This window comes from Dyella marensis, from assembly GCF_049532885.1.
Lineage (GTDB): Bacteria > Pseudomonadota > Gammaproteobacteria > Xanthomonadales > Rhodanobacteraceae > Dyella_D > Dyella_D marensis.
In genome coordinates this window covers 4,487,728-4,602,524 of the sequence record NZ_CP064029.1, presented here as the reverse complement: position 1 = coordinate 4,602,524, position 114,797 = coordinate 4,487,728, and the positions used below count along the sequence as shown (strand labels likewise).

At 67.8% G+C, this 114,797-nt stretch carries 100 protein-coding genes (2 of these 100 only partly in view); 60 read left to right on the top strand and 40 right to left on the bottom strand.

The window, feature by feature from the left end; genetic code table 11:
- The 14 genes from ISN75_RS20120 to hrpB all read left to right on the top strand — a co-directional run.
- Window positions 1–485, top strand: the final stretch of a protein-coding gene (locus tag ISN75_RS20120; RefSeq protein WP_343817853.1) for a PPC domain-containing protein. It extends 1,504 nt beyond the left edge of the window; the window shows 485 of its 1,989 coding nt (coding positions 1,505–1,989); the start codon falls outside the window, past its left edge; its stop codon occupies window positions 483–485.
- A 79-nt stretch (window positions 486–564) separates the two neighbouring features.
- Entirely contained in the window at window positions 565–2,073 is a 1,509-nt protein-coding gene (locus ISN75_RS20115) for a YadA family autotransporter adhesin (protein WP_343817851.1), read from the top strand.
- A gap of 236 nt (window positions 2,074–2,309) precedes the next feature.
- Window positions 2,310–4,040 (top strand): type II secretion system ATPase GspE, encoded by a 1,731-nt coding sequence (gene gspE, locus ISN75_RS20110; RefSeq protein WP_167253489.1) that lies wholly within the window; start codon window positions 2,310–2,312, stop codon window positions 4,038–4,040.
- A 168-nt stretch (window positions 4,041–4,208) separates the two neighbouring features.
- On the top strand, window positions 4,209–5,426 hold the full coding sequence (gene gspF / locus ISN75_RS20105; protein ID WP_168648310.1) for a type II secretion system inner membrane protein GspF: 1,218 nt from the start codon (window positions 4,209–4,211) through the stop codon (window positions 5,424–5,426).
- Window positions 5,427–5,524: 98 nt separating this feature from the next.
- A complete protein-coding gene (gene gspG, locus ISN75_RS20100) occupies window positions 5,525–5,950 on the top strand; it encodes a type II secretion system major pseudopilin GspG (protein WP_167253805.1) in 426 nt (141 codons plus the stop codon).
- 96 nt (window positions 5,951–6,046) lie between these two features.
- The gene (locus ISN75_RS20095; protein ID WP_343818257.1) at window positions 6,047–6,493 is read left to right on the top strand and encodes a GspH/FimT family pseudopilin; all 447 of its coding nucleotides are present in this window, start codon (window positions 6,047–6,049) and stop codon (window positions 6,491–6,493) included.
- A complete protein-coding gene (locus ISN75_RS20090; RefSeq protein WP_167253491.1) occupies window positions 6,490–6,909 on the top strand; it encodes a prepilin-type N-terminal cleavage/methylation domain-containing protein in 420 nt (139 codons plus the stop codon). The genes ISN75_RS20095 and ISN75_RS20090 overlap by 4 nt, the downstream gene beginning before the upstream one ends.
- Window positions 6,909–7,574 (top strand): prepilin-type N-terminal cleavage/methylation domain-containing protein, encoded by a 666-nt coding sequence (locus ISN75_RS20085; RefSeq protein WP_343817847.1) that lies wholly within the window; start codon window positions 6,909–6,911, stop codon window positions 7,572–7,574. The genes ISN75_RS20090 and ISN75_RS20085 overlap by 1 nt, the downstream gene beginning before the upstream one ends.
- Window positions 7,571–8,443, top strand: coding sequence for a type II secretion system protein GspK (locus ISN75_RS20080; protein WP_343817846.1), 873 nt, complete (start codon window positions 7,571–7,573; stop codon window positions 8,441–8,443). Before ISN75_RS20085 ends, ISN75_RS20080 begins: the two co-directional genes overlap by 4 nt.
- Window positions 8,440–9,615: a PilN domain-containing protein gene (locus ISN75_RS20075; protein ID WP_167253494.1), complete on the top strand. Its 1,176-nt coding sequence runs from the start codon at window positions 8,440–8,442 to the stop codon at window positions 9,613–9,615. Before ISN75_RS20080 ends, ISN75_RS20075 begins: the two co-directional genes overlap by 4 nt.
- Window positions 9,612–10,265: a type II secretion system protein GspM gene (gene gspM / locus ISN75_RS20070; RefSeq protein ID WP_168648306.1), complete on the top strand. Its 654-nt coding sequence runs from the start codon at window positions 9,612–9,614 to the stop codon at window positions 10,263–10,265. Before ISN75_RS20075 ends, gspM begins: the two co-directional genes overlap by 4 nt.
- Window positions 10,262–11,014, top strand: a complete 753-nt coding sequence (locus ISN75_RS20065) for a general secretion pathway protein GspN (protein ID WP_167253498.1) — start codon at window positions 10,262–10,264, stop codon at window positions 11,012–11,014. Before gspM ends, ISN75_RS20065 begins: the two co-directional genes overlap by 4 nt.
- A 3-nt stretch (window positions 11,015–11,017) precedes the next feature.
- The gene (gspD, locus tag ISN75_RS20060; RefSeq protein WP_167253507.1) at window positions 11,018–13,408 is read left to right on the top strand and encodes a type II secretion system secretin GspD; all 2,391 of its coding nucleotides are present in this window, start codon (window positions 11,018–11,020) and stop codon (window positions 13,406–13,408) included.
- 243 nt (window positions 13,409–13,651) lie between these two features.
- Entirely contained in the window at window positions 13,652–16,162 is a 2,511-nt protein-coding gene (gene hrpB, locus ISN75_RS20055) for an ATP-dependent helicase HrpB (protein ID WP_343818255.1), read from the top strand.
- A gap of 161 nt (window positions 16,163–16,323) precedes the next feature.
- On the opposite strand, the gene glk is transcribed toward hrpB, so the two are convergent.
- Complete coding sequence (glk, locus tag ISN75_RS20050; protein WP_167253508.1) at window positions 16,324–17,343, bottom strand: glucokinase; 1,020 nt, start codon at window positions 17,341–17,343, stop codon at window positions 16,324–16,326.
- A gap of 45 nt (window positions 17,344–17,388) precedes the next feature.
- The gene (locus ISN75_RS20045) at window positions 17,389–18,738 is read right to left on the bottom strand and encodes a GH1 family beta-glucosidase (RefSeq protein WP_343817843.1); all 1,350 of its coding nucleotides are present in this window, start codon (window positions 18,736–18,738) and stop codon (window positions 17,389–17,391) included.
- A 153-nt stretch (window positions 18,739–18,891) separates the two neighbouring features.
- Between ISN75_RS20045 and ISN75_RS20040 the strand changes: the two genes are divergently transcribed.
- Window positions 18,892–19,986 (top strand): ABC transporter ATP-binding protein, encoded by a 1,095-nt coding sequence (locus ISN75_RS20040; RefSeq protein ID WP_168648302.1) that lies wholly within the window; start codon window positions 18,892–18,894, stop codon window positions 19,984–19,986.
- A 117-nt stretch (window positions 19,987–20,103) separates the two neighbouring features.
- Entirely contained in the window at window positions 20,104–21,096 is a 993-nt protein-coding gene (hemB, locus tag ISN75_RS20035) for a porphobilinogen synthase (protein ID WP_343817841.1), read from the top strand.
- Window positions 21,097–21,262: 166 nt separating this feature from the next.
- Here hemB and ISN75_RS20030 read toward each other — a convergent pair whose 3' ends face one another.
- Both ISN75_RS20030 and ISN75_RS20025 read right to left on the bottom strand, forming a co-directional pair.
- Window positions 21,263–21,643, bottom strand: coding sequence for a tautomerase family protein (locus ISN75_RS20030; protein WP_343817839.1), 381 nt, complete (start codon window positions 21,641–21,643; stop codon window positions 21,263–21,265).
- Between the two features lie 10 nt (window positions 21,644–21,653).
- Window positions 21,654–22,241, bottom strand: a complete 588-nt coding sequence (locus tag ISN75_RS20025) for a DUF4865 family protein (RefSeq protein WP_343817837.1) — start codon at window positions 22,239–22,241, stop codon at window positions 21,654–21,656.
- Between the two features lie 114 nt (window positions 22,242–22,355).
- Between ISN75_RS20025 and ISN75_RS20020 the strand changes: the two genes are divergently transcribed.
- The 3 genes from ISN75_RS20020 (at window position 22,356) to ISN75_RS20010 (ending at window position 26,557) form a co-directional block, all read left to right on the top strand.
- Window positions 22,356–23,252 carry a LysR substrate-binding domain-containing protein gene (locus ISN75_RS20020; RefSeq protein ID WP_343817835.1) on the top strand — a complete coding sequence of 299 codons (897 nt, stop codon included), beginning with the start codon at window positions 22,356–22,358 and terminating at the stop codon, window positions 23,250–23,252.
- Between the two features lie 97 nt (window positions 23,253–23,349).
- Window positions 23,350–25,188 carry a monovalent cation:proton antiporter-2 (CPA2) family protein gene (locus tag ISN75_RS20015; protein WP_167253522.1) on the top strand — a complete coding sequence of 613 codons (1,839 nt, stop codon included), beginning with the start codon at window positions 23,350–23,352 and terminating at the stop codon, window positions 25,186–25,188.
- Window positions 25,189–25,435: 247 nt separating this feature from the next.
- Complete coding sequence (locus ISN75_RS20010; protein WP_168648299.1) at window positions 25,436–26,557, top strand: glycosyltransferase family 9 protein; 1,122 nt, start codon at window positions 25,436–25,438, stop codon at window positions 26,555–26,557.
- On the opposite strand, the gene ISN75_RS20005 is transcribed toward ISN75_RS20010, so the two are convergent.
- On the bottom strand, window positions 26,542–30,006 hold the full coding sequence (locus ISN75_RS20005; RefSeq protein ID WP_343817832.1) for an ankyrin repeat domain-containing protein: 3,465 nt from the start codon (window positions 30,004–30,006) through the stop codon (window positions 26,542–26,544). The two genes, ISN75_RS20010 and ISN75_RS20005, sit on opposite strands and share 16 nt — an antisense overlap.
- 69 nt (window positions 30,007–30,075) lie before the next feature.
- Entirely contained in the window at window positions 30,076–30,366 is a 291-nt protein-coding gene (locus ISN75_RS20000) for a YcgL domain-containing protein (protein WP_167253528.1), read from the bottom strand.
- A gap of 313 nt (window positions 30,367–30,679) precedes the next feature.
- Here ISN75_RS20000 and ISN75_RS19995 point away from each other — a divergent pair, with 313 nt between their 5' ends.
- Window positions 30,680–32,119, top strand: coding sequence for an OmpP1/FadL family transporter (locus tag ISN75_RS19995; RefSeq protein ID WP_167253530.1), 1,440 nt, complete (start codon window positions 30,680–30,682; stop codon window positions 32,117–32,119).
- Here the strand turns inward: ISN75_RS19995 and ISN75_RS19990 are convergent.
- The 5 genes from ISN75_RS19990 to ISN75_RS19970 form a co-directional block, all read right to left on the bottom strand.
- Window positions 32,116–32,700 carry a hypothetical protein gene (locus ISN75_RS19990; RefSeq protein WP_343817829.1) on the bottom strand — a complete coding sequence of 195 codons (585 nt, stop codon included), beginning with the start codon at window positions 32,698–32,700 and terminating at the stop codon, window positions 32,116–32,118. The two genes, ISN75_RS19995 and ISN75_RS19990, sit on opposite strands and share 4 nt — an antisense overlap.
- Before the next feature lie 175 nt (window positions 32,701–32,875).
- Window positions 32,876–34,288, bottom strand: coding sequence for a coniferyl aldehyde dehydrogenase (locus ISN75_RS19985; RefSeq protein ID WP_343817827.1), 1,413 nt, complete (start codon window positions 34,286–34,288; stop codon window positions 32,876–32,878).
- Between the two features lie 4 nt (window positions 34,289–34,292).
- Window positions 34,293–36,740 carry a TonB-dependent receptor gene (locus ISN75_RS19980; protein ID WP_343817825.1) on the bottom strand — a complete coding sequence of 816 codons (2,448 nt, stop codon included), beginning with the start codon at window positions 36,738–36,740 and terminating at the stop codon, window positions 34,293–34,295.
- A gap of 67 nt (window positions 36,741–36,807) precedes the next feature.
- On the bottom strand, window positions 36,808–37,956 hold the full coding sequence (locus ISN75_RS19975; protein WP_168648294.1) for an SO2930 family diheme c-type cytochrome: 1,149 nt from the start codon (window positions 37,954–37,956) through the stop codon (window positions 36,808–36,810).
- A 10-nt stretch (window positions 37,957–37,966) separates the two neighbouring features.
- Complete coding sequence (locus ISN75_RS19970) at window positions 37,967–39,193, bottom strand: parallel beta-helix domain-containing protein (RefSeq protein ID WP_343817822.1); 1,227 nt, start codon at window positions 39,191–39,193, stop codon at window positions 37,967–37,969.
- 346 nt (window positions 39,194–39,539) lie between these two features.
- On the opposite strand from ISN75_RS19970, the gene ISN75_RS19965 reads away from it, so the two are divergent.
- From ISN75_RS19965 to ISN75_RS19925, 9 genes are all read left to right on the top strand, one after another.
- Window positions 39,540–44,378 (top strand): RHS repeat-associated core domain-containing protein, encoded by a 4,839-nt coding sequence (locus tag ISN75_RS19965; protein WP_343817820.1) that lies wholly within the window; start codon window positions 39,540–39,542, stop codon window positions 44,376–44,378.
- Window positions 44,375–44,812 (top strand): hypothetical protein, encoded by a 438-nt coding sequence (locus tag ISN75_RS19960; protein WP_343817818.1) that lies wholly within the window; start codon window positions 44,375–44,377, stop codon window positions 44,810–44,812. Before ISN75_RS19965 ends, ISN75_RS19960 begins: the two co-directional genes overlap by 4 nt.
- Window positions 44,813–44,864: 52 nt before the next feature.
- Window positions 44,865–45,140 (top strand): DUF6980 family protein, encoded by a 276-nt coding sequence (locus ISN75_RS19955; protein WP_423385098.1) that lies wholly within the window; start codon window positions 44,865–44,867, stop codon window positions 45,138–45,140.
- A 122-nt stretch (window positions 45,141–45,262) separates the two neighbouring features.
- Entirely contained in the window at window positions 45,263–45,670 is a 408-nt protein-coding gene (locus ISN75_RS19950; RefSeq protein ID WP_343817816.1) for a hypothetical protein, read from the top strand.
- A gap of 106 nt (window positions 45,671–45,776) precedes the next feature.
- A complete protein-coding gene (locus ISN75_RS19945) occupies window positions 45,777–46,193 on the top strand; it encodes a hypothetical protein (protein WP_343817815.1) in 417 nt (138 codons plus the stop codon).
- 169 nt (window positions 46,194–46,362) lie between these two features.
- Window positions 46,363–46,740: a hypothetical protein gene (locus ISN75_RS19940; RefSeq protein WP_343817814.1), complete on the top strand. Its 378-nt coding sequence runs from the start codon at window positions 46,363–46,365 to the stop codon at window positions 46,738–46,740.
- 127 nt (window positions 46,741–46,867) lie between these two features.
- Window positions 46,868–47,212, top strand: coding sequence for a DUF6572 domain-containing protein (locus ISN75_RS19935; protein WP_343817812.1), 345 nt, complete (start codon window positions 46,868–46,870; stop codon window positions 47,210–47,212).
- 71 nt (window positions 47,213–47,283) lie between these two features.
- A complete protein-coding gene (locus ISN75_RS19930; RefSeq protein ID WP_343817810.1) occupies window positions 47,284–47,556 on the top strand; it encodes a hypothetical protein in 273 nt (90 codons plus the stop codon).
- 86 nt (window positions 47,557–47,642) lie between these two features.
- Window positions 47,643–47,972 carry a ketosteroid isomerase family protein gene (locus ISN75_RS19925; protein ID WP_343817808.1) on the top strand — a complete coding sequence of 110 codons (330 nt, stop codon included), beginning with the start codon at window positions 47,643–47,645 and terminating at the stop codon, window positions 47,970–47,972.
- Window positions 47,973–48,085: 113 nt separating this feature from the next.
- On the opposite strand, the gene ISN75_RS19920 is transcribed toward ISN75_RS19925, so the two are convergent.
- From ISN75_RS19920 to ISN75_RS19905, 4 genes are all read right to left on the bottom strand, one after another.
- Window positions 48,086–48,385, bottom strand: coding sequence for a hypothetical protein (locus ISN75_RS19920; protein ID WP_167253551.1), 300 nt, complete (start codon window positions 48,383–48,385; stop codon window positions 48,086–48,088).
- A gap of 744 nt (window positions 48,386–49,129) precedes the next feature.
- Complete coding sequence (locus ISN75_RS19915) at window positions 49,130–49,729, bottom strand: hypothetical protein (protein WP_343817806.1); 600 nt, start codon at window positions 49,727–49,729, stop codon at window positions 49,130–49,132.
- 10 nt (window positions 49,730–49,739) lie between these two features.
- Window positions 49,740–51,194, bottom strand: a complete 1,455-nt coding sequence (locus tag ISN75_RS19910) for a pectin acetylesterase-family hydrolase (protein WP_343817805.1) — start codon at window positions 51,192–51,194, stop codon at window positions 49,740–49,742.
- Window positions 51,195–51,400: 206 nt separating this feature from the next.
- Entirely contained in the window at window positions 51,401–52,486 is a 1,086-nt protein-coding gene (locus ISN75_RS19905) for an AraC family transcriptional regulator (RefSeq protein WP_343817803.1), read from the bottom strand.
- 169 nt (window positions 52,487–52,655) lie between these two features.
- On the opposite strand from ISN75_RS19905, the gene ISN75_RS19900 reads away from it, so the two are divergent.
- Entirely contained in the window at window positions 52,656–53,471 is an 816-nt protein-coding gene (locus tag ISN75_RS19900; protein WP_343817801.1) for a phosphatase PAP2 family protein, read from the top strand.
- A gap of 190 nt (window positions 53,472–53,661) precedes the next feature.
- Here ISN75_RS19900 and putA read toward each other — a convergent pair whose 3' ends face one another.
- Entirely contained in the window at window positions 53,662–56,817 is a 3,156-nt protein-coding gene (putA, locus tag ISN75_RS19895) for a bifunctional proline dehydrogenase/L-glutamate gamma-semialdehyde dehydrogenase PutA (RefSeq protein WP_343817799.1), read from the bottom strand.
- Window positions 56,818–57,145: 328 nt separating this feature from the next.
- On the opposite strand from putA, the gene ISN75_RS19890 reads away from it, so the two are divergent.
- From ISN75_RS19890 to ISN75_RS19870, 5 genes are all read left to right on the top strand, one after another.
- On the top strand, window positions 57,146–57,631 hold the full coding sequence (locus ISN75_RS19890) for a DUF2244 domain-containing protein (protein ID WP_208399646.1): 486 nt from the start codon (window positions 57,146–57,148) through the stop codon (window positions 57,629–57,631).
- Between the two features lie 20 nt (window positions 57,632–57,651).
- The gene (gene coxB / locus ISN75_RS19885) at window positions 57,652–58,596 is read left to right on the top strand and encodes a cytochrome c oxidase subunit II (RefSeq protein WP_167253563.1); all 945 of its coding nucleotides are present in this window, start codon (window positions 57,652–57,654) and stop codon (window positions 58,594–58,596) included.
- 54 nt (window positions 58,597–58,650) lie between these two features.
- Window positions 58,651–60,267 carry a cytochrome c oxidase subunit I gene (gene ctaD, locus ISN75_RS19880; protein WP_167253566.1) on the top strand — a complete coding sequence of 539 codons (1,617 nt, stop codon included), beginning with the start codon at window positions 58,651–58,653 and terminating at the stop codon, window positions 60,265–60,267.
- A gap of 67 nt (window positions 60,268–60,334) precedes the next feature.
- Window positions 60,335–60,469 (top strand): hypothetical protein, encoded by a 135-nt coding sequence (locus ISN75_RS19875; RefSeq protein WP_279589675.1) that lies wholly within the window; start codon window positions 60,335–60,337, stop codon window positions 60,467–60,469.
- Window positions 60,470–60,542: 73 nt separating this feature from the next.
- Complete coding sequence (locus tag ISN75_RS19870) at window positions 60,543–61,430, top strand: cytochrome c oxidase subunit 3 (protein ID WP_167253567.1); 888 nt, start codon at window positions 60,543–60,545, stop codon at window positions 61,428–61,430.
- 154 nt (window positions 61,431–61,584) lie between these two features.
- On the opposite strand, the gene ISN75_RS19865 is transcribed toward ISN75_RS19870, so the two are convergent.
- The gene (locus ISN75_RS19865; protein WP_167253814.1) at window positions 61,585–61,800 is read right to left on the bottom strand and encodes a twin transmembrane helix small protein; all 216 of its coding nucleotides are present in this window, start codon (window positions 61,798–61,800) and stop codon (window positions 61,585–61,587) included.
- 59 nt (window positions 61,801–61,859) lie between these two features.
- Between ISN75_RS19865 and ISN75_RS19860 the strand changes: the two genes are divergently transcribed.
- From ISN75_RS19860 to ISN75_RS19810, 11 genes are all read left to right on the top strand, one after another.
- Entirely contained in the window at window positions 61,860–62,600 is a 741-nt protein-coding gene (locus tag ISN75_RS19860; protein ID WP_343817795.1) for an SURF1 family protein, read from the top strand.
- Window positions 62,597–63,199, top strand: a complete 603-nt coding sequence (locus ISN75_RS19855) for a hypothetical protein (RefSeq protein ID WP_343817793.1) — start codon at window positions 62,597–62,599, stop codon at window positions 63,197–63,199. The genes ISN75_RS19860 and ISN75_RS19855 overlap by 4 nt, the downstream gene beginning before the upstream one ends.
- Window positions 63,199–64,359, top strand: coding sequence for a COX15/CtaA family protein (locus ISN75_RS19850; protein ID WP_167253572.1), 1,161 nt, complete (start codon window positions 63,199–63,201; stop codon window positions 64,357–64,359). The genes ISN75_RS19855 and ISN75_RS19850 overlap by 1 nt, the downstream gene beginning before the upstream one ends.
- Before the next feature lie 2 nt (window positions 64,360–64,361).
- The gene (cyoE, locus tag ISN75_RS19845; protein WP_343817790.1) at window positions 64,362–65,270 is read left to right on the top strand and encodes a heme o synthase; all 909 of its coding nucleotides are present in this window, start codon (window positions 64,362–64,364) and stop codon (window positions 65,268–65,270) included.
- 379 nt (window positions 65,271–65,649) lie between these two features.
- Entirely contained in the window at window positions 65,650–65,883 is a 234-nt protein-coding gene (locus ISN75_RS19840) for a hypothetical protein (protein WP_167253576.1), read from the top strand.
- A 168-nt stretch (window positions 65,884–66,051) separates the two neighbouring features.
- Window positions 66,052–68,712, top strand: coding sequence for a magnesium-translocating P-type ATPase (gene mgtA / locus ISN75_RS19835; protein ID WP_343817788.1), 2,661 nt, complete (start codon window positions 66,052–66,054; stop codon window positions 68,710–68,712).
- Window positions 68,713–68,813: 101 nt separating this feature from the next.
- Window positions 68,814–70,481, top strand: coding sequence for a Na/Pi cotransporter family protein (locus ISN75_RS19830; RefSeq protein WP_167253578.1), 1,668 nt, complete (start codon window positions 68,814–68,816; stop codon window positions 70,479–70,481).
- A 335-nt stretch (window positions 70,482–70,816) separates the two neighbouring features.
- The gene (locus ISN75_RS19825) at window positions 70,817–71,911 is read left to right on the top strand and encodes an efflux RND transporter periplasmic adaptor subunit (RefSeq protein WP_343817786.1); all 1,095 of its coding nucleotides are present in this window, start codon (window positions 70,817–70,819) and stop codon (window positions 71,909–71,911) included.
- Entirely contained in the window at window positions 71,904–74,999 is a 3,096-nt protein-coding gene (locus ISN75_RS19820; RefSeq protein ID WP_343817784.1) for a CusA/CzcA family heavy metal efflux RND transporter, read from the top strand. Before ISN75_RS19825 ends, ISN75_RS19820 begins: the two co-directional genes overlap by 8 nt.
- A 2-nt stretch (window positions 75,000–75,001) precedes the next feature.
- Complete coding sequence (locus ISN75_RS19815) at window positions 75,002–76,456, top strand: efflux transporter outer membrane subunit (protein ID WP_343817782.1); 1,455 nt, start codon at window positions 75,002–75,004, stop codon at window positions 76,454–76,456.
- 196 nt (window positions 76,457–76,652) lie between these two features.
- Window positions 76,653–79,403 (top strand): Ig-like domain-containing protein, encoded by a 2,751-nt coding sequence (locus ISN75_RS19810; protein WP_423385097.1) that lies wholly within the window; start codon window positions 76,653–76,655, stop codon window positions 79,401–79,403.
- Window positions 79,404–79,580: 177 nt separating this feature from the next.
- Here ISN75_RS19810 and ISN75_RS19805 read toward each other — a convergent pair whose 3' ends face one another.
- The 6 genes from ISN75_RS19805 to dnaG form a co-directional block, all read right to left on the bottom strand.
- Complete coding sequence (locus ISN75_RS19805; protein WP_167253588.1) at window positions 79,581–80,411, bottom strand: oxidoreductase; 831 nt, start codon at window positions 80,409–80,411, stop codon at window positions 79,581–79,583.
- A 109-nt stretch (window positions 80,412–80,520) separates the two neighbouring features.
- A complete protein-coding gene (locus tag ISN75_RS19800) occupies window positions 80,521–81,351 on the bottom strand; it encodes an SGNH/GDSL hydrolase family protein (RefSeq protein ID WP_423385096.1) in 831 nt (276 codons plus the stop codon).
- An 86-nt stretch (window positions 81,352–81,437) separates the two neighbouring features.
- Window positions 81,438–82,670, bottom strand: a complete 1,233-nt coding sequence (locus ISN75_RS19795; protein WP_167253590.1) for a serine hydrolase domain-containing protein — start codon at window positions 82,668–82,670, stop codon at window positions 81,438–81,440.
- A 128-nt stretch (window positions 82,671–82,798) separates the two neighbouring features.
- Complete coding sequence (locus ISN75_RS19790) at window positions 82,799–83,260, bottom strand: GNAT family N-acetyltransferase (RefSeq protein ID WP_343817777.1); 462 nt, start codon at window positions 83,258–83,260, stop codon at window positions 82,799–82,801.
- A gap of 38 nt (window positions 83,261–83,298) precedes the next feature.
- On the bottom strand, window positions 83,299–83,925 hold the full coding sequence (locus tag ISN75_RS19785; RefSeq protein ID WP_343817775.1) for a DedA family protein: 627 nt from the start codon (window positions 83,923–83,925) through the stop codon (window positions 83,299–83,301).
- A gap of 118 nt (window positions 83,926–84,043) precedes the next feature.
- Entirely contained in the window at window positions 84,044–85,783 is a 1,740-nt protein-coding gene (dnaG, locus tag ISN75_RS19780; protein WP_168648268.1) for a DNA primase, read from the bottom strand.
- A gap of 76 nt (window positions 85,784–85,859) precedes the next feature.
- Between dnaG and ISN75_RS19775 the strand changes: the two genes are divergently transcribed.
- Window positions 85,860–86,507 (top strand): GNAT family N-acetyltransferase, encoded by a 648-nt coding sequence (locus tag ISN75_RS19775; protein WP_343817773.1) that lies wholly within the window; start codon window positions 85,860–85,862, stop codon window positions 86,505–86,507.
- Here the strand turns inward: ISN75_RS19775 and ISN75_RS19770 are convergent.
- Complete coding sequence (locus ISN75_RS19770; protein WP_167253600.1) at window positions 86,504–86,674, bottom strand: DUF1328 domain-containing protein; 171 nt, start codon at window positions 86,672–86,674, stop codon at window positions 86,504–86,506. The genes ISN75_RS19775 and ISN75_RS19770 overlap by 4 nt on opposite strands.
- Window positions 86,675–86,825: 151 nt before the next feature.
- Between ISN75_RS19770 and ISN75_RS19765 the strand changes: the two genes are divergently transcribed.
- Window positions 86,826–87,134 (top strand): hypothetical protein, encoded by a 309-nt coding sequence (locus ISN75_RS19765; RefSeq protein WP_168648266.1) that lies wholly within the window; start codon window positions 86,826–86,828, stop codon window positions 87,132–87,134.
- Between the two features lie 53 nt (window positions 87,135–87,187).
- Here the strand turns inward: ISN75_RS19765 and ISN75_RS19760 are convergent, their stop codons facing one another.
- Both ISN75_RS19760 and rpsU read right to left on the bottom strand, forming a co-directional pair.
- Window positions 87,188–87,631, bottom strand: coding sequence for a GatB/YqeY domain-containing protein (locus ISN75_RS19760; RefSeq protein WP_167253604.1), 444 nt, complete (start codon window positions 87,629–87,631; stop codon window positions 87,188–87,190).
- A gap of 198 nt (window positions 87,632–87,829) precedes the next feature.
- Window positions 87,830–88,045 (bottom strand): 30S ribosomal protein S21, encoded by a 216-nt coding sequence (gene rpsU / locus ISN75_RS19755; protein ID WP_014404075.1) that lies wholly within the window; start codon window positions 88,043–88,045, stop codon window positions 87,830–87,832.
- Between the two features lie 55 nt (window positions 88,046–88,100).
- On the opposite strand from rpsU, the gene tsaD reads away from it, so the two are divergent.
- From tsaD to ISN75_RS19735, 4 genes are all read left to right on the top strand, one after another.
- Entirely contained in the window at window positions 88,101–89,150 is a 1,050-nt protein-coding gene (tsaD, locus tag ISN75_RS19750) for a tRNA (adenosine(37)-N6)-threonylcarbamoyltransferase complex transferase subunit TsaD (RefSeq protein WP_343817770.1), read from the top strand.
- A 128-nt stretch (window positions 89,151–89,278) separates the two neighbouring features.
- A complete protein-coding gene (gene folB / locus ISN75_RS19745) occupies window positions 89,279–89,638 on the top strand; it encodes a dihydroneopterin aldolase (RefSeq protein ID WP_214570894.1) in 360 nt (119 codons plus the stop codon).
- A gap of 8 nt (window positions 89,639–89,646) precedes the next feature.
- Window positions 89,647–90,129, top strand: a complete 483-nt coding sequence (folK, locus tag ISN75_RS19740) for a 2-amino-4-hydroxy-6-hydroxymethyldihydropteridine diphosphokinase (protein ID WP_343817768.1) — start codon at window positions 89,647–89,649, stop codon at window positions 90,127–90,129.
- A 108-nt stretch (window positions 90,130–90,237) separates the two neighbouring features.
- Window positions 90,238–91,053 (top strand): DUF6159 family protein, encoded by an 816-nt coding sequence (locus ISN75_RS19735; RefSeq protein ID WP_343817766.1) that lies wholly within the window; start codon window positions 90,238–90,240, stop codon window positions 91,051–91,053.
- A gap of 57 nt (window positions 91,054–91,110) precedes the next feature.
- Here the strand turns inward: ISN75_RS19735 and ISN75_RS19730 are convergent, their stop codons facing one another.
- Entirely contained in the window at window positions 91,111–91,857 is a 747-nt protein-coding gene (locus tag ISN75_RS19730; RefSeq protein WP_343817764.1) for a pteridine reductase, read from the bottom strand.
- Window positions 91,858–91,933: 76 nt separating this feature from the next.
- Window positions 91,934–92,698, bottom strand: coding sequence for a hypothetical protein (locus ISN75_RS19725; RefSeq protein WP_343817762.1), 765 nt, complete (start codon window positions 92,696–92,698; stop codon window positions 91,934–91,936).
- A 228-nt stretch (window positions 92,699–92,926) separates the two neighbouring features.
- On the opposite strand from ISN75_RS19725, the gene ISN75_RS19720 reads away from it, so the two are divergent.
- Window positions 92,927–95,077: a TonB-dependent receptor gene (locus ISN75_RS19720; protein WP_168648262.1), complete on the top strand. Its 2,151-nt coding sequence runs from the start codon at window positions 92,927–92,929 to the stop codon at window positions 95,075–95,077.
- A 58-nt stretch (window positions 95,078–95,135) separates the two neighbouring features.
- Complete coding sequence (locus ISN75_RS19715; protein ID WP_343817760.1) at window positions 95,136–96,338, top strand: class I SAM-dependent methyltransferase; 1,203 nt, start codon at window positions 95,136–95,138, stop codon at window positions 96,336–96,338.
- Window positions 96,339–96,374: 36 nt separating this feature from the next.
- Here the strand turns inward: ISN75_RS19715 and ISN75_RS19710 are convergent, their stop codons facing one another.
- The 4 genes from ISN75_RS19710 to ISN75_RS19695 form a co-directional block, all read right to left on the bottom strand.
- Complete coding sequence (locus ISN75_RS19710) at window positions 96,375–98,378, bottom strand: LTA synthase family protein (RefSeq protein ID WP_343817759.1); 2,004 nt, start codon at window positions 98,376–98,378, stop codon at window positions 96,375–96,377.
- Between the two features lie 80 nt (window positions 98,379–98,458).
- Window positions 98,459–99,688, bottom strand: coding sequence for a multifunctional CCA addition/repair protein (locus tag ISN75_RS19705; protein WP_168648260.1), 1,230 nt, complete (start codon window positions 99,686–99,688; stop codon window positions 98,459–98,461).
- 32 nt (window positions 99,689–99,720) lie between these two features.
- Window positions 99,721–100,656, bottom strand: a complete 936-nt coding sequence (locus ISN75_RS19700; protein ID WP_168648259.1) for a complex I NDUFA9 subunit family protein — start codon at window positions 100,654–100,656, stop codon at window positions 99,721–99,723.
- Window positions 100,657–100,666: 10 nt separating this feature from the next.
- A complete protein-coding gene (locus tag ISN75_RS19695) occupies window positions 100,667–102,775 on the bottom strand; it encodes a transglycosylase SLT domain-containing protein (protein WP_343817757.1) in 2,109 nt (702 codons plus the stop codon).
- A gap of 223 nt (window positions 102,776–102,998) precedes the next feature.
- On the opposite strand from ISN75_RS19695, the gene ISN75_RS19690 reads away from it, so the two are divergent.
- Window positions 102,999–104,600, top strand: coding sequence for a glycoside hydrolase family 17 (locus tag ISN75_RS19690; RefSeq protein ID WP_343817755.1), 1,602 nt, complete (start codon window positions 102,999–103,001; stop codon window positions 104,598–104,600).
- Here the strand turns inward: ISN75_RS19690 and ISN75_RS19685 are convergent.
- The 5 genes from ISN75_RS19685 to ISN75_RS19665 form a co-directional block, all read right to left on the bottom strand.
- The gene (locus tag ISN75_RS19685) at window positions 104,517–104,927 is read right to left on the bottom strand and encodes a hypothetical protein (RefSeq protein WP_343817753.1); all 411 of its coding nucleotides are present in this window, start codon (window positions 104,925–104,927) and stop codon (window positions 104,517–104,519) included. The two genes, ISN75_RS19690 and ISN75_RS19685, sit on opposite strands and share 84 nt — an antisense overlap.
- A complete protein-coding gene (locus ISN75_RS19680) occupies window positions 104,924–105,724 on the bottom strand; it encodes an endonuclease/exonuclease/phosphatase family protein (RefSeq protein WP_167253628.1) in 801 nt (266 codons plus the stop codon). The genes ISN75_RS19685 and ISN75_RS19680 overlap by 4 nt, the downstream gene beginning before the upstream one ends.
- 97 nt (window positions 105,725–105,821) lie before the next feature.
- The gene (locus tag ISN75_RS19675; protein ID WP_167253630.1) at window positions 105,822–106,478 is read right to left on the bottom strand and encodes a thiol:disulfide interchange protein DsbA/DsbL; all 657 of its coding nucleotides are present in this window, start codon (window positions 106,476–106,478) and stop codon (window positions 105,822–105,824) included.
- A 112-nt stretch (window positions 106,479–106,590) separates the two neighbouring features.
- Window positions 106,591–107,484 (bottom strand): thiol:disulfide interchange protein DsbA/DsbL, encoded by an 894-nt coding sequence (locus ISN75_RS19670; protein ID WP_343817750.1) that lies wholly within the window; start codon window positions 107,482–107,484, stop codon window positions 106,591–106,593.
- 71 nt (window positions 107,485–107,555) lie between these two features.
- Window positions 107,556–108,347 carry a c-type cytochrome gene (locus tag ISN75_RS19665; RefSeq protein WP_167253634.1) on the bottom strand — a complete coding sequence of 264 codons (792 nt, stop codon included), beginning with the start codon at window positions 108,345–108,347 and terminating at the stop codon, window positions 107,556–107,558.
- Between the two features lie 126 nt (window positions 108,348–108,473).
- On the opposite strand from ISN75_RS19665, the gene yihA reads away from it, so the two are divergent.
- On the top strand, window positions 108,474–109,130 hold the full coding sequence (yihA, locus tag ISN75_RS19660; RefSeq protein ID WP_343817748.1) for a ribosome biogenesis GTP-binding protein YihA/YsxC: 657 nt from the start codon (window positions 108,474–108,476) through the stop codon (window positions 109,128–109,130).
- A 4-nt stretch (window positions 109,131–109,134) separates the two neighbouring features.
- On the opposite strand, the gene ISN75_RS19655 is transcribed toward yihA, so the two are convergent.
- Window positions 109,135–109,635: a GAF domain-containing protein gene (locus ISN75_RS19655; protein ID WP_167253638.1), complete on the bottom strand. Its 501-nt coding sequence runs from the start codon at window positions 109,633–109,635 to the stop codon at window positions 109,135–109,137.
- A gap of 58 nt (window positions 109,636–109,693) precedes the next feature.
- Between ISN75_RS19655 and bioD the strand changes: the two genes are divergently transcribed.
- The 4 genes from bioD (at window position 109,694) to ISN75_RS19635 (ending at window position 113,591) form a co-directional block, all read left to right on the top strand.
- Window positions 109,694–110,374 (top strand): dethiobiotin synthase, encoded by a 681-nt coding sequence (bioD, locus tag ISN75_RS19650; protein ID WP_343817746.1) that lies wholly within the window; start codon window positions 109,694–109,696, stop codon window positions 110,372–110,374.
- A gap of 48 nt (window positions 110,375–110,422) precedes the next feature.
- Window positions 110,423–110,773 (top strand): hypothetical protein, encoded by a 351-nt coding sequence (locus ISN75_RS19645; protein WP_343817744.1) that lies wholly within the window; start codon window positions 110,423–110,425, stop codon window positions 110,771–110,773.
- Between the two features lie 102 nt (window positions 110,774–110,875).
- Entirely contained in the window at window positions 110,876–113,068 is a 2,193-nt protein-coding gene (gene dcp / locus ISN75_RS19640; RefSeq protein WP_343817742.1) for a peptidyl-dipeptidase Dcp, read from the top strand.
- Window positions 113,069–113,207: 139 nt separating this feature from the next.
- On the top strand, window positions 113,208–113,591 hold the full coding sequence (locus ISN75_RS19635) for a hypothetical protein (protein ID WP_343817740.1): 384 nt from the start codon (window positions 113,208–113,210) through the stop codon (window positions 113,589–113,591).
- Window positions 113,592–113,639: 48 nt separating this feature from the next.
- On the opposite strand, the gene ISN75_RS19630 is transcribed toward ISN75_RS19635, so the two are convergent.
- Complete coding sequence (locus tag ISN75_RS19630; protein WP_167253648.1) at window positions 113,640–114,488, bottom strand: cupin domain-containing protein; 849 nt, start codon at window positions 114,486–114,488, stop codon at window positions 113,640–113,642.
- A 126-nt stretch (window positions 114,489–114,614) separates the two neighbouring features.
- A protein-coding gene (locus ISN75_RS19625) for a DNA-binding domain-containing protein (protein WP_343817738.1) crosses the window boundary here: on the bottom strand, window positions 114,615–114,797 show its final stretch. 603 nt of this gene lie beyond the right edge of the window; the window shows 183 of its 786 coding nt (coding positions 604–786); its start codon lies off the right edge, out of view; it ends in the stop codon at window positions 114,615–114,617.

The following is a 114,797-nucleotide window of genomic DNA, read 5'->3' as shown; positions in this document are numbered from 1 at the left end:
CCGCCACCGTGGGCGACTATGCGGCGGGTATACGTGGCCATGCCGCCATGCTGGCCCGCATCGGCCTGCTGAATGCCGTGCAGGCGAGCAGCCTCAATGCGTGTCTCTCCGACGCGGAGCTGGCCAGGCAGTACGCCAGCTGGCGCCAGGGCGGCAATGGCGGCACGGCCTTCATCGAACTCGACAGCGGCAAGGCCTTGCCCGCGCTGGCGGGTGCGGCAGGCAGCGAGCGGCTCTATCTGCTGACCGTGCCGCCCGGCGCGCGCTCGCTGAACATCCGCAGCTTCGGCGGCACCGGCGACGTTTCGCTGGTGGTGCGCGCAGGCAACGAGCCGATGCCGACGAGTTATTCCTACCTCTCCGTGCATCCCGGCAACAGCGAGAGCGTGGTGGTGGCGCGTCCTGCGGCGGGTTCCTACTTCATCAAGCTGGTGGGCCTGCGGCCCTACGCCAACGTGAGCCTGCAGGCCACCTACAGCATGTAACAGCAGCGCCGCCGCGCCGCCGCGCGAGTGCGCGGCGGCGCGGCGCGCGCCTGTCCGACCTTTGAGGAGTGCCATTCCGATGAACAAATCTTGCAACGACAACCGCCGTGCATCCTCGGCTTTGCGTGTGTCCGTCTTGGCAGCCTGCCTGGCGCTGTACGGGATGACCGATGCGTCGGCGCAGAACGCGCCCACCGGCACCACCACCGGCGGTGCCGGAGCCACGGCCAACGGCGACCGCGGCACGGCGCTGGGCGAGAACGCGCTGGCCGACGAGGCCGACGCCACCACCACCGGCGCCGGCAGCGCCGCGCTGGGCGTTGCCGCCAGCGCGTATGGCGCCAGCAGCATCGCCAACGCCAGCGAAAGCGTGGCGATGGGTTACCGCAGCTTCGCCAACGATGCGAACAGCACGGCGCTGGGCGCGAATGCCAGCGCGTTCGGCTATGGCGCCTCGGCCTTCGGCAGCGGCGCCAGCACCAATGCCGGCTATGCGACCGCGGCAGGCTTCGGCTCCGTGGCATCCGGCCTGGCCAGCACGGCCTACGGCGAGAGCGCGCAGGCGACCGCCGCCGGCAGCGTCGCCATCGGTGGCCGCGCGCTGGACGGCGATGGAAAGCTGGTGCTGACGGACGATGCGGGGGCGCCGATCGAAGCGGCGGCCACCAGCAGCGGCATCCTCGGTACCGCCGTCGGTGCGGGCGCCAGCGCCGCCGGAGTGGGAGCCTCGGCTTTCGGCGCGGGCGCGGAAGCTTCCGGCGCGGATAGCGCAGCGCTGGGTTCGCTGGCCAAGGCGCGTGCCGATAAGGCGGTCGCCATCGGTTCGGAAGCGACCGTCACCGGCGCGTCGGGTGTGGCGCTGGGCGCCGACAGCAGCGCCAGCATGGTCAACAGCGTCGCGCTCGGTGCCGGCTCGAAGGCCTTGCGCGCGAACACGGTGTCGGTGGGCAGCGCCGGCGCAGAACGCCAGATCACCGACGTCGCCGCCGGCACGCAGGCGACCGATGCGGTGAACCTGAGCCAGCTGCAGAGCGTGCTCGGCAGCTCGGTGGGCAGCATCAATGTCGGCCTCGGCGAGTTGAGCAGCCGCCTTGCCGCGCTCGATCAGCGCGTGGCCGCCGGCAGCGCCAAGGATCCAGGTCCGGCCATCGGCTACACCCCCGACCCGGCGGCCGCTACCGGCAGCCAGGTGCAGGAAGCGCTGAGCACGGCCAATAGCTATGCCGACGCCGGCGATCGCCAGACCCTGACCCAGGCCAAGGCCTATACCGACCAGAAACTCGGCAATCTCGCCAGCCGCCGCGAGCTGGACGACCTGCGCCGCCACGTCGACGACCAGTTCAATACGCTCGACACGCGCATCAACCGCGTCGGCGCGATCGGCGTGGCGATGTCGCTGATGTCCTCCAGCACGCAGGGCTTCGATGGCAACAGCCTGGGGGTGGCGGTGGGCGGCTATCGCGGCCAAGGGGCGCTGTCGGTCGGCTTTTCGCGGCAGATCAGTTCGCGGGCGCGGTTGACCCTGGGCACGGCGATCGCCGGGGGCGGCGAAACCGCCGGAGGCATGGGCCTGGGCATAGGTCTTTAAGGCATAAGGAGAAAGCCGCGGCGCGGCATCGGCGCGATGGTCCGATGCTGCGCTGCACTGCTCTATTGTCCGATTAAGACAGATATTTTTGCCTTTTTCTTACGACATCTCAGTGCCGCGGGAGCATGCTCGCCACTGCCACGATGGTTGTGTTAACAATGGCGCTTCACTCGCCCGGCAGGGGCGATGCACGGAGCATCGCGGGCGCGACCTGGACTTGAGATGTGGGGTGTGTGATGTCGGCAGTGGCCAAGCCGGCGCCCGGCGATGGAGCCGCAGAAAGCAACCGCGAAGCCGCGGTATGCGACCTGCTGGTGGCGCGGGGGCGGCTGAAAGACAGCGATCTGGCGCGCGCGCGGCGGCTGCACGAAGAGTCGCCCGAGGGCACGCTGACGGCGCTGATGGCCCGCCTGGGCCTGGTGTCCGAGCGCGACCTGGCCGAAGCCTGGTCCGAATTGCTGCACACGCCCCTGCTCGCCGCGCGCGAGGCGCCGGAGTTGCCGCCGGCGGAACTGGACCTGTCCCCGCGCTTCCTCAAGCTGCACCACGTGGTGCCGGTGCGCGACGGCGACGACGGCCTGGCCCTGCTGGTGTCCGATCCGGCCGACCCCTATCCGCTGCAGGCGGTGGAACTGGCCGCCGGGCGGCCGGTCACGCTGCGCATCGGCCTGCGCTCGGAAATCGACGACCTGATCGAGCGTTATTACGGCTCCGGCCGCTCCGCCATGGGCACCATCGTGGAGAACCTCGACGGCGGCGCCGCGGTGGAGGACGACGTCGAGCACCTGCGCGACCTGGCTTCCGAAGCGCCGGTCATCCGCCTGGTCAATCTGATCCTGCAGCGCGCGGTGGAGCAGCGCGCCTCGGACGTGCACATCGAGCCATTCGAGAACCGCCTGAAAGTGCGCTACCGCATCGACGGCGTGCTGCACGAAGTGGAAGCGCCGCCGTCCAGTTCCACCGCCGCGGTGATATCGCGCGTCAAGATCATGGCCAAGCTCAACATCGCCGAGCGGCGCCTGCCGCAGGACGGCCGCATCCAGCTGCGCGTGCAGGGCAAGGAACTGGACCTGCGCGTGTCCACCGTGCCGACCAGCTTCGGCGAGTCGGTGGTGATGCGTATCCTCGACCGCGAATCGGTGGTGTTCGATTTCTCCACCCTGGGTTTCACTTCCGCTTTCCAGCAGCGCTTCGTCGACGTGCTGGAGCGCCCGCACGGCATTTTGCTGGTCACCGGCCCCACCGGCTCGGGCAAGACCACCACGCTGTACACCGCGCTGGGCAAGATCAACACGCCGGACGTGAAGATCATCACCGTCGAGGACCCGGTCGAATACCAGATCGAAGGCATCAACCAGATCCAGGTGAAGCCGCAGATCGGGCTGGACTTCGCCGGCGCCCTGCGCTCGATCGTGCGCCAGGATCCGGACGTGATCATGATCGGCGAAATGCGCGACCTGGAAACCTGCCGCATCGCGATCCAGTCCGCGCTCACCGGCCACCTGGTGCTGTCCACCCTGCACACCAACAGCGCCGCGGGCGGCATCACGCGCTTGCTGGACATGGGTGTCGAAGACTATCTGCTCGGTTCCACCGTCAACGGCATCCTGGCGCAGCGCCTGGTGCGCCGGCTGGATCCGGAAACCGCGACGCCTTACGAAGCGCTGCCCGAGGTGATCGAGCAGTTCGAGCTGCACAAGTACACCGACGAGCGCCCGATCCGGCTGTGGAAGCCCGGCAGCAGCGCGGCCAATCCCACCGGCTACCGCGGCCGCCGCGCCATCATGGAGTTCCTGGTGATGTCCGACCCGCTGCGCCGCCTGGTGATGCAGCGCGCCGACGCCGGCGAGATCGAGCGCCAGGCGCGCGCCGAGGGCATGCGCACCATGTACGAGGACGGCATCGCCAAGGCCGTGGCGGGCATCACCACGCTCGAGGAGGTGTTGCGTGTCACGCAGGAGGGCTGAGAGCCGGGAATGGGGAATAGGGAATAGGGAATCGGCGCAAGGTCCGACGCTGCCGTTATTCCATGCGCCCTATGAAAGATCTGCCGCCCCAGCTTCCAAGGCTTGCGCCGCGCTGCTCCCTATTCCCAATTCCCTATTCCCTATTCCCCGCGCGAGCGGCAGCGGCACATGAGCCAGTTCCACTACCGCGCCGTCAGCGACACCGGCGACATCCTGCACGGCGAAATGGAAGCGGCCAGCGTCGACGAGGTGATCGCGCGCCTGCAGGACCAGGGCCACACCCCGCTGGAAGCGCGCCCCGCCAACGAGGCCGGCAGCAGCGGCAGCTTCGGCGGCCTGTTCAAGCGCGGGCCGTTCACCGGCGACCAGCTGGCGCAGTTCACCCACCAGCTGGCCACGCTATTGGGCGCCGGCCAGCCGCTGGACCGCGCGCTGGGCATCCTGCTGGACCTGCCCGAGGGCGAGCGCGCCAGGAAGCTGATCGAGCGCGTGCGCGACCGCGTGCGCGGCGGCACCACGCTGTCGCAGGCTTTCGACGAAGAGCACGGCGTGTTTCCCAAGCTCTACATCAGCCTGGTGCGCGCGGGCGAGGCCGGCGGTTCGCTCGAAGACACCCTGCGCCGCCTGGCCGACTACCTCGAGCGCAGCCAGCAATTGCGCGGCAGCATCGTCAATGCGCTGATCTATCCCGCCTTCCTGATGGTCGGCGTGCTCGGCTCGCTGGTGCTGCTGCTGGCCTATGTGGTGCCGCAGTTCGTGCCGATCTTCGAGGACATGCAGGTGCCGATCCCGCTGATCACCCAGGCGGTGCTGGCGCTGGGCAACCTGATCCAGTCGTGGTGGTGGTTGCTGGTGCTGCTGATCGGCGGCGGCATCTTCGTGTGGCGCGCGCGCATGCGCGACCCGGCCTACCGCCTGGCCTGGCACGGCAAGTTATTGCAGAAGCGGGTGGTCGGCCCGCTGCTGCTGAAGGTCGAGACCGCGCGCATCGCCCGCACCCTGGGCACCCTGGTCAAGAACGGCGTGCCGCTGCTGTCGGCGCTCACCATCGCCCGCCAGGTCACCTCCAACCGGGCCCTGGACGAGGCGCTGGCCCAGGCTGCGGAACAAGTGAAGGGTGGTTCGGGTCTGAGCCTTGCGCTGGCCCAGTCGCAGCGCTTCCCGCGGCTGGCCCTGCAGATGGTGCAGGTGGGCGAGGAGGCCGGCCAGCTCGACACGATGCTGCTGAAGGTGGCCGACACCTTCGAACTGGAGAGCAAGCGCGCGATCGACCGCCTGCTCGCCGCGCTGGTGCCGGCGCTGACCATCGTGATGACCATCCTGGTGGCCATCATCATGGCGGCGATCCTGCTGCCGCTGCTCAGTCTTACCAGCAATATTCAATGAGAGGGAATCACGTCATGAAACGTTTCGTTGTCGGGAATCGGGAATCGGGAGTAGGGAATAGGGAAAACCGCCGTACCGCGCGGCGCACTGCTTTTCCGATTCCCGATTCCCGATTCTCTATTCCCCGCCGTACCAGCGGCTTCACCCTGCTGGAAATGCTCGCGGTGATCGTGCTGATCGGCATAATCGGCGCGGTGGTGGTGACCCAGGTCGGCAAGAACGTGGACAAGGGCAAGTACGGCGCCGGCAAGGCGCAGCTCACCACGCTCAGCCAGAAGGTCGAGAACTACGCGCTGGACAACGGCTCGCCGCCGCAGCAGCTGCAGGACCTGATCGCCAAGCCGGCCAATGCGCGCAACTGGCAGGGTCCGTATGCGAAGGAATCGGAGCTCAAGGATCCCTGGGGCCATGCCTTCGGCTACAAGTACCCCGGCGAGCACGGCAACTTCGACCTCATCTTCTACGGCCAGGACGGCCAGCCCGGCGGCGACGGCTACAACGCCGACGTGGGCAACTGGCAGTAAGCGATGAAAGGGGAACGGGGAACGGGGAACGGGGAACAAGGAGCGGCGGTACGCACCGCCGCTTTTTCCCGTTCCCCGTTCCCCGTTGCCCGTTCCCTGCGCGCTTCGCGCGCACACGGCTTCACCCTGCTGGAAATGCTCGCCGTGATCCTGCTGATCGGGATCGCGGCGGCGGCGGTTTCCGTGTCGGTCTCGCAGGGCCTGGCCAGCGCGCGCGTCAATGCGGCCAGCGTCGAGATGGCCGCGGCGCTGCGCGCCACGCGCGCGCAGGCGATCGTCACCGGCAAGGAGCAGGTGTTCGACGTCGACATCCGCAAGAACACCTATAAAGGCGCCGACCATCGCGACGTGCGCCTGCCCTCGGGCATGAAGCTCTCGATCACCAGCGCCAAGGAAGACCAGCCCAACAGCAGCACCGGCCGCATCCGCTTCTTTCCGGACGGCAGCTCCACCGGCGGCCACATCACCCTGCAGCGCGAGCAGCGCAAGTGGCAGGTCAATGTGTCGTGGCTGACCGGCGCGGTGAGTGTGGTGACGACGTGAAACCGCCGGTAGCGACGCGCAGCGGGGGCTTCAGCCTCCTGGAAGTGATCGCCGCGATCCTGCTGCTGGCGATCGCCTTCACCGCGCTGATGCGCGTCACCGGCGGCTCGATCGGCCTGACCAACAACGCCGCCGACTACACCCGCGCCGCGCTGTGGGCGCACAGCCTGCTCGACACCGTCGACGCCGAAGGGCCGCTCAAGCCCGGCCGCAGCGAAGGCCGCTTCGACCAGCAATACCGCTGGCGCCTGACGGTGACGCCGTGGACGCCGGTGGACGTCGACCCGCAGCAGCAGCTGTCCTCGCTGGTATTGACCAAGCTGGATCTGGACGTGCTGTGGGGCCAGGGCCGCAGCGAGCGCACCGCGCACTTCAGCACGCTGCGCCTGACCATGCCGCCGAACGGACCGCAGTGATGTCCACGCAGCGCGGCTTCAGCCTGCTCGAAGTGCTGGGCGCACTGGCGCTGATGGCGCTGCTGCTGCTGGGCGTGTATTCGGGCGTGCGCACCGCCACGCGCAGCGTGCGTTCCGGTTCGATCGCGGTGGAGCGGCTGGACCAGTTGCGCTCGGCCCAGCAGTTCATGCGCCAGGAACTGACCCAGATCGCGGCGGTGCCGCAGGGTCGCGATCAGAACGGAGACAGTATCTATTTCACCGGCGATGCGCAGAGCATGCGCTTCGTCGCGCCGCTGCCGGGTTATCTGGGCAAGCTGGGGCCGCAGCTGCAGGAGTGGAAACTCGTGTCCAACGACAAAGGCGGCTCGCGGCTGGAAGTGCGCTTCGCGCTGTTGCCGCCCGACGGCAGCAACCCCAGGCCGCTGGGCGAGCCCGAAGTGCTGATGGACGACGTGCGCGAAGGACATTTCAGCTATCGCACGCCGGACCTGCCCGACCAGCCCGGCACCTGGCAGGCGACCTGGCCGGACCCGCGCCTGCTGCCGCGCGTGGTGCGCGTGGAGCTGAAGCTCGACGGCCTGCACGACTGGCCGCGGCTGGATGCGCCGCTGCGCATCGATCCCACCGCCGGCCAGCAGATGGACCTGCTGCGTGGCCTGCGCCGCCAGCCGGTGACGCGATGAGCAGGCGCCAGGCCAGCGCGAGCCCGGCACGCCAGCGCGGCGTCGCGCTGCTGGTGGTGCTGTGGGCCTGCACCCTGCTGGCGATCGTGCTCGGCGGCTATGCGCTGCTGGCGCGCAACGAAGGCCTGCAGGCGCGCTACCAGTTCGCCCAGCTGCGCGCGCATTACGCGGCGGAAGCGGGCATCAACCGCGCCATCTACGCGCTGCTCACGCCGTCGCCGGACCGGCGCTGGATTCCCGACGGGCGCGTGTATCCGCTCCAGTACGAGGATGCCAAGGTCGGCATCCGCATCGTCGACGAAACCGGCAAGGTCGATTTCAACGCGGCCTCGCCCGAGGTGCTCAAGGCCTTGTTCCGCGCCGCCGGCATGAACGACGGCGCGGCCAGCGACCTGGCCTCGCGCGTGGTCGAATGGCGCAGCTTCGGCAACCCCACGGACATGAACAACAACGCGGCCTACCTCGCGGCCGGCCGCGACTACGGCCCGCGCCACGGCCCGTTCGCCAGCCTGGAGGAAGCGCAGATGGTGCTGGGCATGGACCCGGCGGTGTATCGCAAGATCGCATCGCAGATCACGATCTGGTCGGGCCGCAATGCGCCCGATCCGAACTACGCGCCGGCGCTGGCCATGCAGGCCATTCCCGGCATGACGCAGGACCAGGCGAACGCGGCCTACGCCGCAAGACAGCAGGCCGGTACTACGCAAGGCCTAGGCGGCAGTCAGGGCGTAACGCATAGTATTCGTTCGGAGGCAACGCTACCGGACGGCACGCGGGCGATCCTGCGTGCCACGGTGCGGTTGCAGGGAGCCAGGGCCGGAACGCAACCGTACGCGGTGCTTCGCTGGCAGGAGGGAGACGGGGAATGAGCATGACCAGCTCGCTGCGACCGCAGCTCGAACAGGTGCGCCGCGCATGGCGGGCTTCGCCGTTGCCGCGGTTCTTCGCCTGGTGGGGCGGCGAGCTTGCCGCGCTGCTGCCGGCGGGCCTGCGCGCGCGCTTCGGCGGCGGCGCGGCCTGGCATCTGCTGGAGCGCGCCGATGGCGACTGGCGCCTGCGCCGCGACGGTTCGTCCGAGCCGCTGGCGCAATGGAGCGACGAACTCGAAGCCTCCGGCCAGCAGGCCGCGCTGGCCGACGGCCTGCGCGGCGTCGATCGCGAGGACTTGCGCCTGGCCCTGTGCCTGCCCGCCGCGCAGGTGCTGCGCCGTCCGCTGCTGCTGCCCGACGCCGCGCGCGACACGCTGCGCCAGGTCGGCGCGTTCGAGATGGACCGGCAGACGCCGTTCCGCCCCGAGCAGGTGCGCTACGACATCCGCGAATTGAACGCGCCGGCGCCGGCCGGCCGCATCGCCGCCGAACTGGTGGCCGTGCCGCGCACCACGCTCGACCCGCTGCTGGGCCGGCTCGGCCAGCTCGGCATCGCGGTGGACGCGGTGGACATGGCGGTCGACGCCGGCCGCTGCGGCGTCAACCTGCTGCCGCCGGAACAGGCGCCGCGCCGCACGCGGCCGCGCCAGCGGCTGAATCTGGCCCTGGCCGCGGCGATCGTGGTGCTGGCCGGCCTGGTGCTGGGCGAGTGGCTGCACAACCGGCGCGATGCGCTGGAGCAGATGCAGGCCCAGGTCGAGACCATGCGCGGCGAGGCGCAGAAAGTCGGCGCGCTGCGCCAGCAGCTGCAGGACATCGCCGGCGCCGCCGGCTTCCTGGCCGAGCGCAAGAAGAACACTTCTTCCGCGCTGGCCGTGCTGCAGGATCTCAGCCAGCGCCTGCCGATGACCGCGTGGCTGGAACGCCTGAGCATCGACAACACCGGGCAGGTCGGTTTCCAGGGCCAGAGTCCGCAGGCGGCACGCCTGATCGATGCGCTGAAGGATTCCACTGTCATCGCCAATCCGAATTTCCAGGGCACCATCCAGGCCGACCCGCAGACCGGCAAGGAACGCTTCTACATGGTTGCGCAACTGCGCAAGAAGATCCCGGCCAAGCCGGCGCGCCCGGGCGCGCCGGGCGCGGCCGCCAGCAGCGGAGAACAGCCGTGAAGCTGGCCGCGATGAAACCCCGCGACAGCCGCATCGCGGCGCTCCTGCTCCTGCTGGTGGCGCTGGTGATCGCTTATTTCGCGCTGCTGCACTGGTGGTTCGTGGCGCCGATGCTGGACGTCAACGCGCAGATGGCCGACCTGCGCGACACGCAATCGCGCTTCGCCGCCGCCATCGCGGAGAAACCGCTGCTGGACAAGCGCATCGCCGCGCTGGGCCAGGGCCAGGCCACCAGCAATGCCTTCCTGCCCGAGGACGATCCCAATGCGGCCGCCGCCGGCATGATGCAGCGCGTGGTCGACGTGGTCGCCGCGCATGCCGAGGGCGGCAGCTGCGAAGTGACGCAGAAGATGCCGGTGCCCAATCCGGCCACCCACGACGAGCCTTACCGCAAGGTGGCGGTGAGCATCAGCCTGCGCTGCGACATGCAGCCGCTGGCCGCCGTGCTGCACGACCTGGAACAGGGCACGCCGTATCTGTTCGTCAACGAGATGAGCGTCTACCGCAACCCGGTCGCCGCGCAGCAGAACAACAGCGCGCCGCCGCTGGAAGTGCAGTTCACGCTGTGCGGCTACGTGCGCCAGGCCAGCGGCGGCGCGCCCGCCACGCAGGCCGCGCCGCAGCAGCCGGGCGGGGAGGACGACGCATGAACGCCGCCGCGCAGCGCCGCCTCACCCCCGTGCTCGGCGGCATCGCCGGCGTGCTCGCCCTGCTGCTGTGCGTGCTGCTGGCCGGCGTCGGCCGCGGCGTGCACTGGAATCCGCCGCGCCCGACCGAACCCCTGCCGGACATGCACGACAGCGCCGCCGACCTGCCGCGGCCGCTGCCGCTGGAGCAGTTCGGCATCGTGTGGCAGCAGCCGGTGTTCAATCCCGACCGCAAGCCGATCACGCGCGCCGCCAAGGGCGGCGCGAGCCTGGGCGAGATGCAGCTGACCGGCATCATCCTCACCTCCAGGCTGCACATGGCCCTGCTGCACACGCGCGGCCAGGACGCCGACGTGCGCGTGGCCGAAGGCGCCTCGCTGCCGGACGGCAGCTGGAAGCTGGTGGAAGTGAAGCCGCGCTCGGCGGTGTTCGAATCCGGCAGCGGCCGCACCGAACTGGAACTGCCCGCCGGCGCGCCGATCGACGCGCCCAAGGCCGACGGCCAGCCGCCGCCGCCACCGCAGCAGCCCGGCAACATGACCGGCCCGATCGCGGTGCCGCCCGGCGCCGTGCAGCGGGTGGGACCGGGCATCGCGCCGCAGCCGCCGCCCGACAACAACGAACCCCGCCCGCAGCAGGCCGACAGCTCGCTGCAGGCCGAACGCATCCGCCAGCTCAAGGCCGCCATCCAGAAGCGTCGCGCCGAACAGCAGCAACAGCAGCAAGCCGGCAATCCTGAAGGAGCACACTGATCCATGTCCCCTTACTTCACCAAGCCGGCATGCCGCATCGGCAGCCTCGCACTGGCGGTCTGGCTGGCCGGCTGCGCCTCCATGCCGCCGCCCAAGGACGACGGCGCGCTGCAGCGCGAGGCCATGGCCGGCACCGAAAAGCCCGCGCCCGCGCCGCAGCCGCTGAACACCGGCGTCGGCCCCGCCGACAACAAGGCCATCGCGCCGCAGATCAGCGAAGGCAGCGGCAACTTCATCAAGCCCACCGCGCTGGCCACGCCGCGCACGCCGGCCAGCGGCGACGGCGCGGTCACCTTCAACTTCGAGAACCAGCCGGTGCAGGCGGTGGTGAAGGCGATCCTGGGCGACCTGCTCAAGCAGAACTACACCATCGCGCCGGGCGTGCAGGGCAACATCTCGTTTGCCACGGCGGAGCCGGTGGATTCCAGCCAGGCCATGCCGATCCTGGAAACGCTGCTGTCGTGGACCGGCAATGCGCTGATCAAGCGCAACGGCGGCTACGTGGTGGTGCCGGCCAAGGAAGCCGTGGCCGGCAATCTGGTGCCCAGCCTGGGCGCCGCGGCGCCCGCCGCCGGCATGCAGGCCCGGCTGTTCCCGCTGCGCTACATCTCGGCCGCCGAGATGCAGAAGCTGATCAAGCCGTTCGCGCGGCCGGACGCGATCCTGCTGGCCGACCCCTCGCGCAACCTGATCGTGCTGGCCGGCTCGCCGCAGGACCTGGCCAACTACCAGCGCACCATCAACACCTTCGACGTGGACTGGCTGCGCGGCATGTCGGTCGGCGTGTTCAACCTGCAGCGCGCCAGCGTGGCCGAGCTGATGCCCAAGCTGGACGGCATGTTCGGCGCCAAGGGCGACACGCCGCTGGCCGGCATGCTGCGCTTCATCCCGATCGAGCGCACCAATGCGCTGGTGGTGATCAGCACGCAGCCGAACTACCTGCAGGAAGTGGGGCAGTGGATCGAGAAGATCGACCGCGGCGGCGGCAACGAGCCGCAGCTGTTCGTGTATGACGTGCGCAACATCAAGGCCTCGGACCTGGCCCAGTACCTGGCGCAGATCTACGCCAGCGGCAACGGCGGCGGCAGTTCCGGCGGCCGCGTCGGCCCCGGCCTCAACGCGGGCACGCTGGGCGGCAGCGACAACAGCTACGGCTCCGCCAGCGGCATGGGCAGCACCGCCGGCAGCTTCGGCAGCAGCACTACCGGCGGGCTGGGCGGCAGCAGCGGCGGCCTCAATGGCGGCATGAACAGCGGCCTCAACAGCGGCATCAATTCCGGCGCCGGCTTCAACGGCGGCGACGCCAGCAAGACCGGCGGCTTCGGCGGCCCCGGCGCCTCGATCGGCAGCACCTTCGGCTCGCAGCAAAGCAGCGGCGGCGCCAACCAGGCGCCGCAGCAGTACAGCTCCGAGGACGGCAGCGTGCGCATCAGCTCGGTGGACGCGAACAACCAGCTGCTGGTGCGCGCGCGTCCTTCGCAGTGGTCGGAGATCGAATCGGCGATCAAGCGCCTGGACAACACGCCGCTGCAGGTGCAGATCGAGACGCGCATCCTGGAAGTAAAGCTCACCGGCCAGTTCCAGTTCGGCGTGCAGTGGTACCTGGAAGGCCTGATCGGCGGCACCAACAACGGCAACGGCACCTACACGCCGGGCCAGCCGGGCAACCAGCAGCAGTGGGGCCTGGGCCAGGGCGGCGTCACCTACAACCCCGGCACCAGCACCTCGGCCGGCGACGCGTTCTTCTACTCCTTCATCAACCACAACCTGCAGGTGGCGGTGCGCGCGCTGGAGCAGAACGGCAATACCAAGACGCTGTCGGCGCCCTCGCTGGTGGTGCTGAACAACCAGATCGCGCAGATCCAGGTCGGCGACCAGGTGCCGATCAACCAGACCAGCGTGAACCCCGGCGTGGGCACGGCCACCTACAACCAGGTGAACTACCTCAATACCGGCGTGATCCTCAACGTGCAGCCGCGCGTGAATCCAGGCGGCCTGGTCTATCTCAACGTGCAGCAGCAGGTGAGCTCGCCGAGCTATCCGGCCGGCCAGTCCAACCCGACCATCTCGCAGCGCTCGATGGGCACCCAGGTGGCGGTGCAGAGCGGGCAGACGGTGCTGCTGGGCGGCTTGATCTCGCAGCAGGACGGCACCACCGACGTCGGCATCCCCGGCCTCAACCGCATCCCGGTGCTGGGCCGCCTGTTCGGTTCGACCAACCGCAACCGCACGCGCACCGAGCTGATCGTGCTGATCACTCCGAAGGTGATCGGCAGCAGCGAGGAAGCCAAGCAGATCACCGACGAGTACCAGCAGAAGTTCGAATCGCTGGCACCGCTGCGCCAGCAGGCGGCGGGGGCGGCGCCGGCGTCGCAGCCGTATCCCACCAAGTAACGCGCGCACTTACCCCCTCTCCCCTGCGGGGAGAGGGTTGGGGTGAGGGGGGCCTACGGAGCGGTGAAGCGCGAGCACAAAAGCGAGCGACGCTTCGTCGATCTTCCGTAGCGAGCCCCGGCCCCTCATCCGCCTGCCGGCACCTTCCTCGCTCCTCAAAGCAGAGCACATCCATGTGCTCTCCCCGCGTGCTCCCCGGAGGGGCGAAGGGTCTCTCCGTTGAAGGCCGTTATCATTCCGGCGATGACTCTCGCCTTCCCCATCACCCCGCTGCTCCCCGAGATCCGCGCCTCCCTCGCGGCGCATCCGCGCCTTGTGCTGGAAGCGCCGCCCGGCGCCGGCAAGACCACCCAGGTGCCGCTGGCCTTGCTTGGCGAAGCCTGGCTGGCCGGCGGCAAGCTGCTGATGCTGGAACCGCGCCGCATCGCCGCGCGCGCCGCCGCGCAGTTCATGGCGCGCCAGCTCGGCGAGGAGCCGGGGCAGACGGTCGGCTACCGCATCCGCTTCGAGTCCAAGGTCAGCGCGAAGACGCGCATCGAAGTGGTGACCGAACGCATCCTCACGCGGCTGATCCAGGACGACCCGGAACTGAGCGGCATCGGCGCGATCCTGTTCGACGAATTCCACGAGCGGCATCTGGCGGGCGATCTGGGCGCGGCACTGGCGCTGGACGTGCAGGCCACGCTGCGCCCGGAGCTGCGCCTGGTGGTGATGTCCGCCACGCTCGACGGCGAGCGCATCGCGCAGTGGCTGGACGCGCCGCGCATCAGCAGCCCGGGCCGCAGCTTTCCCGTGCGCATCGACTATCCGCCGGCACGCACCCAGGAAAGCACCGAGCATCAGCTGGCCCGCGTGGCGCGGCTGGCCCTGAAAGAAAACGACGGCGACGTGCTGGCCTTCCTCCCGGGCCGCCGCGAGATCGCGCGTGCCGAGGCGGTGCTGGCGCAGACGCTGGAGTGCGGCGACGTCGACGTAGTCGCGCTGCACGGCGAGCTGTCGATGGCGGAACAGCAGGCCGCGCTGAGCCCGGCCGAGCCGGGCACGCGGCGCATCGTGCTGGCAACGAACGTGGCGGAATCGAGCGTGACCTTGCCGGGCATCCGCGCGGTGGTCGACAGCGGCCTGGCGCGCGAGCCGCGCTTCGATCCGAATTCCGGCTTTACGCGGCTGGAAACGGTGACGATTTCGCAGGCGTCGGCGGATCAGCGCGCCGGACGCGCGGGCCGCGTGGCCGAAGGCACGGCGTATCGGCTGTGGCCGCAGAGCAAGCGGCTGGATCCGTCGCGGACGGCGGAGATCGCGCAGGCGGAACTGTCCGGTCTGGCATTGGAATTGGCGGCGTGGGGTGTGACGGCCGAGAGCGGCAGTCTGCCGTGGCTCGATGCGCCGCCGTCCGGTGCGCTGGCGCAGGCGCGCGAACTGCTGATCGCGCTCGGCGCGCTCGATGCGAGCACGCGCATCACCTCGCTCGGCCGCCGCATGCTGGAACTCGGCGCCGCGCCACGCCTCGCCGCCGCGGCGATGCGCGCGCCGCCCGAGCTGCACGCCCTGGTCGCCGACCTGCTCGCACTGATGGAAGCGCGCTCCCCGCTGCGCGGCGAACAGGCGCGCAGCGACGATTTCCGCGCGCGCGTCGATGCGCTGCACGCCTGGCGCGACCGCCGCACCGCCGGCGCGCGCGGCGGCGCCGATACCGGCGCGCTGGCCGCGATCGAACAGGCCAGCAAGGGCTGGCGTCGTCGCTTGGATTTGCGCACCGCCGCCAGCGGCGTGCCGGACAGCCACGCGGTCGGCGATCTGCTGCTGCATGCGTTTCCCGATCGCGTGGCGCGGCGCGACGACAACAATCCCCTGCGCTACACGCTCGCCAACGGCCGCGGCGCGCGCCTGCACGAAGGCACGGCCCTGCTCGGCGAACCCTGGCTGGTGGCGCTGGACCTGCGCTACGAGGCGCGCGACAGCCTGATCCTGGCCGCCGCGCCGCTGGATCCGCGCGTGCTGGAACGCGACTATCCCGCGCAGTTCCGCCGCGAGCGCGCGCTGCGCTGGAACGACGAGCGCAATGCGGTGGAGGCGTTCGAGGAACACCGCTATGCCGGCATCGTGCTGTCGCGGCGCAGCGTGCCGGTGCAGCCCGGAGATGCCTTGCCCGCGCTGCTGGCGGCGATCCGCGCGAAGGGACTGGATGCGCTGCCGTGGAGCGAGCACGCCCGCCGCCTGCGCCTGCGCATGCAGGCCGTGCGCGAATGGATGCCGGAACTCGGCCTGCCGGACGTCAGCGACGACGCGCTGCTCGCTTCGCTGGAAACCTGGCTGGCGCCTTACCTCGACGGCAAGCGCCGCTTCGATGCGCTGAGCGCGGAGGAACTGTCACAGGCGCTGTCGTCGCTGTTCGATTACGAACAACGCCGCGCGCTCGAGGCGCACGCGCCGGAAAACCTCACCGTGCCCAGCGGCATGAGCCGCCGCATCGAATACGCCGCCGGCGAACCGCCGGTGCTGGCGGTGAAGCTGCAGGAACTGTTCGGCCTGGCCGATACGCCGCGCGTGGGCAATGGCCGCGTGCCGGTGACGCTGCATCTGCTGTCGCCCGCGGGGCGGCCGATCCAGGTCACGCAGGACCTGAAAGGCTTCTGGGAGCGCACGTATCCGGAAGTGAAGAAGGAACTGAAGGGGCGCTATCCGCGGCATCCGTGGCCGGACGATCCGTGGAGCGCGACGCCGACGCACAGAGCGAAGCCGCGCGGCACCTGAACTCCCTCTCCCCAGCGGGGAGAGGGCTGGGGTGAGGGGGACCTACGGAGCGTAGAAAGCGGCAGCCTGAAGACGAGCGATGCTTCGTCGATCTTCCACCGCGAGCACCCGCCCCTCATCCGGCTGCCGCCACCTTCTCCCCGGAGGGGAGAAGGGTTCACTTAGCCGGCTGCCGGTATCAGCGGCCTGCCGCTCTCCAACACCGCAAACGCCGCCGCCCCCAGCAACCCGGTCTCCGGATGCACCATCGCGATCGTCGGCACCTGCTCCATGGTCTCCTTGAAGCGCCCCTTCGATTCGAAGCGTTCGCGGAAGCCGCCGCGCTGCAGCCACGGCATCAGGATCGGCAGCACGCCGCCGGTGAGGAAGACGCCGTCCCAGCCGCCCAGGCTCAGCACCAGGTCGCCGGCCACGCTGCCGAAGATGCCGGCCAGCGTTTCCACCGCGCGCACGCACAGCGGGTCGGTGCCGGCGTTGGCGTGGGCGGTGATGTCTTCGGGGGTGTATTCCTCGGCCTTCAGGCCTTCGATGTCGGCCAGGGCCAGATACAGATTGACCAGGCCGTTGCCGCAGATCATCCGCTCGTTCGACACGCGGCCGAAGCGCGCATTGAGGCGGTGCAGGATCTCCACGTCTTCCGCCGTATGCGCGGCGAAGCCGGCGTGGCCGCCTTCGGTTTCCAGCACCGTCCAGCGGCCGTCGCGCAGCAGCAGGCCGGCGACGCCCAGGCCGGTGCCGGGGCCGACCACCACGAAGGTCTGCGCGTGATGCGCGCCGATCTTCGGCGGCTGCGGCGCGCCCACCGGGGTGAGCTCGGCGGCGGCCAGCAGCGGCACGGCCATGCCCTGGGCGGCGAAGTCGTTGATCAGGCGCACCGAGTCGAATTTCAGCTCCGCGGCCAGCTCGTGCGCCGACACCTGCCAGGGATTGTTGGTGACCTTCACCGTCTCGCCGTCGACGATGCGGCCGGCGGCTGCGATCACCGCGCGCTCGGCCGAGCGGCCGCTGTCGGCGAAATACTGGCGGATGGTGTCCGCCATCGACGGGAAATCCTTGACCCGGTAGCGCCGCACGCTGTCCAGCAGCAGGGGTTGGGGCAGGGCCGGGTCGGCCAGGGCGAAACGGACATTGGTGCCGCCGAGGTCGGCGAGCAGGGTGTTGGCGCTGGAAGTCGAGCTCATGAAAGGTCCTGGCAACGGATCACGCAAAGCGTGCCGGGTGCGGACTCAATCGTCCAGCACCGCGCCGTTGCTCTCGATGACCCTGGCATAGAGTTTCGCGGTCGCCTTCGGCGTGCGCTTCTGCGTGGCGAAATCGACATGGTACAGGCCAAAGCGCTTGGAGAAACCCAGGGACCATTCCAGATTGTCCAGCAGCGACCACGCGTAGTAGCCCTTGAGGTTGACCCCTGCGTCGATCGCCTTGCGCAGCGCGCGCAGGTGCTTGCGCAGGTAGCCGGTGCGCAGCGGATCGTCCAGCACGTCGCCCTCGGCCACCGGCGGATCGTAGAAGGCCGAGCCGTTCTCGGTGATGTACAGCGGGATGTCGCCGTAGCGCTGCTTGAACCAGGTGAGCGTGTCGGTCAGGCCCTGCTCGAACACTTCCCAGCCGGTCTCGGTGTAGGTCTTGTTGGGCTGGCGCACCGGCGAGGCCTTGAGCGGGTACTGGGCCGGATCGTTCTTCACCACGGCGCGGGTGTAGTAGTTGATGCCGACGAAGTCGACCTTCTGCCGGGTCAGCTTGAAGTCGTCCTGCGGGAAATCCGGCCAGGCCTCGCCGAAGATTTCCTTCAGCTCCGGCGGATAGCTGCCGAGCAGGGCCGGATCGGCGAACTGCTCGTTCATGTAGGCATGCGCGCGGCGGGTGGCGGCCAGGTCTTCGGGGCTCTGCGAGTGCGGGTACTTCGGCTCGATGTTGAACACCACGCCGATCTCATGCTTGCCGTGCGCGCGATACGCCTGGATACCGGCGCCGCTGGCGCGCATCAGGTTGTGCGCGGCGATCGGCGCCTCGTACTTGCTGCGGTGGCCCGGCGCCAGCGCGCCGTGCAGATAGCCGCCGTCGGTGACCACCCACGGCTCATTGAGCGTGGCCCAGCGCTGCACGCGGCCGTCCAGCGCCTTGAACATCACCTCGGCGTATTCGGCGAACCAGTGCGCGCTGTCGCGGTTGAGCCAGCCGCCGCGGTCGTCCAGCGCCGCCGGCATGTCCCAGTGGAACAGGGTGGCGTTCGGCGCGATGCCGTGCTCCAGCAGCTCGTCGACCAGGCGCTTGTAGAAATCCAGGCCCTTCTCGTTGACCCGGCCGGTGCCTTCCGGCAGCACGCGCGCCCAGGCGATGGAGAAGCGGTAGCCCTGCAGGCCCAGCGCCTTCATCAGCTGCACGTCGTCCTTGTAGCGGCGGTAGTGGTCGCAGGCCACGTCGCCGGTGTCGCCGCCGACCATCATCCCGGGGGTGTGCGCGAAGCGTTCCCAGATGCTCGGGCCGGCGCCGTCGGCCAGCGGGGAGCCCTCGATCTGATAGGCGGAGGTGGCGGCGCCCCACAGGAAGCCTTCGGGAAAGCGGTAGCTGGTCATGGTGGATGTCCCGGATGCCGCATCGCGGCTTGATGTAAACGTTTACATTGGAGAATATCCGAATGTTTCCCGCTTGTGCAGCCCGTCCGGCTGGCCGGCGCCCCGCCCGCATGGTTCGATCGGCCGTGCCTTGAGAGAAGAGAGACGTCATCGATGGCCAAGGTCCGCCTGGACAAGCTGCGCAAGGTCTATCCGAACGGCCACGTCGGCGTGGCGGAGGCCAGCTTCGAGATCGCCGACGGCGAGCTGCTGGTGCTGGTCGGCCCCTCCGGCTGCGGCAAGACCACCTTGCTGCGCATGATCGCGGGGCTGGAATCGATCAGCGGCGGCACCCTGAGCATCGGCGAGCGGGTGGTGAACGAGGTGGCGCCGAAGGACCGCGACATCGCCATGGTCTTCCAGAACTACGCGCTGTACCCGCACATGACCGTGGCCGAGAACCTCGGCTTCGGCCTGAAGCTGCGCGGCCAGCCCAAGGCCGAGATCGACCGCCGCGTGGCCGAGGCGGCCAGGATGCTGGAGCTGGAACAGCGCCTGGATGCGCGCCCCGCCGCGCTGTCCGGCGGCCAGCGCCAGCGCGTGGCGCTGGGGCGCGCGCTGGTGCGCGACCCGAAGGTGTTCCTGCTGGACGAGCCGCTGTCCAACCTGGACGCCAAGTTGCGCCTTTCCATGCGCGTGGAGATCGCGCGCATCCACCAGCGCCTGAAGGCCACCATGGTCTACGTCACCCACGACCAGATCGAGGCGATGACCCTGGGCCAGCGCATCGTGGTGCTGAGCGGCGGCGTGATCCAGCAGATCGACACGCCGATGAACCTGTACGAGCGCCCCGCCAACCTGTTCGTGGCCGGCTTCCTGGGCAGCCCGGCGATGAACCTGCTGCGCGGCGTGCTGTACCGCGACGGCGGCTGGAAGCTGGCCATGCCGCAGGGCGAACTGATGCTGGGCGAGCTGCCGCAGGGCGCGGCGCTGGAAGCCTGGCGCGACCGCGACGTGGTGGTCGGCCTGCGCCCGGAGGATCTGCTGCTGCAGCCCGGCGCGCACGGCGCCGCGCTCAGCGCGCAGCTGGAGGTGGTGGAGCCGGTGGGCAACGAGGTCTTCCTCAACCTGCGCCATGGCGAGCTGGCCCTGGTCTCGCGCATGCCGCCGCGCGAACTGCCGGCGCCCGGCAGCGAGCTGCACTTCGGCTTCGCGCCGGAGCGGCTGCATTTCTTCGATGCCAAGGGCGAAGGCGCGCGCATCGCGTAGGTTGGGGTGAGCGCCAGCGAACCCCAACGGGGACAGCGCGGCAAAATGCCCGATTCCCAGGCGTTGCTCCCGCCTGGCGCTAACATGCACGGGTTCCCGTCCCGACGAGACCCACTCATGAGCTTCCCCGCCATCCGCATGCGCCGCATGCGCCGCGACGCCTTCTCCCGCGCGCTGATGCGCGAGCACACCCTGTTGCCCAGCGACCTGATCATGGTCGCGTTCCTGATCGAAGGCGAAGGCCAGCGCGAGCTGGTGCCGTCGATGCCGGGCGTGGAGCGGCTGTCGATCGATGGCCTGCTGGACCTTGCCGGCGAATGCGTGCGCTTAGGGATCCCCGCGCTGGCGCTGTTCCCCTCGCCGGGCCAGCAGGTAAAGACCGAAGACGCCCGCGAAGCCTGGAACCCCGAGGGCCTGATGCAGCGCGCCACGCGCGCGCTGAAGGCGGCGTACCCGCAGCTGGGCCTGATCGGCGACGTGGCGCTGGACCCCTACACCACCCACGGCCAGGACGGCCTGATCGACGGGAACGGCTACGTGATGAACGAGCCCACCGTCGAGGCGCTGATCAAGATGTCGCTGGCGCAGGCCGCGGCCGGCATGGATTTCGTGGCGCCCTCGGACATGATGGACGGCCGCATCGGCGCCATCCGCGAGGCGCTGGAAGACGCCGGCCATATCCACACGCGCATCCTGGCCTACTCGGCCAAGTACGCCTCTTCGTTCTACGGCCCGTTCCGCGATGCGGTCGGTTCGGCCGCGAATCTGGGCAAGGGCGACAAGCACACCTACCAGATGGACGTCGGCAACAGCGACGAAGCGCTGCGCGAAGTGGAGCTGGATATCGGCGAAGGCGCCGACGCGGTGATGGTGAAGCCCGGCATGCCGTATCTGGACGTGCTGCGGCGGGTGAAGGATGCGTTCGGGATGCCGACCTTCGTGTACCAGGTGAGCGGCGAGTACGCGATGTTGAAAGCCGCTTCGATGAACGGCTGGCTCAACGAGAAGGCGGTGGTGCTGGAATCGCTGACGGCGTTCAAGCGCGCCGGCGCCGATGCGATCCTGACCTATTACGCGATCGACGCGGCGCGCTGGCTGCGAGGCGAATAACTGCTCTTGCCCCCTCTCCCCTCCGGGGAGAGGGTTGGGGTGAGGGGTCGGGCGGAGCGATGAAGCAGAGGCGGTAAGCAAGCCACGCCCTGTCTAACCGTCTTGGCGAGCACCCGCCCCTCATCTGCCTGCCGGCATCTTCTCCCCGGAGGGGAGAAGAGTTGCACTAGACGTACTGCGCTATTCCATTGCCGAACGACCAGTTCTCCTTCCCCGTCTCCAGCAGATTGATCAGCAGATTCTCCGGCCGCAGCCCCGGCTGCTCCGCCAGCAGCTCCGCCATGCGCTTATAAAACGCCTGCTTCTTCTCCGTCGTCCGCGTGTTGTTGCAGGCGATCTGCACCATCACCAGATCGTCGTCGCGCGCGATGTCCAGATAACCGGGGTCGTAATCGAACTCCTCCGCCTCATGCTGGCTGACCAGGATGAAGCGGTCGTTCTCCGGCACATCGAAGGCTTCGCGCATGGCGCGGTAGATGCCGTTGCGCAAGGCGGCGATGTAGGCGGCGGACTTGCCGCGGCGCAGGGCGATGCGGACCAGGGGCATGGCGGATTCCTCAGGCGGTGACGGGGGAAAGATGGCGGCGGGGCAGGGACACATGCCCGACGTCGTAAAGCTGGCGGCCATCGCGGGCCAGCTCCGGGCGCAGCTCGTGCCACAGGCGCAAGCGCACCAGGGTCCAATGCGTCGGGTCGAAGGCGCTGACCGCGGCGAGCGCGCCGTCGGCGAGATCGGCGCGGACTTTGTCGGCTTCGCGCTCGCGCAGTTCGTCCAGGTCCGTGAATGGCGCGATGTTTTCCAGATCGCGCGAGGCGCACACCGCCTGCCGGGCTTCCGGCGACACCTCGCCCCGCCACACCGACCAGGTGCGCACTTCCGGCCAGCCGAAGGCCTGCGTCACGCCGGCGAAGCCGCTGCTGCCGAGAAACGCGTTCATGCCCTCGGCGTCGTCCCATAGATAGAACGGCGCGTACAGGTTCTGCCGTGTCGGCAGGCGTGCGCCGCGGCGGTCGGCGCTGAGGTAGGCCTTGAAGCGCAGGCGGGGGAAGTCGTCGAGCATCGAGCCCTTCTCGGCGATGCGGCGCCGGACGATGCCCATGTCGTAGTCGGCGGGCAGGACGAAGGCGTATTGCATGGCCAGCATGGCGGCACTCCGTGCGGTTGACGGCGCCTACCGTAACGCCACATAGTCGTCCGGAAAATCGGGAAATTCAAAACTCACCGTCCGGTAAAACCGGATGATGGCGGAGGCGGCTCCATGCGGCGGGTGAACTTCGATCTCGATGTGCTGCGCAGCTTCGCGCTGGGCGTGGACCTGGGCAGTTTCGCCAAGGCGGCGGACCGGCTGGGCCGCTCCACTTCGGCGGTGAGCGCGCAGCTGAAGAAACTGGAAGAGCAGGCCGGCATGCCGATCCTGCGCCGGCAGGGGCGCGGCATGGCGCTGACCGAGGCCGGCGAGACCATGCTGGCCTATGCGCGCCGGCTGCTGGAATTGAACGACGAAGCCGCCGCCGCGCTGCAGGGCGGCGAGCTGGAGGGCTGGATCCGGCTGGGCCTGCAGGAGGATTTCGGCGAGGCCCTGCTGCCCGACGTGCTCGGCCGTTTCGCCCGCGCCCATCCCAAGGTGCGCATCGAGGCGCGCATCGCGCGCAATGCCGAGCTGCTGGACCGCGTCGCCGGCGGCCGGCTGGACCTGGCGCTGGCCTGGGATGCCGGCACGCCGACCGTGACGCCGCATGCCGAACGCCTGGGCGAGATCCCGATGCGCTGGATCGGCCCCGCCGCCGACCTGCCCGGCTGGAGCGCGGACAGCGGCGAACCGCTGCCGCTGGTCTCGCTCGACGCGCCCTGCCTGATGCGCACCGCCGCCGCCGCCGCGCTGGACCGCGCCGGCATTCCCTGGCGCATCGCCTTCACCAGCGCCAGCCTCGCCGGCATCTGGGCCGCCGTCGCCGCCGGCCTGGGCGTGGCCTTGCGCACGGGCGTGGGCCTGCCGCCCTCGGTGCGCGCACTGGCGCCGGAGGAAGCCGGCCTGCCGCGCCTGCCGCTGCTGGGCCTGCACCTGCATCGCGCCGAGGCGGAGCCGGCGCCGGCGATCGCGCGGCTGGAGGCGATCCTGCGCCAGCGGCTGGAAGGACTCTCCGCGTTCGCCTGATGCGCATCGCCGCCGCGTGCAATCGGTCCGCTTTCGTCATTCGCCCCTGCCGCGTCGCATGAAATAATCGTCCGCATCCCCTCTGCCGGCAGCGCTCGTGGACAGCCATTCCTTTCTCAACACCGCGCTGGTCTTTCTATTGGCAACGGTGATCGCCGTGCCGCTGACCAAGCGCTTCCGCCTCGGCGCCGTGCTCGGTTTTCTGATTGCCGGCGTGGTCATCGGCCCGCAGGCGCTGGGCCTGGTCGGCGACACCGAGGGCGTGGCCACCATCTCCGAATTCGGCGTGGTGCTGATGCTGTTCGTGATCGGCCTGGAGCTCTCGCCGCAGCGCCTGTGGGTGATGCGCCGCGCGGTGTTCGGCGCCGGCCTGCTGCAGGTAGCTGCCTGCAGCGTGGCGATCGGCCTGGCCTGCTATTTCCTGTTCGGCTTTACCGCCAATGCCGCGGCCATCGTCGGCGGCAGCCTGGCGCTGTCGTCCACCGCGTTCGGCCTGCAGATCCTGGCCGAGCGCAAGGAGGCCGGTTCGGCCTATGGCCGCATCACCTTCGCCGTGCTGCTGTTCCAGGACCTGGCCGCGATCCCGTTGATCGCCGCCGTGCCGCTGCTGGCCAGCAGCGCCTCGCCGCATGGCGTGGAGCCGCAGGCGATCCTGCGCACGGTGGGCGCCATCGTGGTGGTGGTGGTCGGCGGCCGCTATCTGCTGCGCCCGGTATTCCGTTTCGTGGCGCGCGCCAATGCGCAGGAAGTCTCCACCGCCACCGCGCTGCTGGTGGTGATGGGCACGGCCTGGCTGATGGAGGAAGTCGGCGTGTCGTCCACGCTCGGCGCCTTCCTCGCTGGCGTGCTGCTGGCCGATTCGGAATACCGCCACGAGCTGGAATCGCATATCGAGCCGTTCAAGGGCCTGCTGCTGGGCCTGTTCTTCATCAGCGTGGGCATGTCGATGGACATCTCCCTGCTGCTGCACCAGCCGCTGCTGGTGCTGGCGATCACGCTGGGCGTGCTGGCGGTGAAGGGCATGCTGCTGTGGCCGCTGGGCCGCATCGTCGGCGCGCTGAACCGGGCCGACACCTTGCGCATGGTGGTGCTGCTGGCCTGCGGCGGCGAGTTCGCCTTCGTGGTGCTGAAGCAGGCCGGCGAGCAGCGCCTGATCACCGAGCTGCAGCAGGGCCTGATCGTGCTGGCGATCACCCTGTCGATGGCGATGACCCCGCTGGTGGTGGCGGTGGTGGCCAAGGCGGTGGACATCAAGGCGAAGAAGCCCGACCGCGAATACGACACCATCGAGACCGCGCCGCCGCGCGTGATCATCGCCGGCTTCGGCCGCGTCGGGCAGATCGTCGGCCGCGTGCTGCGCGCGCAGCGCATTCCGTTCGTGGCGCTGGAATCCTCGGTCGAGCAGATGGACACGCTGCGCCGCTTCAACAACACCTCGCTGTTCTTCGGCGACCCGGCGCGCCCCGACCTGCTGCGCGCCGCGCAGGCAGACCAGGCCGAAGTGTTCGTGCTGGCCACCGACGACCCGGAAGCGAACCTGCGCATCGCGCGCCTGGTGCGCCGGCAGTATCCGCACCTGAAGATCATCGCCCGCGCGCGCAATCGCCAGCACGTGTTCCGCCTGATGGACTTGGGCATCGAGGAACCGGTGCGCGAGACGTTTTCTTCCAGCCTGAAGATGACGCGCAAGACGCTGGAGGCGCTGGGGCTGTCCAGCGAACTGGCGGCCGACCGCGTGGAGCGCTTCCGCCAGCACGACATGAAGCTGCTGAAGGCGCAGTACCTGGTGTACGACGACGAGACGCGGCTGGTGCAGACCTCGAGGGAAGCGCTGAACGATCTGATGCATCTGTTCGATGCGGACGACGATCCGATCGCCAAGCGGGAGCGCGAGGAAGCGGCGGTGGCGCCGGTGCCGGCGCAGGACTCCAACTGACCCGGCACGGATGGCGTAGGTTGGGGTGAGCCGCAGGCGAACCCCAACGCCGGCACCTTGATACGCCTCGCCACGTTGGGGTTACTCACCCCAACCTACGCCGTTACACCATCCCTCACTGAACGCCTGAACTTGCGCCCCCGCAGGCGCAACTCATTTCGACGCCGATCGGGAAAGATGCGCGGAGCCTGGAGCCGTGCCGCCGCGGGGCGGGCCGCGCCAGGCCGTGTTCCGAGGCCGCCGCCGCATGGCTTTGCCCGCCGCTTCACCGGTAGTGATCCGCTTCGGCCGCCTGGGCGATACCGTCCTGCTCGCGCCGCTGCTGCGCAAATTGCATCTGCGTTACGGCGCGCCATGCCGCCTCGTCTCGCTGGGCGAGTGCTCGCGCACGCTGTACGGCAGCAGCGAAGACGTCGCCGCGGTGCACTGGTTCGCCAGCCAGCATGGCTGGCTGTGGACCAATCCGCGCCGGCTTGCCGTGGCGCTGGCGCTGCGCGGAATGCGCGAGGCACCGTTCTATATCTGCGAGCCCGACGTGCGCACGCGCACCAAGGTACGGCCGATGCTGGCGCTGGCGGGCATTCCCGCAGAGCGGTGCGTATTCATCGAAGACATTCCGCTGCGCGAGGGCGAGCACTGGATCGACTGGCTGCTGCGCTTCGGCGACCTGACGCCGGAGGCATTCGCCGGCACGCCCGCGCTCGATCCGTCGCGCCACCTCCACGCGCCGTCCTTGCGCGCCACGCCGGACGAACGTGCCGATGCCAGCGTGTGGCTGAGCGCGCACGGCGTGGAGCCGACGCAGCCGCTGGTGCTGCTGCAGCCGGCGAACAAACGCACCATGCGCTGGAACGGCATGCGCGACGCGGCGGACGACGACAAGTCCTGGCCGGTGGCGCGCTGGGCGCAGCTGGCGCGCGCCATCCTGCAGTGGCAACCCGATGCGCACGTGCTGCTGTGCGGCTGCGCCGCCGAAGCGGGCTATCTCGCCGCGATCCGCGCCGAGGCGGGGCTGCCGCGCCTGATCGCGCCGGCCGGCGGCCTGCCGCTGGGCCTGCTGCGCGGCTTGATGGAGCGCGCGCACAGCATGGTGTCGGTGGATACGGGGCCGGCGCATCTGGCTGCGGCGGTCGGCTGTCCGCTGGTGGTGCTGTTCGGCCATCGCTGGCCGTCGATGTGGGCGCCGCGCAGCGCCGGCGGCAGCGCCGTCACCGTGCTGGGCGGCCTGCCGCATACGCCGCGGGTGGACGCGATCGGCGTGGAGGAAGCAGCGCAGGCGTGGTGGCGCTTGCCTGTGCGCGCAGAGCCGGCATTACCCGTCGCGGCGGCGCGACGGGTGCCGGCGCGGGCCGCTTACTCGGCCGGCTGAGCCGGCTGGCGCAGGGTCTGGCGCACGCTCGGCATGGCGCCGGCGCGCGCGGCCAGTTCGTGCGCGATATCGACCAGGCCCAATGCACGCGCCACGTCGGCCGCGGTGCGGCCGAATGCATCCGCCGCGCTGCGGTCCGCGCCGCGCGCCAGCAGCACGCGCGCCGGCGGCAGCAGCGCATGCATCGCGCATGCATGCAACGCGGTGACGCCGCGCTGGTCGGCGTGCTCGATGCGCGCGCCGGCATCCAGCAGCACCGGCACCAGCGCACCGATATGCGTGGCATCGCAGGGGCTGCCCGGGCGCAGGTGCGCGCCCAGCAGCAATTGCAGCGGCGCCATGCCTTCCTTGTCGGCCAGGTTGACGTCCGCGTTGCGCTTGAGCAGCGCATCGAACAGCCGGCGCGCGCGCAGGCTGTCGTTGTGTTCGAAGCCGAACTGCGCGGCGGCGTGGAGGGCGCCGTGGCCGCGTGCGTCGACCGCGTTGATGTCGGCGCCGCCGTCGAGCAGCTGCTCGGCGATTTCCGGATAACCCATCGCCGCGGCCACCATCAGCGCGGTGGCCTCGCCCGGCAGGCGTGCGTCCACCTTCGCGTCGTGTTCCAGCAGCAAGCCCACCAGCGCATCGCGCCGCGCGGCGACGGCCGCCGCGAGCGGGGTCATGCCATTGGCGGCGGCCAGCGAGCTGTCGGCGCCGGCATCGAGCAGGCGCGCGGCGACGTCGCGATGGCCCATGCCGCAGGCGTGCAGCAGGGCGGTGGCGCCCTGGCGGTCCTGCGTGTTCACCGGGAAGCCGAGATCGAGCAGGCGTTCCACCGCGGCCAGCGCACCGGCCGCGGCGGCGGCCGGCAGGTCGTCGGCGCGCAGCGGGCGGCGCGGACGCGCCCACTCGCCCCAGTCCAGCCAGCGTTCGATCTCGGGATGATCGAAAGCCAGGCCCAGCGGCGTCTCGCCGTTGGCGTCGGTGGCTTCGGCGTCGGCGCCGTGGGCGACCAGCACGCGCACCAGCGGCAGCGCCTTCTCGCCATGTTCCAGCGCGGCGAACAGCGGCGTGCGGCCCTGCGTGTCGCGCGTATTCGGATCGCTGCCGCGCGCCAGCAGCGCCTGCAGCACCGGCAGCTGGCCTTGCGCGGCGGCCAGGTGCACCGGCGTGCGCTCGCGCGCATCGACGCCGAACGGATCGGCGCCGCGCTCGAGCAGGCCCAGCGCGAACGCGGAAGCCGCGGCGCTGTCGTCCAGCCGCTGCAGCGCCTGCGCGAGCAGGCCGGCGCCGGCCGGACTGGCGCCAGCGGCTAGCAGGTCTTCGATGGCTTCCGCCGCGGCCGGCAGCTGCGGCAGCAGTGCGTCGAACAGGCGGCGGCCCAGCGGCGGCAGCGCGGCTTCGATGCCCTCGGCCACTTCGGCATCGTCCACCAGCTGCGGCTGCAGGCGCGCTTCCGGCGCCAGCGCATGTTCCAGCAGCCAGCGGCGGGCCGAGCCCAGGCCGGGACCGGCCAGATCCAGATAAAGCTGGGCGAGCTGCGCGGCCGGCCATTCCTTCACGCGCTGGGTGAAGGTGGACACGATGGCCCAGTGGCCGAAGCGCAGCGCGTCCAGCAGATGCGCCGGCGTGTCCGCGCCTTCGGCCAGCGCTTCGTCGAAGCGCAGGTTGGTGGGCAGCGGGGTGTCGGGGTCGAGCAGGGCGACCAGGTCCCAGCGGCCGGCGGCGGCGGCGTGGTCCAGCGCGCTGCGGCCGTCGGCGCCCGGCGTCTTCGCCTCGGCGCCGAGTGCGAGCAGGGCGCGCACGGTTTCGGCATGCGCCTGCGGCGACTGGCAGGCGAGGGTGAGCGCGTCGCGGCCGTGCACGTCGCGCACGCGCGCATCCGGCTGCGCCTCGGCCAGCAGCTGCACGATGCCGACCTTGCCGGCGCGCGCCGCTTCCATCAGGGCGGTGCGGCCGTGGCGGTCGGCCAGGGTGACGTCGGCGCCGGCGCTGCGCAGCGCGCGGCAGATCTGTTCATGGCCTTCGCCGGCCGCTTCCATCAGCGCGCTGCGATGGCGCGAATCCACCGCGTTCACCGCGGCGCGATGCTTGAGCAGCAGGCGCACGCCCTCGGCGTCGTCCTCGGCAATGCCGGACGCCGCCACCAGCGCCGGCTCGCCATCCGGCGGCGTGGGCTTGGCGCCGTGCTCCAGCAGGAACTTCACCAGCGGCCAGTTCGCCGCGCGGCAGGCGGTGGCCAGTGCGCTGACGCGGGCGCGGTTGAGCGCGTTCACCGGCGCGCCGGCATCCAGCAGCATGGCGGCCACGATGGGCTCGCCGCTGTGCACGGCGCCGTGCAGCGCGGTGTTGCCTTCCGCATCGGTAGCCAGCGGGCTGGCGCCGTTGGCCAGCAGGGTCATCACCGCATCGGGACGGCCGTGCCAGCTGTCGCGCGTGGCGGCCAGCAAGGGCGTGAGGCCGCCGCTGGCGCGGTTGACGTCGGCGCCCTTGGCGATGAGCGCGCGCAGCAGGCGCGTATCGGGCAGCAGCGCGGCGAGCATCAGCACGGGGCGCTGGTCGCGGTCGCCGGTGGGCGGCGCGGTGTTCGGATCGGCGCCGGCTTCGATCAGCGCCAGCGCGCGTTCGATATCGCCGTCGCGCGTGGCGGCCAGCAGCGCCTGCGCCTGTTCGGGCGTACCGGCGGTACGTTCCTGTTCGTTGAGCACCGGCGCGGGCTTCGGCGCCGGAGCTTGGGCCGGTTCGCTGCGGGCGGGTGCGGACGCGCGCGCCGGGCGGCGGCCTTCGCACAGCAGCGCGCGCAAGGTGCGGTTGGCGATGACCAGGCAACCCAGCGGCAGCAGCACCACGCCATAGATGGCCAGCGCCGCGATGCGTAGCTCCGGCGGCAGCACGCCGTACAGGCCGGCCAGCGCGATCGCCGCGAAGGCCAGCGCCAGCAGCGCGATGGCGGCCGGCAAGTAATGAGTGAAGAAGCGCTCTTCGCGCGACAGGTGCCGGCCGAACGCGATGCTGCGCGCGGTGGCGGTGAAGATCCACGAGCCGTCACTCTGCGGTGGGTACGCGTCGTCCCACACGTAGACCAGGCCGAACGCCGGCCACATCCGCCACAGCGCCGCCAGCGCCACCACCAGCGCGCCGGCCAGCAGCAGGGCCGCGCTCAGGCTGTGCGCCTGGTTCAGCCGCAGCATCGGCCACGCCACCAGCAGGAACACCAGCACCACATAGCCGGTGAACATCACCAGATGCGCCGCGCCGCGGCGCAGCACCGTGCGCAGGAACCGCGGCTCCGGATCGAAACCGATCGCATGGCAGACCGCAGCCATGGTCAGCGCGTTGGCGAGCAGCAGGGGGATCAGCGAGAGCGGGCTGGCGCTCAGCGCCGCGACGGCGACCGCGAGCAGGCCGGGCACGAACCAGAGCAGACCCTGCAGGAAAGGCGGCGGGCGGCGCGTTTTGGAATAGGACATGGGCGCGGAGTATAGGAATCGTCTGAATGAGAGAAGGTAATCAGGCGTTAACGCCCAAGGCGTGCGCACTCACTCGCCGTGTTCGTCCAGCGGCGTTTCCTTCAGCACCGGCTGCGGCGCCGCGATGCTGTTGGCCGGCGGCAGCTGCAGATGCCAGCCCTGGGCCTGCAGGTTCGCCAGCACCGCGGCGGCATCTTCCTTGGGCAGCTTGCGCTGGGCATCGAGTTCGACTTCGAGCACGAAGCGCAGTTCGCCGAGCATCTGGGTGAGCGAAGCCGGCAGCACGCTGAAGTCGCCCTGGCGCGCGAGCCAGACATAGGTATCGGCCTTGCGCAGGCTGGCGTAAACGAAACAGTGCATAGGAGTGCCCCGAAAGCGGCGGCGCGTCGAGGCGACGGGCCGGTGATGACAATCCGCCATGGTCCGCGCCTGGGCCGCGATGGTCAACGCGCGCGGCGACGATCTCCCGCAATACGTGGCCGAACAGCCGTGATCGACACCGGAACAGCCCCTCGGCTTGGCTGAACCTTTCATTGCTGCGACCGCACTTGCAAGGCTTTCGTTAAGACGGCACAGTGCCGCCCGGGGATGTCAAACGCGCGTATGAATTTTCTTACCGGTCAGCCCCTTACTGTGTGCCCCGATCCGGACTAACGATAAGCAGGAGCTTCCGATGCCGAATTCTCTCTTCTTCAAGCGCGCGGCCCGCCCGCTCGCCTTCGCCGCCCTGAGCCTGGCCGTGGCCGGCGCCCTGGTCGCGCCGCAGCGCGCCGAAGCCAGCGCCTTCCAGCTCAAGGAAAACAGCGCCAAGTCGATGGGCCGCGCCTACGCCGGTTCGGCGACGGCCGGCGGCGACGTCTCCGTAGTGGTCAACAATCCTGCCGCGATGACCGACCTGAAGGGCACCTACTTCCAGGCCGACGTCACCGCGATCAACTTCGGCACCAAGTTCAGCGGCAGCGCCCACGACGCCCTGGGCCGCCCGATCAGCGGCGGCAACGGCGGCGACGCCGGCACCACCATGCCGGTGCCCGCACTGTTCTTCGCCACCCAGGTGAGCGACCGCGTGCACATCGGCGCCGGCTTCTCGGTGCCGTTCGGCTTCCTCACCGAATACGACCGCAACTGGGTCGGCCGCTACAACGGCATCAAGTCGAAGTTCGAGTCGCTGGACGGCACGCTGTCCGCCTCGTTCGACGTGACCGACAACTTCGCCGTGGGCGCCAGCTTCATCGCCCAGCGCACCAGCGCCGAGCTGACCAGCGCGATCAACTTCAACAGCGTGGGCCTGGGCCTGGTGCAGCAGGCCGCGCAGGCCGGCGCCATCTCGCCGGCGCAGGCGGCGGCGCTGGGCCAGCAGGTCGGCCTGGTGGTGCCCCCGGGCAGCGACGGCCTGGCCCGCATCAAGGGCGACGACTGGGGCTACGGCTGGCAGCTGGGCGGCTACTGGAAGCTGACCCCGAACGACCGCATCGCCTTCAACTACCGCGCCAAGATCGACCACAAGCTGGAAGGCACGGGCAACTTCACCGTCCCGACCAACGTGCAGGCACTGCTGGCCAACCCGACCGTGGCCGCGCTGCTGGCCGGCGCCGGCGGCGTGCCGTTCACCCACACCACCGGCACCGCCGACTTCACCACCCCGGCCACCGCCACCGCCAGCGTGTGGCACCAGGACGAGAAGTTCGGCATCGGCTTCGACCTGGCCTGGACCAAGTGGGACGTGTTCAAGCAGCTGCGCGTCAACTACGGCAACCCGGCGCAGCCGCCGAGCGTGGAAAACTACAGCTGGCGCAACACCTGGTACGCCGCCGTCGGTGGCGACTACTACGTCAACGACAAGCTGACCCTGCGCGCCGGCGTCTCGGTGGACACCACCCCGACCTACGCCGCCACCCGCAGCCCGCGCGTGCCGGACTCGACCCGCAAGTTCCTCTCGTTCGGCGTGGGCTACAAGGCCAGCGAGCACTTCGAGATCAATGCCGGCTACACGCACATCTTCGTCAACGAAGCGCACATGAACGGCGCCATCAGCGCGACCAACGACGTGCTGACCGGCAGCTCCGACGACTACGGCAACCTGCTGAGCTTGTCGGCGCAGTACAAGTTCTAAGTATTGCGGCAAGCGGAACGATAAAAACCTCCCCGTGTGAGCGGGGAGGTTTTTTTATGGGCACGGAGCAAGGCATTACTGATAAAGATGGTCAGCTCGTTGCTGGCGGATTTGCTGGGCGCGTAATCCTCGGACTCATAAAGATCGGTCTCACCATAATCCTGCTTGTAACTGACGCGGAACGGGCCGCCGGCACGTAGGTCGTAATCCTGGGAGAGATCGAACTCGTTCTGAAGCGTCTGCCCCGGTTGGATAGCTACGTAGAAATAGTGCTTCGCTTCGAACACCAGAGTGACAAAGCGCCCGATGAACTTCGCTTGTTTGCCGTTGGCGTCGAGCACCGTCATGAAGTTATTCATCAGGTGATCGTCGGGATTGAAAAGCGGTGTCTTGACCCTCGGCAGGAGCAGGACTCTTGAGCTCTTGTTGGTGATCGAGACGATCACCCGGCCAGATTCCCTGGCGCTCAGGGAGTCCGGGCTGCGGAGTCTGACGACGAGATCGTTCTGGGCCGCCAGGGCATGCAGTGGAAGCATGCACAGCAGCATGAGCAAGGCGAGGAAGAGCCTGTGCGGGGACATGAGTCGATAAACTCCTTGTCGGTATGAAGCCTGGCTATGGGGCTTCGGATACTCCGAACAGGGGTTCTCGTACTCAATAAGCTTTCGCCTTAAAAGCGAAGGACAGAAGCAGATTCCGACGATTCTTAGGTTGCATGCGCTGTTGGGGTTCGCCTTTGGCTCACCCCAACCTGCGTCAGCCGCGCTTGAGCATCAGCGCCAGCATCTTCCTGAAGCGTTCGCCATACGGCGGATTGAGCAAGCCTGCACCATTGACCCGCGCTTGCCGGAACACCGACTTCATATGCGAGAACGTGCGGAAGCCCGCCTCGCCGTGATAGCCGCCGCTGCCGGAAGGCCCCACGCCGCCGAACGGCAGCTCATGCTGGGCGATGTGGTAGAGCGTGTCGTTGATGGTTACGCCGCCGGCCGTGGTGCGCGCGAGTACGCGGTCGACCAGGGCGCCGTCTTCCTCGAACAGGTAGAGCGCCAGCGGGTGCGGATGGGCGGCGACGTAGGCGATGGCCTGGTCGATGTCGTCGTAGGGCACCAGGGGCAGCAGCGGGCCGAAGATCTCCTCCTGCATCACCGCCATGCTTTCGCTGACGCCGGTGAGCAAGGCCGGCGTCATGCGCCGCCGCGGTACGTCGTCGGCGTCGCCGCCCATCAAGGTGACCGTGGCGCCATCGCGCTTCGCGTCATCGCGCAAGGCGGCAAGGCGCCGATACTGGCGTTCCGAAATGATGCTGGCGTACTGCTCGTTGCGCACCGGTTGCGGGTACAGGCGTGCGGTAACCTCGCGCGCAGCAGCGACGAACTCGTCGACGCGCCCGCGCGGCAGCAACACGTAATCCGGCGCAATGCAGGTCTGCCCCGCATTGAACAGCTTGCCGACCAGGATACGTTCCACTGCATTTTCGAAGCGCGCACCCGGCCCGACGATCGCCGGCGACTTGCCGCCCAGCTCCAGCGTTACCGGCGTGAGATTGGCGGAAGCCGCGCGCATCACATGGCGCCCCACCGCGGTGGAACCGGTAAACAACAGATGATCGAACGGCAACGCGGAGAACGCCTGCGCGACATCCGCGTCGCCCGTCACCACGCACACGTCCTCCGGCTTGAAATACCGCGCCGCCAATTGCGCGAACAAGGCCGAGAAATGCGGCGTGTACTCGCTCATCTTCACCATCACCCGGTTGCCGGCCGCCAGCGCATCCACCATCGGGCCGGCAGCGAGAAACAACGGGTAATTCCACGGCACGATGATGCCCACCACGCCCAAGGGCTGCGGCCGGATCTCGTTGCGCGCCGGCAGAAACAGCAAGCCCGGCCAACTACGCTTCGGCTTCATCCAGCGCCGGCCGTGCGCCAGCGCGTGGCGGATCGCCGACAGGCTGGGAAACACCTCCAGCAGATCGGTCTCCTGCGCCGGCCGGCCGCCGAAGTCCTGGTGGATGGCCTCCGCGATGTCGCCCCGGTGCTGCGTGATCAGATCGCTCAAGGCACGCAGGCGCGCGGCACGCCCGGACCAGCCCGGCGCGGGCTCGCGTGCGTGGGCTTCGCGCATGCGCTGGAGTTGAAGCTTCAGGTCGAGCGGTTCGATGGTCATCGGTCTAGAACTTGGCGCGGAATTCCACGCCCCACATGCGCGGCGGCGTGATGTTGGCGTACGGGGTGCCGAATACGGTGGCGGTGATGTTGTCCACACCGGTCACGTAGCGGTCGTTGAACAGGTTGCTTGCATACAGCGCGACGCCCCAGCGGTCGCCCGGCGCATGCCAGTCCAGGCGTGCGTCGGTGCGTTTCTGCGCTTCGCCCACCTTGAAGTTGGGGCTGATGATGCACTCGCCCTGCAGGCGCGAGTCGTCGTTGCAGCGGGACTTGCCGCGGTAAGCGTAGTTCAGATTGAACTCCAGCTGGCCGCTGGCGACGTTGTGCCACGTATAGGCCAGGCCCGCCGCGTAGGAGAAGCGCGGCTCGCCGGTGGGCTGGCCGGTCAGCACCGCGCCGGAATCGGCCACCGCCTTGCGGTAGGTGGCATCGATGTACGCGCCAGTGAAGTTCAGCCGCAGGTCGCGCATCGGTTGCCATAGGGCTTCGAGCTCCAGGCCCTTGGCTTCCTGGTCGGTGCTGTTGACCAGGTAGCGCGGCACGCCGGAGCCGGCGCTGTTCGGGTCCAGGCTCAGCGATTGCTTGTTGTCGTAGCGGTAGTAGTACACCGAGCCGTTGAGCATCAGGTTGTGCTCGGGGAAGGTGGTCTTCAGGCCGGCTTCGTAATTGATCACCTTCTCCGGCGCGAAGCGCGAGCCTACCTGGACGCTGTTGTAGCCGCCGGCCTTGTAGCCCTTGGTCACCGAGGCGTAGCCCATCACGTCCGGCGCAAATTTGTAATCCAGCACCAGGCGCGGGCTGACGTTGTTCCAGGTGTTGTGGAAGCGCACCGGTACGCCCACGGCGTCGGTAAAGATCACGTTGTTGCCGAACGCCGCCAGCGCCATCTGCGCTTCCGGCGGCAGCATGGCCAGCACGCCGGCCTGGTCCAGCGCCTGCACGGTGCCGTCGAACTGCGGCGCGCTGCGCGGCATGTTGTACCAGGAGAAGGTTTTCTGGTCGCGCGTGTAGCGGATGCCGGTGGTGATGTTGAAGCGGTCGCTGACGTGCCAGATCACGTCGCCGAACGCCGCATACGCCTTGAACTTGCCGACGTTGCTGATCGCCTCGTGCCACGGATCGCCCAGCAAGGTGTAGGGCAAGCCAAAGCCCGCCAGCGCATTGCTGATGTCGGTGAGCGGCGTGCCCACGCCCATGATGTTGTTGGCAAGCGTGTCGAGGCTGTCGGTAAAGATATTGGTCTGGCTGGTCTGCCGCGCCTGCTCCTGGTAGTAGCTCACGCCGCCGACCCAGTCGGCAATGCCGGTGGTGCCGGACAGCTTGAACTCCTGGTACCAGCTGTTGTTGTGCTCGATATTGGTGGTATCGAGATAGCTGACGATATGGTTGGTGCCGTCGTAGTCGCCGCGGTTGAACGTGTCGAAGCCGCGCCACGCGGTGGTGGACACCAGGCTGCCCCAGCTGAAGGAGTGGTCGAAGCTCAGCGTCACGCCGTCGAACGTGCGCGATTCGCGGCCGCCCACGGAGTCGTTGTACAGCGGTGCGTGCAGCGGGTTGAGATAGGTGGCGGGATCGGCCGGAAAGGGTGGGCGCTGGTTGGTATCGTTGGACAGCGGCACCAGGCCGAAGGCCGGATGCGGCGGCTGGTTGAGCTTCTCGTGATCCCAGGACAGCAGCATGCGCGTATCGGGCGTGAGGTTCCAGCGGAACACCGCGCGCGTGCCCCAGTCGTTGTCCTCGCCGTAGCGCTTGCCGGTGGCGGCATCCTTGACCCAGCCGTCGCTCTGGTTGTCGTACGCGCTGACGCGCAGCGCCATGTCCTTGTTGATGGGCAGGTTCAACAGCGCGTCGCCATAGACCTTGCCGTAGTTGCCGACGCGCAGGCGCGCCTTGCCTTCGAAGCGATCGGTCGGCTCGTTGGTGACGATGGAGATGGCGCCGGCTGCCGCGTTGCGGCCGAACAGCGTGCCCTGCGGGCCCTTCAGCACTTCGATGCGCGCCAGGTCGTTGAAGGCCAGCAGCGCACCGCCGGAGCGTGCAGCGTACACGCCGTTGATATACACGCCCACCGCCGGCTCGGTGCCGACGCCGAAGTCGCTGGTGGCGATACCGCGCAACTGGTAGCGCGGCTGCGTCGGCTGGTCGGCGCTGACCACCAGGCCCGGTACGAACATATCCATCTTGCTCAGGTCGGTCGCCGCCAGCGTATCCACCTGCTTGGCGGTGACGATCTGCAGCGGGATCGGCACCGACTGCATTTCCTGGCTGCGGCTCTGCGCCGTCACCGTGATGTTGTCCAGCAGCTTGGCCTTGTTCGGGTCGGCCTGGTCCTGCGCGGCGGGCGCGGCGTTCTGGTCGTCGGCATGGACGATCTGCGCGCACAGCAGCAAGGCGGTGCCTCCCAGCAGTTGGCGCAGCGCGGCGGACAGCGGACGTGGACGGATGCTCATCGGCGGTTCTCCCCTCGTGGAAGGCGCCGCGTCCCCACGCGGTCGCCGTGCTGGTTCTTGTGTGTGTTCAGCGCACCGTGACGCAGCCCCCTTGCTGCGCCGCGATCCAGGCCTTGATCAGCGCCACGCCCTCGCGGTGCACGGTGCTGCGGCCCAGTTCCGGCATCATCTCGCCCGGGTCGGCCGAGGCCATGCGGTAGGCGATGATCGAGTCGTCCGGCTGGCCGGGCACGATGTCGAACAGGTGGTCGCCGGTGCCGCGGCCCGCGGCGACGGGCGGTTTGCAGATGCCGAGGTGGCGGTCTTCCGGCGCGCTGGCTTCCAGCGTCAGGCCGGTGGTGTTGGCCGCGCCCTTGGCGTTGTGGCAATGGCCGCAGTTGATGTCGAGGTAGGCGCGTGCGCGGGCATCGAGCGCGGCGTGCTCGTCCATCCAGTTGGCATTGCGCGGCGCCTGCGCGCTGGCGGGTGCGCCGGTGAGATAGCCTGCTTTGATCAAATGTTCGAGCTGGTTCTGCGTGCCGTCCGCGTAGTGGTAGTCGCGGTTGAGATGGCGCGCCTTCGGGCCGATCGGATGGATCTTGCGCGACACCCAGTCCTGCGCATGGCAGCTGGAGCACTGGCTTTCGTCGGGCACCACGTAGTTGAAGTCTTCGCGCGACTTGTCATCCGCCACCAGGGTGAGCGGCAGCACCGCGCCGGTGCGGGCGAGGTCGGCTTCGGTCTGCGCGTCGTTCCATACATAAGGAATCGCCGCCCAGCCGTCCGCGCGATGCACCAGGATGCGCGTTTCCACCAGATGCACCTTGGACAAATCCAGCCCTTCGCCGGCGAAGTCGTGCGCGCTGTCGTAGCTGCGTGCCACGTCGCCGGCCTTGCCGTCGGCCGTCTTCGGGTAATAGAAGGTCTTGCTGATCACCGTGCCGACCGGGAAGTCGAAGGTGTCGGTGGCGTCGTACTTCGCCGCCGTGCCCTTGGGCATCCAGATCGTGCGCAGCTTGTGCGCGTAGTCGGTGAACAGCGGCGTGTTGAGGTCGTACGGCACCACGCCCTGGTTGAGCACCAGCTTGCCGCCGCGTGCTTCCACCACATGCCAGTCGCTCAGCTTCGGCGGCCGGCCATCGGCATGAAACGCCACCGGCGCCATGCCCTGCTGGCAACCGGCAAGCACAACCGCCGCCAGCAGCGCGAAGGCGCCTTGCAGAAACCGCTTGCGCATCGCCACCGCCTCAGGACTTGGCCGCGTCGAGCACGACCGGCGGCAGCTTCGGCAAGGTGCACTCGTACGGCTTGGTGTCGGTGCTGGGGTTCTTGTAGTCGTTCGGGCCGTCGGCATTGAGCACGCCGTTGGCGCCGGCGATGCAGATGCGGTCGTTGGCGCCGACCGGGCCGTGCTTGGTGTCGGCATAGCCGTCCCACAGCACGTCCGGGAAGCGGCCGCTCATACCGTACACGGCGCTCTTCAACACTTTCAGCTTCATGCCGTCCGGCGATTCACCGCCGCCCTTGAAGCGGTTGCCGTAGACGAAGATGCCCTTCGGATACGGGTTGTAATCGGCCGCCACGCCCTTGGTGTTGTAGTAGTTGGTGGAGAAGTAGCTGGAGATGATCACGTTCGCCGTGCGGTGGTCGGCGATGTCGTTGTCGAAGATCTCCACCTTGTCATTGGAGTTGACCACCACGCCGGAACCGGCCGGCACGCTCGCCACCGCCGCGCCCTTGGCGGCGAAGTTATCGAGGTTGTTGGCATTGACCTGGTTCTTGAACACGCGCGTGGCCTTGCCGGCCTGCGACAGGTTGGGCATGTTGAAGACCAGGATGCCGCCGGTGTTGCCGGTGGCGACGTTGTCGTAGACGTCCGCGTCGATCGAGTTCTCGATTTCGATGCCGGCCACGTTCTGCTCGGCGCGGTTGCGCCGCACCACGATGTTCTTCGACTGGCCCACATAGATGCCGGCGTCCGACGCACCGGTGACCGAGGAGTCCTCGATCAGCACGTTCTCGGTCTTCACCGGATACAGGCCGTAGGCGCCGTTGGTGGTCTTGGGGCCATCGGTCCATGCCACGCGCACGCCGCGGATGGTGATGTTCTTGCCCTGGTTGATCTTCAGCGCGTCGCCCTTGGTGTCTTCCAGCGACAGGTTCTCGATGGTGAAGTCGCTGGCATTCACCAGCAGGCCCTCCGGCCCCACCACCTGGCCCTTGAACGACAGCACCGTCTTGTCCTTGCCGGCGCCGCGGATAGTCACGCCGTCCGTGCGCAGGCTGAGGCCGCGATTGAGGTGGTAATGCCCCGCCGGAATCTCGATCACGCTGCCCGCCTTGGCATCCAGCAACTGCTGCTGCAGCTTGGCCTGGAAGGCATCGTTGCCTTCGCCCTGAGCGGTGGACTGATCGTGGCCGCTGCACGCGGCGAGGGCCGCGCCGAGCGCGACCGTGAGTAGCAACTTGCGCATGTCCGGCGAGCCTCCCCAGGAAACCGAATCGACGGGGTACTGTTGCGCAAGGCTTACGGCGGGGGGGAGGGGGGAACGGCCAGGGGGGTGGGGGGGGGGCAAAGCGGCCAACGTGGGGATGTGGCCCCGGGTGATATCTGGCCTCGGCGCGATCGCCGGGTGCAGAGGCCGGAAGCTGAGATCACCACCAATCCTTCACGCAGTCTTTGCAAACCTTCGACATTCTTGAGCAGGGTTCGCGAGCGTCCTTAGCAGGGTTCGCGAGCGTCCTTCCCCTGGTTGCACAAGGGGCGCCGCCAGCCGGGCCACATGCGATTGGAACGCTTGACCGTCAAAGGAGTGATGGGTGACCAGCCTTGTCCGTGCGCGCCTGCGCGCCATCTCGATGCGCTCGGTTCGCGAGCGCCTGTACCGCTTCTTCAGGCAGCCAGCGTTCGCGCTCGGTTGCATGGCCATGCTCGCCGTCTCCGCGGCGCATGCCCAGGACTACAGCGGAAGCCCCGCCGCGGCTCCGCGGCTGGCGCAGCGGCAGGCCGTTGCCAGCGCTGCCGCGACTGCGACAGTCAATGTGACCGGGCTGTGGCATGGCAACCTGCAGGCCCCTGGCGATGCAACCGCTGCGGCATGGGAAGAGGAGTACGACCTGCGGCAGGACGATAGCGGCAACGTCACCGGAACCCGGAAGACGACGCCGCAGGCGAACGGTGCAACCAACTGGTACACCTGGTCCGTCACCGGCACGGTGTCCGGCAGCACCTTGACCTTGAGCGATGCGTCGGTGGTTGCGCGGGGTTCCGGCACGAATACGCCTTGCCAGACCACGTCCACTCTCAGTGTGACGGCGGACGGGGCCAGTTTTAGCGGCACCTGGACGGCGGTGACCGGTTGCAAGCCGGGCACGGTCAGCGCCGTTCGCTTCGGCGGCGACGTGGCCAGGAATCTTGGCAGCGGCGCGCCGTGCGATGGCGGCCTGGGTTCGCCGGGCGGCGGCAGCGGCAGCGGCTCCGGTGCGAGTGGCAATGCCAATGGTTCGTCCTGCGCCGAGGCCATGGGTTCGCCCAAGGTCGGCGATCCGATCGATGCCGGCACGGGCAGCTACTACCTGCAGGAAGACGACTACACCGCCAGCTACTGGCTGACCTTCCGCCGCTTCTACAACAGCAGCGGCGCGGTGGCGCCAGCCAATCTCGGTTTCCGCTGGCGCCATAGCTTCGACCGCTCGCTGCGCATGATCGGCACGCCGGTGGCGACCATCATCATGCTGCGGCCGGACGGCAAGCAGGAGACGTTCACCAAATCGGGCAGCGCCTGGGCGGCGGATCTTCCGGTGGACCAATTGACGGAACTCCGCGACGGCCAGGGCGTGCTTACCGGCTATTCGGTGTTTATCGGCGGCAGCCGCGAAACGGAAACCTATGACAGCACCGGCAAGCTGATCCAGGTGCTTGGACAGGATGGCCAGGGCATCACGCTGACCTACAGCACGACGACGTCGACGTACTACCCGCGCCTGGGCCTGCTGAAAACCGTCACCGATGCCAAGGGCAGGAAACTGACGTTCTACTACGACAGCTCCGCGCGCCTGAACTCCATCACGTTGCCGGACAATAAAACGCTTAACTACTACTACGTCACGGCCAGCAGCAACCTGGCCCAGGTGACGTATCCCGACTCCAACTATCGTCTCTATGGTTTCAACGAAGCCGCCTATATCGGGCAGACCAGCCTGCCCAATGCGATGACCGGCATCCAGGACGAGAACGGCGCGCGCTACGAGACCATCACTTACGACGACACAGGCCGGGCAACGTCGTCCACCTTCGCCGGCGGCGTGGGCGCCACCCGGATTGCCTATAACGCCGACGGTTCCGCTTCCGTCACCTATCCGCTGGGTAATACGGTGAAGATCGGCATGTCGTCGGTCGCAGGGTTGGCGCGAGTCAGCTCCATGGACGCACCTTGCAGCCCCGATTGCGGGCAGCGCTGGAAGAGCCGCACTTACGACAGCCGTGGTTTTCCGGCGACGTATGTGGACTTCAAGGGCGTCACCACGCAGGTCACTTACGACCAGTACGGCTTGCTGCTGCAGACCGTCGAGGCGGTGGGCACCAGCGACCAGCGCACCACGACTACGGTGTGGGACAACCAGCTCCGGCGCCCGTTGAGCCGGCGCGTGCTGGATAGCCAGGGTCACGCGGTTGCCTCGACGGGATGGGCATACAACACGATGGGCCAGGTGCTGGCTTATTGCGAGATCGATCCCGGTGCGGTCTCCGCCGCGGGCTACATCTGTTCGAATACCGGTACGGCGCCGGAAGGCGTGCGCCGTACCACCTATACCTATTGCACGGCCGTGGATGCGGTGCAGTGTCCGCTGGCCGGCCTGATGCTCAGCGCCACCGGTCCGCGTACCGATATCGCGCAGACCACGACCTATCAGTACTACCTCACCGACGGCACGCAGTGGCAGCACGGTGACCTCAAGTCAGTGACGAATGCGCTCGGCCAGGTCATTACCTTTGCTGCCTATGACAAGAGTGGGCGGCCCACGCGGACGGTCGATCCGAATGGGGTCATCACTGACCTGACGTACAAGTCCCGCGGATGGCTGCTCAGCCGCACGGTGCGCGCCAATGCCAACGGGTCGGCGTCCGCGAAGGATGCCGTCACCCAGTACGGTTACAGCAACGCCGGAAACGTCACCACCGTGACCGACCCGGACAATGTCACCGCCACCTACGGCTATGACTCCGCGCACCGCCTGACGCAGATCCGCAACGGCAACGGCGAGTATGTGAATTTCACGCTGGACGCGGCGGGCAACCGCATCAAGGAACAGGTGGCGAATGCCAACAACGGCGTCGTGACGCGGAGCCTGACCCGCTCGTACAACACTTTGGGGCAGCTTACAGGTGTGCAGGACGCGCTCAATCGCAGCGTCATGAGCGCGGCGTATACGGACAGCTACGACGCCAACGGCAATCTGGTGCATGCGGCCGACGGCTTGAATGTCCAGCTCAAGCGCGACTATGACGCTTTGAATCGCGTGGTGGGTGCCACCGAGGATTTCAACGGCAGCGATCAGGCGACGCGCAATGCGCAGACGGTGTATCAGTACGACGCGCTCGGCCGGATGGCGGGCGTTGGCGATCCGGATGCGCTCAATACGGTGTACGACCACAATGCCTTTGGCGATCAGGTGGGGCTGCATAGTCCGGATACGGGCAATTCCAGCGCCATCGTCGACAAGGCGGGTAACGCCATTTCGGTGACTGACGCGCGTGGCGTCCAGGTCACCCAGACGTTCGATGCCTTGAACCGGCGCACTTCGGCGACGTACCCGCAGACGGCTGACAATGTCGCCTGGTACTACGACGAGGCCGATAGCGTCACGGGCTGCACGGGTTCGTATCCCATTGGTCGCTTGACCCGGGTCGTGGAGGCCAATGTCACCACGATCTATTGCTACGACGTGCGCGGCAACGTGGTGCGCAAGAGTCAGACGCAGGGCACGCAGACGGATGTGGTGGCTTATACCTATACCCTCGCCGATCGGCTGGCGACGCTGACGTATCCCAGCGGTGTGATGGTCACCTATACGCGGGATATCGTCGGAAGGGTGCAGTCGGTGGCGCTGACGGCTGCTGGAACGACGAATACGATCGTCTACTCAGTCACCTATATGCCGCTCGGCCCCATAACGAGCTACATGCTGGGGAAGATCGGCTACAGCAAGCAGGTTACGCGCACCTACGACGCGAATTATGCGTTGACCGATGTTGTGAGCGCGCCGCTCAACCTGCATTTCGCCAGGGATGTGATGGGTAATATCACGGCGCTTGGTGATGTGGCGGGGGCCAGTCCGGCTACGGAGACGTATCGCTATGACGCGCTGTATCGGTTGACTTCCATCAATGATGCTACTGGCGCAGCGATTGAGTCCTACACCTATAACAAGACCGGCGACCGCTTGAGCAAGACTGCCAGCGGCTTAGCCACCGGCACTTACGGTTATCAGAGCGGCACGCATTGGCTTACCAGTATCGGCAGCAGCGCTCGCAGTTACGACGCAAATGGCAATACCACCGGGAACTCCATGGGTGGCGATACGTTTGGCTATGGCTATAACGGGCGGAACCGAATGACGGTGGTGCAGCGGAATGGTCAGACTGTGGCTAACTACAGTTACAACGCGATGGGGCAGCGGGTTGCGAAGACGGCGACGGTTCCGCAGGCAGTGAGTCAGCGATTTGCCTATGACGAAAGTAGTCAGCTGCTGAGCGAGTACGGCACGACGAATCGTGACTATATCTGGATGGGCGGCTTGCCGGTGGCTGCGGTGGACGGTACTGGCGCTGTTGCTAAGGTCAGCTATGTATTGGCGGATGGGTTAGGTGCTCCGCGCGTAGTTAGGGACGATTCCGGTGTGGTGCAGTGGCAATGGCCGTATCAGAGTAACGTCTTCGGCGAGAAGCAACCCATCTCAACTGGCAGCTATGCTTTTGGTTTGCGAGCGATCGGGCAGTATTACGATTCCGAAACTGGCCTTGCTCAAAATATCAATAGGGACTACGACGCATCAACGGGTCGATACGTTCAAAGCGATCCTATTGGTCTTAGTGGAGGCGCAAGTACTTTTGCTTATGTGGGTGGTTCTCCGTTGTTGGCCATGGATCCGTACGGGCTGTCGGCAACAGTCGTAGTTAAAGGTAACGAAGTAACCATTACTTTGCCGATCAGCTATGTGGGTGAGGGCGCAACAGCAGAACTAAAGGAGAAGTGGAATACCGCCATTGAGCAGATGTGGTCCGGTAAATTTGATGACTTCAATGTCACAACAACGGTGGTGCCTGGAGGTCCCGGCGTAAGAGGTACCAACGTCATCACCGTTCCGAGTGCCTACGGGCGGTCATACGTCAATGGCGTTGGGGGCAATACTGGTGTTTGGTATGGCCTCGGCGATCGCCCGGATCTTCCGCTTAATCCATGGGTGGCTGCGCATGAGTCGGGCCATCTTATGGGGCTCGATGATCAGTATTTAGAGTACTGTGATGCGTTCGGTAAAATGAAGACCATGACTAATTGGGGTGCCGAGAACGACATCATGGGGAAATATAATAGTCCAGTCACCCCTGAGAATATCCGGGGGATCATTCAGGCTCATAAGCATTGGTGGCAGCGATGAAACGTGTTTTTCTTGCAGTTGCTTTGTATTTGGGACTTGGTTGCACTCTGTCCGCTTTTGCCGATGAGGCTTGGCTGCAGGGCGCGTCGATGCAAGACCAGGGAGATCGATGGAAGATTCTTCCAGCAGCGAGCTATCTCGACCTCGGCAATGATTCTGATGCCATAAATAAGCTTGCGGAGGCGAAGTTTCTGCTAGACCCAAGTGTGTCAGGCAAGTCGCTTTCTTTGAAATGCGCTCCGCCGAGCAGGCGATACCTTATCCGTTCCCTTTATTACAGCGATTCAAATGTGATTATTTACGGTAGCGCCAATGCTGTGATCATTGGTGCAGGCTCCTTCTCAGAGCCTCACGCACCTTCAAAGGGGGCTGTCGCGATTTGCCTGAACGAGGCGCCCAAAGATGTTCGGGCCACTGTTAGCTTTGCTAGGTAGGGAAAAGAGGGCGGGGCGCTAAACGCCCCGTACCTGGAAGAGATATCGAGCTATGAGTACTTTCAGCCATTGCTGTGAATCTATGCGGATTGCTTGCGACGATCCTGATTATCCGGTGGTTTTCAAGGCAAAGTTCCGTGAGTACGCAATAAAAATACTGGATGGTGGAATAAGCTCTCTTGTGATTTCGTTCTGTCCATGGAGTGGGGACAGGTTGCCTGAAAGTCTGAGAGACGAGTGGTTCCGGCGTTTGGAGGCACAAGGCATCGACCCAGGTGAGGATCCAGTTCCGTTGGAGTTCCGGAGCGAGGAATGGTATTCAAACTGAAGAATCGACAAGGTGTGGGCTGGGGCGGGTGATGTCAGATGAGTTGCCCTTCAACCAACTGCTCTCACTTCGTTCTTGCCTGATCTAGCATGCCTGCCCGAGGGCATGGCGGGGCGACATACATGAGCACAAAGTCAAAAATCTATCTGCGCCTGCTCCTCATCGTCGTTCTTCTATCAGCCACGCTGGCATGGTCGGCTGACTCACCTCGCCCGAACCTCAAGCTGACGGGGATGTTCTCTGATATGAGATACAGCGGTGAGGGTGGGGATGTGCTGGGGCAGGAAATATTCATTGTCTATTCGAAGGGTGGCTACTTTGCTGTGCTGCAAAGTAGTGACGGCGAGCCGGGGAGGCCGGTGATCGTTCCCGCCGCCTTCAAAGGGGATGAGGTGACCTTTCTGGTCCCCGCAGAACTCGATCTTCGAGGCGAGTTTCACGGAGTTGTCTCGCAGGAGGGGCTTGTTGGTACTTTCAGTGGAAACGGTCAGTCGATTCATCTGAAGAGAAAGAATAGCTATTGGCAGTAGCCGCCAGGGCGCAAGGCATATGATCGACTTGCCTGGAACAACCATCAAAGAACGATAAGGGGACGGGTGACGTTAAATGTGCTCCGTGCCTCCGAAGGACTGTCGTATGAAGATGATCGCACTCTTGTTTGCTCTGTCTGTCGGGTTCACTGCTTTCGCCCAATCGCAGAGTCCCAAGAGTTTGGACCAAATTATCTCGGCCGTAGGAGACTTGACTCTGCGCCCTGACGAAGTGATCCGACTCTCGGACGAGGGATGGAATGGTTCCGGAGAGGCGGCTCTCAGGCTTTCCCTGTACTACGGCAGTGTGAAGCTCGATTTTGACAGGGCGGAGTATTGGACGATCATCGCGGCCGAGAACGGCAATGCGGTGGCGCAGTACAACGCATGGGTTCAAATGAGTGACGATCGCAGCAGCAGCGCTGACGACAAGAAGAGGGCCGTCTTTTGGCTACGAAAGTCAGCCGCGCAGAACGATCCTGATGCGATACGTGAGTTGAAGAAATTGAAGCCTGAAGGATGATGTCGGGCGTGGTGCATCACAGGGGAGGTGATAGCAATGCTTGATGGGCTGCTTAACGAAGCTGCCGAAGAGCGCGGTATTGCGAAGGCCGAGGTGGAGCTTCGGTAATAGGGACGGGTGACGTTAAATCTCAATGGACACTAATAGCCCGGGAGCCATGGGGGATCCCATGACGCGGAAAAATCAAACTATCTCTCGAGTGTTGGCTGCCCTAATGCTCAGCTCTGTTGTGCTCATAGGGTGTGCAGCCCACGCCACACAGGAGACGGTGGCTCCAACGCCAGGCGAGCGCTTTTCAATCAGTCAATCCGAGCTTCCAAAGGTAAAAGACCAGGCAGCGAAAGGCGATGTGAGCGCCATCAATAAGCTGGCTGACTATTACATGCTCTATCTGGGAGACGAAGATCAGGGCATCTCATGGCTTGAGCGCCTCGGCGACACTGGCGACCTTGAAGCAAGGAAGAACGTCTTGACCTTCTATCAACGACACCCGTCGGCGAACAACACTAAGCATTTAGAGCTTCTGAAGTCGCGTTGGGGCATGTAAAGACAACAGGACTGCCACCTAGGAGAGCTATGAATGCGCTCTGTCGGAAGCAGATGCTGTGCGGCATCTATGCGTGGTACGAGCTGGCAATCAGGGATGACAAGTCTCTCTCCTCACTGGGATCGTGATGACCATCGAAGATGACCGCGTCGTCGACTCGCTTGGAATATCCAAGTTGGACCGAAAGGTAGTCCTTCTGATTTCCGATCACCTCGATTGGGAGGATGAGGAGGGGCATGTTCGTCTGTTCGAGCGCAAGATTTCCTGCTATCTCGATTTCATCCGATCCGGCCAGATCTTTGAGTCGCTTCCCGGCGCAGTGGGCTTTCCGGTTCGTATCGAATTGGTGCAGCAGTACAAGCCTAGCGAGAGCGCGTTGCGCATTCTCAATGCCGCCAAGCAGCAGTTGGGCGAGATGAGATATGAATTTTCGTTTCATCCTCTTCCGGCTGGTTATCGCCGACCGTCTTGAGTGAGTGTCCTGGCCGGCTTATCTCGGGCAGAAATTTTTTTGGCCAACATCGAGCTATGCCGCTGCCTGCCATGAGCGCAAAGATCGCCAGACTCCTCAGCACCCTCCTCAAGGCAGCATCGCTGCTAACGGTCCTGCTCGTCGATCTATACGTGGCTTATCTGACGCAAAAGATGAAAGTGCATGGCGGCATCGCGATGGGCATTGGCATCGTTGAGGCGGCGGGGTTGGTTGCGATTCTGTTTGCCACGTTGACGTTCTTCTTTCTGGCGCCAAGCCGATGGGGGAAGGTGGTCTTTATCGGTCTGGTGCTGGTGTTTTTCGGATTTCTTATCGCGAACTAGCCCGCGCTGGTCCGGTAGCGTCCGGTCCCGTAAGCTGCGGCCTTTAGTAATACACCAGGGCCAACAGCACACAAAGGAGTGCCCTCATGGGCGGTGATACAGGAGCGATAGCGAAGGATTATTGCCTGCACTACTACTATCTTCTCCAATCGAACCCGCAAGCGTTGTCGACGCTCTACATCGACAGTTCCCTGCTTAACTTTGAGGGAGGAGCATTCGAAGGGGTTGGCGATATCGTCCAGAAACTTCAGTCCCTTCCCGCGGCGACTTATGATCTGGCCAATATCGAATCGCAGCCGAGCGTGAATGGCGGGGTCTGCATCTTTGTGGAGGGGTGCATGCTGTTGAACCAGCAGCCACTGCACTTCTTCTCCAGCTTTCTGATCGTGCCGGATGCGAGTGGCGGGAATTTCTAGGTGCTCAATCGGTTCTTCAGGATTTCGTATCAATCCGGCAAGTAGGCAAGGCTGGGGGAACCCCAACATGCGACGGTCGTCGCATTGTTGGGGTTCGCTTTGCTCACCCCAACCTACGCTGGCGGTTGTGTGGTTTCGTGCTGCAGCTGCAGCCACTGCACCCGGCCATGCGCCAGCATCGCGCACCGCGTGCCCATGTCGATAAACGTGGCGATGCCTTCCAGCATTACCGGCAAATGCTCCGTATCGACTTCGCCGCCTTCGCGCGCCATCCCGGCCAGTACCCGGATGGCGTTGTAGGCGTACTGCAGCCACTCCGTGGCGTCGTTCAACAAAGCGTCCGGCCCGGCGTCGGGGTCGGAGTAATAGGAGGTATGGCGGACCATCCACGGTTCGCCGAAAACGTCGTTCATAAGCAGCTCCTTGCTATGCGCCGCTCCCGTTCCGAGAACGGCACGTCGCCAGAACAGCACGGCGTGCCGCGACCATACGGACTCGGGATTGACCGATAGCCCAAAGCATGGGCGCCGGGCGGCTTGATTGATGAAGTGGGTTGCGGCTTCGGTCGCTTTCGCCGTTGCACGAGGCAACGCGCCGGGTTTCGCGGCTAGGAGTGATTACCTGCGAAAACTCTTAGGTCGCGGTTCTTCAACCGTGCCCGCGGTAGAAGCGGACGGCCCGATTAGTCGGAGGATGTGTCGCCTTGGGGATCAGCGAGCGCGCGAGTGACGTATGATCTGGCTTAGCCATGATCAACTCCTGAGGTTGGTGATGGTTAGCGGGTCAGGGGTGTCTCACCACCCTTGGCCCGCGCTCTCACGACATTGCTGCCATGGTTGCCCGCGACGCGCATCGAAACCACAGCGCGGGCAACGCAAACACGCTAGCAGAGCAATTTAGGGTTGTCTGTAGGGAGAATCCGATTTGTAGCGCCGTCATTCCGGCGTAGGCCGGACGAGCGCGCAGCGCGAAGAACGTCCGTAGGGCGGCCCCGAAGGGGTGAGCGAAGCGAATCATCCAGTGGCGACAGCGCTCGATTGTCGCGGTAGCGTCAACAGCGCGGCCTTGAAGCACGTCGCTCCATCTAGCGCCCCGTTACTGGATCCCGGCCTGCGCCGGGATGACGATGTTGTGGGGCTGCGATAGCTGGGTGGGTTCTATCTTCGATACGCCGCCTCACGCGCCTGCTGCAACTGCTCACGTAGATACGCATCGCGACTCATGCCGCCAGGAATCACCGGCATCGCCATCACCGCCTCGACGATCCGCCGCTCATCCTGCTTGTAACGCTGAAACTGCGCATCGGCCGCCAGCTGCTGCAACCAGGCCTGGTTCTCCTGATCCGCCTGCGCGCGGAACTTCTCACCCAGCGCGTTGAGCGCATCGGCCTGCGCCTGCGGATCGTCCACCGTCACCCGCACCAGGGCGATCTGCAGATTCATCGACTCGCCCGCGCTGATCGAACGATCCGCCTCGCGCTTGCGCAACTCCTCACGCAAGGCGTCCGCCTGCCGTTGGCGCGCCACCGGATCCAGCGAACGTGCGCGAGCGAAGAAGTCGTGCACGTCAGCGCCAAAACGCTCGCGCTCCCGATACTCGCGCACCGCCGCACTGTCCACCGTCGCCGCCACCGGTGGCGGCGCAGCCACCGTCGCAACGGCACGCACCGGTGCCGCCGGATGCGGCCCCGGCCAGGCAAGCCAAAGCCCGCCCAGGCCGAGGCCACATACAGCCACAACGGCAACCACAGGTTTCATCCGGCGCACCTCACAACCCGTTACTGAGCAACTGATTCACCAGCACATACAGCGGATTCACCGGCTTCGCCCGGTCCGCCGCATCGCTGGCCTCCGAGGCGTGCAGTACGCGCCCCTGTCCATCCAGCACGTTGTTGATAAAGTCGATCAGCTCCAGATGCTGATCCTGGATATCGCCATTGCGCAGATCCACGATGGTGGTGCAGTGGCTCTCGTTGAGCGAGCGATACTGCGGGAAATAACCGCCGAAGTTATTCAAGCCATCGGTGGTCTGGCGCAGCCGGCTGGTGTCGATCGCCCACAGCTGGTGAATCAGCCGCTCCTTGGTTGCCTCGTCCGGCGCATTGGCGATCTCCGGATAGAAGCGCTCATACGAATAGCTGGAGTAATTGAGGTCCTGCCAGAAATGCGTATGGCCCAGGCGGTCGTTCGGAAACTCCGCCGACAGTGCAGGATAGATGCTGCCCATATCGCTGCGATCGAACGTGGGCAGGTAATGCTGCAGCGTATTCAGCGGCCCGTTCGCTGCATCCAGGCCCCAGGCCTGGCGGATCTGCGCGAACAGCGGCGCGGACGGATACTCCGTCGAACTGCCACCCGCCGGTGCCGAGAAGATCGGCCCGGAATCATCGAGCAGGAACGAACGCGGCGAACCCATATCCTTGCGCCGCGCCGCATAGTTGGTAAGGCTGCCGGTACCGCCCGCGCTGCAACCGGTGGAAAGCATCTGGCCGGGCCGCGGCAAATGATCCTTCAGCCACGCCAGCATCGCGCGCTCATTGCGCAGGCCGTTGTGATGCCAGATCAACGGCTCATGCTGCCCGCTCGGATCCGGATACACCGCCACCCGGTCGCCCGAATAGATGTCGCCGGTGCAATACGGCGCATAGACGATATTCCACTGCTGCGTCTTCAATGGCTGCAATTGCGGCAACTCGCCATTGAGCAGGTTCACCAGGTCCAGCAGATTGAGCCGCCCCACGAACGGGCTGACCAGCAGCGCGCCCGGGTTGTTGATGGTCATGTAGTTATCGGGAATGCCATTAGGGTTGCGCGCACCGCGAATACCCGACTGGCCGGTGCAACTGCCGTAATCCCAGCAGGCGCCGCCGCCTTCCATATAGACCACGGTATTGGTGGTCTGCGCGCTGCGCAGCAGGAAGAATTTATACGGCGAACCATTGCCGCAGATCGCCCCGGTTTCCGGCGCCAGTTGAATGGTCTGCCATTGATCGTAAGCACCGGGCTTGAAGCCATCGGCAAAACCCGCCGAGTTGCTCAATAACGGGTAAGGCCCCAATCGCTGATCCGGCGTCACCGGATGATCGGCCTTCGGCGGGCTGATCAGGTTGAGCAGCACCTGCAGCGGCGTGTAATCGCCTTCTTCGGCGTGCAGCGCGGGCGCGGCATTGCAAAGCAGAAAGCCGCCCAGCAGGGCAGCCAAGGATGTGCGGCGTAGGGACATGTCGGCTCCTCCGAATCCAATCGGCACGAGATACGTGGGTCACGATCGCGTAATGCCCGGTGGTTCACCGGTACGGGCCATGCTCCCCTGGCCCGATCGACGGAGCAGACGCCTTGCGGCGGCACGCCACAAGCAAGATTGCGTGAAAACCGGGCAGGTCGGCTGCATTGCCCCCCGCACTTGTCCGGCTTGCCCCCCCGCGCAGCTCAGTCGCCGGCGTGGCGTGCGTTCTGCGGCGGCATGCCGGTCCAGCGTTTAAACGCACGCCTGAATTCGCGCGGGTCGCTGAAGCCGATTTCCGAGCCGATCTCCGCCACGCTCAACTGGCCGGCGCGCAGCAGTTCCAGTGCGCGTTCGGCGCGCACGCGGTCGTGGATCTCGCGGAAGATGCGGCCGCTCTCGGCCAGCTTGCGGCGCAGCGAGCGTTCGCTGAGGTTGAGCGTGCGCGCTACGTCCAGCAAACGTGGCTGCTGGCGCAGGCGGCTGCGCAGCAGGCGTTCCACCGCGGCGACGATTTCCTGGTGCGGCTCGCCGCCATCGGGCGTCATCTGCTGCGCGCACAACGCGAGCGCCTGCTTCGCGGTGAGCGGATTGTGGCCGGGCAGCGGGCGCGCCAACCACGGCGTACCGATCAGCAGGCGGCATTGCGGCGTGCCGAAGCGCACTTCGCATTCGAACAGTTCTTCGTAGGCGCGCGCGTACGCCGGGCGCGGATAGCCGAACTCCGCGCGCACCGGGCGCAGCTCGGGGCCGACCAGTTCGCGCGCAATCATCAGGCAGCTGGCGAACAGTTCCTCGCAGAAGAACGGCAGCAATTCGGTGTCGCCGAAGCGTGGCCACGCCACCAGCGCCACTTCGCGCTCGCTGAGCTGCTCGAAGTTGAGTTCCAGCAGGCAGCCGCAGATCTTGTGGTGGGCGATGCCGGCGAGCATGGCGTCGCCCAGCGTGCGCGAGGTCATCATGGCAAGGCCCAACAGGCCGAAGCCGCCGATGGTGCCTTCGCGGCCGATGCGCAGGCCGGCGTCGGGTACGTCCAGCGCCTGCAGCGCGCGCCGCGCGAACAGGCTGGCCTGGCGATAGGAGACGCGCAGCGCGGGGTCGGCGATCTGGGTGCGGCTGAGCGCCAGGCCGGCGAACCAGGGACGGCTGTCCACGCCCAGGGCGTCGGCCATCTGCGCCAGGTAAAGCAGCTTGTTCGGCGGGAACTCGGCGGCCGTGTAGCGCGGGTCGTCCGCCAGCAGCGGATGCGCCGCGGACGGCGCCAGGCCGGCCAGGGTGGCGGGACGTGCCATCGTGCCTCGTGCTCCCCACGGTTGCCGGCGGCGGCCGGCGCGGAAGGCGTTTCTATAGCACGCACGGCAGGCCGGTGCTTGCGCGATGCACAAACCTTTGGCCCGCCTGCCTATTGTGATGGGACAAGAACCGCTGTGTGATGGGCGCTTGCCCCTGCCGGAGCCGAGCATGCGCCCGTCCCACTTCCATGCCCGCCACGCTGCGTGGCTGTTTGCCGCCGCGCTGGCCGGTTGCGCCGCGCCCGCCGCGAAGACCCCCACGCCTGCCGCGCAAGCAGCAAAGGGCTATCTCGCCGACCCTGCCGCCCTGCACATGGCCGAGGTGCTGCTCGCCGCACCCAAAGCCGGCTCCGCGCGCTACGAGTCGGACCGCCAGGTATTCCGCGACACCCGCAAGCTGGAAGGCACGCCGCGCTGGGCGTTGGCCACCAGCGACGTCAACCTTGAAGTGCCCGACATGCTGCGCGACTTCAGCTGCGCGATGGGCGTGACGATGGACTCCGCCCGCCTGCCGCGTCTGGCTGCCCTGCTCAAGCGGGTGGACGAGGATGGCGTCCGCGTCACCGATCCGGCCAAGCAAGCCAACCAGCGCCAGCGCCCGTTCCTGATCGACGAAGGCGCCGTCTGCCAATCCAAGGACCGCCTGCGCCGCAGCTTCGACTATCCGTCCGGGCATGCCACCTGGGGCTGGACGGTGGGCCTGATCCTCACCGAGCTGGCGCCGGACCGCGCCAACGACGTGCTGCTGCGCGCCCGCTCCTTCGCGGACAGCCGCGTGGTGTGCGGGGCGCATAACCTCAGCGCGATCCAGGCCGGCCAGATCAACGGCTCGGCCATCGTGGCGCGGCTGCATGCGGAGCCGGCGTTCCAGGCGGATATGGTGGCGGCGCGGGAAGAACTGGCAGCGTTGCGTGCGGCGGGCACGCCGGTGGATGGCGGGCAGTGCGCGGCGGAACATGCGTTGATTGAGCAGGCGCCGTACTAGCAGCGCTCATGGTGAATCCCTTCTCCCCGTCGGGGAGAAGGTGGCGGCAGCCGGATGAGGGGCGGGGCTCGCGGAAAGGGATCGACAGGGCGTCGCTCGCTTTCTGGTCCCGCTTCTACGCTCCGGCCGACCCCTCACCCCAGCCCTCTCCCCGGAGGGGAGAGGGGGTAGGTCGGTGCGATCCTGCGCTTTACTCGCCGATCGTCAGCAGCGACGCATTGCCGCCCGCCGCCGTGGTGTTGATGGTGAGCGTGCGCTCGCCCGCGAAGCGGAACAGGTAGTGCGGGCCGCCGGCCTTCGGGCCGGTGCCGGACAGGCCTTCGCCGCCGAAGGGCTGCACGCCGACCACCGCGCCGATCTGGTTGCGGTTGACGTAGCAGTTGCCGACGCGGGCGCGGCTCTGGATGAACTCCACGGTGTCGTCGATGCGGCTGTGGATGCCCAGGGTGAGGCCGTAGCCGGTGGCGTTGATCTGGTCGACCACCTTGTCCAGCTCGCTGCCCTTCCAGCGGATCACGTGCAGCACGGGGCCGAAGATTTCGCGGGTGAGCGTGGCCAGGCCGGGGATTTCATAGGCGCGCGGGGCGAAGAAGGTGCCGTTGGCGGTGGCGGCGGGGTCGAGCGCGACTTCGCCGATCTTCTTCGCTTCCTTGTCCATGCGCGCGGCGTGGTCGACCAGGATCTTCTTCGCGTCCTCGTCGATCACCGGACCCACGTCGGTGGACAGCTGCGAGGGGTCGCCCACCTTCAGCTCGGCCATGGCGCCGGCCAGCATGGCGCAGACCTTGTCGGCGATGTCTTCCTGCACGTACAGCACGCGCGCGGCGGAGCAGCGCTGGCCGGCGGACTGGAAGGCGGAGGAGATGGCGTCCTTGACGATCTGCTCGGGCAGGGCGGAGGAGTCGGCGATCATCGCGTTCTGGCCGCCGGTCTCGGCGATCAGCGCGGCGATCGGCGCGTTGCGCGCGGCCAGGGCGCGGTTGATCGCCCAGGCGGTTTCGGTGGAGCCGGTGAAGGCCACGCCGGCCACGCGCGGGTCGCGGGTGAGCGCAGCGCCGACGGTGGCGCCGTCGCCCGGCAGGTACTGCAGCACGTCGGCCGGCACGCCGGCTTCGTGCAGCAGCTGCACGGCGGCATGGCCGATCAGGCTGGTCTGCTCGGCGGGCTTGGCGATCACGCTGTTGCCGGCGGCGAGCGCGGCGGCGACCTGGCCCAGGAAGATGGCCAGCGGGAAGTTCCACGGGCTGATGCAGACGAACACGCCGCGGCCGTTCAAGAACAGCTGGTTGCTCTCGCCGGTCGGGCCGGGCAGCTGCTCGGGCTGGCCGAAGTAGCGGCGCGCCATGGTGGCGTAGTAGCGCAGGAAGTCGGCGGCCTCGCGGATTTCGGCGATGGCGTCGGGCAGGCCCTTGCCGGCTTCGCGCACGCACAGGGCGATGAACTCGCCGCGGCGCGCTTCGAGCTGCTCGGCGGCGTGCTCCAGGATGGCGGCGCGGCTGGCGGCCGGCAGGCGGTCCCAGCCGTGCTGCGCGGCGACGGCGTTGGCCAGGGCCTTCTCCACCGTGGCGCTGTCGGCGCTGACGTAGCTGCCCACCACCTGGCGGCGGTCGGCGGGATTGGTCACCTGCACGGTGGGGCCGGCGCTGGTGGCGCCCGGGACCAGCGGCGCGGCGGTCCACGGGCCCGACTTGGCGTTGACCGTCTCGGCCAGGGCCTTCAGTTCGTTGTCGTTGGAGAAATTGACGCCCATGGAATTCTTCCGAAGTTCACCGTAAAGATTCACCGGCAGCGGGATGCGCGGGTGGGGAATGGATGCGAACGAGCGCACCGTTTCGCAGGGATCGGCGACCAGCTCGCGCACCGGCAGGCTTTCGTCCACCACGCGGTTGACGAAGCTGGTGTTGGCGCCGTTCTCCAGCAGGCGGCGCACCAGGTAGGGCAGCAGATCCTCGTGGGTGCCGACCGGTGCGTAGACGCGGCAGGGCACGTTGAGGTTCTGTGCACCGATCACTTCGGCATACAGATCGGTACCCATGCCGTGCAGGCGCTGGTACTCGTACGGGCGGCCCTTGGACAGGTGATGGATGGCGGCGATGCTGTGCGCGTTGTGCGTGGCGAACTGCGGATAGATCAGCTCCACGCCGGCATCGAACAGCTTGCGCGCGCAGGCCAGGTACGACACGTCCGTATTGGGCTTGCGCGTATACACCGGATAGCCCGGCAGGCCGTTCTCCTGCGCGCGCTTCACCTCGGCGTCCCAGTAGGCGCCCTTGACCAGTCGCACGTACCAGCGGCGGCCGGAGCCGCGGGCGGTCTCGATCAGCCAGTCGATCACGAACGGGGTGCGCTTGGAGTAGGCCTGCACCACGATGCCGAGACCGTTCCAGCCGGCCAGCGAGGGATGCGCGAAGACGTCGCCGAGGATGTCCAGCGACAGTTCCAGGCGGTCGGCTTCTTCCGCGTCGACCGACAGCGCGATGCCGTGCTTCATGGCCAGCTGGGAGAGTTCCAGCAGCTTGGCGGTGAGGTCGCGGCGGGCCAGCTCGCGCTTGGCCACTTCGTAGCGCGGATGCAGGGCCGAGAGCTTGACCGAGATCGACGGCGCGTCGGTGTGGTTGGCAAACGGGCCGCGCGCGCCGATGGCGGCGATGGCGTTGCGGTAGTCCTGCTGATAGCGCTCGGCGGTCTCGCTGGTGAGCGCCGATTCGCCGAGCATGTCGTAGGAATAGCGGTAGACCGCGTATTCCTTCTGCGCGCAGCGGTCCAGCGCCTCGTTGATGGTGCGGCCCATCACGAACTGGTGGCCCATGATGCGCATGGCCTGGCGCACGGCCAGGCGGATCGCCGGCTCGCCCGCGCGGCCGACCAGGCGGCGCAGGGCGCCGGTGAAGTCGTGGCGGGTGTCCTCGGCCAGGTTGACCAGCTTGCCGGTGAGCATCAGGCCCCAGGTGGAGGCGTTGACGAACAGCGACTCGCTCTGGCCCAGGTGCTTCTTCCAGTTGGCGTCGCCCAGCTTGTCGCGGATCAGCTTGTCGGCGGTGGCCTTGTCGGGGATGCGCAGCAGGGCCTCGGCCACGCACATCAGCAGCACGCCTTCCTCGCTGGAGAGGTCGTACTGGCGCATGAAGGATTCGACGGCGCTCTGGTCCTTGGCGCGGGCGCGCACACGGGTGACCAGGTCGGCGGCGAGGTCGATGACTTTTTCGCGCTCGGTGGGCGGCAGGCTGGCCTGCACGAGCAGGTCGTTGACCGCTTCGGTCTCGTCGCGCAGCCAGGCGGCGGTGATGCGCGCGCGGGCCGGTTCCGCGCCGGTCGGGAGTTCGGGGCTGAGGATGGGCTGGGTCACGGGAGGTCGATGGGCCGGGGAAGCGCAGGGAATTCCGCAATTGTACGTGGTGTGGCAGAACGGACGCATCCGTATGCCCCTCAGGCTTCAAGAGCGAGTCCTTCTCCCGCCGGGAGAAGGTGGCGGCAGCCGGATGAGGGTACGGGCGGAGCGGTGCGCATCACTCTTGCGCTCCGCCCGTACCCTCACCCCAACCCCTCTCCCGATGGGAGAGGGGCTTCATTTCGGCGCACCGCATCGCGAAGCCCGCGTCAAGCCCCTGCGTCATTCTTGCCCGTGCGGACGCCGCGGCCTATGATTCGCGGGTTCCAGGCACGCCGGTTATTCCATGATCGTGCTTCGACCAGCTGCCGCCGGCCTGCCGTGCGCGACGATTTGGCTCAAGCCTAATCGCGCCCTCAGCCGGCGCGATCTGCGTCGATGGATTGGGGTACTGGCGGCTTTGGCGCTGACGACGGCCGGACTCGGCGCATGGCAGGGCAATGTATTCGCTCCGCTGTTCGCGCTGGTCGAATCCTCCGCGGTGGCTCTCGCCCTGGGCGTAGCCTGGCGGGCCGGCGACCGCAGCGAGCGCATCACCCTCGACGCCACGTCGCTGGAGGTGCAATCCCTGCCGGGCCGGCGCAGTGCGCGCTTCCAGTCCTACTGGGTGCGCGTGCGGCTGGGGGAGGGGGCGGGACGCCATCGTCTGCTGCTGACGTCGCACGGGCGCGAGCTGGAGATCGGGGCATTCCTCACCGACGAGGAGCGCGCCGAGCTGTCGAGGAAACTCATGGTGCTGCTGGCGGACCTTCATCCCCAGCCGCGCAGGTAGGTTCAACAAGGGTGCAAGACATGACATCTGGCGGCATCAGGATCAAGGCATGGGTGGCAACGATCTGCGCGCTGTTTGCTGGCGCGGCGTGGTCCAACCCGGAACCCGGTCAGCTGAACATGACGCGCGGCGTGACCGAATGGTCCTCCGAGCCTTACTTCCTCAATAACGTCGCCCTGGGTGTCTGCGTCGTCATCGGCATCGTGGTGTTCGGCGCGATGTTCGTGGCGATGTTCCGCTTCCGCAAATCGCGCGGCGCGGTGGCCGAGAAGTGGTCGCACAACACCACGCTGGAAGTGGTCTGGACCACCATCCCGGTGCTGATCCTGATCGTGCTGGCCTACCTGGCCACCGGCGGCCTGAAGACCTTCGCCGACACCACCGGCTCGCAGATGACCGTGAAGATCACCGGTTACCAGTGGAAGTGGCGCTACGACTACGTCGACTACCAGGGCAAGCCGGTCGAGAAGGTCGGCTTCATGTCCAAGCTGGACCGCGAGAGCGACGAGACCCGCCAGCTGAAGTCCGGCCTGGACCCGAACGCGGTCAAGGTGGACGGCTACAACACCTATCTCATCAACGTGGACGAGCCGCTGGTGGTGCCGGTCGGCACCAAGATCCGCTTCGTGATCACCGCCGGCGACGTGATCCACTCCTGGTGGGTGCCGGCGCTGGGCTGGAAGATCGACGCCATCCCCGGCATCGTCAACGCGGCCTGGACCAACATCAAGGAACCGGGCGTGTACCGCGGCCAGTGCGCCGAGCTGTGCGGCCAGGACCACGGCTTCATGCCGATCGTGGTGAAGGCCGTGCCCAAGGCCGAGTTCGAGCAGTGGCTGGCGCAAAAGCAGCAGGCGGCGCAGCCGCAGCCTGCCGCGCAGCCGGCCGCTCCGGCTCCGGCTTCCAGCGCCGCCGCGCCGAGCACCGCGCAGGCGGCCGCTCCGGCGAACAGCCACCAGGGTTGATCCTTCGGCCACACGCCGTCCCACAGAATTCCGTTTAGGTAGAGGTGCAAGGCCATGGCCCACGCAGCCACCCACGATCACCACGACGACCATCACGGCGCGCCGAAGAACTTCTTCGTGCGCTGGTGCATGTCCACCAACCACAAGGACATCGGCACGCTGTACCTCGTGTTCTCGCTGCTGATGTTCTTCATCGGCGGCAGCTTCGCGATGGTGATCCGCGCCGAGCTGTTCAAGCCCGGCATGCAGCTGGTGCAGCCGTACTTCTTCAATGAAATGACCACGATGCATGCGCTGGTCATGATCTTCGGCGCGGTGATGCCGGCCTTCGTGGGCCTCGGCAACTGGATGATCCCGCTGATGATCGGTGCGCCGGACATGGCGCTGCCGCGCATGAACAACCTGTCGTTCTGGATCCTGCCGTTCGCCTTCGCGCTGCTGCTGTCCACCCTGTTCATGGCGGGCGGCGGCCCGGCCGGCGGCTGGACCCTGTACCCGCCGCTGTCGCTGCAGACCGACTCGCTGGCCTACGTGGTGTTCGCCGTCCACCTGATGGGCATCAGCTCGATCATGGGCGCGATCAACATCATCGCGACCATCCTCAACATGCGCGCCCCGGGCATGGACCTGCTGAAGATGCCGGTGTTCGTGTGGAGCTGGCTGATCACGGCGTTCCTGCTGATCGCGGTGATGCCGGTGCTGGCCGGCGCGGTGACCATGCTGCTCACCGACAAGTACTTCGGCACCAGCTTCTTCAATGCCGGCGGCGGCGGCGACCCGGTGCTGTTCCAGCACATCTTCTGGTTCTTCGGGCACCCCGAGGTCTACATCATGATCCTGCCGGCGTTCGGGATCATCTCGGAAATCATTCCGACCTTCTCGCGCAAGCCGATCTTCGGCTACAAGGCGATGGTGTTCGCGATCGCCTCGATCGCCTTCCTGTCGTTCATCGTGTGGGCGCACCACATGTTCGCGGTCGGCCTGCCGCTGGGCGCCGAGATCTTCTTCATGTACGCCACGATGCTGATCGCGGTGCCCACCGGCGTGAAGGTGTTCAACTGGGTCAGCACCATGTGGGGCGGCTCGATGACCTTCGAGACCCCGATGCTGTTCGCGGTCGCCTTCGTGATCCTGTTCACCATCGGCGGCTTCTCCGGCCTGATGCTGGCCCTGGTGCCGGCCGACTTCCAGTACCACGACTCCTACTTCGTGGTGGCGCACTTCCACTATGTGCTGGTGACCGGCGCGATCTTCGCCATCATCGCGGCGACGTACTACTGGCTGCCGAAGTGGACCGGCCACATGTACAGCGAGTTCTGGGGCAAGGTGCACTTCTGGAACAGCGTGATCTGGGTGAACGTGCTGTTCTTCCCGCAGCACTTCCTGGGCCTGGCCGGCATGCCGCGCCGCATCCCGGACTACAACGTCGCGTTCGCCAACTTCAACATGATCAGCTCGATCGGCGGTTTCCTGTTCGGCGCCTCGCAGCTGATCTTCCTGGGCGTGATCGTGCATGCCGTGTGGTTCTCCAGGAAGAAGGCCACCGACCGCGTGTGGGAAGGCGCCAAGGGCCTGGAGTGGACCGTGCCGTCGCCGGCGCCGTACCACACCTTCGAGCTGCCGCCGGTGATCCACGACGAAGAGCTCGCCCACGGCCACGTGGAAGACTGACGATGAAAGGCGCCCGCCGCGGCAGCGTGGCGGGCGCCGGCAACATTCGATGAAAGACGGCGTTCCGATGAACCAGCAACTGACGGAAACCGAACAGGCGGCGCGGCTCAAGCGCGCCAGGCGCACCGCTTACGCGGTCGCGGCGATCGCGGTGGCGGTCTTCCTGTTCTCGATCCTGCAGATGCTGTGGATCTCGAAGTAACGCGGTACCGGTTTCGCAACCCCGTGCAGTCCGGCGGGTGGAAGTAAACGAAGAAATCCACGGGAACCTCACCATGGGTCAGCAGCAAGGCGCTTATTTCGTACCGTCCAAGAGCTCGTGGCCGATCGTGGCCGCGGTCGTCATGTTCGTCACCGTGCTCGGTGCCGCGCACTGGCTGAACGCGCAGCCCGGCGAGGCCAGCTTCGGCAAGACGCTGCTGACGGTTGGCTTCGTCGGCATCCTGGCCATGTTCTTCGGCTGGTTCCGCTCGGTGATCCGCGAATCGCTGGCCGGCAGCTACAACGCCCAGGTGGACACCTCGTTCCGCATGGGCATGATGTGGTTCATCTTCTCCGAAGTGATGTTCTTCGGCGCCTTCTTCGGCGCGCTGTTCTATGCCCGCATGTTCTCGGTGCCGTGGCTGGGCGGCGACGGCCACGGCGTGCTGACCCACCAGTTCCTGTGGAGCGACTACGCGGCCGCGTGGGGCGCCAATGGCGGCGGCGGTCCGGCGCGCATCGGCGGCGACTTCCAGACGGTGGCGCCGTGGGGCCTGCCGCTGCTGAACACGCTGATCCTGCTCACCTCCAGCATCACCGTCACCATCGCGCACCATGCGCTGAAGGCCGGCCACCGCGGCAAGCTGCTGGTGTTCCTGGGCCTGACCGTGCTGCTCGGCGCCACCTTCCTGTACTTCCAGGCGCACGAGTACATGGAGGCCTACAAGGAGCTCAACCTGACGCTGCAGAGCGGCGTGTACGGTTCGACCTTCTTCATGCTCACCGGCTTCCACGGCATGCACGTGACCCTGGGCACGATCATGCTGGCGATCATCTTCTTCCGCTGCGCCAAGGGCCATTTCAGCAAGGACCACCACTTCGGCTTCGAAGCCGTGGCCTGGTACTGGCACTTCGTGGACGTGGTGTGGCTCGGCCTGTTCATGTTCGTCTACATTCTTTGATGGCTCGTCTCCGAGGCCGCCGCGCCCGGAAACGAAAAAGCCCGCCGGAAGGCGGGCTTTTTCTTTGGGCCGGGTTTGGTCCGGGAAGGGGCCTGGCCGGAATGTCGCGGGAGCGGCGCGGTCCCCGGCGGGCCGCTACAATTGCTTCTTTAATTCAGCGACCTACGCCGTGCGGATGCAGCCAGCCCATCCAGATGCCCAGCACCACCATCAGGATGAGCAGCACCGAGAGTCCGATACGGCGCGTCAACGCCCACACCGTGCGCTTGCTGCCGTCCTTGTCGGTCATCATGAAGAACAGCGCCTGGCCGAGGTTGAACAGCACCACCAGCAGCAGGATCACCAGCGCATATTTGTAGATGGTTTCCACGTGATTGGCCCGAAGCACGATGACATCCGCAGTATAGCCTCGCCCCGTGGCGGCTCCGTATGAGCCTGCTGCGGCGTCCGCGCTGGTGGGCGGTGGCGCTGACCGTGGCCGGAGTGCTGCTTTTCGTACACCTGGGCCAGTGGCAGCTGCATCGCGCCGACGAGAAGGAAGCACTTCTGCGTCGCTATGCCGCAGCGGCGCAGGAGCCCGTGCGCGAATTTGCCGCGGTGGCCGCAGCGCCGCCGGCGGATGCGTTTCCGCGCGTGCGGGTGAGCGGCCGATACCTCGCCGACCGCGTCTATCTGCTGGATAACCCCAAGCACGACCAGCGCGGCGGCGTGGAAGTGTTCGTGCCGCTGCGGCCGCAGGGCAAGGAGCGCCTGCTGCTGGTCGACCTGGGCTTCCTGCCCGGCAACGGCACCGACCAGACACCGCAGCTGCCGCCGCTTCCGCAGGGCACAGTCGAACTCAGCGGCTTCTATCAGCCGCCGCCCGGCGTGGGCTTCGAGATGGGCGGCAATGCGCTGGCCGGCCAGGCGCATTGGCCGAAGACCACGATCTATGTCGATCTGGCGCAGGTCGCCAAGGATCTCGGCGCCACCCTCTATCCGCGCGTGCTCGCGCTGGAAGCGGAGCCGGCCTCGATCTACATGCGCGAGCACACGCCCGACTTCAGCGCGATGCCGCCGGCGCGCCATCGTGCCTATGCCTTCCAGTGGTTCACCTTCGCCGTGGTGGCGGTGGTGATGTTCCTGTTCCTGCACCGCAAGCGCAAAGCCAGACAAGGGGACTTGCGATGAGCCAAACCCAGCATCCCGTGCCGCCCGCCCAGCGCGCCGGCCGCCTGAAACTGCTGCTGATCATGGCGATCTTCGCCGCGCCGATCGTCGCCGCGGGCCTGCTCACCGTCGGCGGCTACCAGCCCAGCGGCAAGGGCAACGGCCTGCCGATCAACCCGCAGCGCAACTTCGCGCAGGAAGCCCTGCGCGTGCAGCTGCCGGACGGCAAGGACTGGGCCTGGCGCGCGGACGAGCCGAAGCTCACCCTGGTCGCGCTGCCCGCGGCGGACTGCGCCGCGGCCTGCGTGGAAACGCTCAACAAGATCGCCGCCGCGCGCGTCACCTTGAACCGCAATGCGCCGCGCCTGCGCCTGCTGCTGCTGTCGGCGGCGCCGGCGGTGGGCAAGGTGGAGCAGGGCGTGTGGCAGCCCGATACCAATGCCGATTTCCGCTGGCAGCTCGGCAGCGACGCCGACGGCAAGCTGGCGCAATGGCGTGCCGCCACGCCGGGCGGGGTGGCCGCGCTGCTGGTCGAATCCAATGGCACCGCGCTGGCGCACTATCCGGAAGGCTTCGACCCGACCGGCCTGCGCAAGGACCTGCAGAAGGTGATCCGCTGATGTCCTCGCGTTCCGTGAAAATCCTGCGCGGCCTGGCACTGCTGGCCGCGGTGTTCGCCTTCGGCGTGGTGATGTTCGGCGCCTTCGTGCGGCTGTCCAATGCCGGCCTGTCCTGTCCGGACTGGCCGACCTGCTACGGCAAGGCCACCTGGCCGGAACACCAGCACGAGATCGCGCAGGCCAACCAGGCCTTCCCCGACCGCCCCTTCGAAACGCACAAGGCCTGGCGCGAACAGGTGCACCGCTTCCTGGCCGGCACGCTGGGCATGCTGGTGTTCGCGCTGGCCCTGATCGCGAGCTGGCGGCGGCCGTGGGCGCGCTATGCGGTGATCGTGTCGGCGATCCTCGCCGCGGTCGGCGTCACCATGTACATGCGCGGCGAGCACAGCATCTCCTCGATCGTCTCGGCCTTCGCCATCGGCCTGCCGCTGCTGGCGGCGCTGGCGCTGGATCGCCCCGGCGCATGGCGCATCAGCGTGCTGGCCTTCGGCGTCATCATCTTCCAGGCCATGCTGGGCATGTGGACGGTGACCCTGCTGCTGAAGCCCATCGTGGTGATGGGCCATCTGCTCGGCGGCATCACCACCTTCGCCCTGCTGGCCTATGCGGCGCTGCGCTTTGCCGGCGTCGGCGCGCGCGACGGCAGCTATGCGCCGCTGCGCCGGCTGGTGGCGATCGGTATCGTGCTGCTGCTGGCACAGATCGCGCTGGGCGGCTGGACCTCCGCCAATTACGCGGCGCTCGCCTGCGGCACGGATTTCCCCAAGTGCCTGGGCCAGTGGGCGCCGCCGACCGATTTCCCGCAGGGCTTCGTGCTGTGGCGCGGCGTCGGCGTGAACTACGAAGGCGGCGTGCTGGACATGGCCGCGCGCAGCGCGATCCAGATCGCCCATCGCCTCGGCGCCCTGGTGGTGTTCTGCTACCTGGCCTGGCTGGCGCTGCGCGCCACCCGCCGCGGCCTGCGCGGGCACGGCCTGGCCATCGCGGTGGTGCTGGTGGCGCAGGTGCTGCTGGGCATCAGCAACGTGCACTTCGGCCTGCCGCTGCCGGTGGCCACCTTGCACAACGGCGTGGCGGCGCTGCTGCTGTTCGTGCTGCTGGCGACACTGGCGCGCACGCAGCGGCGGCAGGACGATGGCATCTTTCAGGGGCTGGGTTGAGCATGAGCCGCGTCAACGAATACTTGGAACTGACCAAGCCGCGCGTCGTCGCGCTGCTGGTGTTCTGCGCCGTGATCGGCATGTTCCTGGCGGTGCCCGGCATCCCGCCGTGGCGCGCGCTGGTGTTCGGCACGCTGGGCATCTGGCTGGCCTCGGCCTCGGCCGCGGCGTTCAATCACCTGATCGACCAGCGCATCGACAAGCTGATGGCGCGCACCGCGCACCGCCCGCTGGCCACCGGCCATCTCACGCCGCGCCAGGTGGCGGTGTTCGCGCTGTCGCTGGGCGTGCTGTCGATGCTGGTGCTGGTGCTGCTGGTCAATCCGCTCACCGCGCTGCTCACCTTCGGCGGGCTGATCGGCTACGCGGTGGTGTACACGGCGTATCTGAAGCGCGCCACGCCGCAGAACATCGTGATCGGCGGCCTGGCCGGCGCGATCCCGCCGGTGCTGGGCTGGACCGCGGTCACCGGCGAGCTGCATGCGTTCGCGCTGCAGCTGTGCCTGATCATCTTCGTGTGGACGCCGCCGCATTTCTGGGCGCTGGCGATCTTCCGCCGCGACGACTATTCGCGCGCCCAGGTGCCGATGCTGCCGGTGACGCACGGCGTGGTGTACACGCGCTGGCACGTGCTGTTCTACACGGTGCTGCTGTTCCTGGTGACCTTGCTGCCTTCGCTGACCGGCTACAGCGGGCTGGTCTATCTCGGCGGCGCGGTGGTGCTGGGCGCGGGCTTCCTCTATTACGCGGTAAGGCTGCTCAATCCGCCGGATGAGTTCTTCGCGATGAAGGTGTTCAACTACTCCATCGTGTATCTCATGGCCCTGTTCGCCTTCCTGCTGGCCGACCACTGGCTGGTCGATCCGCTGCTGCAGCAGGGGCAGGGCTTCGTACTTCAACGCGCGGCGTAGCGGCGTAGGTTGGGGTGAGCCCCAGGCGAACCCCAACGCACCGCAACGTTGGGGTTCGCCTGGGGCTCACCCCAACCTACGGGCGCGCAAAAACTTTCGTTCGCGATTCAGCCATTTGTGGTTGACACTCCCGCACCGCAGCAAGACAATTCGCGCGCCCTCCGGCGCGCTGCGCCCGACGGCATCCCTGTCCGACCAACCAAGGCATATGGACGTTTACCCTAGTCGCAACGTCGACATCCGCGAGCATCGGGTGCCGGCGTCGCATAACAAGCTGATGATCTGCGGCGACCGCCTGCGGTCGGCCGGCGCTTTCCTCGACTAGGGAAGACCGGCCCACTCCTGACGGCCGCCCCAGGCCGTAACGAGGAGATGGGCTATGAAGCTCCTTCGCGATTTTTTCCGTCTGCCCGCCGCGGGCCGTTCCCTGCTGGGCCGCCGCGCCGTTCGCCGCACCTGGACCGTCACCGTACCCGCGCCGCAGGCCGTGGCCGTGCGTGAACCGGTCACCGTCGCCATGCACAGCAAGCCCGAGTCCGCCCGCGCCCGTCCGGCCACGCGCCGCACCGCGCCGAAAGCACTCGGTCATCTTCAGCTGGTATCTCAGCGCTGAGGGCTTTGACGCCATGAAGCGCACCGTGCTCCGCAAAGGCTGGCCCCCGCCAGGCCGCGGGCGCTGGCCGCTGCAGCGGCCCTAGCGCGGGCATTCAGTGCACGCGGACTTCAAGGTCCGCCGACTCGCTGGTTCGCCCTGTTACCACGCATCTCCCGGAAGCGAGTCATGATCAAGCATTCCACCCAAACCGTCGCCGGCAAGGCGTCCGGCAAGGGCGCCGGTGCGCCCGTGCGCGTCGCGGTCGCGCTCGAGGCGTTCCGCCACAACGAGGCGCTGTTCGCCGCGCTCGATACCAGCGCGGCCGGCCTGGACGCCGAGCAGATCGCCGAGCGGTTGGACCGCGACGGCATCAACGAGGTCTCGCACGAGAAGCCGCCGCACTGGTCGCACCAGCTGCTGCGCGCGTTCAAGAACCCCTTCATCATCGTGCTGCTGGTGCTGGCGGTGGTGCAGCTGGCGACCGACGGCGAGGACCTGGCCGGGCCGATCATCATCGCGGTGATGGTGGGCATCAGCGTGCTGCTGAGCTTCACCCAGGAGTTCCGCTCGTCCAAGGCGGCCGAGAAGCTCAAGGCGATGGTGCGCAACACCGCCACCGTCACGCGGCGCGCCGAGGACGGCCACAGCGAGCGCATCGAAGTGCCGGTGGGCGAGCTGGTGGCGGGCGACATCGTGCACCTGGCCGCGGGCGACATGGTGCCGGCGGACCTGCGCCTGTTCAGCGCCAAGGATCTGTTCATCAGCCAGGCCATCCTCACCGGCGAATCGCTGCCGGTGGAGAAGTCCGCGCCGACGCCGGCGCAGGTGACCGAAGCCTCCACGCAGGGCGACAACCCGCTGGACCTGCCCACCGTCTGCTACATGGGCACCAACGTGGTCAGCGGCAGCGCCAGCGCGGTGGTGGTGGCGACCGGTTCGCGCACCTACCTGGGTTCGCTCGCGCACACCATCGTGGGCCAGCGCGTGCGCACCAGCTTCGACCGCGGCGTGAACAGCGTCAGCTGGCTGCTGATCCGCTTCATGGCGGTGATGGTGCCGATCGTTTTCCTGATCAACGGCCTGGACAAGCACGACTGGCTGCAGGCCTTCCTGTTCGCGCTGTCGGTCGCGGTGGGCCTGACCCCGGAAATGCTGCCGCTGATCGTCACCGCCAACCTGGGCAAGGGCGCCCTGGCCATGTCCAAGCGCAAGGTGGTGGTGAAGCGCCTGAACGCGATCCAGAACTTCGGTGCGATGGACGTGCTGTGCACGGACAAGACCGGCACGCTGACCCTGGACAAGATCGTGCTGGAGCGCCACCTCGACCTGTACGGCGAGGAGTCGGACGAGGCGCTGGAATACGGCTATCTCAACAGCCGCTTCCAGACCGGCCTGAAGAACCTGATGGACAAGGCGGTGCTGGAGCACCGCGACCTGGAGACGGTGGCGCAGCAGTACCGCATCGTCGACGAGATCCCGTTCGACTTCCAGCGCCGCCGCATGTCGGTGGTGGTGCGCCACGGCGAGGGCGACGAGCTGCTGGTGTGCAAGGGCGCGGTGGAAGAGATGCTGTCGATCTGCGCCTATGCCAAGGTTGGCGACGAGATCCTGCCGGTGACCGACGAGATGCGCGCGGACATCAAGGCGATGACCCGCGGCCTCAATGAAGACGGCCTGCGCGTGCTGGTGGTGGCGGTGAAGCACCAGCCGCCGGCGGGCCGCGCCTATGGCGTGGCCGACGAAGCCGGCCTCACCGCGGTGGGCTGCCTGGCCTTCCTCGATCCGCCGAAGGATTCGGCCGCCACCGCGATCGCCGCGCTGCATACCCACGGCGTGGAAGTGAAGGTGATCACGGGCGACAACGAGGCGGTGACGCGCAAGATCTGTCGCGAGGTGGGCCTGGACGTGCAGCACTCCGCGCAGGGCAAGCACATCGAGCCGCTCAACGACGAGGAGCTCGACGCGCTGGTCAAGCGCACCACCGTGTTCGCCAAGATGTCGCCGCTGCAGAAGGCGCGCGTGGTGAAGTCGCTGCAGCGCCAGGGCCATACCGTGGGCTTTCTCGGCGACGGCATCAACGATGCGCCGGCGCTGCGCGAGGCGGACGTGGGCATCTCGGTGGATACCGCCACCGACATCGCCAAGGAGTCGGCCGACATCATCCTGCTGGAAAAGAACCTGATGGTGCTGGAGGAGGGCGTGATCGAAGGACGCATCACCTTCGGCAACATCATCAAGTACATCAAGATGACCGCCAGCTCCAACTTCGGCAACATGTTCTCGGTGCTGGTGGCGAGCGCGTTCCTGCCGTTCCTGCCGATGCTGCCGCTGCAGATCCTGGTGCTGAACCTGCTGTACGACATCTCGCAGCTGTCGATCCCGTTCGACCGCATGGACGACGAATACCTGCGCAAGCCGCGCAAGTGGGACGCCAGCGACATCGGCCGCTTCATGGTGTGGATCGGGCCGGTCAGCTCGATCTTCGACATCACCACCTTCCTGCTGCTGTGGTACGTGTTCGGCGCCAACAGCGATGCGCACCAGTCGTTCTTCCAGTCCGGCTGGTTCGTGGAAAGCCTGCTGACGCAGACCCTGATCGTGCACATGATCCGCACCAAGCGCATTCCGTTCCTGCAGAGCGTGGCCGCGGCGCCGGTGCTGGGCCTGACCACGGCGATCATCGCGATCGGCCTGCTGGTGCCCTACACCGGCCTGGGCGCCAAGATCGGCATGGTGCCGCTGCCGCCGGTGTACTTCGGCTGGATCGCGCTGACGGTGCTGACCTATTGCGTGCTGACGCAGCTGGTGAAGCTGCTTTACATCCGGCGCTACGGCCGCTGGCTCTGATGTGAGGGGAACAGGGGTCGGGGAACGGGGAGCCGCGGTTCTCCGCTTTGCCCGTTCCCCGATCCCCATTCCCTGATCCCCCGACGAAGGAGGACCAAGCCATGAAAGGCACCTTCGCCCTGCTCGATATCGCCGGCTACGTCGCCCTGCTGCTGTGGGGCACGCACATGGTCACCAGCGGCGTGCTGCGCGGCTACGGCAGCGCGCTGCGCCGTTGGCTGGGCCGCTATCTCGGCCACCGGCCCACGGCGTTCGCGTTCGGCATCTGCATCACCGCCCTGCTGCAGAGCAGTACCGCGGCCGGCCTGATGGCCACGTCGTTCGCCGCCAGCGGCTTCCTCGGCCTGGCGCCGGGGCTGGCGGTGATGCTCGGCGCCAACGTGGGCACCACGCTGATCGTGCAGGTGATGTCGTTCGACATCTCGCTGATCGCGCCGGTGCTGGTGCTGGCGGGTTTCACCATCCACCGCCGCAGCGACGACGCGCGCTACGAAAACCTCGGCCGCGTGTGCATCGGCTTAGGGTTGATGCTGCTGTCGCTGCACCTGCTGGTGCTGTCGCTGGCGCCGGTGGAGAACGCGCAGGCGCTGCGCGCCGTGCTGCAGAGCCTGGCCAGCGAGCCTGTGCTGGCGGTGCTGGTGGCCGCGCTGATGACCTGGCTGTTCCATTCCAGCGTGGCGATGGTGCTGCTGGTGGCCTCGCTGGCCAACGCCGGCGTGGTGGACGGACCGGGCGCGCTGGCCCTGGTGCTGGGCGCCAACCTGGGCGGCACCCTGCCGGCCCTGCTGGAAGCGCACACGCCGGTGGCGCGCCGGCTGCCGCTGGGCAATCTGCTGGTGCGCGCGTTCGGCTGCGTGCTGTGCCTGCCGCTGCTGCATCCGCTGGCCGCGTGGCTGGCGCCGCTGGGCGCGTCGCCGGCGCGCATCGCGGTGAACTTCCATACGGCGTTCAATCTCGGCCTGGCCGTGCTGTTCATCCTGCCGGTGGAGCGCATGGCGCAGCTGCTGGTGCGGATGCTGCCGGATCCGCCGCGGCCGGACGATCCGGGCGTGCCGCAGTACCTGGACGAGGGCGCGCTGGATTCGGCCAACGTGGCGCTGGCCAATGCCGCGCGCGAATCCATGCGCATGGCCGACATGGTCGAGGGCATGCTCAAGGGCCTGGTCGAAGTGTTCGGCAAGGACGACAGCGTGCGCGCCGCCGCGATCGGCCGCATGGACCCGTGGCTGGACCGCCTGGGCGTGGCGATCCGCGAATACCTGGCGGACCTGGGCGGTGAAGCGCTGAACGAGGAAGACGGCGAGCGCAGCCAGGAGATCCTCGCCTTCGTGATCAATATCGAGCATATCGGCGACATCACCGCCAACAACCTGATGGAGTTCGCCGCCAAGAAAGCCCAGCGCGGACAAGACTTCAGCGCCGACGACATCCAGGACCTGGCCGCCATGCACGGCCAGGTGATGGAAAGCCTGCGCCTGGGGCTGGCGGTGTTCATGCGCGGCGACCTGCGCGCGGCGCAGCAGCTGGTGTCGCGCAAGGAGGCGATCTGGCGCCTGGAGAACGAAGCCTCCGAGCGGCATATCCGCGCGCTGCGCGAACGCCGCGACGGCGGTGGCGGCGGCGATGTGTACCTGCGCATCCTGCGCGATCTCAAGCGCATTCATTCGCACCTGGCGGCGCTGGCGTATCTGCCGCTGGAGCGCGCCGGGCTGCTGCAGGGCAGGCTGGTGCGAGATAAAGCCCCTCTCCCGTCGGGAGAGCGGGCGTAGGTTGGGGTGAGCCATAGGCGAACCCCAACAATGCGATGCGTCCGAATGTTGCGATGTTGGGGTTCGCCTGCGGCTCACCCCAACCTACGCCGACCATTTTTGAAGTTTTGAATATCGGAGAACCCCGCACTTGGACCCAGACCCGTCTAGTCACCTAACGCTGCACTGACGCCGTCTCCCGTCCACGCCTGAGCGCGTGGCCCGGACGCGGCGGACGGTGCTCCGACCGCGTCCGGGCTACCGGCAGCGCTACGCGCTGCCCGTTTTCCCGCCGCCAGCCTGTCGTCATGGCCGCTTCGGCCAGGATGGCGCACGCCCATGCCTCGGGAAAACTCATGTCGTTCCGCATCAAGCATTCTTCCGTTGTCCTGCTGTTCGCTCTCGCTGCCTGTTCGCGTACGGAACAGGCGCCAGCCCCGGCGCCCGCCGTCGTCAACGACGCCGGCATCCTGCGCGTCCCCGCCAACTCGCCGCTGCGCGAGCGCCTGAAAGTGCGCACCGTGGAACAGCGCGCGCTGCCGCATGCGCTGGTGGCGCCGGCCATGATCGAAGCCGATCCCAGCCATACGGTGAACGTGCTCGCGCCGGTCACCGGCCGCATCGCCGAGCTGCGCGTGAAGCTGGGCGACCGCGTCACGCGCGGCCAGGTGCTGGCGCTGATCGCGTCCGGCGACTACGCGCAGGCCGTGGCCGACCAGCGCAAGGCGGCGGATGCACAGGCGCTGGCGAAGCAGACGCTGGACCGCGCGCAAGCCGTGCAGCAGGCCGGCGGCGCCGCGCAGAAGGATCTGGAAGCGGCGCGCAGTGGCTATGCGCAGGCGCAGGCCGAACTGGCGCGCACGCAGGCTCGGCTTGCGGCGCTGGGCGAAGGCGATGCACGCGGCGTGGCGGTGCGTTCGCCTGCCGACGGCAGCGTGACCTCGCTGAGCGCGGCCGTGGGCGCCTTCGCCAACGACGCCAATGCCGCATTGATGACCATCACCGACCTGGGCCATGTCTGGGTCACCGCCAACGTCGCGGAGGACGAAGCCGCGCAGGTGGCGCCGGGCCAGTCCGCCGAGGTGGTGTTGCCGGCCTGGCCGGGCCGGCATGTCGACGGCGTGGTGCAGTCGGTGAGCGACGTGCTCGATGCCGACTCGCGCCGGGTCAAGGCGCGCATCGTGGTGGCCAACGGGGACGGCGCGCTCAAGGCCAACATGTTCGCCACGGCGACATTCCGCGTGCCGCAGCCGCGCACGCTGCTGGTGCCGCAGTCGGCGCTGCTGATGAACAACGACAGCGTCACCGTCTTCGTCGAAGTATCGCCGTGGGCCTTCGTGCGCCGCACGGTGGAGCTGGGCCAGGACGAAGGCGGCGACGCGCGCGTGCTCAAGGGCCTGGCGCCCGGCGAGCGCGTGGTGGTGGCGGGCGGAGTGCTGATCAATGATTGACAAGATCATCGCCTGGTGCCTGCGCAAGCGCGGGCTCGTGTTCGGCATCGCGGTGCTGCTGGCGATCTACGGCCACTACGCGTGGACGCGGCTGTCGGTGGAGGCGTATCCGGAACTGAGCGACGTCACCGTGCAGGTGACCACCCAGGTGCCGGGTCTTGCCGCCGAGGAAATCGAACAGCAGATCACCACGCCGCTGGAGCGCGCGCTGGCCGGCACGCCGGGGCTGGCTTCGATGCGTTCGAGCAGCACCTTCGGCCTGTCGCTGATCACCCTGGTGTTCCGCGACGGCGCGGAAATCTACTGGTCGCGTCAGCGCGTGACCGAGCGTATCGCCGGCGTGACGCTGCCGCAGGGCGTGGCACCGGGCCTCGATCCCGTCTCCGGACCCGCCGGCGAAATCTATCGCTACACGCTGGAGTCGGACACGCGCAACCTGATGGAGCTGTCCGAGCTGCAGCGCTGGAAGGTGATCCCGGCGCTGCAGCAGGTGCCCGGCGTGGCCAACGTGGACAACTTCGGCGGCTTCACCAAGGAGTTCCAGCTCGAAGTCGATCCGCAGAAGCTGCTGCAGTTCGGCGTAGGCATGAACGATGTGATTGCCGCGCTCAGCGCCAACAACACCAATGCCGGCGGCGGCCGGGTCACGCGCGGCGAGCAGTCGTATGTGATCCGCGGCGAAGGGCTGATGCGTTCGCTCAAGGACATGGGCGATATCGTGGTGGTCCAGCACGGCGGCAACCCGGTGCGCATCCGCGACCTGGGCAAGCTGCAGTACGGGCATCAGATCCGCGAGGGCATTCTCGGCAAGGACGGCAATCCCGACACCATCGAAGGCATCGTCGACCTGCTGCTGGGCGAGAATCCGTCGAAGGTGCTGCAAGGCATCCACGCCAAAGTCGACGAGCTCAATCGCCAGCTCGCGCCGATGGACGTGCGCATCGTGCCCTTCCTCGATCGCGACGAGCTGGTGCAGGCCACGGTGAGCAAGGTCGGGCATACCGTGCTGGAGGGCGTGGCCCTGGTCTGCGTGGTGCTGATCCTGTTCCTGGGCAGTCCGCGCAGCGCGCTGGTGGCGGCGGTGGCGATTCCGTTCGCTTTGGTGACCACGTTTATCGCGATGCACTTCACCGGCATGCCGGCGAACCTGTTCTCGCTGGGGGCGATCGACTTCGGCGTGATCGTGGACGGGGCGATCGTGGTGACCGAGGCGATCCTGCGCAAGCGCGAGGCGCGGCCCGACGCCTACCTGCACGAAGCGGACGTGCTCGGCGCGACCAGGCAGGTAGCGCGGCCGATTTTCTTCGCCACCTTGATTATCATCACCGCCTACGCGCCGCTGCTGGCCTTCGAGCGCGCCGAGGGCAAGCTGTTCGCGCCGATGGCGCATACCGTGGGCTACGCGCTGCTGGGTGCGCTGCTGTGCGCGATCACCCTGGTGCCGGCGCTGGCCTGGCTGGCGCTGCGCAAGCCGCGCAAGATGTTCCACAACAAGCCGCTGGAGCGTCTGCAGAGCGGCTATCGCGGTCTGCTCGAACAGCTGCTGCGCCGTCCGCGCGTCGCCTATGCGATCGCCGGCGCCGCGCTGGCCGCGGTGCTGGCGCTGGGCGCGAGCATCGGCCGCGAGTTCCTGCCCGACCTCGACGAAGGCTCGCTGTGGGTGCAGGTGCAGCTGCCCAGCGGCCTGTCGCTGGAGAAGGCCAGCGAGATGGCCAGCGAGTACCGCCGCGTGGTGGGCGAGTTTCCCGAGGTGAGCTACGTGGTCACCCAGCTCGGCCGCAACGACACCGGCAGCGATCCGTGGACGCCTTCGCATATCGAATCCGGCGTGGGGCTGAAGCCATATGCGCAATGGCCGGGTGGCGAGACCAAGGCGCAGTTCGTCAACCGGCTCAATGCACGGCTGCAGCAGCTGCCAGGCATCAGTGTCGGCATCAGCCAGCCGATCATCGATGGCGAGAACGATATGGTCGGCGGTGCGCACAGCCCGCTGGTGCTGCGCATCTACGGCGAGGACTTCAAGGAGCTGCGCCGCGTCGGCGGCGAGATCGTGGGCGTGCTCAAGGACGTGCGCGGCACCGCGGATGCGTCGATCTTCCAGGAACCGCCGATCCCGCAGCTGACCGTGACGGTGGACCGCGATGCGGCCGCGCGCTACGGCATCAACGTGGCCGACATCAACACGCTGATCCAGACCGGCGTGGGCGGTGCGGCGATCACCCAGGCCTATGTGGAGGACCGCGTCTACAACGTCACTGCGCGGGTGCCGCACCAGGTGGCGGCCAGCCCCGCCGCGCTCGGCGGCCTGGTGCTGACCGCACCCTCCGGCGCGCGCGTACCGCTGGCGATGGTGACGCGCATCGTGCAGCAGACCGGCGAAAGCACCATTGCCCACGAGGGCACCGAGCGCCAGCTCACCGTGCGCATCGACAACCGCGACCGCGCGCTGTCGGACTATCTGGCCGAGGCGCAGGCGCGCATCGGCGACAAGGTGAAGTTCGATGCGCGCAAGTACCGCCTGGAATGGGCTGGCCAGTTCGAGAACCAGCAGCGCGCGCAGGCACGCCTGGTGGTGGTGATGCTGCTGGTGCTGGCAGTGATGGCGGTGCTGCTGTTCGCCGAGTTCGGCAATCTGCGCCAGGCCCTGCTGGTGCTGGCGGTGGTGCCGCTGGCCACGCTGGGCGGGCTGATCTCGCTGCACGTAAAGGGCGAGACCTTGAATATCGCCACGGCGGTGGGCTTTATCGCGCTGTTCGGCGTGGCCGTGCAGAACGGCATCATCATGGTCGCCAACTTCAACCGCATGCGCCGCGAAGGCCACGGCGTGCGCGACGCCGTGCTGCTGGGCGCCACCGAGCGCTTCCGCCCCGTGCTGATGACCGCCACGGTGGCCAGCGTCGGCATGCTGCCGGCCGCACTGGCCACCGGCATCGGCACCGACGTGCAGCGCGGGCTGGCCACCGTGGTGGTCGGCGGGCTGGTGATCGCCACCCTGCTTACTTTGTTCATCCTGCCGGCGTTCTACGACGCGCTCGAACGTTTCGTCGAGCGCCGTGCGCGCCGCATGCATCCGGCGAAGGAGATCTGATCATGCGCCAGCTCATTACCAGGTATGCGGGCTGCGCGCTCGCCCTAGGCCTCGCCGGTTGCGCCGTCGGGCCGGACTTCCATCGTCCCGAAGCGCCCAAGGCGCGGATCGAGGCTCCCTCGCTGCCGGACGGCGATACGCAGAAGATCGTCGCCGCGATGGATATTCCCGGCCAATGGTGGACGCTGTTCCACTGCGCGCCGCTGGATGCATTGATCGCCGACGCGCTGCGCCGCAACGCCGATGCGCAAGCCGCGCACGCGGCGCTGCAGGCGGCGTGGGAGAACGTCTATGCGCAGCGCGGTGCGTACTTCCCGCAGGCGAATGCGGGCTACAACCCGACGCGGCAGGACATCGCCAGGGACCTGGCCAGCCCGGCGCAGTCGGGCGCCAGCCTGTACAGCCTGACCACCGCGCAGGTCAGCGTTTCGTATGCGCCGGATCTGTGGAGCGGTACGCGGCGCCAGGTGGAATCGCTGGTGGCGACGGCGCATGCGCAGCGCTTCCAGCTGGAGGCGACCTATCTCACCCTCACCAGCAATCTGGTGAACGCGGCGATCACGGAAGCCTCGCTGCGCGCGCAGATCGACGCCACGCGGGAGATCGTCGAGGCGCAATCGACGATCCTCGCCACCCTGCAGCGCCAGCAGGCGCTGGGCGATGTCTCCGAAGCCGCGGTGGCGGCGCAGCAGGCCGCGCTAGAGCAGAGCCGTGCCGGCTTGCCGCCGCTGGAGAAGCAGCTGGCGCAGCAGCGCGATCTGCTGGCGGCGTTGAGCGGGCGGATGCCCAATGAGCAGATCGATGCGCAGTTCACCTTGGACAGCCTGCAGTTGCCGGCGGAACTGCCGCTGAGCCTGCCGGCGCAGCTGGTGGAGCAACGCCCCGACGTGCGTGCCGCGGAAGAACAGCTGCACGCGGCCAGCGCGGCGATCGGTGTCGCCGCTGCCGCCCGCCTACCCAATGTGCAAATCAACGCCAGCTTCGGCCGCACGGCCGGCAAGGCGGGGGCGCTGTTCGATGCGGGCAGCGGCTTCTGGAACCTCGGTGCCGGCATCACCCAGCCGTTGTTCGACGGCGGCACGCTCAAGCACAAGCAGCGTGCGGCCGAGGCGGGCTATCGGCAGGCAGCGGCGGAGTATCGCGGCACGGCGCTCGCGGCGTTGCAGAACGTGGCCGACGTGCTGCATGCCGTGGAAGCGGACGCGCGGGCGCTGCAGGCGGCGCAGCATGCGGAGCGGGCCGCCGCGCGCAGCCTGGACATTGCACGGAAGCAACTGGCGCTGGGCGACCTCAGCGAAAGCGCGCTGCTCAATGCGCAGCTGGCGTGGCAGCAGGCGCGCATCGCCCTGGTGCAGGCCCAGGCCGGACGCTACGCCGATACGGTGGCGCTGTTCCAGGCGGCGGGCGGCGGCTGGTGGCATCGCGACGATGCCGTGGAGGCGGTCGGTGCGCGGTAACGGTATGGTTAGATATGGACGTTTAGACGTCCATATCGCCAACTCTTTCGCGTGGCTTACGCAATAACTTTCGATATCGCAGGGCCTTTTATGTGCGCTGTGTCACTCGCGACCATGCCATCGGTCATACCCTTGTCGTCTGGGACTGGATGATGTCCCGGCAGGGGAATCTCACAACCAAAGAGGGTGGGTAGACATGGAGTGGAAGAAGTTGCTCACTGGCAGTCTGATGACTGCCGGCATGGTGTTCGCGTTGCCTGTAGTGGCCGGAACCCTGCCTGATCACGAGGAATTCGAAACCGGCTTGTACGTGCCCTTCCAGGGGACGGGTGCGCGTACGGCCCTGCTGCATTTCTCTTATCCGGGCGCCGTGCAGGGCACGCCGGTGGCGTGGTCGGTGGACCTGCTCGATGCGCAGGGCCGCGTGCTGCGCAACTGGCAGGGCCAGAGCGCGCTGCGTGCCGGCGGCACGCAGGCCAAGGTGACCTGGGACGGCCTGGGCGCCGCGGGCGCCACGCTGAGCCCGGGTTTCTACACGGTGCGCCTGCGCGCGATCGCGCTGGACAACGACACCGTACAGCGCATCGGCACCGGCCTGCCGTCCAGCGCGCTCGCGGCGGCGGGCGCCAAGGCGCCGCAGCTGGTGGAAGAGCAGCGCTACGACGTGCTCGTCGGCAGCGTGGCCAAGCCGCAGATGCCGGCGTTCACCGGCCTGCGCCACACCAGCCGCAGCAGCGCGCCGGCGACGATGTCCTCCGCGCTCGTGCAGCCGCAGTCGGTGGGCGCCACGGGCAGCCTGCCGTACACCATCTACTACGGCAATCTGCATAGCCAGACCAACCACAGCGACGGCGGCGGCGACGTCTCCACCTGCGTGGATGCGCAGAATCCGCAGAGCGCGCCGTACGGCCCGGCCGACGCCTACCAGTACGCGCTGAACGACGGCTTGGACATCCTGATGACGTCCGAGCACAACCACATGTACGACGGCTCGACCGGCACCAATGCCTCGGCCAGCCCGGCCACCGCGCACAATCTGTATCAGTCCGGCCTGCAGGCGGCGAGCACGTTCAACGCCGCGCACTCCAACTTCCTGGCCATCTATGGCCTGGAGTGGGGCGTGATCAGCAACGGCGGCCATCTGAACATCTTCAATTCGCCCAGCCTGCTGGAGTGGGAATACAACAGCTCCAACCAGCTGATCGGCGACGTGTTCACCGCCAAGAGCGACTACGCTTCGCTGTACACGCTGATGAAGACCAACGGCTGGGTCGGCCAGTTCAACCATCCGGCCACCAGCGGCCAGTTCAATGCCGGCGGCCAGGATCTGGGCTATACCGCCGACGGCGACCAGGTGATGGTGCTGGCCGAAGTGCTCAACAGCTCGGCCTTCTCGCACAACACCACTGAGACCGAGACCAGCCGCACCAGCTACGAAAACGCGTTCAATATCTTCCTGGAGCGCGGCTACCACGTGGCGCCCAGCTCCGACCAGGACAACCACTGCGCCAACTGGGGCGCCAGCTACACCAACCGCACCGGCGTGCTGATTCCCAATGGCACCACGCTGAGCCTCAACGCCTTCCTCGATGCGATCCGTGCCCGCCACGTGTTCGCCACCGAGGACAAGACCGGCCAGATCGTGCTCACCGCGAACGGCCATCTGATGGGCGAGCGCTTCAGCAACAGCGGCGCGCTGACGCTCACGGTGAACTACGCCAGCACCGCCGGCCACACCGTGCAGCGCGTGCAGGTGTTCGAAGGCGTGCCGGGCAGCAACGGCACGGTGGCCACCACCTCCAGCACCGCCACCACCACCATCACGCCGGCCAATGGCGATCACTTCTACTACGCCAAGATCACCCAGGACGACGGCAAGCAGCTGTGGTCGGCGCCGGTATGGGTGACCCAGGGCGCAGGCAGCGGCGACACCACGCCGCCGACGGTGAGCGCGTCGGAAAGCGGCAGCTCCGGCACCATCACGCTGTCGGCCACGGCCAGCGACAACGTGGGCGTGAGCAAGGTGGAGTTCTATGTCGACGGCGCGCTGAAGGCCACCGACACCGCCACGCCGTACACGGCCACGGTGGACTCGACCACGCTCGCCAACGGCTCGCACAGCCTGGTGGCGAAGGCGTATGACGCGGCCGGCAATGTCGGCACCAGCTCGACGGTGAGCTTCAGCGTGTCCAACAGCAGCGGTGGCGACACCACGCCGCCGACGGTGAGCGCTTCGGAAAGCGGCACTTCCGGCACCATCACCTTGTCGGCCACGGCCAGCGACAACGTGGGCGTGAGCAAGGTGGAGTTCTATGTCGACGGCACGCTCAAGGCTACCGACACCGCTTCGCCGTACACGGCCACGCTCGATTCCACCACGCTCGCCAACGGCAGCCACAGCCTGGTGGCCAAGGCCTACGACGCGGCCAACAACGTCGGCACCAGTGCGACGGTGAGCTTCAGCGTGTCCAATGGCGGCGGCACGGCTACCGAACTGGTGAAGAACGGCGGCTTCGAGAGCGGCGCCACCTCGTGGACGCAGACCAGCGGCGTGATCAACAACACCAGCGGCGAAGCGGCCCACACCGGCAGCTACAAGGCCTGGCTGGATGGCTACGGTTCCGCGCACACGGATTATGTGCGCCAGTCCATCACCATCCCGGCCACCGCCACCAAGGCCACGCTCGACTTCTTCATGCATATCGACACGGCCGAAAGCGGCAGCACCGCCTACGACACGCTGAGCGCGCAGGTGATCACCTCCGCCGGCAAGTACGTGACGCTGGCGACCTGGTCCAACGCCAACGCCGCGACGGGCTACCAGGAGCACACGGTGGACCTGTCGGCGTATATCGGCCAGACCATCCAGATCAACTTCTACGGGGTCGAGGACAGCTCGAATCAGACCTCGTTCGTGATCGACGATGTGAGTGTGAAGGCGCAGTAAGCCGTCGGGCCCGTCATCCCGGCGCAGGCCGGGATGACGGGTTCAGGGTGGCGTATCGGAGTCGGGTATCGAGCGGGCCGGTGGCGGACATGCGGGGACGTTCTCGCGTTGGCGATCGTGCTGTCCGTCTCGTTGGGGTTCGCTGCGCTCACCCCAACCTACGTGTTGGCCGTGCGCTCAATCGATGCGCGTATCGACCGATACCGCTTCCCACGTATCGATATCCACCAGCATCTTCTGCGCATGCCCGCGGATCGCGTCGACCGCATCGCGTCCCAGTGCCAGGCGCAGCGGGGTGTCGTCGGCTTCCAGCGCCTTGGCGATGGCGGCGGCGGCCTTGAGCGGGTCGCCTTCCTGGGTCTGGTGCATGCCGTGCGCGAACTGGCGCGTGGCGCCCACGGTGTCGGCATAGGCCGGCAGTTCCGGCATGTAGCGCATGCCGGCGCCGGCCAGGTTGGTGCGGAATTGCCCGGGTTCCACGATCAGCACCTTGATGCCGAACGGCGCCACTTCGCCGGCCAGTGCCTCGGACAGGCCTTCCAGCGCGAACTTGCTGGCGGAGTAGGCGCTGAAGCCGGCGAACGAAAGCTGCCCGCCCAGGCTGGTGATATTGACGATGGCGCCGCTGCGCTGCGCGCGCAGCAGCGGCAGCGCGGCGCGGATCACGCCGGCGGCGCCGAAGAAATTGGTGTCCATCAGCGCGCGCAGTTCGGCGTCGGGGGTTTCCTCCACCGCGCCGACCACGCTGTAGCCGGCGTTGTTGATCACGATATCCAGGCGGCCGAAGCGCTCGACGCCGGCCATGATCGCGGGGTCGGCCTCGTCCGGCTGGGCCACGTCCAGGCGCTGCGCCAGCACGCGGTCCGGCGCCAGCTTTACCAGCGGGGCCAGGCGCGCGGTGTCGCGCGCGGTGGCGACGACGCTGTCGCCGCGGCCCAGCGCGTAGCGCGCGAAGGCATCGCCGAAACCGCTCGATGCGCCGGTGATGAACCAGACTTTGCCTGCCATGGAAGCCCCCGTAATCACGGTCAAGGAACGCACTCCGCGTTCCGGAGCGGCGATGCTAGCGGATCGCCGCGCGAGTTGTCGGGATGCCTTGTGGCACGTGAAGCGCGCGTCAGTGCGACAGCGCGCGCTCGATCGCTTTTTCCGCCAGCGGCGCCATGCGCGCATAGCCGGCGGGCGTCGGATGCACGCCGTCGCCGGCCAGTTCCGCGTCGAGGCCGCCATCCTGGTTGGCCATGGCGCTGTAGTAGTCCAGATACACGGCGCCGTTGGCCGCGGCGTACTGCTTGATCCACGCATTCAGCGCGCGCACCTTGTCCGCCGGCTGCAGGCCGCGGCGCCACGGGTAGTCGCTGACGGGAAGAATGGAAGCGAGGATCACGCGGATATGGTGGGCGCGCGCCAGCTCCGCCATCGAGCGCAGGTTGTCCTCGATCATCTCCGGCGTGCTCACGCCGCTGTTGCCGGCGATGTCGTTGGTGCCGGCCAGGATCAGCACGGCCGCGGGCTTGAGGTCGATCACGTCCTGGCGGAAGCGCACCAGCATCTGCGGCGTGGTCTGGCCGGCGATGCCGCGGTTCACGTAGGGCTTGCCGGGAAAGAACGCGGTGTCCTGCTGGCGGCCCCAGTTGTCGGTGATGGAGTCGCCGTAGAACACCACGCGCCGCTCGCCGGGCTTGGGCGCTTCGAGGTGCGCATTGGCTTCGCGGTAGCGCGCGAGCTGCGGCCAGTCGGCCAGGCGCTGCTGCAGCGAGGCGATGTCGTCGGGTGCGAGCGAGGATGGCGCGGCGGTGTAGAGCGGGTCGATCGCTTCGGGCCTTGATTGATCGGGCCTGGGTTGATCGGTCCTGGGTTGATCGGGCGCGGCGTGGTCCTGGGCCGAGGCGATGGGCGCGATCAGGACAAGAGCGAGCAGCAGGGTACGGATACGGAAGGCTGGCACGGCGTGGTTCCGTTTGGACGTCCGAACGACGGGAACGTCCCTTGTAGCCGGTTCACCACGCCGATGCGAGCGGCGCGCGCACGCTTTCAGGGGTCGGGGTTCTGCTCGAACTTGCCCAGCACCTGCCACAGGTTGGCCAGCTCGCGCGCCACGTCGGCGCGGTCGCCGTCGCTGATATTGGTGATCAGCACGCGGCCGGTGCCGGTGGTGGGGTTGAACGACATCTGCACGGTGACGCCGGCATCGCCGCCGTTATGGCCCAGCTCGCCGCCGGCGGTGCGCTGCCAGAACAGGCCCTGGTCCAGGCCGTCGCCCGCGCGCACGCCCTTGGGCTGCTCGCCCTTGGGCCAGGCGGGGCCGAACATGGTCTTGTACGAGGCCGCCGACAGCAGGCCGGCGCGGCCGCCGTAGCCGCTGATCATCTCGGCCAGGAACTTGCCCACGTCGTTGCAGGAGGAGTACAGGCCGCTGGCCGCGTAGGACGGGAAGCTGTACGGCGCCAGCGGCTTCTTGTTCTTGTCGTACAGCGTGGCCTGCGGGCCCTGCGTGTCGGACGGCGTCCAGCCGGTGGCGTTCATGCCGAGCTTCTGGAAGATGCGTTCGCGCGTGACCATGCGGTACGGGCTGCCGGCCTTGTATTCCACCGCCAGCGCGACCAGGGCCGAGCCGAGGTTGCTGTAGCGGTAGGTGCTGCCGGGCGCGGTCCTGGCGAAGTTGGCCTCGTTGTAGCTGGCGCCCATCGGCTCGAGATAGGCCTTGAGCAGGCTGCGCGTGTCGAACGAGGCAGGCGTGCCCTTGCCGTAGCTCTGCGTGTAGAACGGCTCGCGGTCGACGATGCCGGAGCTGTGCGTGGCGAGCTGGCGCAGGGTGATGGCGCTGGAGGCGTAGTGCGGGTTGTGCACGTCGAACGGCAGCTGGCGGCTTACGTCGGTATCCAGCGACAGCGCGCCGATCTGCACCTGCTGCATCAGCGCCACCGCCAGCACCGGCTTGGCGATCGAGGCCACGGGCTGCACGGTGTCCGGCGTATACGGGCGCTTGCTGGCCAGGTCCGCATAGCCGAAGCCCTTGGCGTAGCGCACGCCGGCGCGGTCGACGACGGCCACGCAGTAGCCCGGCAGGGTGGACTTCGCCTGCAGTTCGTCCAGCGCCTTCTGCAGGGTGGACGGCGTGGTGGCGGCGGCCGCGCGCGGCAGCGCCTGCGCGGGCAGGCCGGCGGCCAGGCTCAGCGCGGCGGCGAGCGCGCAGGCGGAGAAGCGGGCCAAGGCATGGCCCGCGCTGCGACCCGGCAGGGTCGGCGGCGTGGTGTCGAGGTGCATGGGTTCCCTGTTCGTCCTGAAGCAATGGGGCTCCTGGGTCAGGCATTTTAGCCGGGGCGGGGACCCGGATGGGGCAATTTTCGTGCGGCGCAGCACGAAAGCCGAGGCGGGCGCCTGGCTGGGTCCGCTCAGAACAGCTTGCGGTAGACCACGAAGCCGGAGTGCTCGGCCACCTGGTCGTACAGCCGCATGGCCGTGGCGTTGGTGTGGTGGGTATGCCAGTACACCCGCGGCGAGCCGGCCTGGCGGGCCTGCGCGTAAACGGTCTCGATCAGTGCCTTGCCCACGCCGCGGCCGCGGGCGGCCTCGGCGGTGAACAGATCCTGCAGATAGCAGTTCAGGCCGATCGCGGTGGTGCTGCGGTGGAACAGGTAGTGCACCAGCCCCAGCAGCGCGCCGCCGCTTTCGGCCACCAGCGCATGCACCGGTTCGCCCTCGTCGAAGAAGCGTTCCCAGGTGGTGCGGGTGATTTCCTCCGGCAGCGCGGTGGGGCCGGAGCGGCCGTAGAAGGCGTTGTAGCCGTCCCACAGCGGGGTCCAGGCGGCGAGGTCGCTGCGGCGGATGGGGCGGACGATGACGGGGTGGGGCACGAAGGATCCTCAGGCGGCCGCTGCGCTCGCCGGTGTCTTCAGGAGCCGGCGCTCTCGCGCGCCACGCGGCGGCGGTGCCGCCACCACAGCACCAGCACCACCGCCAGGACGATGCCGCCCAGCGCCCACAGGCTGCTCTGGCCGCGGCGGATCCACATCACCAGCCACTCGTGGTTGTTGGCGCCGAAATAGCCCAGATAGACCCAGATCGGCACGCTGATCAGCGCGGCCAGGCCGTCCAGCAGAAAGAAGCGCATGAACGACACGCGGTGGGTGGTGCCGGCGGTGATGTACACCGCGGTGCGCATGCCGGGCAGGAAGCGCGCGATGAACATCAGGCGATTGCCGTAGCGCTCGAACTTCTCCTGCACCTTGGCGTAGCGCTCCGGCGTGAGCACGCGCGCGACCACCCGCCATTGCAGGATGCGCGCGCCGTAGTGGTGGCCGAGCAGGAACATGCCCGCGTCGCCCAGCAGCACGCCGACCATCGACACCGCGAACATGATGTGCACGTTGCCGTAGCCCAGGCCCGTGATGACGCCGCCGGCGACCAGGGTGATGTCCTCCGGCAACGGCGCGCCGGCACCGCACAGCAGCAGTGCGATGAAGACGGCGGCGTAGCCGTTCTCGGCGAACAGCGTGACGAGTCGTTCAAGCAGATCCATCGACGTCCTTGCCTGGTCGAGCCCCGGCGGAAAGCGAGGGGCGATGATCCCACAGGCGGGCCATTCCATGGGCGCCGGCCGGCGGGGGCGAAGCGGGGGAGCATAACCGCATGGCGCTTCAGTTGGATGTGGCGGGAGGTGGGGCCACGCGCAAGGCCAGCAGCTCGCGCAGCTCCGCTTTCTCCGCGCCGTCGAGCGTGCCTTCGCGGCTGCGCGCGATGAGGAATTCGCGGCGCTGCTCGGTGGCCTGGTGTTCCATGCGCTGCAGCGCGTCGAAGAACTCCACGCGTTGCAGCTCGGGCTCGCCGACCACGGTGGCGGCCATCAGTTTTTGCAGTGCGGGATACTCCGGGCGCTCGGCGAAGTGCTCCACCAGCACCACCGGGTTGATGCCAGGGCGCGCGCGGCACAGGTCGATCAGTTCGGCGAGCAGCTCGATGCCGGGCTTGTCCAGGCGCAGGAAACCGTACGGCCGCACGACCTCGTCGGCCATGCCCGGCTGGGTCAGCAGCAGCGCGATGGCGCTGCGCACCAGGCTGCGCTGCACCGCCACCGGTCGCTGCGCGGCGCGGCGCGGCGCGGCATCGGCCTGCAGCACGGCGCGGGCGCCGGTGCGGCGTTCCAGGTCCTGCGCCATCAGGTCGCGGAAGGCGCCGTCGGGCAGGCGGGCGATCAGCGGGCGGGCGCGCTCGGCCAGGCGGGCGCGGCCGTCGAGGCTGCCGATGTCCACTTCGTGGGCCAGTTCGCCGAAGAAATATTCCGACAGCGGGGTGGCGTTCTTCAGGCGCTGCTCGAAGCCCTGCTTGCCTTCCTTGCGAATCAACGTATCCGGGTCTTCGCCGTCGGGCAGGAACAGGAAATACGCCTGGCGGCCGTCGCGCAGGCGCGGCAGCGCGGCTTCCAGGGCCTTCCATGCGGCGGCGCGGCCGGCGCGGTCGCCGTCGAAGCAGAACACCACGTCGGGCGCGGCGCGGAACAGCACTTCGGTGTGGTCCGGCGTGGTGGCCGTGCCCAGGGTGGCCACCGCGATCGGCAGGCCGGCCTGGTGCATGGCGATCACGTCCATATAGCCCTCGACCACCACGATGCGCGCCAGGTTGCTGTTGGCCTGCTTTACCTGCCACAGCGCGAACAATTCGCGGCCCTTGTGGAACAGCGCGGTCTCGGGCGAGTTGAGGTATTTCGGCCCCTGCTCGGACTGCAGCACCCGGCCGCCGAAGGCGATCACGCGGCCGCGGCGGTCGAGGATGGGGAACATCAGGCGTTCGCGGAAACGGTCGTATTTGTTGCCGCGCTCGTTGCTGGCGACCATGCCGGCGTCGTTGAGCAGCTGCATGCGCTTGGCATCGGTGCCCAGCGCCTTCAGCACGCCGTCGAAACCGGCCGGCGCCCAGCCGATGCGGAAGCGCGCGATGGTGTCGGCGTCGAGGCCGCGCTTCTTGCAGTAGGCCTGCGCCTCGGGGCTGTGCGGCAGCTGGCCTTCGTACCAGCGGGCGGCGCTGTCGAGCAGGCTGTAGAGGTCGGACTTGTCTTCGCGCGGGGCGTTGTCGCGGCCGCCTTCGAAAGGCACTTTCAGGCCGACCGACTGCGCCAGTTCCTCCACTGCGTCGGGGAATTCCAGGCGGTCGTAGTCCATCAGGAACTTGATCGCGCTGCCGTGCGCGCCGCAGCCGAAGCAGTGGAAGAACTGCTTGGCCGGGCTGACGTAGAACGAGGGCGAGCGCTCGTTGTGGAACGGGCAGCAGGCGGTCCATTCGCGCCCGGCCTTCTTCAACGGCACGCGCCGCTCGATCACGTCGACGATGTCGACGCGGGAGAGCAGTTCGTCGATGAAGGTGTCGGGGATACGGCCGCGCATAAGCTCTCTAGTGTACGGGTGCGGTCAAGGGGCGGGGCCGGCTTATGCTGGTGGTCCATCGTCGGGGGAGGCGGGCATGGCGGCAAGTGCACAGGTGCGTTTCAGGCCGGCGGTGGCGGGGGATGTGGCGGCGGCGGTGCCGCTGATCCACAGTTCGGGGCCGGGGGCGTTCGAATACGTGTTCGCGGTACCGGGACGCAGCGATGCGCAGGCCTTCCTGCGCCACGCCTTTGTCGACGGCGCCGGCGAATTCGGCTGGCGCAACCACTGCGTGGGGGAGTTGCACGGGCGGGTGGTGGCGGTCGGCGCCGGCTACGGGGCGTCGGCGCAATGGACGTTCACCTTGGCGGCGGCGCGGCAGATCTTGGCTTTCTTCGGCTGGCGGCATGCGGGCGGGGTGATCGCGCGCGGCCTGCGGGTGGAGGGGGTGATCAGGCCGCCGTCGGGGCGGATGCATTACCTGGCCCACCTGGGCGTGGAGCCGGCCCTGCGCGGGCGCGGCATCGGCGCGGCGCTGGTCGAGCATCTGGCCGCGCAGGCTGCCGCTTTGGGGCGCATGCCGCTGGCGCTGGATGTGGCGGTAACCAATCCGCGCGCGCAGGCGCTGTACGAGCGCTGCGGCTTTGCGGTGACCGGGGAGCGGCCCTCCGCCCTGGCCGATGCGCGGGGACAGGTGCCCCCGCATCGGCGCATGGAGCGGTGGGGCCAGGTGATGGGGAACTAGGCGATGTGGAAGATGCCGACCACGGCCAGCAGCGCGATCAGGAACAGGATCACGAAGATCGCGAACAGGACCTTGGCGATGGTGCCGGTGATGCCGGAGACCGAGTAGAAACCCAGCCAGCCGGTGACCAGCGAAACGATGGCGAAGATGATGGCCCACTTGAGCATGCGTCTCTCCTTAGTCGTAGGCCGCGGCAGCGGCATCCGCGAGGGTTGCCGTGCCGGCGTGAAGGACTTGGCTGGATAATGCGTGGGCGGCGTCATGCCGCGACGCGGCTTTAACGCCGCGTTGGAAACGGTTTAGTTCGGAGATAACGCCATGTTGACGGCGATGATGTTGCGCGCGCAGCGCGCGATCGTGCGGCGCTTCGAGGAAGCGGGCGCGACGAGTACGGAATCGGCGCGCGGCGCCGAGGAGCTGAAACTGACGCCGGGCATTGCCTGGTACCAGCTGGTGGAGCGCGGCGTGCTGCGCTGCCCGGGCGAGGGGCGCTATTTCCTGGACCGCGAGCGCTGGGAGCAGGTGAGCAGCCAGCGCCGCCACCACGCATGGGTGATGGTGGTGGCCGTAATCGCGCTGGTGCTGCTGCTGTTCTGGCTGCGTACGGCGGGCGGCCTGGGCCACTAGGGGCCTTAAGTGAGGCAGGCCTCAGGTGAGGCAGGCCTCAGGCGAGGCAGGCCTCAGGCGAGGCGGGCCTTCACGCGGGCCGAGACCACGGCCATGTCGGCGCGGCCGGCGGACTGCTGCTTCACCGCGGTGACCACCTTGCCCATGTCGCGGGCGGAGCTGGCGCCGGTGCTGGCGATGGCGGCGGTGATCAGCTCGTCGATCTCCGCTTCGCTGAGCTTGGCCGGCAGGTAGGTCTCGATCACGGCGACTTCGGCGCGCTCGGCGTCGGCCAGGTCCTGGCGCTGGGCGGCGTCGAACTGGGTGATCGAATCGCGGCGCTGCTTGAGCATCTTTTCCAGCACGGCCAGGGTCTGCACGTCGTCCAGCTCGATGCGCTCGTCCACTTCGCGCTGCTTGATCGAGGCCAGGATCAGGCGGATCACGGCGAGGCGGGCCTTGTCGCCGCCGCGCATGGCGTTCTTCATGTCTTCTTGGAGCTGTTGCCTGAGGGACATGTCACTCTCCGGGGAGGGGCTGTTGGCGTGAAGGAAACGCATAAAGCCGGCGTTGCCTGAGGCAACGCCGGCCGATGCTGGAGCGATAAGGCAGCGGCTGCGGATGCTCGCGCCGGCTGCCGTGGCATGAAAGGTGGCAGGCGGCGCCGCTGGCGCCAGGCCTCGACCTTTGCGTCCGCCGAAGGGCGGACGGCAGCCTCAGTACAGGCGCGTGCGACGCGAGGTGTCGCGCGAGAGACGGCGCAGGTGACGCTTCACCGCGGCGGCGCGCTTGCGCTTACGCTCCTGGGTCGGCTTTTCGTAGAACTCGCGCTTGCGGGTCTCGGCCAGGACGCCGGCCTTTTCACAAGTACGCTTGAAGCGACGCAGGGCAAGCTCGAACGGCTCGTTCTCGCGGACTTTTACGCTGGGCATGGAAACTCCGAGTGGTAAACTTGCCCGTCTGATCGGGCGAGCCGCGAAGTATAGCGTGGACACGAAGCAATTTTCAAAGCCCGTGCTGGGCATCGAGACGTCCTGCGACGAGACCGGGGTGGCCCTGCTGCGCTGGGAGCCCGCCGCGCCGGGCCGCGGCCTGCTGTCCCATGCCCTGTACAGCCAGATCAAGCTGCATGCCGACTACGGCGGCGTGGTGCCGGAACTGGCCAGCCGCGACCACGTGCGCAAGCTGCTGCCGCTGGTGCGCGAGGCCCTGGCCGAGGCCGGCCTGACCCCGCAGGACGTGGGCGGGGTGGCCTATACCGCCGGCCCCGGCCTGGTCGGGGCCCTGCTGGTGGGCGCCTCCGCCGCGCGGGCCATGGCCTGGGCGCTGGGCGTGCCGGCCATCGGCGTGCACCACATGGAAGGCCACCTGCTGGCCCCGCTGCTGGAGGAGGACCCGCCGGAGCCGCCGTTCGTGGCCCTGCTGGTCTCCGGCGGGCATTCCATGCTGGTGGAAGTGCAGGGCATCGGCCGCTACAAGATCCTGGGCGACACCCTGGACGACGCCGCCGGCGAAGCCTTCGACAAGACCGCCAAGCTGATGGGCCTGCCGTATCCCGGCGGCCCGGCGCTGGCCGCGCTGGCCCAGCAGGGGCGGGCGGGCGTGTTCCGCTTCTCGCGGCCGATGACCGACCGGCCCGGGCTGGATTTCAGCTTCTCGGGCCTGAAGACCCAGGTGCTGCTGGCGTGGCAGCAGTCGGACCAGTCCGAGCAGACCCGCGCCGACGTCGCCCGCGCCTTCGAGGAAGCCATCGTCGACACCCTGGCGATCAAGTGCCGCCGCGCCCTGCAGGCCGCCGGCGCCCAACGGCTGGTGATCGCCGGCGGCGTGGGCGCCAACAAGCGCCTGCGCGCGGAGCTGGCCGAGGCCGGCGCCAAGGAAGGTTTCCGCGTGTATTTCCCGCGCCTGGCCTTCTGCACCGACAACGGCGCGATGATCGCCCTGGCCGGCGCGATCCGCCTCGCCGCCGGCCAGCAGCAGGACGAAAGCGTGCAGGTCTTCCCGCGCTGGGACCTGGAAACCCTGCCGGCGGTTTAAGCGCGCGTGATGCGCGCCAGGGAATAGGGAATCGTCAATAGGGAATAGGAAAAGCGGCGCGCGACGAGACGAAGCGCTACGCTTTTCCTATTCCCTACTCTCTATTCCCTGTTCCCGCCCAAAGAGCCATGGACATCGTTTTCATCGAAGACCTGCGCATCGACACCGTCATCGGCATCTACGACTGGGAGCGCCGCGTGCGGCAGACGCTGTCGTTCGACCTGGAAATGGCCTTCGACAACACCCGGCCCGCGGCCAGCGACGACATCGCCGACACGCTCAACTACAAGGACGTGTCCAAGCGCCTGATCGAATACGTGGAAGCCTCCAGCTTCGGCCTGGTCGAGACGCTGGCCGAGCGCTGCGCGGCGATCGTGCGCGAGGAATTCGGCGTGGCCTGGGTGCGGCTGAAGCTGTCCAAGCCCGGCGCGGTGCGCGGCGCCCGTTCGGTCGGCGTGCGCATCGAGCGCGGCGTGCGTCCGGGCTGAGCGGCGGCATGGCACGCGTTTACCTGAGCCTGGGTTCCAACCAGCAGCCGCGGCGGTATCTGCACGCCGCGCTGGACGAACTGCGCGCGCGCTTCGGCGCCATCGAGGTATCGCCGGCCTACCGCAGCAAGGCGGTGGGCTTCGACGGGCCGGACTTCGTCAACCTGGCGGTGGGCCTGGATACCGAGCTGGCGCCGGAAGCGCTCAACGACTGGCTGCATGCGCTGGAAGACCGCCACGGACGCCGCCGCGACGTGCCGCGTTATTCCGACCGCACGCTGGACGTGGACATCGTGCTGTACGGCGACCTGGTGCGGCAGGGCGAAGGGCACCTGGACATTCCGCGCAAGGAACTGAAGCACGCCTTCGTGCTGCGACCGATCGCCGACATCGCGCCAGGCTTGCGCCACCCTGTCGACGGGCGAAGCATGGCCGAGCTGTGGGCGGCTTTTCCCGCGGCGAGCGAGCCGTTGACGGTCGAGCCGCTGTAAGGACGCACTGTCGCGTTTCCGGCGCAGATGCTAGAAATCGCGGCGCAACTTTCACCAAGGGACGAGGTAGGGGATATGGCAGGCAAGTTTGCGCGCAGTTGGAATCTGATGAAGGCGAGCGCAGCGGTGCTGCGTTCGGACAAGGCGTTGATGATGTTCCCGCTGCTGTCGGGATTGTGCTGCCTGCTGGTGGCGGCAAGCTTCATCATCCCCATTGCCATTGCGGCGGCGGGCATGGAGCACGTGAGCCGCGACAAGCTGCCGCTCGGCTGGTACGTGGCGACGTTCGCGTTCTACCTGGTGCAGTACTTCGTGATCATCTTCTTCAATACCGCGCTCGCCGGCGCGGCGCTGCAGCGCCTGCGCGGCGAAGAGACCAGCCTGGCGGCCGGTTTCGCCATCGCCAAGTCGCGCGTCGGCGCGATCTTCGGCTATGCGCTGATCGCCGCCACGGTGGGCCTGTTCCTGCGCGCGCTGCAGGAGCGGCTGGGTTTCGTCGGCCGCATCGTGGCCGGCCTGCTCGGCCTGGCCTGGACGGTGGCCACCTTCCTGGTGGTGCCGGTGCTGGCCAGCGAGGAGATCGGTCCGATGGAAGCGGTGAAGCGCAGCGTGGAGCTGCTCAAGCGCACCTGGGGCGAAAACCTGATCGGCAACGCCGGGATCGGCGTGGTGTTCGGGTTGCTGAGCTTCGTGTTGATCGTGGTCATGGGCGCCCTGGTGGTCGGTGCGCTGACGACGGAGTCGCTGCCGCTGATCGTGGCGGCCATCGCGGTGGCGGTGGTGAGCCTGATCGTGCTGGCGCTGGTGCAGGCTTCGCTGCAGGGCATCTATTCGGCGGCGCTGTACCAGTACGCCGAAGAGGGCAAGGTCGGCGGCGGTTTCGACCAGGCGCTGCTGGAGCAGGCGTTTCGCACCAAGAGCTGATGCGCGCGCCGGTGCGTATCGGGAAGGGCGGCAGCGATGCCGCCCTTTTTCATGGCATCAGATCGACAGCGAGCGGCCGCCGTCGATGCGGATGATCTGGCCGGTGACGAAGGGCGCGTCGCGCAGCAGCCACAGCACGGCGCCGGCCACGTCCTGCGGCGAACCGGCGCGCCGTAGCGGGGTGCGCGCGAGCATGGCCTGCTGGTCGTCGTAGGGCTTGCCGTCGCTGGGCCACATCACCGCGCCGGGGGCGATGCCGTTGACGCGGATGTCGGGGGCCAGATCCAGCGCCAGCGAGCGCGTCATCGCGGCGAGCGCGGCTTTGGCCATGCAATAGATGGGGTGGTTGGCGAGCGGGCGTTCGGCGTAGACGTCGACCAGGTTGACAATGGCGCCATGCGTTTCGCGTAGCGCCGGGGTGGCGGCCTGGGCGAGGAAGAACGGGGCCTGCGCGTTGGAGGCGAACAGTTCGTTCCATTGCGCGGTGGTGGCGCTGCCGACCGGGGTGGGAAAGAAGGCGGAGGCGTTGTTGACCAGGGCGTCGAGGCGGCCGTAGTGCTGCAGCGCCTGTTCGATCATCGCGGGCAGGCCGTCGAGGTCCGCCAGTTCGCCCTGGATGGCCAGCGTGCTGCCCGCGCGCTGGTGTTCCAGTTCGGCCGCAAGCGCGACGGCTTCGTTGACCGAGCTGCGGAAATGCAGGACGAGGTCGTAGCCCGCCGCATGCAGCGTGCGCGCAATCTCCGCGCCGACGCGCTTGACGCCGCCGGTGATCAAGGCGACGGGGCGTTCCTGACGTGGCGGCATGCGCGGCTCCTGCGGGCGAAACAGCCGGCAGCTTGCCGGAAAGCGTGCGGGAGGTCATCCCGCGCCGCGACGTTTTCTATTTCGGCGGATGGTGCTTGTCGCTGCGCGAGCGCGTCACGCGCGCCATCACGCGCGCGGCGCCGGTCGCGGTTTTCTCCACCACCGCATTGCGGGCGCGGCGCACGGCGCCGGGTTGGCGTTCGACGGCAGCGGCGAGGCGCGCGTCTTCGCCGCCGCCTTCGAAGTCGAAATCTCCGCCGAACATCGAGATGGCGGTGCTCGCTACTTGTCCCGTGTCGTAATACGCATAGGCGCCGACGCCGAGCGCACCCACCACCGGCAGCCAGCGCGACAGGCCCTTGCCTACCGTGCGCTGGGTGATCTTCACGCCGACGCGCTTGGCCACGCGCTCGGCCACCGCATACGACATGCGGCGGAACAGCAGGCGGTCGCCCATGCGCACCACCAGGTCGCGGAACGCCTGCGCGGCGGTGTGGCGGAACAGGCACCACAGCATCTGTTCGCGGCCCAGTTCCGCGTGGCGGCCGTAGGCGGCGGCGATGTCGCTGACCATCTGCGCCTGGATCTTCCAGATCGCGATCAGCTCCGGCAGCACGGTAAGCCAGCCCAGCGGCCCCGGCGGCAGCGCCAGCGAGCCGGCGGTGAGCGCGGCGCGCTGCGCGGCGCGGTTGGCGATGCGGCGCGCCTCGGTCTCCGGCTCGCCGCTGGGGCCGACCTTGCTGCCCGGGATGTCGCTGACGAAGTCGAGGATCGCGCGGGTCACGCGGCTGTGGTCTTCCGCGGTGATCACGGCGGGGAGTTGCTTGCGGTCGTCGCTCATGCGGGCCTCGGGGACTGGGGTGCCTGGTCGCGGGTGGAGTCTAGGCGTTGTCGATGAAACCGTTGCGAACGCTGCGCCGTTATCGGCCGGTGTGGCCGCAACCGATTGTTCCCGCAAGATATTGCGCTCGAAAGCATGACTTTCGGGGCAGGTAAATGAAAGGTAGGACTGGCAACGTTATAACGTATCGAAACGCAGCCGCCCTCCACCTACTCCCCGAGTGACCCGATGAAGCACACCCTGCTCGCCCTCAGCCTTGCCGCCGCCTTGTTCGCCGCCGCCGCCCAGGCCGCCGACACCGATACCACCGGCACGGATACCAACAGCGGCGCACGCAACAAGCCGCCGGCCAAGGTGCAGCAGCTGGGGGCGATCGACGTGAGCGCCGCGCTGGATATCTCGCGCAACGCGCTGTCGCCGGATACCGGCAGCAGCCAGTACGTGATCGACCAGAAGGCCATCGCGCAGCTGCCGCTGGGCGACAGCACGCCGGTGAACCAGGTGCTGCTGCAGGCGCCGGGCGTGGTGCAGGACTCCTACGGCGGCCTGCACGTGCGCGGCGACCACGCCAACCTGCAATACCGCATCGACGGCGTGATCATTCCCGAATCGATCTCCGGCTTCGGCCAGACCCTCGACACCCGCACCATCAAGAACGTGAAGCTGCTCGACGGCGCGCTGCCCGCGCAGTACGGCCTGCGCACCGCCGCGGTGGTCGACATCAGCACCAAGAGCGGCCACGACCTGGGCAACGGCGGCAGCGTCGGCATCACCGGCGGCTCGTTCGGCACGCTCAATCCGAATGCCTCGTTGTGGGGCAGCACCGACCGCTGGAGCTACTTCCTCACCGCCAACTATCTGGAAAGCGACGTCGGCATCGAAAACCCCACGCCGAGCCGCAAGCCGATCCACGACCACACCAACCAGGTGAAGGCGTTCGGCGACATCTCGTACCTGATCGACAACCAGACCCGCCTGAGCTTCCTGTTCGGCATGGCCAACAGCCGCTTCCAGATCCCGAACAACCCGGGCCAGACGCCGACCTTCGGCTATCTGGACGTCACCGATTTCGATTCGGCCAAGCTCAACGAACAGCAGCGCGAAAACACCCGCTTCGGCGTGCTCGCCCTGCAGGGCAAGCTCGGCGCCACCGACTACCAGGTGTCGGTCGGCCAGCGCTATTCCAGCCTGACGTTCACGCCGGACATGATCGGCGACCTGATGTTCAACGGCGTCGCTTCCGGCATCAACCGCAGCAACCGCGCCAGCACCCTGCAGGCGGATTTCGCCACCCCGCTGGGCGATGCCCACACGCTGCGCTACGGCGTGTACGGCAGCTTCGAGCGCGCGCCCAGCAGCACCAGCGCCTGGGTGTTCCCGGTCGACGCCGACGGCAACCAGTCCAGCACCACGCCGATCAATATCCTCGACGGCAACCGCCTCACCGCCAAGACCTGGTCCGGCTACGTGCAGGACGAATGGAGCATCGGCGAAAAGCTCACCGTGAACTACGGCCTGCGCGGCGACGTGTACAAGGCCTTCCGCACCGAAAGCCAGCTGAGCCCGCGCCTGGGCGCGGTCTACCAGGCCAGCGACGACACCACCCTGCACGCCGGTTACTCGCGCTACTTCACGCCGCCGGCGACCGAGGCGATCACCACCACCAATATCCAGAAGTTCGACGGCACCACCAATGCGCTGCCGGACAACGGCAGCAACACGCCGCTGGCCGAGCGCAGCGATTATTTCGACGCCGGCATCCAGCAGCGCATCGGTTCCTCGCTGACCCTGGGCCTGGATGCGTACTACCGCAAGGTGCGCCGCCTGCAGGACGAAGGCCAGTTCGGCGCCGCGCTGGTGTATTCCACCTTCAACTACGCCAAGGGCCGCATCCGCGGCGTGGAATTCACCGCGGACTACGACAACGGCCCGTGGTCGGCCTACTTCAACGTCGCGCTGTCGCAGGCGATGGGCGAGCGGGTGATCACCAGCCAGTACAACTTCGCGCCGGACGATCTGGCCTACGTGGCCGACCATTACATCCACCTGGACCACGACCAGAAGATCGCCTCCTCCGGCGGCGTGAGCTACGCCATCGATCCGGCCACCCGCGTCGGCGCCAACTACCTGTTCGGCAGCGGCCTGCGCCGCGACGGCACAGTGCCGAACGGCGCCTCGATGCCGGCCTACTTCCAGCTCAACCTCAGCCTGTCGCACGACTTCGAGTTCCAGAGCACCGGCAAGCTGCACACCCAGCTGGCCGTGATCAACGCGCTGGACCGCACCTACCAGCTGCGCGACGGCACCGGCATCGGCGTGGGCGCGCCGCAGTTCGGTCCGCGCCGCGGGCTGTACGCCACGGTGCAGAAGGACTTCTAAGCGGCTCGATGCACGAACGCCGCGCCCGCAAGGGCGCGGCGAGCGCTATCCTTGCGCGATGAATCCCAGCTTTTCCCGCCTTCCCGAGCCCGGCGCCGACGAGCGCGCCCACTCCGACCATCTGCTGGCGCGCCTGCGCGAACACATTGCCGCGCACGGCCCCATGCCCTTCGCCGAATACATGGGCCGCTGCCTGTACGAGCCGGGCCTGGGCTACTACAGCGCCGGCGCCACCAAATTCGGCGCGGCAGGCGACTTCATCACCGCGCCGGAACTGGGCGACCTGTTCGCGCGTTGCGTGGCGAAAGTCATCGGCCCGGTGCTGGAACTGCTTGGCGACGAAGCCGACGTGCTCGAACTCGGCGGCGGCAGCGGTGCTTTCGCCGAATCCGCGCTGCTGGCCTTCCACGCCAACGCGCAGCTGCCGCGCCGCTATCTGATCCTTGAACCCAGCGCCGACCTGCGCGAACGCCAGCGCGAGCGCCTGGCCGCGGCGTTGCCGCCGGCACTGTTCGCGCGCGTGCAATGGCTGGATCGCCCGCCGGAAGAAGCATGGCGCGGTGCGCTGTTCGCCAACGAAGTGATCGACGCCCTGCCCACCACGCGCTTCACCTTGCGCGCGGGCGAGGTCTACGAGGAATACGTCGCGCTCGACGGCGAAGGCCGGCTGATGCGCGTCGATCGTCCCGCCGACGCGCTGGTCTCCGGCGCCGTGCGCCATCTGGAGCGCGATACCGAAAGCAGCTTCGCCGACGGCTACCGCTCCGAAGTGCTGCCGCAGCTGCCGTACTGGATGCAGGCCATCGCCGGCTCGCTCACTGCTGGCGTCATGTTGTTTATCGACTACGGCTACGTGCGCCGCGAGTACTACCAGCCCGGCCGCAGCGACGGCACATTGATGGCGCACTACCGCCACCACGCGCACGCCGATCCGCTGTTCCTGCCCGGCCTCAACGACCTCACCGCCTCGGTGGATTTCACCGCGCTGGCCGAAGCCGGCAACCAGGCCGGTTTCGGCGTGGCGGCGTATCTGCCGCAGGCGCAGTTCCTGATCGCCGCCGGCCTGCAGCAGGCCTTCGAAGACGCCTATGCCGACGCACCGGACGAAGCGGCGCGCTACCGCCTCGCCCAGCAGGTGAAGAAGCTCACCTTGCCGGACCAGATGGGCGAACGCTTCCAGGCGATGGTGCTGGCGCGCGGCACGGACGTGGTGCCGCTGCCGGCCCAGATGCTCGAAGCCGATCAGGGCGACCGTCTGTAAGGGGGCGCCGTCGCCGCTGCCGGCGACGGCAGTACGTCAATGCAGGACGGGCGCCGCGCCCGCCGATCCCTGCTCCGCCTGCAGCGGCTTCACCGGCGTGTTGTCGTCGGGCCGCTTGCCCAGCTGGCGTGCCTTGTACAGCTCCGCCGCCACCTGGTAGTACGCCGTCGCCTCGTCCACCTTGGTGCGGTCCACCGGCTGCACCGGCACGCCGTCGCCGGTGTCGTAGTCCGGGCGAAGCTGTTCGAGCTTGCGCTGCGGTTCCAGCACGGTCAGCACGTCGTCGCGCAGATAGCCCAGCTTCTCGTAGGTGGCGGGGAAGGCACGCTCGCGGCCGGGTTCCAGCTGGAACAGGTCGTAGCCGAAGAAGCGGCTGCGGTAGCTGAAATTCAGCATGCCCAGCACCGTGGGCATGATGTCGATCTGCGCCATCAGCCGGTGCACGCGCTGCGGCGGGATATGCTTGGGCGCATAGATCCACAGCGGGATGTGATAGCGGTTGATCGGCACGCTGGTGCGGCCCGCGCTGGAGGCGCAGTGGTCGGCGGTGATCACGAAGATGGTGTCGTCGAAATACGGCTTGCTGGCGGCGCGCTTGAGGAAGTCGGCGATCGACCAGTCGGTGTAGGCCACCGCCGCCTCGCGCGTGCCGTTCTTCTCCTTCACGCGGCCGGCGGGCACGGTGAAGGGGCGGTGGTTCGAGGTGGTCATGATGTGCAGGAAGAACGGCTTGCCTTCGGCGTGAATGCTGTCCATCTGGCGCATCGCCAGGGTGTACAGGTCTTCGTCCGCCACGCCCCACACGTTCTCGTGGTGGATCGGGTCGTCCTTGTTGATGTCGTTGCGGTCGACCGCCCGATACCCGTTGTGGTTGAAGAAGTAATTCATGTTGTCGAAGTAGCCGTAGCCGCCGTAGACGAAGTCCGACTGGTAGCCGCGCGCGTTGAACACGTTGGCCACCGAGAACAGGTCCTCGTTGTTGTGCGCCTTGATCAGCGAATCGCCCGGCGTCGGCGGAATGGCCAGCGACAGCGCTTCCAGGCCGCGCACGGTGCGCGTGCCGTTGGCGTAGAGGTTGTCGAAGAACAGGCTCTGGTCGACCAGCTTGTCGAGGTTCGGCGTGATGCCGCGGTCGTCGCCGAAGGTCTGCATGAAGTCGGCCGAGAAGCTCTCGATGCTGATCAGCACCACGTTCAGGCGCTTCTCCGGCCCTTCGTGGCGGATCTCGCGGGTGAGATCGCGCGGGTCGTTGCTGACAAACGTGGCCTCGGGCGTCTTCAGCATGGTGCGCACGTCGCGGAAGGCGCGCTCGTCCGGCAGGGTGGTGTAGAAGCGCGAGTATTCCAGGTGGCTGCTGCGGAAGGCGGCGAAGAACTCGTAGATGCCGTTGCCGGAGAGTTCGTTGACGAAGTTGTTGTCGGTGCGGTCCTTCAAGGTGCCCTTGAATGCGGCCACGGTCACCACGGTCAGCACCAGCCACACCAGCGCCACCTTGGCGCGCTGCCAGAAGCGCGTGCCGGCGTCGCGCGTGCGCAGCCCGCGGCGGCTCACCAGCAGGGCGATCAGCACGGTCAGCGCCAGCAGGCTCAGCCAGCGGCCCAGCGGATACGACTCGCGGATATTGCCGATCACCTCGGTGGTGTAGACCAGGTAATCCACCGCGATGAAGTTGAAGCGCGTGCCGAACTCGTTCCAGAACACCAGTTCCGACGCGCCCACGAACATCAGCCAGTACAGCATCAGCGCCGCCAGCAGATACAGCGCCCACTGGCCCGTGCGCGACACGTAGGCGCGCCGCGGCATCAGCCACAGGAACAGCACCATCGGCCACGCGATGTAGATGTAGGTGATCAGGTCGTACAGCAGGCCCACGCCGAAGGCGTAAGCCCAGTACAGCGGGCTATGCGGCACGCCCTTGCCCGACATCACGAGCAGGGCCACGCGGGTGATCGCGCCGATCGCCACGTAGGCGAAGGCCAGCCACCACAGGGGGCGGAAACGCTGGCGCAGGGGCGAAGCGGAGGAATCGGCGGCTGACAAGGGGCGGCTCCGGAAATCGTGTGGGGGCCCGTCGTTGCGGGACGGCAACAGGCATCCCGGGCGTTATACAACGGAATGGCTTAGCCGTAGCTTCCGCGCAGGGCCGCAATGGCGTCGATACGGGCCTTTTCCATCGCCGCGCCCACCGCCGGCCCCTGCAGCCCCTTGGCCACGAAGGCGCCGGCGCCGATCGCCGCCGCGGCGGCGCGCGCGGCGCGCAGATACGCGGCCTGCGGGTAATCGCTGTGTTCCAGGCCCAGGCGGCCGCGCTTGTCGGCCTCGCAGGCAGCGAGGAACACCTCCAGCCGTTCCGGGCGGCGCAGCGCGTCGAGCGCGCCGAGCACGCGCAGCACGGTGGAGGGCTTGAGCTCGAAGGCGCGATGCGCGTTCAGGTGCTCGCGGCAGACCTGCTCGGCCAGCGCGGCGAATTCGGTGGGCACGCGCAGGCGCGCGCACAGCTGGCGCAGCGGTTCGACGCCGGCCTCCTCGTGGCCGAGATGGCGCGGCAGCACGTCGGCCGGCGTCAGTGCCTTGCCGAGGTCGTGCGTGAGCGCGCAGAAGCCGACCAGCTCGTTGCCCGGCGCGATGCGCGCGGCCATGTCCAGCACCATCTCGATATGGATGCCGGTGTCGACCTCCGGATGGTATTCGGCGCGCTGCGGCACGCCGTACAGCGCATCGATTTCCGGAAACAGCACGGCCAGCGCACCGCTGGCGCGCAGCACCTGCAGGAAGGCCGAGGGGCTCGGCTCGCCCAGCGCGCGGCGCGTTTCCTGCCATACGCGCTCGGGCACCAGATGGTCCACTTCGCCTTCGCGCACCATGCGGCGCATCAGCTCCATGGTTTCCTCGGCCACGGTAAAGCCCAGCGGCGCGAAGCGCGCGGCGAAGCGCGCCACGCGCAGCAGGCGCACCGGGTCTTCGACGAAGGCGGGCGAGACGTGGCGCAGCACGCGCTGCTCGATATCGCGCGCGCCGCCGAACGGATCGACCAGGCCCCCGGCTTCGTCCATGGCGATGGCATTGATGGTGAGGTCGCGCCGCTCCAGGTCCTGCTCCAGCGTCACCGCCGGGTCCGCATGCACGGCGAAGCCGTGGTAGCCGCGGCCGGTCTTGCGCTCGGTGCGCGCCAGCGCGTACTCCTCGCCGGTGTCCGGATGCAGGAATACCGGGAAATCCTTGCCCACCGGCTTGTAGCCGAGCGCAAGCAGCTGCTCCGGCGTGGCGCCGACCACCACGTGGTCGTGGTCGCTGACGGGACGCTGCAGCAAGCGATCGCGGACGGCGCCGCCGACTAGATAGATACGCATGGCCGCGATTCTGCCATGCGCGGCGCCGCGGCTCAGCGCATGGCGCGGTAGCGGTCCAGCCGCCGCTGGCGCGGCGAACCCTGCAGCAGCACCGGCAGCCAGGGCGTCAGCGGCTCGGCGCGGATGCCCAGCGCGGCGTAGCCGTCCTGCTTGCCCACCGAGTCGGTGCGCAGGGTCAGGAAGTTGTCGTAGGAGAACGGCTTGCCCGGCAGCAGCTCGGCCAGGCGCGCCTGGATGCGGCCCAGCGCATCGGGCAGGGGCAGGATGCGCGTGCGCAGGCCGAGCGTGTCGCGGATGCCATGCACGATCTCGCCCAGGGTCAGCACTTCGGGGCCGTACAGCTCGAACGTGCGGTCGATGCTGAGCCGGTCGTCGGCGATGCAGCGCGCGAAGGCTTCCGCCACGTCGCCCGCATAGGTCGGCGCCAGCCGCGATCCGGCGCGCGCCAGCGGCAGGACGGGCATCAGGCGCAGCAGCGCGGCGAAGCGGGAGACCAGGCCGTCGTTGGCGCCGAACATCACGCTGGACTGGTAGATGGTCCAGTCCAGGCCGGACTGGCGCACCACCGCCTCGGCTTCGCCGCGCGTCTTCAGATAGCGCGACAGGCCCTGGCCGGCCTTCAACGCGCTCATCAGATGCAGGCGTCCGACGCCAGCGGCCTGGCAGGCGCCGGTGACCCGGCGCGCCAGTTCCACATGGATTTCCTGCAGCGAACGGCCGCTGGCCGGATGCAGCGAGCCGATCATATGGATCACCGCATCGGCGCCTTCGAACTGCCGGCGCAGCGCATTGCCGTCGTAGACGTCGGTGCTGTGGATCTCCACGCCCGGCACTACCGCCAGCGCGCGGCGCCGCTCGCGGTTGCGCGACAGCAGCACGATGCGGTGCCCGTCCATGGCCAGCCGCGGCACCAGATAGCTGCCGACGAAACCGGTGCCGCCGAGAATGACCAGACGTTTGGCGCTCATGACGGAAACCTCACTGCGAAGGACTGTTCGTGGCATCGCCGGCCGGCGGCGCGGGCACCGTGGCGGCCTCCGCCGGCGCCACCGCCGCCGCGGGCGCCGGGCAGCTCACCGGGCGGCGCGGCGTGTTGCGGTCGGGCAGCGCATAGGCCTGGCCGATCGCGGTCAGGCGCGACGCCAGCGGTGTGGCGTTGCCATTGAGGCGCCAGTCGTAGATCACCGCGAAGGACATCACGCGCGCCACGTACTCGCGGGTCTCCTTGAACGGCATGCTGGCCACGAACAGGTCCGGCGGCAGCGTGCCGCGCGCGGCCAGCCACTGGTCCAGGCGGGCGGGGCCGGCGTTGTAGGCGGCGCTGGCCAGCCATGGCGCGCCGTTGAAGCGTTCGGCCATCTGGGCGAGATAGCGCGTGCCCAGCACGATATTGGTCACCGGGTCGTACAGCGAATCGGCGCCGGCCCAGTTCAGCCCGTTGCGCCGCGCGACCATCGCCGCGGTATCCGGCAGCAGCTGCATCAGCCCGCGCGCATTCGCGCCGGAGCGCGCATCGGCGGCCCAGGCGCTTTCCGCGCGCAGGATCGCGTAGGCCCAGGACGGATCGATGCCGGCCTCTTCGGCCTGCGGCACCAGCCCGTCCTGGCTGGCCAGCGGAAAGCGCTGCTCGTAGTAGCGCAGCGCCTCGCCCTTGTTGAAGGTGAACACCGCGCGGTCGTACCAGCCGCGGCGATAGGCAAGGTCCACCGCGAGTTTCAGCGTGGCCATGTCGGCGCCGTCCAGCGCCTTGCCCCATTCGCGCCGCGCCTGCCGCGGCAGGCCCACCGCATACAGCTCGAATGCGCGCTGCAGGCCGGCATGGGCGAGCAGGGCCTGTTCGCGCGGCGGATCGGGCGGCAAGGTCAGCGGGCAGATCGAATACGGCACGTCGAGCTTGTCGGCGGCCATGAAGCCGAAGAAGGTCGGTTCTTCCGACAGCGGCGCCAGCAGCTTGCGCGCTTCGCCGTCGCGGCCCAGCGCGGTGAGCGCGCGCGCGCGGAACCAGCGCCATTCGCCGTCCTGTTTCTGTTCGGGCGTCAGCGCGTCGATCGCGCTCAGCGCGGCCTGCCAGTTCTGCTGTTCCAGCGCCACGCGCACGCGCCACTCGCGGGTGGCGTCGGTCTGCGCCTGCGGCGGCAGCGAGGCGAGGCGCTGCAGGGCGTCGTCGTTGAAGTCGGTGGCATGGAACAGCGCGAGCGCGGAAAGAATGCGGCGCTGCTGTTCCTGGGTGAACTTGAAATGGCCGCGCAGCTGTTCCCAGTGGCTGTCGGCGACGCTGGACTGCCGCCGCGCCAGCCGTTCCAGCGCCAGCATCGCGGCCTGCCGGCTGCGCGGCGTGTCGGGCCAGGTGCCGGCTTTCGCCGCGGCGCCGCCCGGATCGCGCAGCGCCATGGCGATGCGCTGGCCGGCCTGCGCGTCGTCGCCCGGCAGCCACGCGGCAAGCGCGGCCACGGTACCGGCCTGGTTGGCGTCGGCGGCGCGGTCGATGCGGTCCCACAGGCGCTGCGCGGTGAGCAGGCCCTGGTCGTGCGCCGCGGCGATCACCGGATCGCAGGCATTGGGCAGATTCGGCTTGTTCCACAGCGTGGCGAGGTCGCGCTGGAAATCCAGCGCGGCGCCCTGCGTGGACGGGCCCGACTGCGCCGACGCGGGCTGCGTCTGCGCCAGCCGCGCCTGCAGCGCGTCGCAGGTCAGCGCATCGCCCAGGCCCGGCTGGTACAGCGACTGGAAGGTGGTCCAGTCCTTGCGGCGCGCCAGCTCCAGCAGATAGTCGCGGCGCAGGTCGCTGGCGGGAATCAGGTCGGGATAGCGCTTGAGGTAAGCGTCGACCGGCGCGCGGTCGAGCTGGCGCAGGTCGTGCGTGAGCGCGGCGGCTTCCAGGTACGGATACAGCGGATAGTCCGCGAGGTTCTGCGCGTGCGCGCGCCAGGCATCGCCGCCTTGCTGCGCGGTGGCATAGGCCTGCTTGAAGGCCGCGCGCTGCGCGTCGGTGGGCTCGGCGGCGTGCGCGAAGCCGGCCAGCAGCAGGCCGGCGGCGAGAGCGAGCAGGGAAGGGGCGAGACGCCGCGGCGCTGCGTGAACAGGCATGAAAACTCCTTGTGCGATGGCTTATCTGGACGAAGCAGCCGATCGATTGCGCAGTGTAGGCCGGACGATTCCTAGTCGCGGCCCCGGACCAGCCCGGCAGAATGTCAAAACTCGGCTGAGTCCTACGTTAAAGCGTGTCTTCACGCCGTCGAGCAGCGCCATGCCCCTGCTAGACTTGCCCGCTCCCAAGGCGCCATGGCCGGCGCGATTCCACAGGTAGCGCATGTCGTCCACGCCGTCGCTTTCGCCCCGCGCGCGTCTTCTGCTCTGGCTGGTGCTGGCGTTCTGCGCCTTCGCCGGAGCCTTGTGGTGGTGGCTGCTGGGCCGGCCGGTGGCGCTGCCGGATGCGCCGTCCGCGCGCATCGCCTGCGTGTCCTACGCGCCGTTCCGCGAACCGGGCGAGACACCCTACGACCTCAAGGCCTTCATCAGCCCCGAACGCATCGACGCGGATCTGCGCGCGCTGTCGCAGCGCTTCGACTGCGTGCGCACCTATTCGCAGGGCCAGGGCCTGAGCGCGGTGCCGGAGATCGCCGGGCGCTACGGCATGAAGGTGATCATGGGCATCTGGCTGGGCCGCGATCCGGTGGCCAATGCCAGGCAGGTGGAACTGGGCATCGCCGAGGCGAAGGCGCATCCGGACGTGCTGCGCGGCGTGGTGGTCGGCAACGAGGTGCTGCTGCGCGGCGAGCAGTCGCCGCAGGCGCTGGCCGAGTATGCGCGGCAGGTGCGCGCGGCGATTCCCAAGTCGGTGCCGGTCACCTATGCGGATGTGTGGGAGTTCTGGCTGCGCTATCCGCAGATGGCCAAGTCGGTGGACTACCTCACCATCCACATCCTGCCGTATTGGGAAGACGAACCCGTGCCGCCGGAACACGCCGTGCGCCACGTGGCCGAGGTCTACCAGCAGGTGAAGCGCGCCTTTCCCGGCCGCGAGGTGATGATCGGCGAGACCGGCTGGCCCAGCGCCGGCAAGCCGCGCCGCGCAGCGCGCGCCAGCGTGGTGAACGAGGCGCGCTATCTGCGCGAATTCCTCGACTACGCCGGCAGCGTCGCCATGCCCTACAACGTGATCGAAGCCTTCGACCAGCCGTGGAAGCGCGCGCAGGAAGGCACCACCGGCGGCTTCTGGGGCATCTACGACGTGCATGCGCGGCCGAAGTTCGCCATGCAGGGTCCGGTGGTCGAGGAGCCGCGCTGGTGGCTGGGTTGGCTGGCCGGCGGCGCGGGTGCGCTGCTGTTCGTGCTGGCCGGTGCGTTGCGCCGCGAATGGCGCGGCACGGCGGGCTGGGGCGTGCTGCTGCTCGCGGGTTTTGCAACCGGCACCGCGCTCGCGTGGCAGTACCGGCAGATGCTCTATGCCTGCCGCGACCTGCTCGAGTGGGCGCTGTCCTGGGCCGGTTGTGCGGGCGGGCTGGTCACCGCGATCGTGCTGGCGCGCTGGCTTGCCGCGCGTATCGGCGGCGTAGCGTCCACGGTGCTGCCTGGCGGCTGGGTGCGTTTCGCCTGGCTGTTCCTGCTTGCGCTCGAAGGCCTGCTGCTGGTGTTCGACGGCCGCTACCGCGACTTCCCGCTCGGCCTGGCGCTGCTGCCCTGCGTGGGCTACGGCCTGGCCGGCTGGCTCGGCGGCTGGACGCAGACCGCCGGCCTGCGCGTGGAAGAACGCTGCCTCGCCATCCTGGTGCCGCTGCTCGCGGCCGCGGTGGTGGCGCAGGACATCGGCCTCAATCCGGTGACCTGGCTATGGCTGGGTCTGAACCTGGCGATCGCCGTTCCCGTCCTCATCGGCTGGCGCCGCATCGGCCTGCAGGCGGATGAGGCGTAGGCAACCGACCAGCAGCGCGAACGCGCCCGCTTCGAAGCAATACAGCTGCAGCGCCAGCACGCCGCCGGCCGCGGCCAGCCAAGCGCTGGCCGGGTGCTTCCACACCAACGCCAAGGCGGCGAAGGCCAGCGCGGCCCAGCCGTAGCCATAGCCGAGAAAGCCCAGCACCAGCATCTGCCGCCCCTGGCACCAGGCCGGCGCGGTGGCGGCGGCTTCGCACAGGTGGCCGATGGCGGCCGGTTCGATCAGGCCGTAGCGGATCCACGCCGCGAGCGCGGCGATCAGGGCCAGCAGCAGCCAGGGCAGGGACAGGCGCAGGAAGTTCATCGGCGGAGTTTGTGAGGTCGCGGCGCGACATGCTGGGGGAGGCGGATTTCCGCCGCAACCGGCAAATGATCCGAAAACGCCTGCGGCAGCGCCCACAGCTTCTCCAGCCGCAGCGCCTCGGAAGTGAGGATATGGTCCAGAGCCTTGCGCGGCCGCCAGCTGGGAAAGGTGGGCGTGGCCTGCGCCGGCGGCACCAGGCTGCACTTGGCGAACAGGTGGCGCATCTCGGTGCTGTTGGCGTCGGTGTTGAGGTCGCCCATCAGCACCGCGTGCGGGAATTCCTGCAGCACCTCGGCGATAAAGCCCAGCTGCTTCGCGCGCGCCGTGGCGCTCAGCGAGAGATGGGCGATCATCACCGCCAGCGCGTCCTGGCCCTCGCCGAAGCGCGCCAGCAGCGCGCCGCGGCCGGGGATGCGGCTGGGCAGCTGGTAATCGAGCACGCTGTGCGGTTCCAGCCGGCTGATCAGGCCGTTGGCGGTATGCGCCAGCCGCGCCATCGGACGGTTCGGCTGGTGGCTCCAGAACGGCATGCCGGAGGTCTCGGCCAGGTAGCGCGTCTGGTTGAGGAAGCCCGAGCGCAGGCTGCCGGCATCGGCTTCCTGCAGGCCGATCACGTCGAACTGCGGCAGTACCTCGGCCAGGCGGTCGAGGTTGTCCAGCTTGCTGCGGCCGGGCAGCACGGCGTTGAGGCTGCGCGTGAAGTATTCGCTGTAGCGCTGCACGCTGGCGCCCGCCAGGATATTGCAGCTCAGCAGCCGGAGGCGGCGTTCGGCGGGGGCGGGCGCGGCGGCAGTCATCGTGACGAGATGGGGACGGTGGCTCGGAAAAACCCGGCAAGCATGACCGCCCGGACGTGAACGCGGAGCCGCCGGGCGGCTCCGCGCGGCAGGCGCATCACTTGGCGCCGGACAGCTCGCGCTGGGCCAGCCACTGGGCCAGGGCCGAGAGCTGGTCCAGCGTCTTCACTTCGTTGCTGCGGTACTTGCCGTCGACCACGATGGTCGGCGTGCCGTCCACGCCCCACTTCTGGATCAGCTCCAGATCCTTCTTGATCTGCTGGGTCACCTCGGGCGAGGTGGCGATGGCCAGGAACTTGGCGCGGTCCACGCCCTGGGTGGCGTAGTAGTCGGCCAGCTCGTCCAGGGTGGAGATCGGATAGTGCTGGTCGAACTTCTTGGCGAACAGGTCCAGGTGGGTCTTGTCGGCCACGCCGAGCTTCTCGGCCGCGTAGTAGGCGCGGGCGTACGGCAGCCAGGCGTCGCTGAAGGCGGCCGGCAGCAGCTTGAACTTCACGCCCGGCGGCAGCTGCTTGCGCAGTTCCTCGGCCTTCGGCGCGAAATGCGCGCAGTGGACGCAGCCGTAGGAGAACACCTCGACCACTTCCACCTTGCCGTCGGCGCTGTAGCGCTGGGCGGGGGCGGCCAGGGCGACGTATTCCTTGCCTTCCGTATACGGCGCGGCGGCATTGGAATTGGACGCCGTGCAGGCGCTGGTCAGGACCAGGCCGGCCAGCAGGGCGGCGACGCGCAGACGGGCAATACGCTTGAACATGGGGTCTCTCCGCGAAACCGGCGGCCGTGGCCGCCGTGACGAATCGTGATGGCGGGCTGTTGTACCCGACCTTTGTAGCGCGCTTCTGTGACGGGTCTTACCTGGCCGGCGCTTACTTGCCCGCCGCTTCCTTGGCCACCAGCCACTTGGCGAGATCGATCGACTGGTCGTAGCCGCCGGCGCTCTGCGCGGTGAAGCGGTACTTGCCGTCGATCACCATGGTCGGCGTGGATTCGACGCCGTAGGTGCGCACGAGTTCATCGGCGCGCTTGATCTTGGTGTTGATGCTGAAGGAGTTGGCCACCGCGACGAATTCCTTCGGATCGGCGCCGAACTTGGCGTAGACCTTGGCGGCGTCGTCGATGGTCGGCAGGTCGCTGCTCGGGCGCAGGCCGGTGCCGGCGGCGTTGGAGGAAGTGAGCTCCCGGGTATCCCACACGGCTTTGAAGATCGCCTCGTGCGCCTTCGCGGCCACGCCCAGCGCCTCGGCGGCGTAGTAGGCGCGCTGGAACATCGGGAAGTTCTCCGCCGGATTGAACGACACCGGCAGGTAGGACACCTGCGTGCCGGCCGGCAGTTCCTGCACCAGCTTCTCCATGGTCGGACGGAACTGGTTGCAGGCAGGGCAGCCGTAGGAGAACACCTCGGTCACTTCGATCTTGTCGGTGTTGCTGACCTTCGGCTGCGCCGGCTCGATGCGGAAGTAGTTCTTGCCTTCCACCCACTTGCCGTCGTCGACGAAGGCCTGGGCCGCGCCTGCGGGCACCGGTGCCGCGGCCGGGGCGGGCGTCTCGGCCTTGGCGCTGTCGCCGGCGGTGCTGGCGGCGGCCGGGGCGGCGGTGGCGGCAGGCGCCGGCTGCTGCGCGGGCGTGCTGGCGGCCGGGGCAGGCGCGGCCGTGGAAGCCGGTGCGGCGGGCTGCTGGGCGGCGGTGCCGTTGTCGCTGCCCTGGCTGCAGGCGGCGATCGCCAGCATCGAAACGAACAGGAACGGCAGGCGCTTGCGCATGGGAAAACCTCGGATAACGGGGAGGGGAGACAAGAACGCCGGCCAGTGGCCGGCGTCGTCGATCGGATCGATCAGGGCGTGGCGGGCTTGGCCGCCGCGCTTTCCGTGGCGTGCAGGCCTTCGACGTAGCTGGCCACCGCGGCGATGTCCTTCTCGTCGAGCTTCTGCGCGATGCTCGGCATGATCCTGGCGTGCGCGTCGTCGCCCCAGCTGGTGCCGTCGTGCATGGCCTTCAGCGTGGCCTGGATGTACTGCGCGTGCTGGCTGGTGAGCTGCGGATACATGGCGCCCGGATTGCCGCGGCCGTCGATGCTGTGGCAGGCCATGCAGGCCGGCACGCCCTTGGCGGCGTCGCCCTGGCGGTACAGCTGCTCGCCGCGCTCGACCAGGGCCTGGTCGGCCACGCCCGGCAGGGCGCTCTTGCCGGCGAAGTAGGCGCCGATGTCGTGCATGTCCTGCTCGGACAGCGGCGCGGCCATGCCCATCATGATCGGGTTCTGGCGCTTGCCGGACTTGAAGTTGGTCAGCTGCTGGACGATGTACTGCTCGCTCTGCCCGGCCAGCTTGGGGTACTGCGCGTCGCTGGAGTTGCCGTCCATGCCGTGGCAGGCGCCGCAGGCGGCGGCCTTGCCCTGGCCGGCGGCGGCGTCGCCGAGCTTCACGCCGCTGTGGGCGGCTTCGGCGGCGGCGGGCTTCTCGGCGGCGGCAGGCGCGGCGGCGGAGGCCGCGGCCGCCGGCTTGGCCGACGAGGCGGCGGCGGGCTTGGCGTCCTGTGCCGCAGCGATGCTGGCGGACAGCGCAAAGACCAGGGCTACGGCACAACCGAGTACAGCGGGCCGGGAACCAGCGGGCCGAAAACTCATACACTTGTCTCCAGAAGAACTGCTATGGCTGCACGGCGCGCATGGAATCGCACCCGTAACTGGCAGAAACCTTGGAATTATCCCTGCCCCACCGGGGTCGGTCAAACCATCAGAATCATCAAGTACATGGCCCCCAATCCGCTTCAGGGCGCCCGCTTCGTGCTGGCTGCTCACCGTATCGACCAACTTCCCATGGACAACGGCGCCGAGGTCGCGTTCGCCGGCCGCTCCAACGCCGGCAAGTCCAGCGCGCTCAACAAGCTCACCGGCCATCACGGCCTGGCGCGCACCTCCAAGACGCCGGGCCGCACCCAGCAGATGGTGGCGTTCGCGCTGCCGCCGCTGGCGCAGGGCGAGGGCGCCGCGCCGCTGGACGCGCGCCTTATCGACCTGCCCGGCTACGGCTACGCCAAGGTGCCCGAGCCGCTGCGCGAGCACTGGAAGCGCGAGATCGACGCCTACCTGCACCGCCGCCAGAGCCTGCGCGGGGTGGTGCTGATCGTGGACATCCGCCATCCGCTGAAGGAATTCGACCGGATGATGCTGGCCTTCTGCCAGGACACCGCGCTGCCCTGCCACGTGCTGCTGACCAAGGCCGACAAGCTCTCGCGCAACCAGGCCGCGCAGGCGCTGGCGGCGATGCGCAAGCAGTTCGAGGCCGAAGGGCTGCAGGCCGCCACGGCGCAGGTGTTTTCTTCCTCGGAAGGCACCGGCGTGGAGGAGGGGCGGGCCGCGGTGATGGAGCTGCTGCAGCGCGAGCGCAACAACCCGCCCGGCGCGTAGGCGCTCAGCGCGCGGCGCTGTCCACCGCTTCCATGAAGACCGCGCACAGCGCCTCCATGCCGGCGCGGTCTTCGTCGTCGAAGCGCGCGACCAGGGGGCTGTCCACGTCCCATACGCCGAGCAGGCTGCCGTCCTTGCGCACCAGCGGCACCACGATCTCGGAGTTCGACGCCGCATCGCAGGCGATATGCCCGGCGAAGGCGTGCACGTCGCGCACCAGCTGCGTCTCGCGCGTCTGCGCCGCGGTGCCGCAGACGCCGCGGCCGATGGCGATGCGGATGCAGGCCGGCTTGCCCTGGAACGGACCGACCACCAGCTCGTTGCCGTCGTACAGATAGAAGCCGGCCCAGTTGAAGTCCGGCAGGCTGTGGAACACCAGGGCCGAGAAATTCGCCGCGTTGGCGATCAGATCCGGCTCGCCGGCGAGCATGCCGCGCATCTGTTCGCACAGGTCCGCATAGTGTTCCCGCTTGCTGGCGTAGGTGGCGGTGGCGACTTCGAACATGGCGGCGGATCCGGCGACAAAGTCCGTATTATGCGCCCACTTCCCACAGGAACGCCGCATGAGCCTGCCCGCCGTATTCGTCGCCGGCACCGATACCGGCATCGGCAAGACCCACGCCGCCTGCGCGCTGCTGCATGCGCTGCGCGAAGCGGGCGAATCGGCCTGCGGCATGAAGCCGGTGGCGAGCGGCTGCGTGGACACGCCGGACGGCCGCCGCAACGAAGACGCCCTCGCCCTGCTCGCCGCGGGCAGCGTGCCGCTGCCGTACGAGCTGGTGAATCCCGTCGCGCTGCGCGAACCGCTGTCGCCGCACCTGGCCGCCGCGCACGAAGGCGTCACCATCGCGCTGCCGCCGCTGCGCGAAGCCTTCGACGCCTTGCAGGCCAGCCACGACCGCGTGGTGGTGGAAGGCGTCGGCGGCTGGCTGGTGCCGCTGGCGCCGGGCCTGTTCGCCTCGGATATCGCCAAGGCCTGGCAGCTGCCGGTGATCCTGGTGGTGGGCCTGCGCCTGGGTTGCCTCAGCCATGCGCTGCTGACCGCGCGCGCGGTGGTGGCCGATGGCTGCCGGCTGGTGGGCTGGATCGCCAACCGCATCGATCCGGCCATGGATGCGGCGGAGGAAAACCTCGCCACGCTGCGCACTCTGCTGCATGCGCCCTGCCTGGGCGTGCTGCCGCACGGCGAAGTGGAACCGGCGCTCGCCGCGCGCCGCTTGAACGTGAAGTCGATCATTGCTTGACGCACGCTGGGACATGCTTGCCCGCAGGTCCCGCACAAGGAGCTCCGCATGGCCAGCCGCAGCCACTTCTATCTCTCCATTGACGACCTGGGCCGCGCCCGCGGGCCCGAGCCCAGCCTGAGCTACGCAGGCGCCGGCCCGAGCGACTTCGCTGCGGCGCTGCAGCAGGCACTGCGCGAACCGGGCCTGTTCGAGCGCTGGCGCGCGATGCAGGAAGAACCGGACGAAGTCGATCCCGCCTTGGGCAAGACCGACCCGTCGGCGCAAGTAAATGCGCAGGTCGCCGACCTGCATACGGAAGTGGATCTGATCACCGACCTGCCGATGAGCATCGTGCGGCATCGCCTGAATCTGCTGATCGGTCCGAGCTGGAAGCTGCGCGACATGCGCGCGGCGTAACGCCCTGGCGCGCCGCGGCGCCGCGGCGCGCTGACTTCCGGCCCTTGGACGCGTGCGCCGGCTGTGGTTACAGTCGGTTTTTTCATGCACCAAGGAAATTCCATGCCGCCTCTCCGCGCCCTGGCGATCGCCACCTCGCTCGCCCTCGCCGCCTGCTCGCAGCCGTCCAACGATGCGGCCAAAACCGCCGATCATCCGGCCGCCGCCGCGTCGGCGCCGGCTGCCGCCGAGGCGCCGTCGGCCAATCCGTTCTTCGCCGCCAGCACGCTGCCGTTCGGCGCGCCGCCGTTCGACAAGATCAAGGAGAGCGACTACCAGCCGGCGATCGAAGAGGGCATGAAGCAGCACCTCGCCGAGATCGAGCAGATCGCCAACAATCCGGAAGCACCCACGTTCGACAACACCTACGTGGCGATGGAAAAGGCCGGCGCGCTGCTCACCCGCGTCAACCACGCCTTCGACGCCGTCACCGGCGCCAACACCAGCGACGCGCTGCAGAAGGTGCAGGAAGACGAAGCGCCCAAGCTCGCCGCGCACCAGGACGCGATCTACCTCAACGACAAGCTGTTCAAGCGCGTCGAAGCGGTGTACCAGCAGCGCGAGTCGCTGAAGCTCGATGACGAGTCGCAGCGCCTGGTCGAGGTGGTCTACAAGAACTTCGTGCACCACGGCGCCAAGCTGTCCGAAGCGGACAAGGCCAAGCTGAAGGAACTCAATAAAGAAGAGTCCACCCTCAGCACCCAGTTCACCAACAAGCTGCTCGCCGCCACCAAGGCCGGCGCGCTGGTGGTGGACGACAAAGCCAAGCTGGCCGGCCTTTCCGACGGCGACATCGCCGCCGCGGCGCAGGACGCCAAGGAACGCAAGCTGGATGGCAAGTGGGTGCTGCCGCTGCAGAACACCACGCAGCAGCCGCAGCTGCAGAGCCTGAGCGACCGCGCCACACGCGAGGCGCTGTTCAAGGCCTCGTGGGACCGCGCCGAGCACGGCGACGACAACGACACCCGCGGCCAGATCGAGCGCATCGCCCAAGTGCGCGCCGAGCAGGCCAGGCTGCTGGGCTTCCCGAACTACGCCGCGTGGCAGCTGGAAGACCAGATGGCCAAGACGCCGGATGCGGCGCTGAGCTTCATGCACAACCTGGTCCAGCCGGCCACCGCGCGCGCGCAATCGGAAGCCAAGGACATCCAGGCGGTGATCGACCAGCAGAAGGGCGGCTTCAAGCTCGAAGCCTGGGACTGGACCCGCTACGCCGAGCAGGTGCGCAAGGCCAGGTATGACCTGGACGAGAGCCAGATCAAGCCGTACTTCGAGCTGGACAACGTGCTGCAGAACGGCGTGTTCTACGCCGCCAACCAGCTCTACGGCCTGAGCTTCAAGGAGCGCAAGGACATCCCGGTCTACCAGCCGGACGTGCGCGTGTTCGAAGTGTTCGACAAGGACGGCACCTCGATGGCGCTGTTCTATTGCGACTACTTCAAGCGCGACAACAAGAACGGCGGCGCCTGGATGAGCAACTTCGTCGATCAGTCCAAATTGCTGGGCGCCAAGCCGGTGGTCTACAACGTCGCCAACTTCACCAAGCCCGCGCCGGGCCAGCCGGCCCTGCTGTCGTTCGACGACGTCACCACCATGTTCCACGAGTTCGGCCACGCGCTGCACGGCATGTTCGCCGACTCGCAGTACCCCACTCTCTCCGGCGCCAACACCGCGCGCGACTTCGTCGAATTCCCCTCGCAGTTCAACGAGCACTGGGGCACCGATCCGAAGATCTTCGCCCACTACGCCAAGCACTATCAGACCGGCGAGCCGATGCCGCAGGCGCTGGTGGACAAGATCAAGAAGGCCGGCAGCTTCAACAAGGGCTACGACATGACCGAGCTGGTCGCCGCCGCCTTGCTCGACATGAACTGGCACAGCCTGGGCGCCGACGCGCCGAAGCAGGACGCCGACAAGTTCGAGGCCGAGGCGCTGAAGAAGGACAAGATCGACCTCAGCTACGTGCCGCCGCGCTACCGTTCCAGCTATTTCCAGCACATCTGGGGCAACGGCTACGCCGCCGGCTACTACGCCTACCTGTGGACGCAGATGCTGGCGGACGACGGCTTCGAATGGTTCAAGGAGCACGGCGGCCTGACCCGCGAGAACGGCGACCGCTTCCGCGCCATGATCCTGTCGCGCGGCAACACGGTGGAGCTGGGCAAGCTGTATCGCGACTGGCGCGGCAAGGACCCCAGCGTGGAGCCGATGCTGATCGACCGCGGCCTGAAGGCGGAGCCGGCGGCGAAGAAGTAATCCCGGTGTCGTGGCTTATCGGTGCACCAGATGGCGCACCGATAAGCCGGACGGCGTCCTGCCGGAAAGACGGGGCGCGCAGTGCAGCAATGGTTGTACGGAAAGGAAACGTTTTTCGCATTCACTTAAGGAGAAGGTCATGCAAAAACTGCCGTCCATGCTTGCATCCATCGTTCTGTCGGCCGCGTTCGGCCTGTCCGCCGCCGCACCCGCGGCGCACGCGCAATCCGCCGGCGTGGCCTTGTCGTGCGGCGTCAACGTCTGCGACGCCACCGCGACCAGCCCGGGCTCGCCCACGCCGTTCGTCTACAACTGGTCGTTCACCGGCACCGCGCACCTGTCCGCGCCGTTCCACTGCAACAACAGCGGGCCGCTGGGCCACAAAGCCGAATGCACGTTCCAGTGCCTGCAGCCGTACAACGACCACATCATCATGAAGGTCACGGTGCAGGACGCGACCGGCGCCTACATCGGCGATGCTTCGGCCGGTGCGGTCTGCAACGGTACGGCCGGCGACATCTGAGCCAGCGCAGGTTTTCGATCGGAAAGGGCCGGCCTGTGCCGGCCTTTTTCATGCCGCCAGCGCGTCCGCGCGCACCGCGCCGGGGCTGGTGCCGCTAACCCGCTTGAACAGCCGGCGGAATGCGGCTTCGCTGGCGTAGCCCAGGCGTTCGGCGATCGCCGCCACTGAGAGCTGGCGTTCGCGCAGCAGCTGCTCCGCCACGCTCACCCGCCACTGCGTGACGTATTGCATCGGCGGCATGTGCATCAGCTGGGTGAAGCGTTCGGCGAAGGCCGAGCGCGACATGCAGGCCAGCGCGGCCATCGAGGGCATGGTCCAGGGTTCGCCGGGTTTCTCGTGCACGGCATGCAGCACCTTGCAGATGCGCGCGTCGGCCAGCGCGGCGAACAGGCCCTGGCGTTCCGCGCTGCGGCTGGCGTAGTCGCACACGGCCAGCGCGAACAGCGTGTCGGCCAGCTTGTTGAGCAGCACCTGGCGACCGGCCTGCCGGGACTGCGAGACCTGCACCATCATCTCGGCGAGCTGGCGGAACATGCTGCCGGCCTCGCTGGAACGCACCACGAAGCAGGGCGGCAGGGCGTGGCTCAAGGGATGCCGCGCATGCGCGGGGAAATGCAGCTCGCCGCAGATCAGGCTGGTGGCATCGTCGTCGTGGCCGGCGCCGCGCAGGCGGTGCGGATCGCCATGCGGCAGCACCACCAGGTCGCCCGCGGCCAGCTCCATGCGCAGGCCGATCGCCTTGCTTTCCACGCGGCAGTGGCCGGCGCCGACCAGGTGGAACAGGCCGCAGTGGTAGCGCGGTTCCTCCAGGAACCAGGAGCCGCAGTACTGCAGCTCGGCCACGATATCGACGCGCAGGTTCGACTGGAGCAGCAGGGCTTCCAGCGCCGGAGACACGGCACAGAGTTGGGCTGGGCCGGTTTGACCTGGCATGGGCTGGCCCGGGATAGAGCTGGGCAAGGCGGACATGGGCGTTCCTTTCGCAGCGGTTCGCCCAAAGCTTCGGTGCGGAGGGGCCGGCGGTTACATGCCGCCGGCCTTGAGTTCGCGGAGCAGGCCGGCGTCGACCCACTGCCGCAGCAGGGTGGCGAGGCGGGCCACGGCCTGCCCCGGCGGTGCGTCCGCCGCGGCCAGCTCGCACAGCGCGGCGAATGGTTCGCCCCGCGTCGCCGCGGCCAGCAGCGCCGCTTCGGCCGGCTCCACCGC

Bases quoted from the DNA above. Each gene is read 5' to 3' on its own strand.
- ISN75_RS19960 (WP_343817818.1), top strand. From the start codon at position 44,375: ATGAAACGTGTTTTTCTTGCAGTTGCTTTGTATTTGGGACTTGGTTGC.
- gspD (WP_167253507.1), top strand. From the start codon at position 11,018: ATGTCCCCTTACTTCACCAAGCCGGCATGCCGCATCGGCAGCCTCGCA.
- ISN75_RS19915 (WP_343817806.1), bottom strand. From the start codon at position 49,729: ATGAAACCTGTGGTTGCCGTTGTGGCTGTATGTGGCCTCGGCCTGGGC.
- ISN75_RS20115 (WP_343817851.1), top strand. From the start codon at position 565: ATGAACAAATCTTGCAACGACAACCGCCGTGCATCCTCGGCTTTGCGT.
- ISN75_RS19840 (WP_167253576.1), top strand. From the start codon at position 65,650: ATGAAGCTCCTTCGCGATTTTTTCCGTCTGCCCGCCGCGGGCCGTTCC.
- coxB (WP_167253563.1), top strand. From the start codon at position 57,652: ATGACATCTGGCGGCATCAGGATCAAGGCATGGGTGGCAACGATCTGC.
- ISN75_RS19935 (WP_343817812.1), top strand. From the start codon at position 46,868: ATGACCATCGAAGATGACCGCGTCGTCGACTCGCTTGGAATATCCAAG.
- ISN75_RS19825 (WP_343817786.1), top strand. From the start codon at position 70,817: ATGTCGTTCCGCATCAAGCATTCTTCCGTTGTCCTGCTGTTCGCTCTC.
- ISN75_RS19735 (WP_343817766.1), top strand. From the start codon at position 90,238: ATGAAGGCGAGCGCAGCGGTGCTGCGTTCGGACAAGGCGTTGATGATG.
- ISN75_RS19715 (WP_343817760.1), top strand. From the start codon at position 95,136: ATGAATCCCAGCTTTTCCCGCCTTCCCGAGCCCGGCGCCGACGAGCGC.
- rpsU (WP_014404075.1), bottom strand. From the start codon at position 88,045: ATGCCCAGCGTAAAAGTCCGCGAGAACGAGCCGTTCGAGCTTGCCCTG.
- ISN75_RS19705 (WP_168648260.1), bottom strand. From the start codon at position 99,688: ATGCGTATCTATCTAGTCGGCGGCGCCGTCCGCGATCGCTTGCTGCAG.
- ISN75_RS20075 (WP_167253494.1), top strand. From the start codon at position 8,440: ATGAGCATGACCAGCTCGCTGCGACCGCAGCTCGAACAGGTGCGCCGC.
- ISN75_RS19635 (WP_343817740.1), top strand. From the start codon at position 113,208: ATGCAAAAACTGCCGTCCATGCTTGCATCCATCGTTCTGTCGGCCGCG.
- ISN75_RS19675 (WP_167253630.1), bottom strand. From the start codon at position 106,478: ATGTTCAAGCGTATTGCCCGTCTGCGCGTCGCCGCCCTGCTGGCCGGC.
- ISN75_RS19760 (WP_167253604.1), bottom strand. From the start codon at position 87,631: ATGTCCCTCAGGCAACAGCTCCAAGAAGACATGAAGAACGCCATGCGC.
- dnaG (WP_168648268.1), bottom strand. From the start codon at position 85,783: ATGCGCGGCCGTATCCCCGACACCTTCATCGACGAACTGCTCTCCCGC.
- ISN75_RS20040 (WP_168648302.1), top strand. From the start codon at position 18,892: ATGGCCAAGGTCCGCCTGGACAAGCTGCGCAAGGTCTATCCGAACGGC.
- mgtA (WP_343817788.1), top strand. From the start codon at position 66,052: ATGATCAAGCATTCCACCCAAACCGTCGCCGGCAAGGCGTCCGGCAAG.
- ISN75_RS19725 (WP_343817762.1), bottom strand. From the start codon at position 92,698: ATGAGCGACGACCGCAAGCAACTCCCCGCCGTGATCACCGCGGAAGAC.
- ISN75_RS19700 (WP_168648259.1), bottom strand. From the start codon at position 100,656: ATGAGCGCCAAACGTCTGGTCATTCTCGGCGGCACCGGTTTCGTCGGC.
- ISN75_RS19950 (WP_343817816.1), top strand. From the start codon at position 45,263: ATGAGCACAAAGTCAAAAATCTATCTGCGCCTGCTCCTCATCGTCGTT.
- ISN75_RS20005 (WP_343817832.1), bottom strand. From the start codon at position 30,006: ATGTCCTATTCCAAAACGCGCCGCCCGCCGCCTTTCCTGCAGGGTCTG.
- ISN75_RS19720 (WP_168648262.1), top strand. From the start codon at position 92,927: ATGAAGCACACCCTGCTCGCCCTCAGCCTTGCCGCCGCCTTGTTCGCC.
- cyoE (WP_343817790.1), top strand. From the start codon at position 64,362: ATGAGCCGCGTCAACGAATACTTGGAACTGACCAAGCCGCGCGTCGTC.
- ISN75_RS19730 (WP_343817764.1), bottom strand. From the start codon at position 91,857: ATGCCGCCACGTCAGGAACGCCCCGTCGCCTTGATCACCGGCGGCGTC.
- ctaD (WP_167253566.1), top strand. From the start codon at position 58,651: ATGGCCCACGCAGCCACCCACGATCACCACGACGACCATCACGGCGCG.
- ISN75_RS20085 (WP_343817847.1), top strand. From the start codon at position 6,909: ATGTCCACGCAGCGCGGCTTCAGCCTGCTCGAAGTGCTGGGCGCACTG.
- ISN75_RS19905 (WP_343817803.1), bottom strand. From the start codon at position 52,486: ATGGCACGTCCCGCCACCCTGGCCGGCCTGGCGCCGTCCGCGGCGCAT.
- dcp (WP_343817742.1), top strand. From the start codon at position 110,876: ATGCCGCCTCTCCGCGCCCTGGCGATCGCCACCTCGCTCGCCCTCGCC.
- ISN75_RS19995 (WP_167253530.1), top strand. From the start codon at position 30,680: ATGCCGAATTCTCTCTTCTTCAAGCGCGCGGCCCGCCCGCTCGCCTTC.
- ISN75_RS19875 (WP_279589675.1), top strand. From the start codon at position 60,335: ATGAACCAGCAACTGACGGAAACCGAACAGGCGGCGCGGCTCAAGCGC.
- ISN75_RS19830 (WP_167253578.1), top strand. From the start codon at position 68,814: ATGAAAGGCACCTTCGCCCTGCTCGATATCGCCGGCTACGTCGCCCTG.
- ISN75_RS19695 (WP_343817757.1), bottom strand. From the start codon at position 102,775: ATGCCTGTTCACGCAGCGCCGCGGCGTCTCGCCCCTTCCCTGCTCGCT.
- ISN75_RS19680 (WP_167253628.1), bottom strand. From the start codon at position 105,724: ATGACTGCCGCCGCGCCCGCCCCCGCCGAACGCCGCCTCCGGCTGCTG.
- hemB (WP_343817841.1), top strand. From the start codon at position 20,104: ATGAGCTTCCCCGCCATCCGCATGCGCCGCATGCGCCGCGACGCCTTC.
- ISN75_RS19945 (WP_343817815.1), top strand. From the start codon at position 45,777: ATGAAGATGATCGCACTCTTGTTTGCTCTGTCTGTCGGGTTCACTGCT.
- ISN75_RS19930 (WP_343817810.1), top strand. From the start codon at position 47,284: ATGAGCGCAAAGATCGCCAGACTCCTCAGCACCCTCCTCAAGGCAGCA.
- ISN75_RS19655 (WP_167253638.1), bottom strand. From the start codon at position 109,635: ATGTTCGAAGTCGCCACCGCCACCTACGCCAGCAAGCGGGAACACTAT.
- ISN75_RS19870 (WP_167253567.1), top strand. From the start codon at position 60,543: ATGGGTCAGCAGCAAGGCGCTTATTTCGTACCGTCCAAGAGCTCGTGG.
- ISN75_RS19785 (WP_343817775.1), bottom strand. From the start codon at position 83,925: ATGGATCTGCTTGAACGACTCGTCACGCTGTTCGCCGAGAACGGCTAC.
- hrpB (WP_343818255.1), top strand. From the start codon at position 13,652: ATGACTCTCGCCTTCCCCATCACCCCGCTGCTCCCCGAGATCCGCGCC.
- ISN75_RS19975 (WP_168648294.1), bottom strand. From the start codon at position 37,956: ATGCGCAAGCGGTTTCTGCAAGGCGCCTTCGCGCTGCTGGCGGCGGTT.
- ISN75_RS19850 (WP_167253572.1), top strand. From the start codon at position 63,199: ATGTCCTCGCGTTCCGTGAAAATCCTGCGCGGCCTGGCACTGCTGGCC.
- ISN75_RS19690 (WP_343817755.1), top strand. From the start codon at position 102,999: ATGTCGTCCACGCCGTCGCTTTCGCCCCGCGCGCGTCTTCTGCTCTGG.
- gspF (WP_168648310.1), top strand. From the start codon at position 4,209: ATGAGCCAGTTCCACTACCGCGCCGTCAGCGACACCGGCGACATCCTG.
- yihA (WP_343817748.1), top strand. From the start codon at position 108,474: ATGGCCCCCAATCCGCTTCAGGGCGCCCGCTTCGTGCTGGCTGCTCAC.
- ISN75_RS19985 (WP_343817827.1), bottom strand. From the start codon at position 34,288: ATGACCATCGAACCGCTCGACCTGAAGCTTCAACTCCAGCGCATGCGC.
- ISN75_RS19890 (WP_208399646.1), top strand. From the start codon at position 57,146: ATGATCGTGCTTCGACCAGCTGCCGCCGGCCTGCCGTGCGCGACGATT.
- ISN75_RS19920 (WP_167253551.1), bottom strand. From the start codon at position 48,385: ATGAACGACGTTTTCGGCGAACCGTGGATGGTCCGCCATACCTCCTAT.
- gspE (WP_167253489.1), top strand. From the start codon at position 2,310: ATGTCGGCAGTGGCCAAGCCGGCGCCCGGCGATGGAGCCGCAGAAAGC.
- ISN75_RS20025 (WP_343817837.1), bottom strand. From the start codon at position 22,241: ATGCTGGCCATGCAATACGCCTTCGTCCTGCCCGCCGACTACGACATG.
- ISN75_RS20045 (WP_343817843.1), bottom strand. From the start codon at position 18,738: ATGACCAGCTACCGCTTTCCCGAAGGCTTCCTGTGGGGCGCCGCCACC.
- glk (WP_167253508.1), bottom strand. From the start codon at position 17,343: ATGAGCTCGACTTCCAGCGCCAACACCCTGCTCGCCGACCTCGGCGGC.
- folB (WP_214570894.1), top strand. From the start codon at position 89,279: ATGGACATCGTTTTCATCGAAGACCTGCGCATCGACACCGTCATCGGC.
- ISN75_RS19925 (WP_343817808.1), top strand. From the start codon at position 47,643: ATGGGCGGTGATACAGGAGCGATAGCGAAGGATTATTGCCTGCACTAC.
- ISN75_RS19815 (WP_343817782.1), top strand. From the start codon at position 75,002: ATGCGCCAGCTCATTACCAGGTATGCGGGCTGCGCGCTCGCCCTAGGC.
- ISN75_RS20020 (WP_343817835.1), top strand. From the start codon at position 22,356: ATGCGGCGGGTGAACTTCGATCTCGATGTGCTGCGCAGCTTCGCGCTG.
- ISN75_RS19910 (WP_343817805.1), bottom strand. From the start codon at position 51,194: ATGTCCCTACGCCGCACATCCTTGGCTGCCCTGCTGGGCGGCTTTCTG.
- ISN75_RS20065 (WP_167253498.1), top strand. From the start codon at position 10,262: ATGAACGCCGCCGCGCAGCGCCGCCTCACCCCCGTGCTCGGCGGCATC.
- ISN75_RS19970 (WP_343817822.1), bottom strand. From the start codon at position 39,193: ATGCGCAAGTTGCTACTCACGGTCGCGCTCGGCGCGGCCCTCGCCGCG.
- ISN75_RS19820 (WP_343817784.1), top strand. From the start codon at position 71,904: ATGATTGACAAGATCATCGCCTGGTGCCTGCGCAAGCGCGGGCTCGTG.
- ISN75_RS19645 (WP_343817744.1), top strand. From the start codon at position 110,423: ATGGCCAGCCGCAGCCACTTCTATCTCTCCATTGACGACCTGGGCCGC.
- ISN75_RS19685 (WP_343817753.1), bottom strand. From the start codon at position 104,927: ATGAACTTCCTGCGCCTGTCCCTGCCCTGGCTGCTGCTGGCCCTGATC.
- ISN75_RS20080 (WP_343817846.1), top strand. From the start codon at position 7,571: ATGAGCAGGCGCCAGGCCAGCGCGAGCCCGGCACGCCAGCGCGGCGTC.
- ISN75_RS19900 (WP_343817801.1), top strand. From the start codon at position 52,656: ATGCGCCCGTCCCACTTCCATGCCCGCCACGCTGCGTGGCTGTTTGCC.
- bioD (WP_343817746.1), top strand. From the start codon at position 109,694: ATGAGCCTGCCCGCCGTATTCGTCGCCGGCACCGATACCGGCATCGGC.
- ISN75_RS19670 (WP_343817750.1), bottom strand. From the start codon at position 107,484: ATGCGCAAGCGCCTGCCGTTCCTGTTCGTTTCGATGCTGGCGATCGCC.
- ISN75_RS19765 (WP_168648266.1), top strand. From the start codon at position 86,826: ATGTTGACGGCGATGATGTTGCGCGCGCAGCGCGCGATCGTGCGGCGC.
- ISN75_RS19855 (WP_343817793.1), top strand. From the start codon at position 62,597: ATGAGCCAAACCCAGCATCCCGTGCCGCCCGCCCAGCGCGCCGGCCGC.
- ISN75_RS19795 (WP_167253590.1), bottom strand. From the start codon at position 82,670: ATGCACCTCGACACCACGCCGCCGACCCTGCCGGGTCGCAGCGCGGGC.
- ISN75_RS19980 (WP_343817825.1), bottom strand. From the start codon at position 36,740: ATGAGCATCCGTCCACGTCCGCTGTCCGCCGCGCTGCGCCAACTGCTG.
- ISN75_RS19775 (WP_343817773.1), top strand. From the start codon at position 85,860: ATGGCGGCAAGTGCACAGGTGCGTTTCAGGCCGGCGGTGGCGGGGGAT.
- ISN75_RS20030 (WP_343817839.1), bottom strand. From the start codon at position 21,643: ATGCCCCTGGTCCGCATCGCCCTGCGCCGCGGCAAGTCCGCCGCCTAC.
- ISN75_RS19940 (WP_343817814.1), top strand. From the start codon at position 46,363: ATGACGCGGAAAAATCAAACTATCTCTCGAGTGTTGGCTGCCCTAATG.
- ISN75_RS19990 (WP_343817829.1), bottom strand. From the start codon at position 32,700: ATGTCCCCGCACAGGCTCTTCCTCGCCTTGCTCATGCTGCTGTGCATG.
- folK (WP_343817768.1), top strand. From the start codon at position 89,647: ATGGCACGCGTTTACCTGAGCCTGGGTTCCAACCAGCAGCCGCGGCGG.
- ISN75_RS19770 (WP_167253600.1), bottom strand. From the start codon at position 86,674: ATGCTCAAGTGGGCCATCATCTTCGCCATCGTTTCGCTGGTCACCGGC.
- ISN75_RS20000 (WP_167253528.1), bottom strand. From the start codon at position 30,366: ATGCACTGTTTCGTTTACGCCAGCCTGCGCAAGGCCGATACCTATGTC.
- ISN75_RS19810 (WP_423385097.1), top strand. From the start codon at position 76,653: ATGGAGTGGAAGAAGTTGCTCACTGGCAGTCTGATGACTGCCGGCATG.
- ISN75_RS19860 (WP_343817795.1), top strand. From the start codon at position 61,860: ATGAGCCTGCTGCGGCGTCCGCGCTGGTGGGCGGTGGCGCTGACCGTG.
- ISN75_RS19665 (WP_167253634.1), bottom strand. From the start codon at position 108,347: ATGAGTTTTCGGCCCGCTGGTTCCCGGCCCGCTGTACTCGGTTGTGCC.
- ISN75_RS19955 (WP_423385098.1), top strand. From the start codon at position 44,865: ATGAGTACTTTCAGCCATTGCTGTGAATCTATGCGGATTGCTTGCGAC.
- ISN75_RS20010 (WP_168648299.1), top strand. From the start codon at position 25,436: ATGGCTTTGCCCGCCGCTTCACCGGTAGTGATCCGCTTCGGCCGCCTG.
- ISN75_RS19805 (WP_167253588.1), bottom strand. From the start codon at position 80,411: ATGGCAGGCAAAGTCTGGTTCATCACCGGCGCATCGAGCGGTTTCGGC.